Here is a 115,343-nt window from a genome sequence, read left to right on the forward strand (position 1 = left end):
ATGATTTAATTTGTTTCGGAAGAGGAAATCACCAGTGGATGCATCGTAGACCAGTCATTTCCATTTTCCTCATTTTCTAGGCTATTTATCGCAAAAGCTTTTGAATATCTTTGGCAATTTTTTCAGGTTTGGTGATTGGGGCATAGCGTTTGACCACTTCACCGTTTTGATTGATCAGAAACTTAGTGAAGTTCCATTTAATGCTGCTGCCTAACAGACCTTTGGCTGCAGAAGTGAGGTATTGATACAAGGGATGTGCGGTTGGACCATTGACATCGACCTTGGCAAACATCGGAAACGATACGCCATAGTTACGTTGGCAGAAGCTGCCAATTTCTTCATTGCTGGATGGATCTTGGTTGGCAAATTGATTACATGGAAAACCAAGAATCACCAGCCCTTGTTGTTGATAGTCCTGATATAACTTTTCCAAACCTTCAAATTGTGGCGTTAGACCACACTGACTCGCCGTATTCACCACCAATAACACTTTGCCTTGGTAATCGGCGAGGTTCTTTTGTTCGCCTTCTAACAGTTCAGCCTGAAAATCATAAATCTTGCTCATAGGTGTTCTCTCTTCGACCCAATGGTGGATGTACTCAAAATCGTTTGCTGAATCATTCAGCTTGCCTATTTAATATTTCACACAATTATCTTGTGTGCAAGTTAATTATACACAATATACTTTTTGCACAATCCCATTTATACTGAATGTTCAACAACCGAGTCGAGGACAAATCATCGTGGCTGACGTTTCATTTTTGGATAACCAAGTGTGTTTTGCCATGTATTCTGCGACCAATGCGATGATTCGCCAATATCGGCCTTTACTTCAGGAATATGATCTAACCTATCCGCAATTTATTGTATTGCTGGCTTTGTATGAGAAAGACAATGTGATGTTGTCTGAAATCGGGCAAAAGACTTTTTTTGATTCCGGAACGCTGACACCGATTATTAAAAAACTCGAAGAAAAGCAGTTTTTAAAACGTGTTGCGGTCAAAGAAGATGAGCGGATGAAAAAAGTGATTTTGCTGGAAAAAGCACTGACTGCAAAAGATGAAATCACCCTGATTCCGTTTAAGCTCGCCTGCTCATTGGGTATGGACCCAAATGATCTGCTGGCGATTCATAACTTATGCCATCGTTTTTTAAAGGGTTTGGAACAATCTAAACTCGAAAGTCTGGAAAATTAAATGCAGCAAGCCATTGTCGGTTTTCATCTCGATGAAGAAGCTCATTGGATAGCTGATCTTGCTTGTGGGCATGGGCAACATGTGCGCCATGATCCGCCGTGGCAAAATCGCCCTTGGGTGTTAAGCGAACAAGGGCGAAGTGAAAAATTAGGGATGATGTTGGAATGTAAGAAGTGTGAGGATGTATAATTTACATAATACCCATTATGTTAAATGCCCCCCCAAAAGGCTTCATTAACAAGATACCTGTCTTTGGAGGCATTACTTTATTAAATTGATTTTTAAGCTAAATTATTAAGATTATCGTTAATAATATCTATTCCCATTTCACGGGATATTTCATTAATTTCTTTAATAGTGAAATTTGGCGAAATTCCTTTATCTGCAAGATTTTCAATAATTATTTCCTTAGGAATACCCTCTCTTACCATCTCAAAAATTCTTCTTTTAGCTTGGTTTGAAGAAAGAATATTTCTCAAATTAGTACTCTGATTTTTTACGGATGATTCAATATTTCTAATTCTTTTATCAAAAGTTCTAGTTGTTTCTAATAGCTCTAACAAAATATTTTCTTCAGTTCTAATGACTGGTTGTAGAGTCTCATTTGAATACCTCTTAAGAATAGCACCAAATTCGGTTTCAAACTTAGGCCAATAAGTTTCAAAAACAGTCTCCAGAATATCATCTCGTAATTTATTTTCTTTTAAAGATTCATTTAATGTATCTATTAAAGCTCTCATATTATCTTTGTTCGGAAGAGTATGGTTGAACTGAGATAAAGGAGGTTCAATATCTGTAGGTTGAAGATCTACTAAAAATGTGCATACTCTAGAGGATGTTAAGCCTCTGGCTAACGATCCAGCTTCGAATAGAATCCAAGGCTTATTTAAATTTTCTTTTGTTAAGCAAATAATTCCTATAGTAGTATGTTGAAGTTGATCAGCAACTTCAGTAAACCAAAGAGCGCCCCGACCAATATGCTTAGTTGAAATCCAAGGATCTACTGCTTGTAAAACGCATCTAATCCATGAATCTAATAATTCTGCCGTTTCTTTGCTCTTGTCTCCAGACCAACTCAAAAAAACTTTCATTTTATCTCACTAGTATTTTAAATTTTAATTATTATATTGATTTTTATACTGATATACTAATTAAAATTTTATTTCTTAGTTTAAGAAAAGTTATGGCATCAAGAGTTTTTTTTAGTTTCAGTAGTTCGGATATAAGTCACTACTATTTAATGAAAGCATGGAAAAAAAATCCTCATACAGATTTTAATTTTATTGATTATCAGCTACCTACTGCAATTCGTTCCGAGAATATTCCATATATTAAGAGAGTTTGTAAGGAGCGAATTGATTCAGTAAGCACATTTGTACTTTTAATAGGTAAGGATACAAAGTTCAAAACTACTTTTGTGAAGTATGAAATTGAATGTGCTGTTAAAAAAGGTTGTAGATTATTTGCTTTAAATCTTAATAATTCTAGAAATTCTGATAATTTATGTCCTGATTTTATTAAAGATTTAGGATTTGTTTTCTTGCCATATTCGCAAAAAGTATTAATGTACTGTTTGGAAAACATTCCTAAACAAGAAGTTGGAAAAAATTATGTATTATCAGATTCTGCATACAAAAAGTTGGGTTTATGAAAGATACAGATTTTCCTAATTGGTTTCAGGTTTCAGATAAGCTTTCAACAAAATATCAGAATCAGTTTTATCGTCTTTATTTTGCACATATTTTGTTCTTAATAGTACTTACAGGAATATCTCTTTATCCAAACGTTACAAAGTGGACTATTTCATTCCAGATTTTCATTGTTGTATGTGTCTTAATCTCATCATTAGGTCTCTTTTTGAATAAGCCAGACAGGAAATGGTATTCTGCGAGATCGTTAGCTGAGTCTATTCGAACTATTACATGGCGTTTTGTAACAAGAGCAGAACCATTTCATGAGGATACTGATATTGCAAAGGTGAAGTTTATTAATTCAATTAAAAAAATAACAAACCAAAATCAAGAGCTGAAGCTTTTAATTTCTGCTGATATCAATGAGGATTTAATTTCATATCGAATGCAAGAATTAAGGAATGGTACTTTACAGAAAAGAAAATCCGCATACCTATCATATAGAATTCAATCACAATTAGACTGGTATAAAAAAAACTCAAGAAAGAATAATTTTAAATCTAATTCATTGTTTTCAATAGTTATTATCCTCAATATAATTGCTGTTGTTCTAGCTGCATCGAGGCTAGGATATGTAGACGAAAAAGTATGGCCAACAGATATAATAGTAACAGCTGCGATAGGTCTAGTCGGTTGGATACAGGTGAAAAAATATTCTGAATTATCAACATCCTATTCATTAACAGCATCAGAAATAACACAAATTAAAATTGATTACTTTTTGTACCCAATAAACAATGAAAAAGCTTTTTCTGATTTTATTGGCGATACAGAAAATGCATTTTCACGTGAACATACTCAATGGTATGCAAGGAAAGATCATTTTTCTTAATGTTTACAAGGCCCTGTTTAGGGGCCTTGTAACAGCATTGAGCAGTAACAACATAATTTAAAAATTTATGGGGCTACTAACTCAGCAAGTTTGGCGGCAATATTTACTATTGGTTCTTCTATAGTACTTAAACCACTTCGAGATCCAAGCAAGGGGCTAACATTACGTAATTCTTCAAAAGTAGTATCATGAACTATTGGAACAAGTAAATCTCGAGCTAAGAGGGCGGAAAGTTCTTTATCAGCAATACCTTCTCCTTTAACACGTTTAAGAAAAGATGGTGTAACCAATACAATGCCAACTCTTGATTTTGCTAAACCTTTGTCTATTTCACGAAGCAATGATGAACCAAGAAGAACATCCTTTTCGCTAAACCAAACAGATACACCATTTGATTCAAGTAAATCATGTAATTCTTTAGCAGCCCCTTTTCTGTCATCCCAAGCATGACAAAGGAAAACATCTCTTAAGTCAGGTATCTCGATACGTTTTGCAACATTATCACGTACAGGAGAAAGAGTTCTAATTTCTTCAGGAGTATAAAATATAGTTGAACCTGCTGGAGACCATCGAGCTTTTACTTTTCCTGATGATTTTCCACTACTGTTAGTACTAGAACTGTTTGAGGGGGTACTATAAGAGGAATATGAACTGTAAGAAGAATATGAGTTATAGCCTCTACTACTGTAACCACCACATGCAGGGCAATTTGCTCTTGCACTTGCTGAACGATGACCATGAACTGGTGCTGTACATCTTGCCATATTTTAAATCTTTCTATAGGTTAATTACTTTATTCTTTTAAAGCATGAAATTTAAACAATTGCAATTAAATAATAAATATTTTTCTTTTATTTATTAACACTCTAACAAGTATGGATATTATATCTTTAATAATATCTACACTACCAATTTAAAAATTTTAACCGTCATAACAGTGAAAAATTTCGTTTTCTATTTTAAACAGTTATAATTCATATACGCCATTGACCTCAAGCCAACTTGAGCTTTTATAGTCATCTTTTAATCTAAAAATACGGATAGATGGATGGATAACTCAAATAAAACGTTTCTCATATACGGCGTCAGTAAAGGTCTAGGCAAAGCCATTGTTCAAGCTGTACCAAAGCCAACAGATACCATCTATGGCGTATCTCGCAGCCAACCACAACAAACTCCAAACTTAAACTGGATTCGTGCTGATCTATCCAAACCAGAGCAGGCTGTAAGCGATGTAAAAACAGCAATTGGACAGAAAAAAATTGATGTACTGATTTACAATGTGGGCATTTGGGAGCAACAAGCTTTTAGCGACAACTATAATTTTGAAGAGGTTTCTGCTGCTGAAATCAACCAAATCATCAATACCAATATCAGCACCTGTATCCTGTCGATTCAATCTCTCATTGAAAATCTCAAACTCTCCGACAACGCCAAAATTATTCTGATCGGCTCCACTTGGGGTGTTGATAATCATAATGGTAAAGAACTTGTTTTCTCCGCTACCAAATTTGCGTTAAGGGGCATTGCGCAATCACTACGAGAAATCTTACGTGAGCACTTGATTGGAGTCAGTGTGCTGAATTTGGGCTATCTAGCCAGTGAATATGAGATTGATAAAGCCACTCAAGACATTTTAGAACAAACCGAATATTCTCTCATCCCTTTAGCCGATGTGATTCAGGCAATTCATTTTATTATTTCAACCAGCAAAGCTAGCTGTATTAAAGAAATCCTGATGCCTGCAATGTTAGATCAGAATGTTTAATAAAATACCGACCAACTCTTCTTTTGGAACAACTTGATATAAAAAAGAGAATAACATGGTAAAAACCTTGAAATACACTCAGATAAAATAGAATAAAAACGGAGTGTTAAGACTATGACGTGTCGTAATTGTGGACACTTGAATATTGATTCATCACAGTTTTGCTCAAACTGTGGAACAAAAATAAATCAGCAAAATAGTAAAACTTACCTTTGGAATCCATCTGCTATTACCAACTGGAGTATTCTGTGTACTCCCATATTTGGCTCTATTCTATATTTAAAAAACTCAGAGGCTTTAGGTAATAAAGACAATATCGCAAAATCAAACAAATGGTTAGCCATTAGCCTCATCGTCTTATGCCTGTCACTATTTGTTATTTATAGTGATTTTAACAATGATCTAGAGTCCAGTATCAGTGGTGCAAATGGATTAGGTTTAGTCTATTTATTTATATGGTATTTTTTCTTTGCAAAGGAACAAATCAATCAAACCAAGAATTTAGGTTATCAGAAAAAATCTTGGATCATCCCCCTCATTCTCGGGATTAGTTTTAGGCTCATCATCTTTTTATCCGCCAGTTATTTCACAAGCCTGCATCAACTGAACTAAGATCAAGAGTTAATCTGATCTGCACCCTATAACAAAAAAGGAAGCCTTCGCTTCCTTTTTCTTTACACCTAAAACTTAGATGCCATATTTTTCACGATACGCCTGCATATTAGCTAAAGCGTCTTTTTCGCCTTTCGCATCCAAATAATCCATCAAATCTTTCATGGTAATGAGAGCATGAACTGGAATTTCGAGTTCTTTTTGCACTTCCTGAATCGCAGAAAGCTGACCTTGTCCACGTTCCTGACGATCTAGCGCCACCAACACACCTGCAATTTCAGCACCCGCATTTTTTAAGATGGTCACCACTTCACGAATCGCCGTCCCCGCAGTGATCACATCATCAATAATCCAGACTTTTTGACCCGCAACCGATGCACCCACCAACACACCGCCTTCACCATGATCTTTGGCTTCTTTACGGTTAAAGCCCCAAGGTACGCTCTTACCATGCACTTGAGACAATGCCACCGCTGTTGCTGCGACAAAAGGAATTCCTTTATACGCTGGGCCAAAAATCACACCGACATTGTCGCATTGTACTAGTTTGTCGGCATAGCCTTGCGCTAACAAAGACAGTGCTTCACCATCGTTTAACAAACCTGCGTTAAAGAAATAAGGACTGACACGGCCTGATTTTAAGGTAAACTCACCAAATTTAAGCACTCCACGTGATAATGCGAGTTCGATAAAAGCTTGCGGATGAAATGACACAGGCGTTGTCATATAAAGTGCTCCAAATTCTTCAATTGAGGTTAAACAGACGTATGATACCAAAGGATAGCTATCCAAGTGATGTAAAAATTCTTCGAGTCGTTTCAATTAACGTAAATGGCTTGCGCTCATCAGTCACCAAAGGCCTGCTCGAATGGTTAGAACAGTCGGGTGCCGATGTGGTGTGTATGCAGGAAAGCCGCATCACCCATGAGCAATGGACCGATAAATTTAAACCTGAAGGCTGGTATACCCACCTGTTCCCTGCTGAACGTGCGGGCTATGCAGGCACAGCGATTTATAGCCGTCTGCCATTCGTATCGGTAAAAGATGGTTTAGGCTTTGAACTCGCCGATTCCCAAGGCCGTTTTATCACCGCTGAATTTGATTTAGGCTTGTCACAAACTGTTCATATTGCCTCGTTATACTTGCCATCAGGATCAAGCGGTGACGAAGCGCAAGCACGCAAAGACGTGTTTTTACAAGAATACGCCAAAATACTCAAACAGTGGCGAGATGAAAATAAATCAATCATTGTCTGTGGGGATTACAATATCGTGCATAAACGCATCGATATTAAAAACTGGTCAGGCAACCAGAAATCTTCTGGGGTTCTGCCACATGAACGTGCTTGGCTCGATCATATGTATGATGAGTTAGGTTATGTGGATAGCTTCCGCGAAGTCCGCCCTGAAGCAGAATTGTATTCATGGTGGTCAAATCGCGGTCAAGCACGTGCGAAAAATGTTGGGTGGCGTATCGACTACCATTCATGCTCTCCAGACTGGAAAGCACGTACAACAAATGCATGGGTCTATAAAGAACAATGGTTTAGTGACCATGCACCCGTGATTATCGACTACAAAATACACGAATAAGTGAACACCTGTTCACTTTTACCGCTTCTTTAGCTTACATAACTTGTCGCTTTTGTATATTTTTATTTCGCATCTAGAACGGCATTATAGCTTCACGGCACAGGGAAGCGGTCAGGATGACCAAAAAGGGATAGGACGCCGTAGGAAGATAAAATAAACTTAGATTAAGTTTATTTGCATGGATGAGACATTGGACGTTGAAATGAGACCCGCATAATCAGGAAGATTATATGCGGGTTTTCTCTTTTCTAAATCTTAGATTTTCTTGCTTTAATTTGTCTTTAGCAGTTCTGCTCAATTCACATGATCATTTTCGTCATTTAATTATTGCTGCATACACCCTACCGATCAACTTAATAAAAAATTTCAACTGGTACACCCCCCTTCTTTTGCGTTAGGCTTTGGCTCATCTCTTTTATTCTTTTATGGTTTTCGCTATGTTTAAAATTTACGGCATTAAAAATTGTAATTCGATGAAAAAAGCCTTTGATGCCTTACAAGCCAACGGCATCAATTACGAATTTCATGATTATAAAAAACAAGGCATTGATGCAGATACTTTAGCGATCTGGTTAAAAGAGATTGGTGCAGACAAAGTACTGAATAAAAAAGGCACCACATGGCGCAAACTCACTGCCGATGAGCAAACACACGCCACCAGCAATGAACAGAACCTGATTGACACCCTGATCGCGCAGCCTAGCCTGATTAAGCGCCCTGTACTGCAAACCCCACAAGGTTTTGTGATTGGCTTTGATGAAGCCACCTATCAAGCTTTATCCGCTTAAACGCTAAAGATGAGCAGAAATAAAAAACCGAGTCTTAGGACCCGGTTTTTTATTATTTAAATCTGGCTTAGTTGGTACGAATCCAAGTTTGGTTACGGCCTAAAGCAGCTACACCGATATAACCACGTAATTTCAGCTTTTTACCACCTTCGATAATTTCAGCTTTCAATTTATAGGTTTTACCATTTTTAGGATCGATAATTGAACCACCATCGTAGTTCACACCACCGACATTTTTCAGGCCATTTACAATAGTCACGCCTTTCAGTGGTTTGTTATGGTAAGTTCCTTCACATTTAGAACAAGCATTTTCCTGGCCTGCTACTAAATATTTTTGAATCGACGCCGTTAACGTTCCATCCTTTTGCTCCGTGAATTTCACGATCGCCTTTGGCTGTTTTGTTTCATCATCAATTGTCTGCCAAACAGTGCCATTCAGCGCATCCGCTGCATTGGCAAAAGTTGTCAAACCGAGCAATCCAAATGCTAAAGCAATTTTCTTCATTTTTGTAATATCCTTAAGGGGTCTTTCAAACTGAAAGTATTGAGAACTTCAATCAATATTGCAATTCTTGATTATGACTATTTGGTATAACCTGAGTAAGAGTGTCATAGTGCACATTTTTTCAGATTTTATCGTCGTGCTTAGACATAGCTTATTTTCAAGAACTTTCTTATTGCTATACTGATCTAACAATATGGAAAAATTATGAAATTTGCTACTGTTTGGAAATATTATTTTACTGAATCCTTACTTAAAGCGACGATTCGGACACCGAGCCAATTTAACTTGGCCCCAAATGCATTACGTCCGTTGCTCGATCAACTGTGCCGTCTCTTTCCCCAAGATCCAACAGTACAAGTCCGCCCCATCCGTTTGGCTGGTGTTCGTGGTGAAGAAATTAAAGCCCAAGCTGCTGCCACACAACTGATTTTCCACATTCATGGTGGTGCTTTTTTCCTTGGTAGTTTAAATACTCATCGTGCCTTGATGACAGATATTGCAGCACGTACTCAAATGCAAGTGATTCATGTTGATTATCCACTCGCACCTGAGCATCCATATCCCGAAGCCATCGATGCGATTTTTGATGTCTATCAAGCACTATTGGTACAAGGCATTAAACCGAAAGATATTATTATCTCAGGTGATTCTTGTGGTGCAAACCTTGCCTTGGCACTGTGTTTGCGTCTCAAACAACAATCTGAACTGATGCCAAGTGGCTTGATTCTGATGTCGCCTTATCTTGATCTCACCTTAACCAGTGAATCGCTACGCTTTAACCAGAAACATGACGCCTTGTTGTCTATTGAGGCCTTACAGGCAGGTATTAATCATTATCTTAGCGATAATATTCAAACCGATGATCCACGTGTTTCACCGTTGTTTGATGATTTAAAAGGGCTTCCACCTACCTTGGTACAAGTCGGCTCTAAAGAAATTCTATTGGATGATTCAAAACGCTTTAGAGAAAAAGCTGAAAAAGCTGATGTCAAAGTTCAGTTCAAGCTGTATACCGGCATGTGGCATAATTTCCAGATGTTTAATGCTTGGTTCCCTGAGGCAAAGCAAGCTTTGGCAGATATCGCAGCGTTTGCGCATGCTCTCGATCGTGACTAAGCAAAACAAAATTGTGTAAAAAATGGTCAGCTATGTCTGACCATTGTCATTCTTAATTCCCTTTGGTCATCATAAAATAAAAGTCATTGGATATTCTGATAAGAGCTGATTTATCAAAGAATTTTTCCCGTCCTAATTTGCATTAAAAAGCCCAGAGCTAGACTTTTTTCTCATTCTAAAGATGTTATTGTTATTTCAATAATCGTTCTTCGGTATTTTGACGACAGATCTACAGTTACTCGGAATCTCATTGCATAAAAGGATGCATGCCAATGGTGAAGATTCGTTTTAATCGGTCAACTGACACAAAAGGATGGGGCTTTAAGCTTTCTTGGGAACATCATATTGTCGTCAATTGGACCATACTCAAAAAAAGTATTTTATTACTGATACTTGCTGCATTTATGAGCCTGTTTTGGATCAGTTGGGATATTTTTGTCCTGATACATCCACAGTATTCTGAATGGGTCAATCTTGGGATTGTGCGTTCGCACTTAATTACTAGCCTGATTACGCTAACCGTGATGCTGCTGCTGATTATTCCTTGCCATGTGTTTAAGGATCGAACTTGGGCGCAGAATGTTTTACCTATCCTCAGCGTGCAGATTTTTACTGCAATGCTATGCCATAAAGGCTATTTAGCCGGCAGTTTTAGCCCAGCGACTATGGTGGGTTATGTCAGTGTGGTGGGTGTAGGCCTAGTGCTGTTTGACCGCAGGATGGTCTATTGCGCTTTGATTCCAGCAACACTTGCCTTATTGCTATGCAACTACCTGAGCATGATTGGGATGCTGACTTATGCGCCTTTGTTTAATATGCAGCGCCTAAATGAAGTACCGATGCATCCATTCTGGGTCGGCAGTATGGTATTTTTCTTATTGCCGATTTTATTGGCGTGTTTATTCTTATTTGAAATTTTACTGACACAATGGCGAACGCGGGAAATGACCATTCAGATCCTCAGTCGTCTCGACCCTCTAACCAATGTACTCAATCGACGTAGTATCAGTAGCTATTTAAATAAGTTGCATCAACACCCCCACCCGCTCTATTCCATTATTTTGCTTGATCTCGATCATTTTAAAACGATTAATGATCAATATGGGCATAGCATGGGCGATCAAGTATTGATCCAAGTCGCACGATGCTTGGCAAGTAATCTACGTGATCAAGATATCATTGGTCGTTTTGGTGGCGAGGAGTTTATTTTATTACTGCCTAATACGCCGACGATGCAAGCACAGAACGTAGCTGAACGCTGTCGCCACGCAGTATCACAACTGCGCTTTATTACAGAATATAAGCAGGAATTTAGCGTGAGTGCCAGCTTTGGGATTAGTAGTTCACTCAGTGCCGATGAACCACATTTGATCATCAGTCAAGCCGATCAAGCCTTGTATGCAGTCAAAGCTGCGGGGCGTAATCAAGTGAAAATATTTACTGATCTTGCAACAAGCTAGAACAATGAAGGCACAATATGCCTTCATTGCAATGTTGATTAGCCTTTCAAAAATTCTTCTCGATGTTGACGATAAGGTTCATCAAAAGGCACAAACATCTGCTCCTGTTTAGCTTCGTCAATCCATTGCTGCACCGATGCCAAAGACAAGGTTTTTTGCACATAGGCTTGGCTGGATGCGGAGAGTGGCAGTTGATAGCATTCAAAACGCATCACCACTGGTGCATAGAATGCGTCTGCAATACTAAACTCGCCACATAAAAAACTGTCTTCGCTCGGACGTTCAGACCAGATCTGATCAATTCGAGCCACATCAGCACGTAACTGCGCATGTTCAGCCCAGAGTTGTTTGCCGATATGTGCCAGATCCGCTTCTACATTCATGGGGCAGAGATTGCGTAGGCTTTGAAAGCTGCTATGCATTTCTGCACTAATACAACGTGCTCGAGCACGCCATGTCTTCTCTTGTGGCCACAAATCAAGTTCAGGATGCTGTTCCGCAATATATTCACAAATCGCCAAGCTATCCCAGACCACCAGTTCGCCATTCACAAGCGCAGGGACTTTACCCGTTGGGTTGAGCTTTAGAATCTCTGTTTTAAATTGGCTATCTGCTTCAAAGCTATCAAACCGGATCACATGCTCCTGAAAGGAAATCCCCGCTTGTGTAAGTAAAACCCATGGACGCATCGACCAAGTGGAGTAGTTTTTATTGCCAATAAAGAGTTGATACATTGTTATTGTTTCCCTTTAAATAATGCCAATTGCTGCAATAGCTCAGTTTTTTGGAATGCACCCGTTAAGCGTAGCGAGCGAATTTCTTGTTGTTGCTGATCTAAGAATAAATAAGTCGGTGGTCCTAAAATATCCCACTGTGCTAACAATGCTTGGTGTGACGCATCATAATGGCTTAAATCCATTTTAATTAAATAATAACCCGATAACGCCTGCTGGACTTCGGCATCTTTTAGAATGCGATGCTCAATCGGCTGACAAGCCACACACCAATCCGCATAGACATCAATCACAATGCCACGGTCTTTGGGTGCATTGGCTAAAATCTGCTGAAATTCATCTGCTGTTTTTGCCACATGCCATTCGGCCAACTTATCAGCCTGAACTGAACTGAGACTTTGAAAATGCTGATATTGATTAAAAGCCAATGCTGGAATCGCTAAAATCAATAATATCGCATACAACCATTGCAACTTACTTTTCTGTGCAAACAAGCGATATGCCGCATAAATAATAAAAGCCAAACCAAGAATTAAGCTGAGAATTTGAATCGCTAACTCTGGCAGCAAAGGACGGATAAAGTAAATGCTCAATGCCAGCATTAAAAAGGCAAAGATCACCTTGATTTGATTCATCCAGTCACCAGCTTTGGGTAAAGCTTTTGCCCCCAAAACGCTGGCCAATAGCAATGGAATGCCCATGCCAAAACCGAGCGTAAACAGCAACAATCCACCTTGCCATTGACTTTGTGTCTGCGAGATAAACAGTAATACCCCAGCCAAAGGTGCGGTCATACATGGCCCGACCAACAGTGCAGAGATCATGCCCATGACACTGGCACCAACCAAAGTACCGCCTTTTTGATTGGACTGCAGCTGATCCAGTCGATTGACCCAGTTCTGTGGCAGTTTCAACTCGAACAGGCCAAATAAATTGAGGGCAAACACCACGAACAATAAGCTAAATGCGATCAATGTCACGGGTTGTTGTAACCAGCGTTGGAAATTCAGCCCTGCTGCAGAAGCAATCAAACCTAATACCGCATAGACCAAAGCCATACTCACGACAAAAGTCAGTGCAATCGACCAAGCCTTGACGCCTTTATTGTCACGCACAATCAATGAGGTCAGAATCGGTAACATTGGTAAGGAACATGGCGTGAACGCCAATAAAATTCCTAAACCCAAGAATAATAAGATGCTATAGGCCAGCGAATGCTGTTCGAGTGCGCTTGACCACTTTTGGTCTTGTGCCATCACATTTGAATTTTTTGCCGTTGGCTCAGCTTGTGCCTCATCATTTGTTGCCGTTTGGGTATTTAAGGAATTGGATGCACGCGCCACATCTAAAAAGCTTTTTTGTGAGTTTGCACTGACATTCTGAGCACTGACTAGACCATCGGCATCAGTCTGAAATTCAATATTTTGCGGAGGATAACAAATACGGTCCTTGGCACAGCCCTGCCAAGTCACACGATAATGTTGCGAGGCTTGAGTTGGAATACTAAATTCGGCTTGTTGATAATAAACTTGGCTGTGACCATAGTTCTCATCATACTGCTCCACCGCTTTCGGTAAAGTCAATGCGACGGGCTGATTGCCCTGCTGCACTTCAAATTTGTGTTGATATAAATAGTAATTCGGCTGAATCGACCAATGCAAGCGCGCTTGATTCTGTGCTGTCGACTCAACCGTAAATGCAAACGCCTGTTCGGGGCTGAGTAATGGCGCCGATGAATTTTCTTGAGCGTAAGTCAAAGACCCACATAACAACAATAAAGTCCCAAGAAAGTAACGCATCAGCGGGAAAGATTTCCCAGTCTGAACACACATTTGCATGATTATCTCACTATCACTCTCCTGAACCTCCCTCCCACTTATACAGAAGTAAATTTAAGAGAATTCAGGAGTATTCATTATTGTTAGAATAAAACCGATACGCCGAAGCCACCGTTATAACTTTTTTGATCGCCATTAAGATCAACGCCAATGCTGGCATCCAATTGCGTGCGATTATTCAAGGCATAGATCAGACCTGTACCAAGACCATATTCATAATCCTTGCTCTCGGCTTTACGGTAAACAAACTCTGAATAACCCGATAATTTACCTGCAATTTTATAGTCAATCGTTGGAATTGCAGTCACGGCCCAATTACTGTTCTGCGCTTCATAACGCATCGTGATCGAAGTTCCAATCAAGTCACTAAATTCGTAAGCAACTGCTGAAGTGAGACTATAGATATCATCATGGTTGGTGAATTCATCATTCCCCGTTGCAATAATGGCTTCAGCCAACAAGGCCATAGATAAACGATCATCTTTTAGATCAATGGCTTTTTTCAAACCAATGCTGACATCGCCCAGACCATTGGTCTCTTTTTTCGTGCCCGCACGTTTGTATTGCTGCCACACTGGACCTTGCCAACCCAATTGCAATTCGAGGCCATCAGCTAAACCTGTACGCAATAACATGTCACCATTCAACGTCAAGGTCTTGTCTTTGACACCATCAACCTTGCCTTCTTGATAGCTGACACTCGGTAAACTTTGTTCCCATGCCAACTGCCCTACAGGGGTAATACCTGTCCCTATCCCCGCACCAGGGCGGTCAAAAGAAAAGTCAGCCGCAAAAACGGTACTTGTGAGCATAGATACAGCAATTAAGCTCGATATTTGCAATGTTTTCATTCTATTCCTCGTTCTATTTTTAATAGCTTGGCTTATGCGCTGAGCTCTTTTGACATTTTTGCACCATGTTCACGTAGCAATTCCAGTGTTGCTCGCTCTTCTGGCAATGATTCTGACCAATCAATTTCATCGAATTCACAATCAAAGAACAGCTGACTAATAGAAGATAAAACCGTTAGGCCTTCTTCATCACGGGTATTTGGATCTACTTTTTCATCGAGTAAGCGTTGGACCACAGGCACACAAGCCGAACTTGCCGCATCCCAAAGCGGACCATAAAACTCTTCGGTATCCCACAAATGTAAATTTGCCTTGGCTTGAATCAAGGCTTCTAAAATATCTAAATAAACTTTAAGTTGTTGTTGCTTTTCTTCGTCAGTGAAAGGCTTACCTGCTTCATAAGCTTCACAGATTCTTTCCCACCAAGCAAATAGACCATCACAAATCATGGACACAGGTGGTCCTTGTTCAGGATCAATAAAATTCGGGTCGAGTCCTTCAGCAAGTAAAGATTGCACTTGGTCCAAATCGAGTTGTTGTATGGCTTGCACCAAGGCCTGCTGTTGCTTATTTAACATGACCAATTCTCACAATATTTTTTAATCTGTCTATTATGCCGAATATCCTGACAGGATTTTATAAAACCATCTAAAAAATCATGTATAAATTTGATACACGCATAAAAAAAGCCCCGAACAGGGCTTTTTTTATGCGTCGATTTTTATGCTTCATCATCCACTTTTACATCGTCATCTACATCGACATATTCAGGTAAACCACCACGATGCTGCTCTTTTTTCTCATACAGGTGCTCTAAGCTACGTTTTAGCTTATCAATCGCACCATGAATCGAGTTATCAATATTTGCTGCTTTATGAGTCACTGCGACAGGTTTCATTCCTGCTGGGCGAGCTTCAATCATACAGCGTTTGTCATGATCGCCCGTTTTATCCCCATTTTCATCGCTAATATGAACCGAAAAATGTGTAATACGCTCGCTATAACGTTGGAATTCTTGTGTAAGTTCTGCACGAACATAACTGTTTAAGCGTTCACTACCTTGAATGTTTTTATCTGTACGGATTTCAATATTCATAAATATCTTCCTCTCTTTTCTGTGAGACGGTGCTACAAAACTTTCTTATCTGGCACACTTTGAGCATGCAGTCATTCAGCGCAGTTGTATATTCTGATTGTGTAAATGCGTGTTGTCTCCTCGCTTTGCATCTGTTGTTTTTCAGTATGTAAGAAGATCTTCTATAATTCCAATATCTGTCTTTCCTCCAAAATATGCAAGCTGATTTTTGACATTTTGATGAAATCTTCAACAAAAAGCTGCTTAACTTTAAGGTCTTTTAGGCGCGTCCCTGCATATACAATTCTTTTGTTCATTTGGTCAAATTTGGCTTTATTTTTGCTTAATACCTTGTATCCTTGACACGCCTTTTGGGGGGAGATTTTTTAAATGCAATTGAAGCAACTTGCAGCAACAGGTTTATTGGTATCTACAGCCGCTTTCACTCAAGCAAAGCCGATTTGGCAAGATTTTAGCTTGACTGGTTTGTACGGTGAAAACTACGAAGTTGTTGATGAAAAGCAAACAACGATCACGGTTGAATATGCGGCAAAAGTAAAATATGCCGATGTATTCTTCTTTATGGATCGCATGCGTGGCAGCGATGACCACAAAAGCACCTATTTCGAGCTTTCTCCACGTTTAAGCTTGGGTGAAATTTCAGGTCAAAAACTTGCGTTTGGTCCAATCAAAGATGTGCTGATCTCAACCACTTGGGAAAGCAACAATGATGACTTCGCTAGTTTTGACAACTTCTTGTATGGTGTTGGTTTTGATCTTGCGATTCCATATTTCCAATATGCGAATGTAAACTTCTACCGTGCCAACAACGAAAATACCGCTGATGACTACCAAATGACCATTGCTTATGCTTTGCCATTTAAAGTATCAAACGAAGATTTCTTGGTGGACGGTTTCCTTGACTGGTCAACAGGCGAAAAAGATCACGCCAGTGAACTGAACTGGACCACACAATACAAGTGGAACTTGGGCAAACACATTTCACCAGACACTCGCCTTTACTTAGGTGTTGAGCATTCAGTTTGGAATAACAAATTTGGTATGAAAAACCGTGACGAAAACAACGTCAGCGCTTTGATTAAATACCATTTCTAATCTGATTAGAATGTTAAAAAAACAGCAAGGATTCCCTTGCTGTTTTTGTTGGTATCACTGAATATAAACCTGAAACGATTTGCCGCTTTCCCAATGCCTTGTCTTGTGATTTGTCTGATTCGATGACCTTTGCCCATGTCTGAAAATATTGCACTTGCCCCTTCTAACTTAGCCACACATTTCCACATTCGTTTTGCCACAGTTGATGACCTCGAGCAAATCCTCACGATCTATAATACAGAGATCCTGAATGGGACGGCGAACTGGAACGATCAGGCGGTTTCCTTGGTGGATTATCAGCAGCGTTTTCACGGCATGCAGCAACAACAATTTCCCATGATCGTGGTCGAAGACCTAAATAGTCATCAAGTCGCAGCTTATGCCTATTACACTGCCTTTCGAACCATCAGCGGTTATCGTCAAAGCATTGAACATTCTGTTTTTGTTGACCCAAGCTACGCTCGCCAAGGTCTGGGCAAAGCGCTGATGCAACAGCTCATTCATCTGGCCAAACAGCAAAACATGCATATCATGGTGGCTGCGATTGATAGTGAAAATAAGGGCTCGATTGTGTTACATGAACAGCTTGGCTTTATTCAAACTGGTTATATGCCACAAGTGGGCCAAAAGTTTGGCACATGGCGCGATTTAGTCTGGATGCAACTGCAACTCACAGAATCTCAATAAAAAGCTCACTTTTAGCGTACTGTCAGGCAACTCGATTATGGCTTAAAATGAAAACAAGAGTTCATTTCAAAAATAGCCAACAATGATTAAAACATCTCAACTCGGTCTGTGCCTCATCATGGCAATCAGTTCAAGCGCGAGCTTTGCAGAACTTTCTTTTGAACAGGAATTACAGCAAGGTTGTGCCAAAGTGAAACAATATGCGCAAACAGGTAAAAAGTTTTACGATCAAAAACAATATCTCAAAGCTGCCAAGCAATTTGAAGACCAAGCCGCATGGGCACATTTCTGTCAGGCCAATGCAGATGAAAGCGGGATTCAGGTCAGTGACAGAGACATCGAAATTGCCAACAATAATGTCGGCTTGAGTTATGCCAAATTAGGCAAACCGCAATGGGCAAAAGTTTGGTTTCTCAGAGATAAGGATTCTAAAACCAGTCAATACAACTTAAAACAGCTCCCGAAGCCCAAAGTATCTTCGGATCTACAAGGGACTTATGTCCGTGCCAATGGTTTTGGACAATGGGATTATCTCAAGGTCAGCAAAAAACAGAATCAATATCAGATCGCCTTCGATGGCTACTACTTCGGGCTGCGCGGCTTGATCTATGGTCCGAATATGGGGCAATTCGAAACGACCATGCCACTCAAGTCAAAGCAAGCCAGCTATCGCTATGAAGACTGTCAGATCAAACTCCAATTTGCCAATGATGCAAAGCTTGGACAAAAAATTGAAGTTGAACAAAACAGTGGTGAGTCCTCATGTGGCTTTGGGCACAATGTCTATGCTGGCGGCACGTTTTATAAAGTGGAAAACAAATGAATGATCTTTACACCCAAACTCAACAAAAAATTTAAGAAAAAGTATGAGACTCGGAAACATCATTCACAACCTGAGCAAGCTAAAGCGACTAAAGCTTTAGCAAAGCGCAAGAAAAGTTGCAATAAAGATTGAGCAGCTTTAATCACTCATTGCATAGGTGATAAATGCCTTTGCCCTTACGAAGCTTCAAACGCTTCTCAGGGCGAAACCAAAGTAGGGCGAACCGCAGGTTTATCCTAAGATTAGATATAAAACAATAAGATTCCACAATGATCACTGTTTAATCAGGCCGTAGGTCGAAAATCTCTTTCGAGTGTTTTAAATCGCCACCAGTTCCCGAATCCCCTTCTCAGGCATCTCCTCCCCTCGCCCTTGCGCAATCACCTGCCCACGCGCCATCACGGTATACGCATCTGCCAACTCTTCGGCAAAGTCATAAAACTGCTCTACCAGAATAATCGCCATCTCGCCCTGATCGGCCAGTTTACGAATCACCCGACCAATATCTTTAATAATCGACGGCTGAATCCCTTCGGTCGGTTCATCCAGAATTAATACGCTTGGCTCTGAAGCCAACGCTCGAGCGAGCGCAAGCTGTTGTTGCTGCCCACCGGATAAATCACCACCACGGCGATGTTTCATTTCATCCAGCACAGGGAAAATTTCGTAAAGATGACTCGGTACTTTCCGTGTTTTCGCACCCGAAAATTTTGCCATACCAATTAAAATATTTTCTTCTACCGTTAAAGTCGAAAAGATATCGCGACCTTGCGGCACATAGGCCAAACCCGCACGCACCCGTTGCTCAGGTGACATTTTGGCAATATCCTTACCATCCAGCAAAATTTGCCCTGATTTAATCGGCAGAATCCCCATCAAGCATTTCAGCAAGGTGGTTTTGCCCACGCCATTGCGCCCCAAGACTACACTGCATTCACCCACAGGCGCGTTAAAAGACACATCACGCAGAATATGACTGCCACCATAGAATTGATTGATTTGTTTCACTTCTAGCATGTGTCTCTCCTAGCGTCCTAAATACTTTTCAATCACATCTTCATTGGCCTGAACCTCTGCCAATGTGCCCTCGGCCAAGATTGCCCCTTGCGCCAGTACCGTGACTTTTTCACTGATGGTGTCAATAAAGCTCATGTCATGCTCGACCACCACAAGAGTATGATTTTTCTTCAGCTCCAGACACAGTTCAGCGGTGCGCTCAGTTTCAGCATCGGTCATACCTGCAACTGGCTCATCCAGTAAAATTAACTGCGGTCGTTGCATCAGCAACATGCCAATTTCCAGCCACTGTTTTTGTCCATGTGAAAGTAACCCTGCTGGCTTTTGCACAAATTCCTGTAAGCGGATCTGTTCCAGACTTTCATCCAAGGCCAATTGCGCTTCTGGATCTAAACGGGAAAATAAACTTTTTTTCACCCGCTTATCTCGTGGTGCAGCTAGTAGCAGGTTTTCCATGACGGTAAAATTTTCAAATACGGTTGGTTTTTGGAATTTTCGACCGATGCCCGCTTCAGCAATTTGCTCGGTACTCATTTTGGCAAGATCATAGTTTTGCCCAAAAAATGCCGTGCCTGTGGTCGGACGGGTTTTACCGGTAATCACATCCATCAAGGTGGTTTTGCCCGCCCCATTTGGCCCGATAATGCAGCGTAATTCGCCCTCAGCAATATACAGCGACAGGTCATTTAAAGCCCGAAATGAGTCAAACCAGACACTGACTTTTTCCAGATACAAGGCAATGCCGTGGCTAAAATCCGCACCTTGTGGCTTGGCACGACCATAGCCCTCACCCAGTTGACCGCCATGTTGAGCTGAGTCTATTAATACATCACTCATTTAGTCACGCTCCTTTTTAAAACGATCAAATAAACCAATGACACCTTTAGGTAAGAACAAGGTCACCACAATGAACAGCGCCCCCAAGATCAATAACCACGCTTCTGGCGCAGCCACCGTGAAGTAGGTTTTTACTGCATTGATTAAACCTGCCCCTAAAATCGGGCCAATCAAGGTTCCACGTCCACCCGCAGCCACCCACACCGCCATTTCGATTGAGTTGACGGGGTTCATTTCACTTGGATTGATGATGCCCGCCTGTGGTACATATAACGCCCCAGCGATACCGGCGATCACCGCCGACAATACCCATGCCGACAGCTTGTACCACAACGTGCGATAACCGAGATATTGCAAGCGATTTTCACTGTCACGAATTGCGCCCAAGACCCGTCCATAAGGACGATTCATCAGTTGGCGTAGACCAAGGAAGCACAACATCAACATCAACGCAGTCACAAAGCATAGCGTGGCGCGCATCGGTGCAGAGGTAATGTCAAAACCGAGAATAGTCTTAAAGCCCGTAAAACCATTATTGCCCCCAAAGCCTGTTTCATTGCGAAAGAATAGCAGCGCTGCGGCAAAGGTCATAGCTTGGGTAATAATCGAGAAATACACGCCTTTGATTTTGGAGCGAAAGGCAAAAAAGCCAAAGATAAATGCGATCAAGCCAGGGACAAGAATGACTAGAGCCAAAGCCCAAGCAATATGGTCGGTCCCAACCCAATACCAAGGCAATTCAGTCCAACTGAGAAAACGCATAAAATCAGGTAGACCGTCGCCTGCGGATTGACGCATCAAGTACATGCCAAAGGCATAACCGCCCAAAGCAAAATACAAACCATGTCCTAAGCTCAAAATGCCAGCATAACCCCAGACCAAATCCAATGCCAAAGCCACCAAGGCCAAACACATGATTTTGCCAATCAAGGTAATCCAATAAGCGGACAGATAAAAGGCCGAATCAGGAGACAACAGGTGTAGCCAAGGCAACAACAATAGCACGCCGAAACAGACTGCAATCGCCACGGCGCTATAGGGCTTGTCGGCAAATAAAGAAGTGATTTTCATTGGCTTACTCCACAAAACGGCCTTTGATGGCAAACAAACCTTGTGGACGCTTTTGGATAAACAAAATCACAAGAACCAAGAGAATAATTTTTGCGAGCACTGCGCCTAAGCCAATCTCTAAAACTGTACCGCTAATCCCCAGTCCGAGTGCTGCCAATACAGCACCCCACACTTGACCGACACCACCAACAACAACCACAAGGAAGGCATCAATAATGTAGTTTTGACCGAGATCTGGGCCAACATTCCCCACCTGCGCCAAAGCACAGCCTGCCAAACCTGCCAAGCCTGAACCCAGACCAAAGGCCATCATGTCAATCCGTGCAGATCGAATACCGACAGCACGCGCCATTTGACGGTTTTGCGTCACGGCTCGAACGAATAAACCAAAACGGGTTTTATTGAGTAAAAACAGCAACAGTAATAGCACCGCAACAGTAAAGCCAATAATGGCGATACGGATATACGGCAGCATCAGGCTCGGTGTGAGCGCAATTCCGCCACTCAACCAACTGACATTTGAAACCTCGACATTCTGCGCACCAAACACCATTCGCACCAATTGCATCAAGATCAGGCTCACCCCAAAGGTGGCGAGCAAAGTCTCCAACTGACGGCCATAGAGTGGGCGAATCACGGTGCGTTCAATCAACATGCCCATCAAGGCACTGACCAGAAAAGCCGCAGGAATTGCCGCCAATAGATACCAGTCCACCAGCCCCGCGAAATGGGTTTTAAAAAAGCTTTGAATTACATAGGTGGTATAGGCACCGATCATGATCAGCTCACCATGTGCCATGTTAATTACCCCAAGCAGACCATAGGTAATCGCCAAACCAAGCGCTGCAAGCAATAAAATACTGGCGGTACTGAGGCCAGAAAAGATATGGCCTGACCACTCACTGATTTGTAGTCGGGTTTTAATTTTATTGTGTGCATCCAACAACGCTGCCTTCAATGCAGGATTGCTTTGCGGTTGTTCTAAAGTTTGAGTGATTAAGGCAAACACATCAGGACGATTGGAATCCGCCAAGACTTTTACGGCTTCAAGCTTGGTAAACGCATCAGCACTGTTAAAATCCAAACGGGCTTTGAGCTGTGCTAAACGTGCTTTGACCTGATCATTTTTTTCATTCAGATAAAGCTGCTTCACCATCGTTACATCGAGTTCAGCCAAATTATTTTCTAAAATATCCACCGCAGCTAAACGTTGTGAAGCATCTGTAGAATTCAGTTTGGCCTTGGCTTGACCAAAATTCAGCGCCTTGCGTAGCGTATTCACCAAAGTCACTTGGGATAAATCCGCAGGCCATTGTTCCAGCGCCTGCTGCTCAGGATAACTGAACAGCTTGTCATCATTTTTTAACAGATAAGTATTGCCTGCGCTATCGGTATACAGCTCATTTTGATCAATATAGGCGACCAGTTGATCCAGTTGTTCAATACTGGCAGGCCATTGATTGAGCATGGCACGACGCGTCGCAAAATCGGACTTCACAAAGGTCTGAATGGCATCTTGAGAAGCTGTAGACGTCACGGTTGTTGCGGATGTGACTTCTGCCCATGCTGGACTAAAAATCATCTGTGCCATGATGCAGAGCAGTGCCAAAACATAGTGTTTCGCCATAGAACTCCCCTTATGATTAACGGTTTTAAATAGATCAAAAAACAGAATAAAAAAGCCTGCTGCTAATACAGCACAGCAGGCGAAAAAACTTTATTTCGGGATATACGGACTCCAAGGCTCCGCCTTGATGGTTTGCGGTGTTTTATAGACCACATCGAATTGACCATCGCCACGAATCTGTCCAATCATTACGGGTTTATGTAGATGGTGATTGGTTTCATCCATTTTTAAGGTATAGCCCGATGGTGCGGCAAAGGTCTGACCTGCCATCGCATCACGGACTTTATCCACCTCAGTCGTGCCTGCTTTTTCAACGGCTTGCTTCCACATATTGATTCCGACATAGGTCGCTTCCATCGGATCGTTGGTCACCACTTTGTCTGCATTTGGAAGTTTGTATTCCACCGCATATTGTTTGAATTTATTCACAAACTCAGTATTTTTCGGATTTTTCACCGACATGAAATAATTCCATGATGCTAAATGACCCACCAATGGCTTGGTATCGATCCCACGTAATTCTTCCTCACCCACCGAGAAGGCCATCACAGGAATATCCGATGCTTTAATGCCTTGATTGCCTAGTTCACGATAGAACGGCACATTGGAGTCGCCATTAATAGTCGAAATTACCGCAGTCTTTTTGCCCGCAGAGAACTTCTTAATATTGGAAACAATAGTTTGATAATTGCTGTGACCAAATGGGGTGTACTCTTCCATGATGTCGGCATCAGCCACGCCCTTGGACTTCAAGAAGGCACGTAAGATTTTATTGGTGGTTCGTGGATAGACATAATCGGTGCCGAGTAATACAAAACGTTCTGCTTTACCGCCTTCATCCCCCATCAAGTATTCAACCGCAGGAATCGCTTGTTGATTTGGCGCTGCACCGGTGTAGAAGATGTTTTTAGATTGTTCTTGGCCTTCATATTGCACTGGATAGAACAATAAGCCATTCAGTTCTTCGACCACAGGTAGAACTGATTTACGCGAAACGGATGTCCAACAACCAAAAATGACTGCGACCTTATCTTGAGTAATCAACTGACGGGCTTTTTCTGCAAACAATGGCCAATCCGACGCAGGGTCAACAATCACAGGTTCTAATTTTTTACCCAGTACCCCACCATTGGCATTGATCTCGTTAATGGTCATCAAGGCGGTGTCTTTCAGCGAAGTCTCTGAAATCGCCATGGTGCCTGAAAGTGAATGTAGAATCCCGACCTTAATGGTATCGCCGCTTGCTGCGGGCGCAGTTTTGGCTTCTGTTTTAGTTTGTTCTGTTTTTTCTGCTGGTTTTGAACAGCCAACCAGACCGATCCCCATCATGGTTGTCATCAGGATTGACATCGACATCAATTTGTTTTGCATCTTTCTCTCCACCCATCAATATTGTGATTTTTACTGGGTGGAGTTATTCAATTTTTATGCCAACACGATAACTATTTGTTTTTAATTAACTTAAATAAAAATGAAGCCTTAATTCTTTCATCTTGTATACAACATTGCATACAAAAAATACGCAGCGACCTAAAATGATGCAAATTTGTTCAGCTCGGACATTAAAAGTTCAATAAAAGAAAAAGCCAAGCTGATGCTTGGCTTTAATCCAACAATGAAACGAAGCGCTTAAACAGTAATATCCGCTAAATTACCCTTTTGTTCTAACCAATGCTTACGGTCGGCTGAACGCTTTTTCGCCAGCAATTTATCCAATAAACCTGCGGTTAAATGTGCATCATCCAAGTCCAACTGCACTAAACGACGGGTGTTCGGATCCATAGTCGTTTCACGCAACTGGCTGGCATTCATCTCACCCAACCCTTTGAATCGGGTGATCTGCGGATTTTTATTGCCCTTGACCTTCTTCAGGATGCTTTCAAGCTCGTCATCATCCAAGGCATAGTACACTTCTTTGCCAATATCAATACGATAGAGCGGTGGCATCGCCACAAAGAGATGTCCTTCTTCAACCAAGGTTGGGAAATGTTTCACGAACAGTGCACATAATAAGGTCGCGATGTGCAGACCATCCGAGTCTGCATCGGCAAGGATACAGATCTTGCCATAGCGCAATTCAGACAGATCATCACTGCCCGGATCAACACCAATCGCGATGGCAATATCATGCACTTCTTGAGAGGCTAAGACTTCGTCCGAAGAGACTTCCCAAGTATTCAAGATTTTTCCACGGATCGGCATAATCGCTTGGAAATTCTTGTCGCGTGCCTGTTTGGCACTGCCGCCTGCAGAATCCCCTTCGACAATAAATAGCTCACTGTCTTCACGGGTTAAACCAACACAATCGGCCAATTTGCCTGGTAAGGCTGGGCCCGCTACAATCTTTTTACGTTCAACTTTTTTCGCAGCTTTGAGACGACGCCCTGCTTTGGCAATCGCCATTTCAGCCAGTTGTGTCGCAATCTCCGCATGTTGATTCAGCCATAAAGCAAACGCATCTTTGGCAATATTCAGCACAATATTAGAGGCTTCGCGACTGGATAAACGTTCTTTGGTTTGGCCTGAAAATTGTGGCTCTTGGAATTTCAGCGATAGAATAAAATTTACCCCATCCCAAACATCTTCCGCAGACAGCTTCATATTACGCGGCAACAAATTGCGTAATTCACAAAACTCACGCAAAGCCTCCGTCACACCTGAGCGTAGACCATTGACATGGGTCCCACCTTGCGCGGTTGGAATCAAGTTGACATAGCTTTCCTGAATCTGCTCGCCACCTTCCACATTCCAGCAAATCGCAAATTCACAGGCTGCGCGATCGGCTTGACCACTGCTGACAAAAGCGGGATCCGGCAAGATGTCCCGATCTTGCAGTTCATCCATCAAATAGTCGACCAGACCATTTTCAAACTGCCATTCGATCTTTTCTTTATTGATTTTATCGTCATAAATAATTTTTAAGCCCGCAGCTAAAACCGCCTTGGCTTTTAAATTATGCTTCAATGCCTTCAAGGCAAATTTGGGACTATCAAAATATTTAGTTTCTGGCCAGAACCGTACTGTTGTCCCTGTCGCACGCTTTGCTACTTTACCTTCTAAAACCGACAAAGGCGCAACAGGCTCACCTTGTTCAAAGGCCATTTGATACAAATTACCTTGACGCTGTACCGCAACTTCAACACGGGTCGATAAGGCATTGACCACCGAAATCCCGACGCCATGTAAACCACCCGAAAACTGATAGTTATCGGTGCTGAATTTACCGCCTGCATGCAGCTTGGTCAAAATAATCTCAATACCACTTTGCCCATATTCAGGATGGATATCGACTGGCATACCACGACCATTATCTTCAACCGACAATGAGCCATCTTCATAGACCGTGACACAAATCTGGTTGGCATGACCCGCAAGTGCTTCATCGACTGCATTATCAATCACCTCTTGCGCCAAATGGTTTGGACGTGAGGTATCGGTATACATGCCTGGTCGACGACGAACAGGATCTAAACCAGAAAGAACTTCAAGGGATTGGGCCGTGTATTGTGTCACTTGGTCTGACTTCCTTATTGGATCGCTGCCGATAAAAATTCGAGAATTAAAGGTAATTTTTCTTCAAAATCATCCATTGCATGATTACCATTAGCGTCGGTTAAAATCAATGATGATGGATGAACTGCACTATAATAACGTTGAGCTTGCTGATAATCCAAGACTTCGTCACCTTGTTGCAATAGCACCAGAATTTTATCAGCATGCGCCAGTTTCGTGTCAGCAATCGATTGTAATTGCTGCAATTGATCGGCATCAAGCGTCCATGATGCAGTGACTTTGAGCGGGATTTGCTCAATCCCGAACAAATCTTCGAATAACTGCCATGGTTGCATAGCTGGATTAATCAGTACAGCAGGATAGCCATATTTTGCGACAAGGTATGTCGCATAAAAGCCGCCCAGACTGCTTCCAACTAAAACCACTTTATCGTTTGGTAAATTTTCGATAAGCTGTGACAGCTGTTGCAGCACTCGATTGGGTGATTGATTTAAATCAGGTAAATGCACCTGTATCGTCTCGTACTGTGCACAATATTGTTGCAGTTGTTGCCCTTTTATCGACATCGGACTACTGCGAAAACCATGTAGATAGATAATTTGCATACGCACCAAAATAGGCAATGGCTTGACATAAAGTGAAATAAATCACATTATTTTGATTAATAGTTAAACAAATAACAATATAAATTACATTTAAGCTCGATATTGTCTGACACAAAAAACGATACTGTACTCCGTTCATCAGTATTCTAAAAAAATTACGTATGAAAGACATAAGATGTAAGAGTTTGTTGTAGTTTATCTAAATAATATTCAGAAAAATCACTTCAAACCTTCGGTATATATCAAGGATGGGGAAATTAATATGCCAAGTTTAACGCCTCTGCATGAAACCTATTGTAAGTGGGATCGTACCCCCCCAAGTCAGGCAGATGTTTTGGAGGGTTTGGCACAGCTGGTCAGTACCAGTCTCAGTGGCGTACACGAACTGATTCAAGTGGTACAAACCGAAGTATTAAGGACAACGCTCGGTTTAAGTGCACAAAAAGCCAAACAATTACAAAAGCACCCACAACTGCAAAAATTTTATCAGTTCTCTTATGTGGCACTGCAAAAATATGGCAGTCATTTTCTAGCGCCTAATTTACGTCGCATTATTGAAAAATTTCCAGTCTTGCATGACAAGCCCTTAACCCCAACCCTGCATTTTGTGGTGGGTGCGCTGAACGGAATTTTTGGTGATTTCTTTTTAAAGCAACACAATCCAATGGCTTTGCCGATGGTGCTTTATGATCACTATGGTTCTTTACAGCAAGGCGAACTGACTGGGCGTGTAGTGATTCTTGCCCATGGTTTGTGTATGAACCATTTGACCTGGTCAAATCATCGCTATGGCGGGATTGGTGAACGCTTACTTGCGCAACGTGATAACAACACCATGTTGTATTTGAATTACAACACTGGACGCCGAATTTCCGCCAATGGCCGTAGTTTTGCCAATACCCTAGAGGATTTGGTGCAGCGTAATCCACGTATCACCAGTATCGACCTGATTGGTCACAGTATGGGCGGCTTGGTTTCGCGTAGTGCCCTGTTTTATGGCAAACAGAATCTGTATCAATGGGTGCACATGGTCGAGAATCTAGTCTGCATCGGTTCGCCTCATCATGGTGCAGTGCTTGAACGCTTTGGTTTCGTCTTGCAGGATAAACTCGGTGGCTTCCCCTTTATCAACTTGCTAGGTCAGTTAGTGAATGTGCGTAGTAACGGCATACTCGATCTGCGTTATGGCAGTGTTCGTGATGATGACTGGGAACACAATGACGCCCGCATTGGTTTTGCTGATGACAATCGCAAACCCGCTCCGCTGCCGTCCCATATCAATACCTTCTTGATTGCAGGAACTTTAGAATTTGAGAAGTTACGCAATAAAGCGCTGTCTGTAATTGGGGATTATCTGGTCAGTGTGAAAAGTGCTTTAGGTGAACACCAAAATCCACGTTTTCAGTTGAAGTTGCCTGATACACATAAAGCGGTTTTCTATGGGCTGAATCATTTTGAAATTCAGTATCATTCGAGTGTAGCCGAGCAGATTACCCGTTGGTTATACCCAGATGCCAGAGAAAAAGTTGAGGCAGGTGTACAAACCCATATGATCAATGTCCCGCAGAACTATACTTTTGATGATTTAGAAGGCATTGTTGAGACCTAAACCATAAAAGCTCAGTTAGGTTCTAGCTGAGCTTTTTTAATAAACAGGGATAACGGGTCATTCTAGGGTTTGAATCGATCATAGACTCTATATTTAAAAATATTCTGGATTGATGTTTCTTGAAACAAATATCCATTAAGTGCGGACACAATATTGTGATCATTTCCTGACTTCGCACAGGATAAATTCACATCCACTGAATCCTCGACTTTAAAGCCTTCTTTTTTAAGCTTAGTGCGATCTATCGCTCTCGAATAGGCGAATGAGTTATTAGGATTAAAGATCATAATCAGATCAGTTTTATTATGTTTCATTTCCGCCCAATAAATATAATAATCCGTATTTTTGTATAGAACATGATTACATATTCCTGTAGACGTCCAATTATTATCTTTTAAGTTAAAGCCGATTTCTTTTGCAACTTTTTTATTTTCCTTATTAAAACCATCCTCCCAGATATCAGGACATTCTGTATCTTCTAAGACCGTCACTTTTACAGCAGTTTCACTCCAATACTTCGTACATTGGTTGGTGCTCTCTGCATATAAGCCCATACTATTCAGCAGAATAACTAAGACTATCGTTAGCTTTATTCCCTTCATCTCTATCTCAAACGAATCCTAAATTAATGAAAAATAAATTGTGATTATCTCACTTCATAAGTTCACCTTGGTCATTTAATTTCAGTTTTAGCTCTTTTCCATTTTCTTTATATAAAACTTCATACTTCTGATTAATAAAAATATTTTGAGATGCATCTAAGGTAATGCTTTTAACCAAGCCAAACTTATTTACCGTTGTCAGATTTATTTCTGGATTTCCAGCTTCACTTGAAGAAGGAGATGCAATTAATAAAATGCCTGTACTTGTTTCTGGGAAAACGACTGAATCACCATAACGTGGGTTGATAAAGTTATAAACTTTAATCAGACGGCTGCTATCAATCAAATTGATTGAGCCGCAGTTCATTCTTTGTGCCGATAAAATACAGTTAAGATGGGCATTTGAGTTATAAGGAAGCGAAGTGATCAGGAAGCCATCATCATTCTTTTTTAACTTTACAGGATTTGACGAGCCTTTTTTTATTTGGCTTTGATCGGAAATTTCATGTTTCTTTTCTGAGATAGTGCTACAGGAAGAAGTTATGATGCTTAAGCCTAGAATATAGGTATATTTTCTATAGGATGAATTCATAATAAGTTCCTTTAAAATTAACCACAACGACCATAATATTCACTGAATTTAATCTTTTTCTTGGTTAAGCAATTTACCTGCCTCGGTATGTAATCATCAGGTGTTTCAGCTTTAGGATAAAGTAAATAATCATCTTGAATTAAAACAGGTTCCTTATTCTTTTCTGTTTTAAAGGTTGAATACCTATATCCGACTTCAGAACGATCTGCACAATTACGATATTCCAAGGTAAAGTTATTTTTGCTAACAGCAATATTATCAAATGAGCTATAAATGCATCCATTATAAGAATTATTAAAAATTTGACTGTTTTCATACATTAGTGATTTATCTATGCCACTCAAAATACGTATAGATGTCAGCTGGTCTTTTTTTCCTAAAATTTCAATTAAATCAACAATACCATCACGATTAACATCCATTCTGTAAGATTGTAAAACCATTGCTTTCGCATTCAAAGAATCGTTTTCTGCAGAATGTGTCGACGCTGTCGCAAAAATTAAACTAACAGTAATTAACAATCCTTTGAGCAAAAGATTAAATTTCATTTTTCCTCCAGAATAGAACAGTTTTATCATAATAGATTAAAGAAAAGTTGGCTTAGGCATCAAAAAACTTAAAATTAGATTCAGAGAGATTCTGTAAAATTAAAATAGTAATTGAGTTATGCTATCTAGAGTTTTTTCCATCATTTCACTTAACTCTATCTCACTTTTTTAAAAAACTTCTATCTTTTAAATTAAATATATAACATTCATTCTCAACATTTATATTATTATCTTGATAGGAAAATGTTGTACCTGACAAACAAACTTGATTGCTAACTTGACTAAACTTAACGATAGAGGGCTCTGATGCAATCTCTTCGAATCTATCATCAACAAAATAACCTACAGACTGCTCTAATGGATATACATTCTTCGTTGCAGGATCCAATACAACAAAATATTTGACTTTCCTAGGTACCCCCGTTCCTGCATCTCTTTCTTTTTCAATTACTAAAGCAATTTTATTTTGAGAAAAATTTACTTTTTTGCTTAATGCATTATTATAAATTTTTAAAAAGCTATCTGAGCAAAAATCAATATATCCTTGCTCAAACTTACACTTAGCAACATTGTCTCGTGTAATTGTATCAACATCAAAATATTGATTCTTTTCTTTAGAAAAACAAGAATTTGAAATAACTAAACCAATAGTAAATATCATTGCTGCTTTCAAAAAACTCATTTCAAATTTCCTATTAATAATTTTAAAATTTATTAAAAAATATAAACAAAACACCCCAAAACTATTAGGTTATACCAATACAAAATAAAATTACTCTTGTTTTAAATTTATCTTTAATAATTTTCCATTTTTATCCTTATAACTTATAACTCCTGAGCTATCAATTGAGTAATAATCACCCATTTTCTCTATATTTAGTATAGGTTTTATTTTTATTAAATAAAATTCAGAGCTGGACTCTTCCTCTGTATCTATATATTTTTCAGCAATAGAATAGAAGCTGTCTTTAAATTCTGGTAGAAATCTAAATGCATTTGCATTTAATGAATTTACTTTTGAGTCATTTAAAAAAACCACTAAATTAGGTGATATTTTTTGTAATTCAGATAAAGTATAAGGTCTATTATTAGATTTTTCAAGTTGTTCACATTTTTTCACTAGATTTTTCTCTGTGCATTTAGAAAAAAAGTCTGAAGAAATTGGTAAACTGAGTTTCTTTATTTCATTATTTGAACTAGTATTGTTATCTTTTTTCACCTCCTTCTCCAACTCCACCCTAGATTTAAAATCAAAACTTCCATTATTATATACATAGCAAGTTTTCACTGCAGTATAAGAGTTTCGATACTGATTAAAATTTCCGCTTAGGCAAAATATACTATTATTTAATGAAAATTCTATAGGTTTAATATTTAACATCACACTTAATGATGCTGGAAATGTATAAACTTTTTTACTTTCCAAATCTATGACTGCTAAATATAAATCATTTCTTTCTTTAAAATTTATTAAAAATTTATTTTTATCAAAATTTGATACTTTGTTTTTTAGAACACTATTATAATCTTTCAATAGTTTCTTGGTACAAAAATTAACTTCATCAAAATCAATCGAACAGCCTTTGACATCGATTTTATGAATTTCTTTTACTGCAGGTGATTTCGCTTGGGTCGAATCTTGCGAATAATCACCCCATGAAGAATTTTCTTTTGCAGAACAAACGTTAAACGAAATAGTAAAAGCAACCATCACTCTTAAAAAAAACAATTTATTCATAACATTAATTTCAAAAAATGATATTTAAAAAAGAAGTCATCATGAACATCCCTCTTGATATTTCAATTTATCAAGTGTCCCATATGTAACCTCGACAACCTTATTCTCAACAATATAAAAATTTAACACCATTATTATTATCAAATTGATGTTGCAAGTAGTATGTATTGTCATCATATGCACTTTTTACTAAGCTCAAGTCTTTAATCTTAGATTTTAAATCTGCAACAGGAAGTCCCATAAATTCAGATTTTTGATATGAGGCAGTTGAAATCTTATTATCAAAGACTAAATAATCAATATTTTCATCTTTAGTTTTTGCATATAAACAATTATCAATAATTTCCGTATCATCTACTTGCTTTACAAGACCTTCTTTTTCCAACTTAGTGTAATCTTGGCCTATATTCATATTTTTAAATTCAGACAATAAATTATTTAATGAATAATTATTATCTACAATCTTAGTTTCCTCTTTGGCATCACACGCAGCTAAAATCAAGCATAGCAGGAAAATTATTTTCTTATTCACTATTTACCTCAAGAAGCTACCAATAACCTTTAAAATAAAACTCAATTAATGGCTTTCTTTAAAAATAAACCAGATTTTTTCAAAATTAAAGATCCTCTATATAACTTCAACACCTATGAAAGCATAATTAATCTTCACAATCCGACATAGAGAAATCTTTTTCCTGCAAATGAATTCCTTGTATTTCACTGTTTACTACATCAAAAACTAAAATATTATTTTTTTGATACTCATCAAAAACCTGATAGTTAAAATCTTGCTGAGAATCCCCAGCACCCTCACTTTTAATTTTTATAGTTTTATATCCTGCTTTATAATTATTATTTATATCTTCAACATTCATTCCATTACTGATACCCTTTGATGTATACACACTTTTATTTTCATACTTCATTAAAATTTCAACTAATTTTTTAGAGTAAAAAGTATATGAAATAGCTGAGTCAGGATTAAAAATAGTGGTACAACTCCCCATCTCACTCATTAAATTATCTTTTGAAGAAAAATTAATTTCAGAATATTTATCACCAATAGAATAAACCTTTCCATTATAATATAAAGAGTTAAAATCTATAACATTTTTCTTACTTTCAATTTCATTAGCATGATTACATGCACTAAGAAACACTAAAATAACAGTATAAAAAAATTTCAAATTAATCATCCTTATTAAAGTTCAATGATAAGCCTTGCAAGTGTAAGTGATTGTTATGTCTTGGATTTGTCCATTCACTACATCGAGGAAGTATATAACCTTTACTAAGTTTATATTTTCCGACTAAATGATTAGGATAATATTCACTCAACATATTCTTTGTCTTTCCCCAACCAAAGGAAATCAAAATATTAACAAATTTTAAAGATGCCTCATGATCATATTCTGACATTTCAAAATTGACACCTACTCCATTATTTCTATCTGTTCTAACATAACCAATATCACCAACTTCTCCATTAAGATGAGAGCTACTCCCCCCTGGAGAACCATTTCTGTCACTGAATCCACTAAAACGAACTTTTTCTCCAAACTTACATACAGCTCCAATATACGCGGCAAATGCTTCTGTTGATAACCAATATCTATGCTGCTGTTGAGAATCATTATGAATCGAAATATTCAAACTACCTATTTTTCTCTCCCATCTATTTATAGGTTTTGAAGCCGTATCACCAAAAATTTCTCTTATACTAACTAGATAACTTTTCCCTGTCCCTTTTTTGCCTTTTTTTGACCATCTATCAGCTGTATAAATTTTACTCTTTCCTATCAAAATAGGTTGATTATTTATTACATAATAATATGCAGCAAAACCCGATGCAGTCTTATTAGTACGATCAATGAGTCCATTAGGATAAATTACATAATTTGTTGTATCACTTGTAGCAGTAGCTTGGTCACTTACCGTTGTTAATGGCTTTCCTCCACTTTCAGTATACGTATTATTTTGCTTCGTTTGATTCTGCTTATCTGGCTCAGTTTTTGCTTTTTCTGCTTCTTCTTTTGCTTTCTTTTCCTGAACATCTTTCTGCTGTTGTTGTCTTTTTAGATCTTCAGCCTGTTTACGTTTTGCATCTGCAACTTCATATAATTTCGATGCCTGAACGGCACTACCATTTACGGTAAAGGGTTTCGTTGAGCTTGATTTTTCAACACGACTTAAAACTAAACTTTTTCCTTTTATACCAAAACCAAAAACAAAACCCGTTAACATTCGTACATTCATTACACCGCGATTATTTGTTCTTTTCGGTATTTCCCGACCTCGGTAAAAGAGACTAAACAATGTGTTTGGAACAGGTTTTCCGTCTTGAGTTACTGAAATATTAAAAGGATGTACAGGAAGCTTCACTTTGACTGTTGTATTTTTTAATGCCGTAGTTACTTGAAAATGATGAATTACCTGTTTCTGCCCATCACCTTCTACTGAAACCTCAACATCTTGTCCTTCCTCCGCAATAATGCCTTGCTTGACCCCAAGACTATCAGCTGTATGTTTTTTAATATTACCTTTATAAGTAAGAAAAAAATTCATATTAGAGATTGCCTTACCAGAATCCCCTTCGACTATTTCAATATTAAAGTTTACATCTTTAGATGCAGGAGTTACCTCTGCCTCTTGAGAAGTCGAAGATTGTCCCTGTTCATTTCTTACTTCTTGAGGCGTTTTATTAACCTGAGGTCTCGGTTGAGGTGCACTATCTGTCGCTAAAGTTGCTGAATGGCTTGTAACTTTAAAATCACTTAAAGTTGCTTTTTGTTTTTCATTTGCTTTTTGAATAATACTATTCGACTCTTTTCCATCAGCAACAATTTTTATTTCTGTATTTGGGTGTCTAACAATAACAGGAAGATTACCATTCTCATCACTCTTAACCTTTACTTTGGTTTCACCAGAGAAACTCTTTCCCATATAATTAGAAACAACCACAACCTCTTTATTTGCCAATATATTTTTATCTACATCTTTTAAGCTAATATAAATTTTTCTATTACAACACTGTTCTAAATCAAACCCACCAAAATCCTCAATATATTTCTTAATATGAGTTCCATTGCCATCTACTTGTTTTATACCCTTAAATTTTGAAATCCCCAAAAAGGCACCTAAACCACCAATTCCTACAAGATGCATCCCTGCAATTGCACCTGACTCTGTAATTTCTACATTCTGAATAGTTCTGCCGAAATGCTCATTAAAATTATTATTTCTAAGTTGATTACATAAATATTTAATCCACTCCTTAATAATTTCATATTGGGTTTCAGGGCTTTTTAGAAAATCCTGTTTTGAGTTAATATTCCTTTTACCCGACCACTTACCTACCCAGTTATTAGAATTAAATTGATTTTTCCAGCTTGTACGTAAAGATGAGTTTTTATCTGCATTCTTGATATCAGCATAAGAAATACCTTGATCCCCTAAATAATAACCTAAATCATATAAAGCCTCTTCTCCCCATTGAAACAATCCCATAAAACCACTTTTGTTTACAATACTAGCTGATTCCATGTTCAATGGATGGTTTAGAGGTAATTGTAAAACTGCTGAAGATTCCTTAAAGCTAACAGCCTCAATAAAACCTGCTAAATTAGTCTCAAAACTTTTACTTGACTTCTTAAAGTTAATTGTTTTTTTCATAATCAATTCTCTTTATACCAATCACCCACTTTATAAAAACTCATATTTACTGATGTATTATTCTTTAAATAACTATTTAAAACAGTTTTCGCCTCTTCATAATCTCCATTCTTTGCACAACTTAGTTCTACGCGAGAACTCTCATCTTCTTTATGAGGAGTAGCTACTTTTCTAAAGTAAGAAAATGCATTTTTATCATTATATGCAATCCATATTTCATCTTTATCCTCTTTATAATAAGCTCGATAAATATAATAATTGTTTTTATTATATGTAACTTTGGCACAATTTCCTGTGGACATCCATTGATTATTCTTTGGCTTTAAATTTAGTTGACTTAATAATTTCAATCGATTTTGACTAGTATTACTCTTTCCGTAATCCCATATATGTTCACATTCTACTTCACCCATTTTTTTAATAGATACAACAGGCTTTTCATCCCAATATTTCATACATTCTTTAGCGCTTTCTGCATGTAAATTTATACTATTTAGCAAAATACATGCACCAATCATTATCTTTACAGTTTTCATTATTAAATTAATCCTTAAGTCCAAAATTTTCAAAATCTGCTTTTAAATCTGTATCTTCAATATGTTCATCACTATCGTGCTCATGGTTATGATCATCATCGCCACCGCAACAAGCCTCATCTGAACCATGACCTTGCCCTTCCGTGATCACTTCTTCAACCAGTTGTAGCTTATCTGAACTGTCATCATTCTTACCGAGTAAAAGAATTTCGACGCTATCTGGGTTATCACTAAAGATCCGCCCCGTCCTTGCGAACTGATCAAGAAAACCGATGTATTCTGTTTTCTTAGCGTGATTAATAACTTTATATTTAAATCCATCTTTCAATAAATCCGCATTAACCAACTCGCTAAAATCAAATCGGCGGCTAAAGATTCCACTTTCTGGCATTTTAGGCAGTTCAGCATTTACGGTTGCGCCACTCACAAACAAATGCTGACCAGCCTTGCTCTCAAACTTACCACCTGTGGTTGAAAACACCCCGTTGGCATTGATCTTCAGCTGAGAACCACCCGCTGTCAGCACAATTTCTTTAGGACTGGTGATTTCAATCCTATCTTCAGTAGAAATCAGTTTAATCACCTTCTTGGCAATCGCTTCAATCGCATCATCCTGCGCCTGCAACTCCAATTTCCCTTTTGCTGCATAAGCTCTAAAGCCCTTTTGCGCGGCAAACAAACTGATCTTGTCCTGTGCATGCCCAATAATATTCTTCTGTGCACTCAGGTTAATTGAACCACTGGCACTCTCGGCAATATCCTGAGAGGCCTGCAAAATAATATTTTCAGGCGTGGTTAATGCAATTCCATTCGGTGATGCCAACAACATCAAGGCCTGTCTGAAAATCTTGCCTTGCTCTTGCTGTTTAGCATTCGAACTGCTTTCCAAACCTTGGGTATAACCCTCCATAAAGCCCTGTAACGAGCCCAATGCTTTGGACGGGGTGATGTCTAACTTGCTGCCTTTACTAAAGGTGCCACAGGTACTCATCAGCTCAAAATCTTTAATATCGACATTGGCCAAAACCTTTCCGACTTCTTTAATACTCTCAAACGGGTTTTGCTGAATCCGATCTTTAATACTGGCAAGCTTACCTTTGACAATATCAGCGCCATGCTGTTCTACGTTTTCAATGAACTCTTTCAGATTTTCAACCGCATCTTTGGCATCACTAAAGAACGCATTAAATTCTTCGACCGCGCCTTTGGCATTACCGCCGAGGGCACCAATATCCTCAATAAAACCACCACAATCCTTTAAAGCATGAATCGGATCCTTACTCATCCCTTCTTTAAATAAATTTAAAGTGCTATCCAGTGCTTGACCTGTGGTTTTAAGCTCCAATGACTGAATAAACTTCGGTAAACGGTTAATCACATTCAGCGCATCGGTCTGTTGCTTTGCAGCTACTTCACTGAGCATTTTCATGCTGTCATAACCCTGTGACAGCAAAGATTGTGCTTGAGCGGCTTCCAGATGATCAGCAATGGCCTGTTCTTGGGCATAGGTACTAATCAGCATGCCCTTACCTGCCCGCACAGCGCCCCAAGCATCGGTTCTGAGCTCGAAGCCCTCACCACGACCGTTACTGCTTTCCTGCACTTTAGGGTGGCTTAAATTACCTAAATTCAATTGCGTTGCAGCATGGCTACTTTGTAACTGAGTACTAATTTGCCCCGTTGTATCATCAAAGCGTAACTGGTTAAAACCACTGCCATTGACTTCCTGACTGCGGATACCACTGAGTTTTTTAGTATCAGGAAGCTGCCCTTTGACATCAAACTTGGTCGGAGAACGTTGCGCCTCATGAATTCGCCCTGTCACAAAAGGACGGTCGATATTGCCATCAAAGAAGTCAATGACCACCACCTCACCAATCCTTGGCAAGAAGCGTGCACCATAGCCTTCCCCCGCCCAAGGCGTGAGGACATCCACCCATGCAGAGTCGGTGTCATTGTCATTGCTGCCCGCACCACCATCATGTCCATGGTCATCGCTACGGGTAAACAGAAAGCGCACCTTGATCCGTCCCCATTCATCCACATAAATGGTTTCTCCTTCTGGCCCAACCACTTTGGCGCGTTGCGGATAAGCAATCGGACGATGCAACTCTGGATCATATGCAGGGGTGATCTTGATCTGACGGCGAATCAAGGTCAGTTCATTACCTTGACGCTCAGCATCATCGACCTGTTGATTCCAACGGCTTTGGCTGAGCAGCTGACTCACTTGTTGCTGTAAATCTTTCGGTAAATTATTTTGATTATAGAAATTCTTGGCAATAATCAGGAACTCTTGATCGGCCCCTTCATGCTGATCAATTTCAGGATGTTCCCTGAAATTAAACCAATAACCGACTTGGCTATCGCGCACAGTACTATAAGCCTTAAAGTATTTGGCTTGACTGGCATACATATCATTGAATTGCTGATTCAGTTTTTCTAACTGACTGTTCCCAGAAGCTGTCGCTTGGTCTTCACCCTTTAAGTCCTGCATCCAAGCTGGGCTGATATGCCATGCCTGCTCAAGACTTAAACTGGCAGAGTCGAAACTGTCCGAATGGTTATGGTTGGTGACGACTGAACCTGCGCCTTCTTCTTGTGCCAAGGCGTCGGGCTGCCAGCGTTGCAAATGCACGGCTGTGGGTTGCAGGCTTCGCACCGCCACAAAGCCAGTAATGCTATCCTGAAATTCTGTGGCACTGCTGCGGTGATAACGAATACTCCGTCGAACCAGAGCTTGATACTGGCTATTGTCATCTATTAATCTTAGCTTCTGCGCTTTGACAGGCGTACTCGAATGCGGCACAAAAAGCTCAGCTTCATCAATCAACCAGCTAATGCCTTCACTACGCCATAAGCGCGTTAGAAAGTCATAATCAGATTCATTCGAGCCCATCACAAAGGGTCGTATATCATAATTCTGGCTTAAGCCATTCAGATCCAGATTCAGACTTGCTGCAAAAAGTGGGCTTCTTTGCTGCCATTCCTTGAATAAAACTTCGGTAATTTCCACAACCGTTTTATTCATAAACACACGGCTGTTACGGCGTTTATGCCATAAATGAGTCGCATCGTTTACAGTCAGCTTATACAGGGTTAATGCGCCATCACTTTGCCCATAACTGGCCTCAGTCACAATCCCCGTGGTGCGAAACAGTTGCCCTGAATCGGTGATCTGATCAACTGCAACCTGAACCCCAATAAACTGTTTGAGGGGAATTTGGGCATTGGTCGACAGGCAGATGAGTTCAGCTTCCAAACCCACATTGAGTTGATGCTGGCCTTGTATGCGTTGTAAAAAAACTTGATTATTCAGTAGATGATTAGAAAATTGTACGTGGATGGCACGTTTCTGTGCATTTAGCCCTATTTTTTCTAATACATTAAATATATTAAAAAGCATTTTTTATAATCAGATCGTACGGGGAATCGGCTGAACTTTATAAAAAACAGACCTGACTGTCTACAAAAAAACGACCATTTCTAGTAAAAAGTTACACTTTTTTTGACTAAGTGACAAAATAAACCCGAAACATGCATTCATATTTCGGGTTTTAGAATCATATAGAACAACGTTTTGCTTATTTTTGTGTAACGCTATAGTTTCTAAATAACTGCCATAAGCAGATCAATAAAATCAAACTGAAATAAGCCAGGGACCAAACGGGTAGAGATTGGCCGAGGAAAGTCCAATCTATTGCGGCGCATTCACCTGAACCCGAAAGCACTTCTTGCAGTACGGTTTTCATTGGCAAGGCATCCACCAGATAGTTTAAGCCAGGTCCACAGCTTGGCACCTGATCAGGCGGTAAACTTTGCAGCCAAACATGACGTGCCGCAACACCAACTGACCAACCAATCGATAAGGTCGCCAAGAAGGCATAAAAACGTTTAAATCCATTCGAAACTGGATTATGGATAAATGCCACAAGCGCAATTATACCCATCCCAATTAAGCCAAGGCGTTGGAAAATACAGAGTGGACAAGGATCCAAACCTTGCACATGTTCTAAATACAACGCAAATGAGATACCAATGATGCTGGTCAGTACCAAAACAGCGCTGACTAGGCGGTAATTCCAACGCATGGGAAATCCTCTAAAATATTAGCGATATTGTGCAAGATATTGTTCAAAACTCATGTCGTTATCTTGTTCAAGTTGCGCCTGTTTTTGCAACGATGTTTGCGCCAATTGTTCAAAATAGTGTTTGCGTTCTTCACTGAGTGGATGTTGGTCATAATGATCAACATGTTGCTGTGCCATGACACTACCAAAATTCCATGTACCACCATGCTGCAAGGTGTCTGCAATCACGTGCGCTGAAGGTGTATTTTCGACATGGTCTAGGCGTTGCTGCATCACTTGGATCGCATCTTGATACAGCTGGGTGTCATCCATTTGGTCTAGGATCTTGGCACAGGCTCGAATCGCATTTAAATGGCTTTGCGCCCAGTCTTTTAACGAGATCGAACGATCTGCCTCTTCGATCTTGGCATCTGTCGCACGACCACGATTGACCACTTCCATTTGGTTACGATCAATCTGTTCTTGTTCTTCAGCAAATAAATCTGGACTGTCTTTGAGTAAGCAGTACAAGGCTAAACTTTCAAGGAAGCCTGCCGAAATTTCATCAATCCCAATCGCGCTATACGGATTCACATCCACTGCACGTAATTCGACATAGCCGACACCACGATTTTTTAAGGCTTGTGAAGGCGTTTCACCCGCTTGTGGTACCTGTTTAGGACGCACCAGACTGTAGTATTCATTTTCAATCTGTAACACATGATCATTGATCTGAATCGGCTCACCCTGCTCATCGTTGAGGCCCAGTGCCGTAAACTCTGGATAGGGGGTATGCACGGCTTTTTGTAAGCCATCCAGATAATCATGCAGGTCGTTATAATGAATGCCGAGCTCTTTTTGCGCTGAGTTTTGATAACCCAAACGCCCCATCCGTAAAGCGGTTGCTTCAGGTAAATAGAGCGTACCCTTCACTAAGGGTTGTAAATGGTGCTGACGACCGGTCAGGAAGCAACGACACACCGATGGACTTGCGCCCAACATATACATCACCAAAGGAATCAGACGAATAAAATTACGGATCAAACCAAAATAACGATGACTACGATAATCTTGCAGGCTGAGCTGTTTTAATTGTGGGTTGCTTTCATGCTGCTGTAAAACAGCAAACAGTTGTTCTGGAAAGGATAAATTATAGTGTACCCCTGAAATGGTCTGCATACGGCGACCATAACGCACCCCTAAACCGCGGCGATATAGGGTTTTAAAGCGACCAATATTGGAACTGCCATATTGCGCCAGTTTAATATTTTCTTCGTTATCATCCAGCATACACGGCATCGACAAAGGCCAAAGTTTCTCACCCTCTTCGAGCTGCTGATGTACCACACTATGGATATCGCTTAACTCAGTTAAGGCCGCGGCAATGGTACTTTGTGGCGTGGTGATGAACTCCATCAACGCTTCTGAATAATCGGTGGTGATATACGGATGTGTCAGTGCCGAACCTAAGGCAATGGGGTGATTTTGTTGTGATAAAAATCCATTGCTTTGCATGCGTAGGCTTTCACGCTCAATCCCGCGTAACATCCCCTTTAATAGCGAGGCATCTACCCAAGTTGGTATCACAGAGGAAGTAAGGCTGGGTTGATTCATATTCTATGCTCGCTTATTCAAGATCCGCCAACCAAATGCATGGTAATGACGTCGTCGATGCTACAGACATGTTCAACATGCCAATCCCTTCGACTCAGCCAATTATAACGACAATTACAATCTAGTCATCTGATTTAGTTTGGCAATTTTTATCACAATCTTGTTACATAAGACACGCAAAAATTGTGATTTTATTGAAAAATAAATCTTCCAATGGATACCCGACCATGCAAGCGCAAGACATTCTTAATTTTTGGTTTGACCCTGAGCATCGTTCACTTTGGTTTGCCAAAAGTGATGATTTTGATGCAAAAATTCGTGCGTCCTTTGCAGAGATTCATCAGCAGGCCGCTCAGGCGGAGCTGTGGTCATGGCGCCAAACACCTGAAGGTCGTTTGGCTGAAATTATTGTCTTGGATCAGTTCTCACGAAATTTATATCGAGATCAGGCACAGGCCTTTGCCTACGACAGCTTGGCACTGACCCTGTCACAAGAAGCGATTAGCTTGCAGCTGGATGCACAACTCAGTCCTGAGCAACGTTCCTTTCTCTATATGCCGTTTATGCATAGCGAATCCAAACTCATGCATGAATTTGCACTGAAGCTGTTTCAACGCTTAGGCAATGAAATTAATTTAAACTTTGAGAAAAAGCATAAAGTGATCATTGATCGTTTTGGTCGTTATCCACATCGCAATGCAATTTTAGGCCGTCACTCAAGCGCTGAAGAACTGGAATTTTTAACTCAACCCAATAGTAGTTTTTAAGTCGATCTCCCTCGACACTGTACACAGGAATGGCATATGAAAGCTTTATTAATATGCACCCCGCTCCTTGTCGCACTGACATTTGCAGGATGTGCAACGGTTCCCTCCAAACCCAGAACCTTTGACCAACTCGGTCAATTCACCGCTTATCCGTTAAATAACAAAACTTACCGCGTTGGTTTCCAAGCGGATAATAATTTGAGTTATGGTACGGCAGAGGAAATTACCTTGCTCAAAGCAGCGCAAACCACGGTCAAAAATGGTTTCCGCTATTTTAGTGTGGTGGACGATCCAAGTAATGCCCGTCATAAAACACCTCGTCAGGCCGTGATTTATCCGACACCATCTTATTATCCATATGGTTACTATCGTCGCCATCCTGCCTTTTGGCCGGATCCATTCTACGATACCCCACAAGTGGTCAATATTGATCCGATTCAAGTGTCGTATACTATCGAGTGCTTTAAGACGCAGCAGCAATCACCAGATGCCTTTGATGCACAGCTGATTTTGCAATCCTTAGGGCCTAAATATGGCTTGAGCCCAACAGGAGACGTGTTGCAGCCCCCTGCACCATCTCAAAACAAGAAATGAAATTAAAAGGATGACTCAATGAGTTCAGTCGAAGAAATCCACGTCCCAAGCTTACAACGAAGTAAATACTTCGCCACCATGGCACTGATTATTGCAGTGATGTCATGGGTCGCTTTAATGGTCGCGGCACATTTTCTACCTGAATATAAATGGCTCATCCATATTTTCATGCTTGGTGCAGAAGCCGGTGTGGTCGGTGGCTTAGCCGATTGGTATGCAGTGACGGTGTTATTCCGTAATCCTTTTGGCAGAATGCCCCTACCGAAACTATTGCGTGATCATACCGAAATTATTCCACGCAATAAGGCCCGTATTGCCGAGTCAATGGGTCGCTTTGTACAAGAAAATTTCCTCTCTCCACAGATCGTAGAACGTAGCCTACAAAATGCCGATATCAGTTTGGCTGTGGGTCAATGGCTGGCCAATCCAAAGAACAACCAGCACGTGGTGCAAATGATTCAGCACACCGTGCCGAGAATCTTCGAGTTTGTCAGCCAAGATCAAATTGCACACTTTGTTCAAAATAACAGTGTGCAATGGGTCAGAAGTACCAAGGTCAATAAATTGGCCAGTGAAATGCTGCGTGCCGTACTGGAAAATGATTTCCATCAAGATGTGTTGCAGCGCGGTCTCGATCTGGCGCATGAATGGATGGTGTCTCACCCTGAAGAAGCACGTGATTTATCCCGTAAATTATTCCAAGAATTAGGCGTTTGGAAGCTGGCCAAAGGCGCAAGCTGGATCGGCATTGATGTACAGCAACGCACCATTGATTCTCTGATTGAAAAAGTTGAATCGATGCTGGCCAATCCTGATCATCCTTGGCGTCAGGATATTGAAGCCACCACGCATAACCTGATGCTGGAACTGGCAGAACCTGATAGTGAAGCCAGCCAGCGTCTAAATCGTGGCAAAGATGCCTTACTTGATAGTCCACAGGTATTGAACTTTATCAGTGGTGCTGTGGCGATTTTATGTGATGCGATTAAAACCGATTTAATGCAGGAAGATTCAGGCATTGCCACCAATTTACAGGCGGCGATACAGCAACTCGGTGAAAGTCTGATCCAGAATGAAAAAGTGCGTCAGGTACTGAATGAAAAGATGATCGGCTTAGCCACCAATTTCAGTGAGCAATATAGCGACAAGATCATTCGTTATATTAGTGAGCGTATTCATGAATGGGATTCTCGTGAAATGATCGCCAAAATTGAAAGTGAAGTTGGCGGTGATTTGCATATGATCCGTGTCAACGGTGTGATTGTCGGTGCCTTTATTGGTTTAGCACTCGGTGTGATACGTGCCATTGTTGAAAATGTTTTGTAATATAGCGTCAATATTGACTACAAAAACCTGTCATCAATAAGATACGCGAAAAAAGTCATTCGCAACCTGCGTGATTTCAATTAAGTGCTGTTTCTGCGATGTAATAAAACCAATGCAAGAAGTGAACAGGTTTTGCGAATGACAATGCTTTTGGTTACTTTGGGCGAATCCAAAGTAACTCCAGCTGAAGGCTTATCCTGAAATTAGATGAGCTCTCGGTAAGATACCGTCAAAATACATAATCCATTAAAATTCTATTAGGTCATTTCAATCATGTTGCAACTTCAGTCAAAACTCCCAAGCCAAGGCGTTACCATCTTTAGTGTCATGACTGAACTCGCACAACGACTCAATGCCTTGAACCTGTCCCAAGGCTTCCCCGATTTCCCTGCGCCACCAGCATTGCTCGAAGCCCTCAGCCAAGCCACGCTTTCAAGCTATAACCAATATCCTGCGGGTGACGGGGTACTGGCCTTAAGACAACAACTGGCGACACAATTCTTAGCACGTGATCAGTTGCAACTCGATCCTGTCACTGAAATCACCATTACCCCTGGCGCAACTATTGCAATTTTCTGCGCCATTCAAGCCTGTATCCATGCCGGTGACGAGGTGATTATTTTCGATCCAAGCTATGACAGCTATGCGCCTGCGGTTCAGTTGGCAGGTGGAAAATCAATACATATCCATTTAGATGCCCCAAGCTTTCAGGTGAATTGGCAAAAGGTCAAAGACAGTATCAATGCCAACACTCGTATGATCATTGTCAACACCCCACACAATCCAACAGGGGCAATTTGGTCAGAACAGGATTGGCGACAGTTAATTGATTTGATTCAAGATAAAAATATCGTGGTGCTCTCCGATGAAGTCTATGAACATCTAATTTTTGATGGGCAAAAACACCATAGCGCACTGCAATTCCCTGAATTACGTGAACGCAGTTTTGTGATTGGTTCTTTCGGTAAAACCTATCATGTCACAGGCTGGAAAACCGGCTATTGTGTTGCTGCGCCACAACTTATGCGTCTGTTCCGCCAGATTTATCAATTTGCCAATTTCTGTGGCACCACACCGTGCCAGATTGCGCTGGCCAACTACATGCAGCAGCATCCTGAGCATATTCAAGAATTGCCAAGTTTTTATCAGGGAAAACGTGATTTATTCAATGCCCAGATTCAAGATTCACGTTTCGACTTCATTCCATCTCAAGGCACCTATTTCCAAAATCTGGATTACAGCAATATTCGTCCTGATCTTAATGATATCGAGATGTGCCAATTCCTTGCGGAGCAACATAAAATTGTGGCAATTCCAATTTCGGTATTCTATCAACAAGCACCCGCATCATTACGTATGATTCGTTTCTGCTTCGCCAAGACCGATCAAACGCTGCAACGTGCCGGTGAAATCCTCGTACAGTGTTGATCAACAAAAAGAAACTGAACTCTCATCTTCAACACAATTGATCATGTTATGTTGAAAAAAATACCATCGTTTCAGGATGAAGCGTGAAGGAAACTGAATGACACCACGCCAACCTCTGGTGATGCAACCGAATCTCTGGAAAACCTTTTTTGTGTTTCTGGTGCCGCTGATTGCCACCAATATTTTACAAAACCTGTCGGGCACCATTAATACCATCTTTGTCGGTCAAATGATGGGCGTGAATGCGATTGCTGCAGTCTCGGTATTCTTCCCTATCCTGTTCTTTTTACTGGCCTTTGTGATCGGGATTTCTGCAGGCTCCACGGTGCTAATTGGACAGGCATGGGGTGCACAAAATCTGGAAAAAGTCCGTTCTGTGATTGGCTCCACGGTCTATATGACCTTGATCGGTGGCAGCATTATTGCGGTCTTGGGTCTGATCTTCGCCAAACATATTTTAGAATTGCTGGGTACCGATCCTAAAGTGATGCACCTGTCCTTGCCTTATGTGCAATGGATGTTGGTGGGTAGCCCCTTACTGTTCGTCTATATTATTTACACCTCGATTTTACGGGGTGTTGGCGATAGCGTAACCCCTTTGATTGCCCTAAGCCTGACCAGCTTGATTGGTTTGGGGGTGACGCCCGTTTTACTGAAAGGTTATTTTGGTTTTCCTGCTTTGGGTATTGTTGCTCCTGCAATTGCAACCATTATCGGTTACGCCGCTGTGCTGATTTTCTTAGCAATTTATCTAAACTATAAAAATCATCCACTGAAAATTGATGGTCTATTGCTGCAACATATTCGCCATGATGCTGAGCTGAGTAAATTAATTTTAAAACTCGGAATTCCGACTGGGATTCAGATGGTCACCACCTCCTTAGCGGGTTTGGTGATTATTGGCTTGATTAACCATTATGGTGCACATGCCACCGCTGCCTACGGCGCAGTCAATCAGGTACTGAACTACATTCAATTTCCAGCCTTGTCGATTTCGATTGCTGCTTCGATTTTTGCTGCACAAGCGATTGGCGCAGGTAAGCCTGATTTATTGGCCAAAGTCACCCGTACCGCTTTGGGCATGAATTTCTTATTCACGGGTAGTTTGATTGCTCTGGCTTATTTATTCTCAAAATATCTGATGGCGCTGTTTATTACCGATCACAGTGTGATTGAGCTGGGTCAACAACTGTTATTTATTGTGCTGTGGTCGATTCTATTCTTTGGTGCCAGTGCCATTTTTGCATCGATTATGCGTGCCAGTGGTGCGGTCAATATCCCAATGATGATTAATATTTTGACCATTATTCTGATCGAAGTGCCGTGCGCGTATTGGTTTAGCTCATTGTGGGGCTTAACTGGAATTTGGATTGCATATGCGCTGTCCTTTGTTTGTCTATGTCTGTTCCAAGCCTTTTATTATCAATTCTTTTGGAAAAAGACCAAGATTAAAGTGCTGATCTAAAACCACCTTGTAACACAAATAAAAAAGCCATTCACAGAGAATGGCTTTTTTCATGCTGACAACTTACATCATCTTGGTTGCAAGCGCTGCAATACGTTGATAACCCGTCGGGAATAAACGTTGGAAAGAATCCACAATACGCGCATCAGTACCAATTAATAAACGGCGTTTATCTTTCAATACCGCATTTAAAATTTGACGTGCAGCTTCTTCTGGTGGAGTGCGCAGGAACTTATCGAATTGCTTGATTGATTTGTTTGGGTCCATGCCCAAGCTCTTCAAGCTGTCATTCATTTTTGCTGCTTTGGCGATATTGGTACGAATCCCGCCCGGATGTACGCAGAGTGAGCTGACACCGCCCTTCTCAATATCCAATTCCTGACGTAATGATTCAGTAAAACCGCGTACCGCAAATTTAGTTGCGTTATACGCCGATTGTGTTGGTTGCGAAGTTAAACCAAAAATACTGGAGATATTGATGATATGACCATCTTTGCTTTGTTTGATAAATGGCAGGAATTCTTTGGTGCCATAGACCACACCCCAGAAATTAATCCCAACGATCCATTCCAAATCTTCATAGCTTGCGCCTTCCACTGTCGAGCCGAGTGCTACACCTGCGTTATTGAAGATCAAATTGACTGATCCATGATCCTGTACAGTCTCTTGCGCCCATTGTTTCACTGCATCGCGATTTGAAACATCAAGCACTTTGGTGGTTACAGTCACAGGATACTGTTTGACCAGTTCTACAGTTTGTGCCAAGCCTTTTTCATTGATATCACTCAATGACAAATGACAGCCTTGTTTCGCCAACAAAACGGCCAACTGCTGTCCAATCCCAGAACCTGCACCGGTGATCGCTGCGACTTTATTTTTAAAATTTTTCATTGCCTATCCTTTGTACTGCGAATGATACGCACATATTCGCTCAGACCATGTGCTGTTTAACCTGTAACCAATATAATTTTGACAATACGTGTTGTCAATATAGTACACTCTAGCTTTAAGACAAATGGCAATAACCAACACCCGACATGTCATAATAGGCCTATTTACATTTATGACCGAAGATGTTTAAAAGAGACAAGGCATATTTTCAAAATATGGTTATGCTAGTCGGCACAACACGTTTGAAATGCAAATATTAGACACACGATTTAAAGACTTTTTAGGGAACGGTTTTCTCAATGGCAACTCAAGATCAAACCACTCGCAAGAAAAACAATACGGAAGTGAAAGAGCGACAATTCAAAGGCCTCTCTTTAACTGAGCGCAAAGAAGCACGTCGTGAAAAATTGATTGAAGCAGGCATTGCAACTTACGGCACACAAGGCTTTTTCTCGGTTACCGTCAAAGATGTCTGTAATGAAGCCAAGCTGACTGAACGCTATTTTTATGAATCATTTAAGAAAAGCGAAGAACTGTTTCAAACCGTGTTCTTAAAAATGATTGAAAAAATGCAAACCTGCTTAACCCAAGCCGTTTTAATGGCTGCGCCTGAACCCAAGAATATGGTGACTGCAGGTTTGTCGGCTTTATTAAGTGCGATTAAAGATGATCCACGTATGGCACGGATTATTTATATTGATGCCATGCTGGTGCAAGATCTGCATAATCAAGCCACCATTCAAGAGACATTGACTCAGTTCGATCGTATCATTCAAGGCTTTGTGATGATCACCATGCCGAATGCCCCACATAGCACTGAAGAAGTCTCGCTCATGGCGACAGGCTTAAATGGTTATGTCACGCATATTATTATTCGCTGGGTCTCGGAAGGCTTCAAACAGCCTCTAGAAGATGTTTTATCCGCCTGCTGTGCTGTCTTTTTGTCTTTTATCGAAACAACCTCGCAAAAAAATTAAAATCGTTTTACAGTTTTGTGACACGCAAAGCTGTTAAACTACACGTCAGTTAAGCAAATGAATTCATTTGCTTTATTGCTAAGCGGATTGTCATAAATTCGTCACCATGCTGCCCTACGATTGTCACAATTTATTGCTAAATTCGACTTTATTAATTCTTTTGCAATGATATTGTCATAATTAATCTTTGTAATAAGCCTGTCATAACAACAAAACGGTTAAACCGTTACAGATTTTAAGGGTATTGCGCTGTGAAAGATGACTATATTTTAATTGTCGATGATGAGCTACCGATCCGCGAAATGATCCATACCTCTTTAGATATGGCAGGCTTCCAATGTTTACAAGCAGAGGATGCCAAACAAGCGCATCAGATTATCGTTGATCAGCGTCCTGCGCTTATTTTGCTGGATTGGATGCTACCGGGTGGTGTGAGTGGTGTAGATTTATGCCGCCGCCTCAAACGCGATGAAAACTTGGCAGAAATTCCTGTAATCATGCTGACTGCACGTGGTGAAGAAGACCATAAAGTACAAGGTCTTGATGCGGGTGCAGACGATTACATGACTAAGCCATTTTCAACCCGTGAATTGGTGTCTCGTATCAAAGCAGTATTACGTCGTGCCAATGCATTGAGCGGTGAGAAAGTGATTGATGCCAATGGCTTATTACTTGATCCTGTCAGCCAGCGCGTCAGTTTCGGCAACAGTATTTTAGAGATGGGTCCAACCGAATATCGTTTATTGGCCTTCTTTATGACGCACCCAGAACGCGCCTATACGCGTGCTCAACTCCTAGATCAAGTCTGGGGTGGTAATGTCTATATCGAAGATCGTACTATTGATGTGCATATTCGCCGTTTACGCAAAGTGTTAGAGCCTTTTGGTGTCGATCGTTTTGTACAAACCGTTCGTGGCACAGGTTATCGCTTCTCGACACGAGCAGATTTAGCAGTAGGTTAAAAATCCTTTATGTATGAACCTTACCCCGTCCCTGAACTGGCACGTGAACACCAACGTTTTCGCTACAGCAGTTTGTGGACCTTTGCAAAGCAAGATTTAAGACTGTTACTTTTTTTCTTATTGATTGCAAGCTTAGTCGGATTCGGGGTGGGTTACTTCTGGAGCTGCATTTTTGTCGCCTTCGTGCTTTTTTTCATGCTACAGCTCCGCTCGCTTTATCTGGTCAATGAATGGATTTCCAATCGCCCTTATGATGTCCCCCCAAATCTGAATGGGATCTGGGGTGCATTGCTGTTCAATGTCTACCGTGCACAGCGTCAAGAACGCATTGTTCAAGCTGAAATGGTGGGATTGATTGATCGCGCACAATCCTCTTTGGTGGCATTGGCCGAGGCTGTGGTCCTGATTGATGATCAACATCAAATCGAGTGGTGGAATCCTGCCGCTGAAAAACTGTTAGGGATTAGTCCCTTGGATCGTGGCCGCAATTTATTGTCGATTTTGCGCCAACCCAGTTTTATTGAATATTTTAACCACAGTGATCAATCTCCTGATGGGATTCGTCTGCAAGCGCAGATGGATGAAGATCGTTATGTGCAAGTCAAACTAACCCGCTTCGGTGGCGAAAGTCGTCTATTGGTTGCTTATGACACCACGCGAGTACATAACCTCGAGCAAATGCGTAAAGACTTTGTTGATAATATTTCACATGAATTACGTACACCGCTGACCGTACTCAGTGGTTATATCGAAACTTTTATTGATCAAGATGATATTACCCCACGCTGGAAACGTGCTTTCACACAAATGCAGTCACAAACCAAGCGTATGAATGCTTTGGTTAATGACCTCTTATTATTATCAAATTTAGAAAATAATAAAAAAGTCGCGAAAAATCAGATTATTGATATGGCCAATCTGATGAATCAAATCTTTGATGATGCGCGTGCCTACAATCTCGATTATGGCCATACCCTCAATCTGGATATTGATAGCCATTGCGACCTGATTGGTTCTGACATCGAAATTGCTAGTGCATTCAGCAATTTAATTACCAATGCGATTAAATACACGCCTGCAGGCGGCATCATCACCATTGGTTGGCACGAAGATGGTGATCATGCCTATTTTACCGTACAGGATAATGGAATCGGGATTAACCCAAAACATTTGCCGCGCTTAACTGAACGGTTTTACCGTGTCGATAGCGCACGTAGCCGTCAGACAGGCGGAACCGGACTTGGTTTGGCAATTGTGAAACACGTATTGATGCAACACGGCGCACACTTGGAAATTACCTCTAAAGAAAATGAAGGTTCGACCTTTACCGCAGTGTTCCCAAAAGAACGCTTATACCGCATGATTTAAACCTAAGGGAACTGCCAAGTTCCCTAAAATATGATGTGATCATTCCACTAAAATAATATAATAAACTGTTGTTTCATTTCACTATTTCTATTTTTTGATGCCATTCTCATGCTAAATACCTCTTTTCTTCGCGCTTGCGTTTTCTTACTTGGGTTCAATACGCCTTTGGCGATTCACGCTGCACCGACTGACCCACTGATTGGGACGTGGAAAGTCGTCGATGAGCGTACGGGCTCGTACCTGTCTGATATCGTGATCCGCAAACATTCTGCAACCGAACAATACAGTGCGGTGATTGTCAAAATGTATCCTTCTGCCAAGGAGGTTGCACTCACTGTATGTACAGCATGTACTGGTGCTTTAAAAAACCAGCAGATTATCGGCATGGAAGTGCTAACTGGTCTAAAAATGTTGAGTCAAAATGAGGAATTTGGACAAGGCGTTTGGCTCAATCCTTATGATGGCCACAAATACAACCTGAATGCACGTTTAAGTAAAACAGGCAAAATGCTAAGTATCAATGCGAAAAACCCAAGCAATAATAGTTTCCGTAATATGACCTGGATTCGACTTTAATGATTTAAATTTAGCCACACTAATAATTTATATTTCACATAAAAAAGAGTGCATTTTTATGCACTCTTTTTTATGAATTTAACCATAAAACTGTCAATTAAGAGCTGGTTTTGGCATTCAGCGCGGCTGGCTCAAGCAAATGGCTGGGTAAACCAAAAATATGATCAAAAAAGTAATTATAAACAAAGGTATAACATGGGATCAGCACCATCAAACTAAAATCGAGCAAGAACGCTTTGACTAAACTAATCTGCATCCACCACGCAATCAATGGAATCAAAATCATCACCAAGACAATTTGAAAGCCAATCGCATGTGCCACACGTCTGAGTACCGTACGTTTTTTTGATGTTTGCTTCTTTTCCCACATCTCAAATACATAGTTATAAAAGAAATTGACCGTCACTGCGATCACAGCAATCAAGATCGACAAAGGTCCTGTATGGCTGATCGTCGTGCCCGAAAGCACTGCCAGCACCATTGCACAGATAAAAAAGCTCAAAACTTCATAGAAAAATACGTAAGTGACTCTTCTCTTGGTTCCTTGCATGACCACACCTTAAAATCAATAATGAGTGGATTTTACGCTTTAATTTTGATAAAAAAAGTTAATCGTTATCAGTACAACTGACAAGGAAATTACCATGAAACTCAGTCGCGAGCAGCTTGAACTGATTCTTGAAATTATTGATCGTGGTAATTTTTCCGCTGCGGCACGTGCCTTAAATCGTGTTCCTTCAGCGGTCAGCATGGCGATTGCCAATCTCGAAGCAGAGCTGAATTTAAAATTATTTGAACGCAGTAAAAATCACCTTGCCCCCACCGAAGTCGCGCTTTCAATCGAACCGCATGCCCGACTAATTCTGACCAAATTAGGTCAGCTCGACCTACATCTGACTGAACTTTCAACGGGATTAGAAACCAGTCTCTGCATTGGCATTGCAGCAGATGTGAATCAAAAATTTTTATTGGCAGGGATTGAACAGCTAATTCAACGCTATCCCTTGTTAAATATTGAAATGGTCAGTGCACCACAACAAGAGCTCAAAACACGGCTACACAATAATGAGATCGATCTCTATATCGCTTATAGCTCATCACAACTCGACAACAATGAACGTTTCCGCTTACTGGGCATGGAACAATTTGTTGCGGCAGTTTCCCCCAAAGATGCGCAACAACTCAAAGCGCAGAATAAAAATGAGCTCACCATGCTGTCTGAACTCAGACAGATTATTGTTGCCAGCAAGCATTATCCATTACCTGACAGTCGGGTTTTGGTCTCCGATTCTTATTGGTACAGCGATAATTTATCCATGGCCATTGATATGGTGGAACAAGGTCTCGGTTGGGGTAATTTTCCGCTTTCCGTGGTGCAAGCACATTTTGCCAAACAACGTCTGGTTCGCCTAGCCTTTCTCGATACCACCAATGGACTGGATATGCCGATTCATGCGATTTGGCCAGCTTATAAACCACTGAGCAAATCCATGCAGCTCTTGATTGAACTGTGGGAAAGCCAAATCCATCGCGCATAAAAAAAGCCCGACATCCAAGTCGGGCTTTTTCGTATTCCTTTCACTAGATACAACTCCTGTCATATCTCACATCCTGATGCGCAAACTTATCATTCTTGTTTTATGTTTTGGAACTTCCTGTTCCTGATGAGTTCATATTAGGCAATTCAACTGAGGCTGAAAATGGGACATTGCCCCTAATCGCTGTAAGAAAAAGCGTACACTGCCGAGCTTTCTCACCCTTTAAAAAGTCAGTAAATATATGGAACGGAACACGGAGAACGTATCAATCTCCTAATAAATCAATCGACTGCCCTTTCGTCATCACACCCATATACTGATCATAGCTTTGTGCCAGTAGACAAATCACTACAGCAGCAATTAAAGTCAAAATCTTATTTCTCATTGTCATCGTCAGCGACCTGAATCAAGGATCTATAAAAAAGGTATAAGATTTCTTCCATCTAATCTAATATAGAAAAAACAAGCACTGATCTAATTTTGAGATATGTGGACCTTCAAACAATTTAATTATCTAATCACGATTGTTGAAACTGGGGGCTTTATTGCTGCCTCGGAGAAGCTGTTTATTGCTCAATCGGCCCTAAGCAGACAAATCAAAAATTTAGAAGAAGAAATCGGTTTTGAAATTTTTGATCGATCCGAGAAAAAAATTAGACTCACACCTGCAGGTGAAGCACTGTATAAAAGTCTAAAAACCAATATTGATCATTTAAAAAGTTCCATTGTCAGCGCCCAAAGTATCAGTCGGGGTGAAGGTCGAATCATTAAAATTGCCCATTCCAGTAGTATCGTATTAGATCAAAACAAGCTGGAAATCTTTGAACAGCTCTGTGATACCTATCATATTGATATCGAAATGAATACTTTATCCTCTGAGTTACAACTCGAATATTTATTGAATGGGACGATTGATCTGGGTTTTATCCGCCCCCCGATTTATCATAATTTGAATGATGTCAATTCGATCAGTTTATATACCGCTCCTTTATACGTCGCTGCACATATTTCAGATCCATTTTTAAGTGAAAAAGAAAGTATCTCGATCCGTGAATTGGCACCCTTGGATTTTGTTTCTGTGCCACATAAAGCCCGTGGTGGCTTGAGCTATTTGGCCGCCAATTTATGTTTGGTCAATGGCTTTAATCCGAAAAGAACTCGAATTTACTCAAGAAAAAGATCGCAATTGGAACTGGTCGCCAATGGTTTTGGTATTTGTATTGTGCCAGAAGAATTTAAAGTGATTCTCCCCAGCAACGTTAGACTGATTCCGATTCAGGACGAGAATACCCTCAGTGAAGTGAAACTCATCTGGAAAAAGGATGAAGACTCGATCATTGACCGTTGTGCAGCCTCGATTCATGCCTATTACAGTGCCAAGCAAATGGACTAAACAACTAACGGTGTTTCAGCTCAAATGAAAAAAGCCCGACATCCGAGTCGGGCTTTTTCGTATTCCTTTCACTAGATACAACTCCTGTCATATCTCACATCCTGATGCGCAAACTTATCATTTTTGTTTTATGTTTTGGAACGTCCTGTTCCTGATGAGTTCATATTAGGCAATTCAACTTAGGCTGAAAATCGGACATTGCCCTGAATTAGTGTAAGCAAAAACGTACATGGTTTTTTAGTTCATCAATTAAATGAAAATTTCACCTTCTAGATATAAGCGACATTCGCCTGAAATTTCAATTCGGTCATTTTCAAGTAACTTGCAATACAGTACGCCCCCTCGTTTTGAAGCTTGATAAGCAACAATATTTTCTTTGTTGATGAATGGCTGCCAAAGCGGTATCAGTGACGTATGTAATGAACCCGTGACAGGATCTTCATCAATTCCCATTGAGGGCGTAAAGTAACGGGAGACAAGGTCAAACTGAGCAAAGCCTTCATCTATAGCATCATTTAATGTGGTAATCGCGACACGTCGCCCACCAAGTTTTTTTATCAGATCAAAATTCGGCTGTTCATTTAAAACGGTTTGGGTATTTGGATAGATCACGATATAGGCCTGTGGATTGATATACACTTCAGTGATTTCTTGAGACAGGCTGTCTTTTAAGGCTTGGGGAATCACCTCTAATCGATGAGGAATCTGTACAGGAAAATTCATTTTGATTCGGCCCTTTTCACTGCGAGTAATAAAAAACTCGCCCAAGTTCGCCACATGAAAAACTAACGATTCAATTTCAGGTTGATTTTTAAAAATAATAAAACTGGTCGCTAGCGTGCCATAACCACAAAACTGCACTTCTTTGACGGGTGAAAACCACTTAATTTCATAATTTTGATCATCAATTTTTCTGGCAAAACTGGTCTCTGACAAATTGTTTTCTAATGCAATGTTTTGCATTACATGCTGATCTAACCACTGTTCTAATAACACAACCGCAGCAGGGTTTCCTTTAAATACTTGATCACTAAATGCATCGACTTGGTAAATTTTCATGATTTCTAGCAGCAATAATTTTTAGATAAGATACTCAACTCATGCATCCAATAATGTTTGTTTTTGATGAATAAAATGCGTTACTGTTTCACTTTAAACCCTCAAAAAATCAAAATCTAATTTTGATAAAACCAGACTAATCTTATTTAAACCAAACGGTATCATCTCATTTTAAGCTTTAATTAAAAAAGATATCAGTAATGTCTCTTTCTATACTTATCAGTATGTTTGTTTTCTCATTCACCATGTCCATTTCACCTGGACCAATTAACATTACCATTCTTTCATCCAGCTTAATGTATGGATTTAGAAAAACACTGCCCTTTATCTCAGGTGCAAGCATTGGCTTTAGTTTACTGCTTATATTTTTAGGTTTTGGGATATCTAAAACCATCATGCATTACCCTACATTTTTTATGATCATTGAGGTTTTAGGTAGCTTATTTATTTTCTATCTCGGTCAAAAAATTATCTTTTCAAAAGCAGAAGTTGAAATATTAAACAATATCGCTACTGCTAAATTTATGGATGGATTTCTCTTACAATGGCTCAATCCCAAAGCATGGATTGCCTGCCTCTCTGGTATCTCATTATTTTCCTCCCCTGTGAGTTATCATCCCTTGATTTTGTTTATTCTGATCTATTTCTTTACTTGCTATATCTGTTTAATCCTTTGGGGCATTTCGGGGCATCATCTCGCCAAAATATTAACCAACTCACACCAGCTCAAAATCCTGAATATTTTAATGGGTGGGTCTTTAATCATTCTATCAATCTACATGCTCATCAAACTCTTTTGGCATTAAATGATTGATAAATTCGCTCAAGCAAGGCATAGGCAATCCCATTCATTGGAATATTAGCAGGCCAAACTGCATAAACACGCAATGGCTCTAGTATCCAAGCGGGTAAAACTTTCACGACTTTTCCCTGTTCAAGATCGGCTTGGATTAAATCATCAGGAGGTGCTGCCAGCCCTGCATTTAATTTTACCAGTTCATATGAGGCTTCAACATTATTCACATAAATATAAGGCTGATATGAAATTTCTATTTCTTCTCCTGTATGTTGATGCCGCAATATTCTCTTATTTTTTCTCATACTTAAACCAATCCATTTCATCTGAATCAGATCTTTAGGATGGGTAATAACGTGCTGCTGATTTAAAAACTCAGGGGTTGCAACGATACTTCGGGCTAAAGGAAATAGATAGCGAGCTTTAAATGAACTATCTGGAAGCTCGCCAATTCGAACAGCAATATCCACATTCTCAGCGATCAAATCTGTCCGGCTATCATCACAAGTAATATGTACAGTTAAGTCCTGATACACCTCACAAAATGTTGTGATACATTGCATTAACTCACTATGGATAAAAACCGCAGGAATAGAAATATGCAATTGTGTCTTTCTCAGAATAGAACGTTGCTTAAAATCTGAAATACCTGATTCATAGGTTGCCAACATAACTTGGGCGGTATCTAAAAGTTTTTGCCCATCGTGAGTTAAGGTCATTTTCCGCGTATTTCGATAAAATAAGGCACACTCTAAATTCTTTTCCAATTTGGCCAAATGCAGACTAACCGTTGCGGTAGATAAGCCTAATGCTTTGGCCCCTTTTGAAATTGAACCAAACTCAGCAATTTTCGCAAAAATAATTAAATATCTGACATCTTCAATCATACGTTTCAATCTACAACAGATAAATGCATAAACAGGAGCAAAATTAATCAGATATCGTCATGTTTCTTTTATAACACATATAAAAATTGAAACTGGATAATGCTGCTGAAAAAATACAATACAGTATAAAAACCTTCATATTGATCAGTGGTCGATCCAGAAAGTAATTACTGAATATGGTTGCAAAAGTTAAAATTCCTAAAAATTCAAAAAATGAAAATTGTGGTATTAAAAATTTCATCATTATTTGCCTTTATTTTAAATTATCTGAGATTATTTCAAGTACTACAAAATATATAAGACTTAAACTATAAATAAAAAGCCCCAATTTTGGAGCTTTTTAAAATCATATCTAAACTAAACCGAATGACCTAAACGCTCACCCATCACCACTGTCGAATTGGCTTTAAACTGTTCTTCCCAAACCATTTTATCTTTTTCAAATAAAACCACAGCAGTTGAACCTAGGTAGAAGCGACCTAGCTCTGCACCTTTATCCAATTTCATTTGATGATGTTGCAATTCAACTTTGCCAGATGGTTTTACTTTGCCTGTGGCAACTGTTTCAATCCCAGCTACAATCATGGCGCCAACCAAAACCACCGCCATACGACCCAGCTCGGTATCAAATAAACACACCATACGTTCATTACGTGCAAACAAGCCCGGTACGTTTTCAGCCGTGGTTTGGTTAACTGAGAACAACTCACCCGGAATATACAAGGTTTCCGTCAATGTGCCCGCCAAAGGCATATGGACGCGATGATAATCTTTTGGCGATAAATACACGGTCGCAAACTGACCCTCTTGGAAGGGTTTAGCCAGTTGTGGATCGCCAATCAATTTCTCAACAGAAAAGCTTTGACCTTTGGCTTGAAAAATATCACCCGCTTCAATTTTACCGAGCTGTGAAATCGCACCATCCGCAGGACAAACAATGCTATCCGCTTGTTCATCAATGCCACGGACACCTTCTTTTAACGCACGGGTAAAAAATTCATTAAATGACTTATATTGCAGTGCATTGCTTTGCGCCGCAATGCTCATATCAATACCGTATTTTGCTTTGAATGCCTGAATCACAGCAGTTTTTACCAAGACATTTTCACTTGCGGCAACCTTACCAACCACACGACTCAGTTGATGTTGTGGCACAAGATTCTGTGCTTTGATAAAGAGTTGTTTTTTTAAATCTGCTGAAAAACTCAAGACGGTGACTCCCCTGAAATAATAGGACTATCGAGGCGATTGCCCCATTCACTCCACGCACCATCGTAGGCTCTCACTTGCCAGTTGAGCAATCTTGCCAAAATATACGCCAAGCCAGAACGGTGATGAGACTGACAGTACACCACCACTGGTTGTTGTAAATTAAAGCCTAATTGTTCTAAACGTTGTTGTGTGCGTTCAAGCGGGTGTAATTTTAGATGATTTTCACGGTTTAGGGCAGTACTCCATTCAAAATGCAGTGCATTTGGGATGTGACCGCCGCGTCGCGCCGCGAGGCGTAAGCCCGTATATTCCTCGTTGCTACGACAGTCCCAGAGCTGAATATTGTCTTGTTCGACTTGTTGTAACAATTCATGATATTCAATCCGATGCTGCTGTACCGTATCTAAATCAATCTGGAACAGATCAGCAACGGGTTGAACTGGATCGACTTCAGCGGTGGTCGGTAAACCTGCGCCCAACCAGCCGTGAATGCCGCCATTAATCAAACTGGTGCGGTTAAAACCCAAGCAATGTAAATTCCAGATTAAACGTCCAGCCCACGCCCCGCCTTCATCGTCATAAACCACAACATGATGCTGAGGTGAAATATTTAACTTCTCAATTAAAGCCTGTAAGCCTGCTAAATCAGGCAATACCCCATTGGCTTGTTCTTGTTGTGCAACCAAGTATTTAGGCTGTAAATGAATTGCATGAGGAATATGCAATTGTTCATATACCGAAGCTCGGCTTAAATCGACAATACGAATCAACTCGCCGCCCAAATACGGCACCAGTTGTTCAGGCTCAATCAGTAAACCCAGTTTAAAATCTACGTCAGTCATGGTTATGCTGTTTTATCATCCGCATTAGGGGTGATATTAACATAGCCGACTTTTTATCTTTGTCTGATTTTTTGCATTCATTTAGCAGAAAAGTAGATATAGAAAAAAGCCCAGTGATTATGGATTAAAAGTATAAAATTTGCTGACAATTGCGAAAGTTAAACCATATAAACCTGTCGAGAAAATTTACTGGTGCGGAGGCGGCATGGACACCGCCCGTTGAACTGCGGCATCAAGGATGTGCCGTCAGTTCAACAAAAGATTTTTGTTACTTTTGATCTTTCAAAAGTAAAGAGTGCCTATATATCTCATAACGTTGAGCGATTCCACGGCCGTACCAGATTTGAGTGTGAAAGAATAGTTAGGCTTCTTCAATCTCAAACACCTGACGCAAATACGCCAAGAAGGTATCATTATCCGTCATAGTCTTACCCGGACTATCCGAAATCTTCGCCACCGACTGACGATTACACTCCACCAATTTCAACACAATATTCAACGGCTTCTGCCCCATATCATTGGTCAAATTAGTACCAATCCCGAAGCTTACCTGAAAACGGTCTTTAAAATACTGATGCAATAACCATGCTTTTTCCAAATTCAACCCATCACTAAAGGTCAACATCTTGGTCTTGGTATCAATCTTGAGTTTGCGATAATGTACATAAGCCTTATCGCCCCATTCATATGGGTCACCACTGTCGTGGCGCAGGCCATCAAATAACTTGGCAAAATACAAATCGAAATCACGCAGGAAAGCATCCATTCCCACCACATCGGTCAAGGCAATACCCAAATCACCGCGATATTCTTGTACCCATGCTTCCAAAGCTGCTTTCTGGAAATTACGTAATCGCACATCAAGCGCTTGAAACGCCTGCAAGAACTCATGTGCCATAGTACCAATCGGACTAATCCCTAATTGCTTGGCCAACAATACATTACTGGTACCACGAAAGACTTTAGGTGCAACAGCCTGAAATGCCTGTACCACATGCTTCTGCCATTCAAAACTATAACGGCGGCGTGTGCCAAAATCAGACACTAAGAACGGTGGCTCTTTATCTTGTTGTTCTTGGGCATAATGCTGTAACTGTAGCAATTTCTGTTGCAGACGGCGCTCACCCTCAAGCAATACCTCATCACTACGAATACGACGGAAATACAATTCATTGACGATGGCCAAGACAAAAATCTCAAACATCATGGCCTGAACCATAGGACCTTCAATGCGAATATCTAAACGCCCAGCCTCATCAATACTGGCTTGAATAAAACGACGCTTGAGTTGGAACAGTTCCAGATAATCAACAAAATCACTTTTAATAAAACGCAATGAACGCAGGTACTGTAATTCGTCTTCTGCGAAACGCAGTTCACACAGCAAATCCAGTTGCTGATTCAAGTCATCCAAAATATCAACTAAGGGATAAACCGTATCTTCTAAATTGCGGCAACGAAATAAATAAACACTATGCGTTTGCGGAAACTGATGCAACACCACCTGTAACATGGTGAATTTATATAAGTCGGTATCCAGTAAAGATTGAATAATTGGTGTAGACATGACTGAATTAAGATCTATTCTATTTCAAGCATTAAAGCATACTTTTATCCAGAAATGAGACTGTCTACGACGATGGATATTTTTCTCAAAATCATCTGATTCGGTGTCTTTTTAAATTCAATAGCTTAGGGAAATAGCAAAGCTTAATTGGAGAGCTCAGCCTGAATCTGTTGTAAGCGTTGCTGTTGTCCAAATTGAATTGCAAACTGCTCAGCGGTCAATTGACCCGTTTTTGCGGCATTAACATCACAATCGACCTGACGCAATTGTTTGGCAATGCTCCATTCTGCTTTAACAATCGCCCCCATTAAGGCGGTATGTCCACGCTTGTCTCGAAGACAACGATTGGCACCTTGTTTGATCAACACATTAACCGCTTCTTTTTGCCCATAATAACTCGCCAGCATCAATGCGCTATAACCAGAGTGATCCTGCACATCGATCGGAAAACCATGCTTTAAAAACTCTTGTAAAACCTCAGTATTGCCAACTTTTGCTGCTGAAAAGAACAGCTCAATCACTTCATCTGAGCCCTTCACTGCGGTCGGAACTGTATTCGCATAACTTGAGACGGATAAACTACCGCAGAATAGGCCGATTGCACATAATGTAGCTCGTAAATGAATCATCACAATATCCTAAAATTGAATCAGGAGTGCCTGTAACACTCGCCCTAGGTGCAGGAAAGGCTATTGAGGTTACAGGACTTTCTGGGGGTAACATTCAGGCACCTGTTACCACATGCTAAAACGACTTATTCGTCTTTCAATTGCGCTGCTTTCGCTTGAGCATTTTTAAGATTCACACCTACAGCCTTGGCAAGACGTGCCCCATAATCAGCATCGGCCTTATAGAAGTAAGACAGCATAATGGTCTTGGTCTCTATATCTTTGACTTGTCCAAGGTCTGCCGCAAGATTACGAATCAAGTCATTTTTTTCTAGCGCTGAATAACTACGATATAAATCACCAGCCTGTTTAAATGACTGCTGCTTCTGAATCGCGTGCTGCATCACTGTACCCTGCAAAGGTGTTTGTACAGCTCTGGCAATCTCAGTAGATGGTTTTGGTTCAATCGTACTTGGCTCATAATTCACATGAGACTCCGTTTGCCCCATGTTCATAGAGCCTTCTTGATTGTTGTTATTCACCGCAACCCGAGGACGATTCACTGGAATCTGTTGATGATTGGCACCTAAACGATATAACTGGGTATCCGAATAAGAGAAGATACGACCTTGTAATAAACGGTCTTCTGACGGTTCAATACCTGGAATCAAGTTGCCTGGTGCAAAAGCCGATTGTTCCGTTTCCTGAAAGAAATTCTTCGGCATACGATTCAAGGTCAAGGTTCCGACTTTGACTTCAGGCACCGCATCACTTGGCCAAATTTTAGTTGCATCTAATGGATTGAAATCAAATTTATCTAAGTCTTTTGGATCAAGTACCTGAATGTACAAATCCCATTTTGGATAATTACCTTCATTCACATTTTTATACATATCATTGGTTAAATGATTCCAGTCACGACCTTGAACTTCACGTACCTGATCAAGATTCAAGCCTTTCACGCCTTGTTTAGAACGCCAGTTGAACTTAACGTACTTATATTCGCCTTTGTCGTTATAGAGTTTAAAAGCATGCACGCCAAAGCCATCTAGCGTGCGGTAGCTTTCTGGTGTGCCTAAATTTGAATAAACATAGGTCAACATATTGATTGACCAAGGCTGGCTTTTTAAGAAGTCAAAAATACGGTTCGGATCTTGGACATTGCTGACTGGATCAGGCTTCATGGCATGGACAAAATCAGGGAACTTGATCGCATCACGAATAAAGAATACCGGCAGATTATTGCCGACCAAATCCCAATTGCCTTGCTGCGTATAGAATTTCACGGCAAAACCATGCGGATCACGTGCGGTTTCAGGCGAACCCTTCGGATGGATGACGGTTGAGAAGCGGACAAAAACAGGTGTGGTTGTACCAGTCTTAAACATCGATGCGACAGTTAAATCAGACAAATCTTTTGTTGCGACAAAATCACCATAGACGCCTGTACCACGTGCATGCACCACACGCTCGGGAATACGTTCACGGCCAAACGTTGTAATTTTTGAATCAGCTGGACATCTTGCAACAAGGTTGCGCCATTGGCACCCGCGGTCATGGAGTTTTGATTGTCACCTACAGGTGCACCATTGTCTTTGGTTAAAGGGGCTGCATACGCAGTGCTCAGCGTTGCTGCCATTATTGTGAATAAAAATGTTCGCTTAAACATACTGTTAAATCCAAAATCTAAATACCTTTCCTGCACGGGGACTATACAAAGATTTAGGCAATAGATAAAAAAGATAATTTTAATAAAATAAATCGAAAAATAAGATCAAAGACAATCTAGTGCCTTGATGAGGTCATGCTGAGCAAGCAAATCTGTTAGACTGCTGCCCTGATTCAATACCGATCTTCATTTTTATGCGCGCATTAATTCAACGTGCCCTTGAAGCCAAAGTTGTGGTTGACGGGCAAACCACAGGCGAGATTCAACACGGCTTGTTGGTGTTTTTGGGTCTAGGTAAAGACGATACTTTAGAAAAAGGCCAAAAGCTGATTGATAAGATTTTGAAGTATCGTATTTTTGATGATGAACAAGGTAAAATGGGCTGGAATGTCAGCCAAGCCAATGGTGGACTGCTACTCGTCTCTCAATTTACGCTGATGGCGCAAACACAAAAAGGCTTAAGACCAGATTTTGGCCCTGCCATGCCACCTGCAGCAGCCAAAGACCTGTATGAGCAATTGGTCAAGTACGCACAACAACAATTTAACCATGTCCAAACTGGGATTTTTGCCGCAGATATGAAAGTGCACCTGATCAATGACGGTCCAGTGACTTTTAACCTAGAAGTCGAATAAATCGTGGCAATAAAAAACTCCCCAGTGGGGAGTTTTTTATGTCAGCGCATTTATTTGCCTGTTTTTTCTTTAATAAAGGCACGTGCTTGACGAATTTTTTCTTTGACTGGTTTTGGCACTTTTGGTGGAATCAATTTCGCTGCTTGGTTAAACCACACCAATAAGCTAAAGTCACCTTCCATTTTGATGCTACCATCTTGCATACCCGTCATAAATGCGGTTGGGTCACCTTTCAACAAAGTTTTAACACCTTGCTCGCTTGATGCAAATTGTAAAATAAAGTCTGCTTTTTCTGGGCTACCTGCAACCGTATCAATCTTGCCACGATTCACAAGAATCTGACGAGCAAAGCCTAAATCTGTACCAATCTGAATACGGAATTCACGGTCATGTACCAATTCAATAAACTTTGGGCTGGTACGTGCCAATTGCTTCATACGCAACGCCAAACCTGCCACTAATAAATCCAGCGGATCAGTGCTTACATCAACGATAGGTAACTTAACCACAGGTAAAGAAGAAAGCTTCATGACAATTATGCCTACAGTATTATGATGAAAATTAAGACAACCGTATCCTAGCACAGTTGTAGAGCGGTCTGTAAAAGCTTTGTTGCAAAAAATTAGTACAAAAAAGGCATGCTGAGCATGCCTTTGATGTTGTTCGAATTATTATAATTTATCTGCTAGAACATTGTTGCTGGTCATCCTTATAAACAGGTGTATGTTCAATATACTGGCGATTTGCCAGCTGTTTTTGTGCTTGTTTGTCTTCACGTAAAAGGATAAATGTAACCGTTATCATCGCAAGGCTCAACGCGGTCAAATAACTATAGGCGACGGACATCTCGAATATGGTTTGCGCACCAAAGCGCACCACTTCTAACAGTCCCCAGCACAGCATACCCGCCAACATAAAACCTAACCAACGACGATAAGGAGAAAAGAAAACAGCAATAACTGCGACAGCGATTAAGCCAAATCCAACCCACATGGTGAAATTCGCTGCTTCCATAGAAACCTCCGTCTTAAAAGGGGTGGTCTGTATTTATATTCAGACCTCTATATTGTTCTGTAATCTCTAACAGTACTTCGTGTTGCATTAACGTCTTTATGCATTATGGAGCGTTTTTTTTAGAAAAAAAGAGCCTGAAATTAACCTTACGACACAAGCTGTCGCAATATGCTTTTGTCATTACATTTTTAAAACATATAAAAGTCTTGAATGTCCATATAGCATCGATTACAGCGTGTCATTACAAAAAACTATGCCACTTTTTTGCTGCAAAAAAACTTTTTTCGGAATTTTTTTATCGTTGTTTTTCTATACATTTAGACATAATTATGACGAATAAATGACGTACAAAAAATGAATAAGGCCGCAGTAAAAGCGACCTTATTGAAATGCGATAAATGTTACTCTAAGCGCGGTTTAAATCCTTATCATGCATACCCAATAAGTACAGCACGCCATCTAAACCCACACTTGAAATGGCTTGATTGGCATTTTGGCGGACCAAAGGTTTAGCACGGAATGCAACGCCTAGACCTGCAATTGAAAGCATCGGTAAGTCATTGGCACCATCACCAACGGCCATCGCCTGCTCTAGCGAAATTCCCATTTTTTCGGCCAGTTGACGCAGTAACTCTGCTTTACGGGCACCATCAACAATCGCACCTTTCACTTCACCAGTGACAAAGCCATCTTCTACATCAAGAATATTGGCATGTACTTCATCAATCCCAAGTTTTGCTTGTAAGTACTCAGCAAAGTACTGGAAACCACCTGATAAAATTGCAGTCTTATAACCCAAGGCTTTCAAGGTAGAGATCAAACGCTCTGCCCCTTCAGTCACGGTCAAACGTTCTGCAATTTTCGGCAATACAGAAGCATCCAAACCTTTTAATAAAGCAACACGGGCACGGAAACTTTGTTGGAAATCAAGTTCACCTAACATGGCACGCTCAGTAATTTCAGCCACTTGTGCACCGACGCCTGCTTCTAATGCCAGTTCATCAATCACTTCTTGCTCGATCAAGGTGGAGTCCATATCAAAGCAAACTAAACGACGATTACGACGATAGGCATTGTCTTCTTGCACAGCGACATCAATATTTAACTCGCCAGATAGGCTTAAACATGCTGCACGCATCGCTTGTGCATCCAACATCTGTCCACTGAGGCCAAACTGCACACAGGCACGACGTGGAAATTGGCTTTCTGCATCCAGATCTAAACGCCCAGATAAACGGGTGACCGTTTCAATATTAAAGCCTTGACTTGACACAATTTTAGTCACGGCTTGCAGATGTGCAGCGGTAAGTTCAGGTGCAAGCGCAGTTACGATATAGCGAGTTCGGCCGCCTTCACTCACCCATTGATCATATTCTGCGTTGGAGATTGGTTTAAATCGCACAGTTAAGCCAATATCATGTGCTAAAATCAAAATCTCTTTCATTGCTAATGCAGTTGCAGTCTCATTATCCGATGCAACAACGATCCCAAGGGTCAGTTGATTATGGATAACTGCCTGCCCCACATCGAGTATTTGCAAAGAATGTACGGATAGTACCTGCATTAATCGAGTAAACTGATTCGGTTGATCTGGTCCTAGAAAGGATATAAGAATGATTTCTCGCATGAATTGACTCGTGGTTGAGCGACAACTATTGTAAGAATCATAACATAACCCATGAATCTATTTGCCTTGGAAATTTAACTTGAATGCGCCTCGCCAAGGGCTATTTGCTAGCCTACTGATCGTAAGTTTTGCATTGCATACCTTTTTATTGGTGATTGCAACGACACATCAACTCAATGAAAATCGCGCTAGCCAAGGACAACTGATGACCAGTCAGTTAGTGGCAGATAGTCTTGCCGAGTTGGAACCAGCCAATACCGTTTCACTGGCATTGGTGGCGAATCGTTATGCAACCAATCCGAGTGTTGCCTCTATTCGTATTTTAGATGCCAATAAACAAGTGCTTGCAACCAGTGGCATGGCCAAAACCCGCCAAGGTGAAGTGTTCGTTCGTGATGCACTCCAAAATGAAAAGAAAGTCGGTACGGTTGAAATTACCCTTATCCAGCCGAGTATCGGTGAGATTTTACGGACTCAATGGTTAGCGATTTTAGTTTCACTCTTCATTCATGGGCTGATTTGGTTGGCCTATCGTGCCATCGCACGTCCAACACGCAGCGAATACTTGGCACGTATCAATCAAGAAAATCATCTCAAACATGAGATTCAACGTTTAACCCAAGCCCTTGCACTTGAAAAACAAAATGCCGTGACTTTGGTTGCTCAGGCACAACAGCAGGCAAAAGCGCAAGCCAAACCGCGTGTTGAAAAAAATCCAGTTGAATCCGTATCACTGGACGATCAAGCTCTGGCGCTCAATATTCAGTTTTATGATCCTAAACAATTATTGAGTAGCGTGAACCAATCTGTTTCCGTGCCTTATTTCAAACTATGCCAATTATTTTTAGATAAAAGTATTGCGCTCTGTGCCAAGCATTACCAGATTGATGCCGCTCAAATTCAGGTGGTTCAAGAATTCAATGCAGATGGCGCAAGCTTAGCAACAACAGCTGAAAACAGTCATGCCCTTGAATGTCTGATGATGGTCGGTGCTGTTTTCCAGTTATTGGCCGATGTACTGTATAAACGTTATCGTGAAGATAAACGTTTTGCCTTACAAACCCGTGGTGCAGTTGCAAGTGCAGTCGACGCCATGCAGTTAGATGCTGTTGAAGCCGCGAAACGATTGGCACAACATTTACATGCCAAAGAAGCAGCTTTGCATTTAAATCATGAGCAGCTCAAAAGTATTCAAAACAGTTATGAATTAGTGGCAATGCCAAATCCAAGTAATATCATGACCCGTCATGCTTTTATGATTAATGGCATGAATGAAGAATGTGCAACGTTGGCGCAAACGCTACGTACCGAAATTTTAATGGGTAAAAAAGCCAGAGCATCAACAGAGCTGGAATAAATAGCACTTAGGCTACGCTAATCGAGTCATTCAAAACACAAGGCTTTGTCTAAATACAAAGCCTTGTGTTTTTTTGTTTAGCCCATAGATATAAAGCTTACAATCACATCACACTGTCTTTTAAAGTGGCAAAACTGGGCAGGATAATGTGTTGCAAGATAATTTGTTTGGCCTGACTTTTTATTGATAAAGAAGCACAGGCGAAATTTTTTAAAATGCGGTAAACTATGCCAGATTTATCGAATACTAGTGCCTAACAAAGGCAAGATAAAAGGTGAAAGCGAATGCCGCTGAGTCATGTTGAAGAGCTTGTTGCAGATATTCGTGCAGGCAAAATGGTCATCCTGATGGATGATGAAGATCGTGAAAATGAAGGTGACCTCGTCATCGCTGCAACACATGTTCGCCCTGAAGATATTAACTTCATGATTACACATGCACGTGGCTTGGTCTGCCTGACACTCAGTCGCGACCGCTGTAAACAACTCAACCTTCCATTGATGGTTGATCAGAACGGCGCGCAGCACGCAACCAACTTCACGCTTTCGATTGAAGCGGCAGAAGGCATCAGTACAGGTATTTCAGCAGCTGAACGCGCACATACTATTCGTACTGCGGTTGCAGCACATGCCAAACCAAGTGATATCGTACAACCGGGTCATATTTTCCCGTTAATGGCACAACCAGGTGGTGTTTTGCACCGTGCAGGTCATACCGAAGCAGGTTGTGACCTCACCCGCTTAGCAGGTCTAGAACCAGCCTCTGTGATCTGTGAAATTATCAATGATGACGGTACAATGGCACGTCGTCCTGATTTAGAAGTCTTTGCAGAAAAACACGGCTTAAAAATTGGAACCATCGCGGACCTGATCCATTACCGCATGACCAATGAACAAACCGTTGAACGTTTGTCTCAAGAAACCATTGAGACTGAATACGGTGCATTTGAACTATATAAGTACCGTGAAATCGGCAATCCTGATATTCATGTTGCCTTAGTTAAAGGTGAACCAAAACAAGGCGTCACCACTGTTCGTGTGCATGGTTTCAGCCCAATTCGTGATTTATTGAAATTGAATAAAGCCGACGGTTCTCCTGCTTGGAACTTAGACCTTGCCATGCAAACGATCGCTGCAAGTGATCGCGGTGTACTGGTATGGATTGGTCAGGGTCAATTAGAAGATCTTGGTCCTGCATTACAGAATTTAAATCAGCCAAAACCACTGAAATCCAATGCTGCACTGTCTCATCAATATCAAACCATTGGTGTGGGTGCACAGATTTTACGTGATTTAGGCGTTGAGAAAATGAAGTTGTTGAGTTCCCCACTTCGTTTCAATGCCTTATCCGGATTCAATTTAGAGGTAGTGGAATACATCACTGCCGATCAAATCACAGCAAAATAATCGAGGTTGCTATGGCAATTCGCCGAATTGAAGGTTTATTACATCTCGCAAGCGAAGGTCGTTATGCGATCTTAGTCGGTCGTTTCAACAGCTTCGTTGTTGAACATTTACTTGAAGGCGCAATCGACACTTTAAAACGCCATGGCGTTGCAGAAGAAGCGATTACCGTTATTCATGCACCTGGTGCATGGGAACTACCGATTGTTGCGAAAAAATTAGCAGCTTCAAATAAATTTGATGCCATCATTGCTTTAGGCGCAGTGATTCGTGGCAGCACACCTCACTTTGACTTTGTTGCTGGTGAATGTGCAAAAGGTTTAGGTGTGGTTGCACTTGAAAGCACAATGCCTGTGATCAATGGTGTCTTAACCACAGACAGCATTGAACAAGCAATTGAACGTTCTGGTACGAAAGCAGGAAATAAAGGTAGCGAAGCTGCATTGACTGCAATCGAAATGGTTAACTTATTAAAGGCAATTTAAAGCATGTCGCAAACACTTCAGGCCGCTTATGCAGCGAAACGCAAAGCACGTCGTTTTGCTGTACAAGGGATTTATGAATGGCAAATGAGTCATAACCCAGTTCATGAAATTGAAGCACGCACGCGTGTTGAAAATGCCATGCACAAAGTTGACCTTAACTATTACCATGAATTGCTCACTCAAGTGGTTGCTCAACATGAAGCTTTAGATGAGTTACTCATCCCTGTACTTGACCGTGAGTTAAATGCCCTGGATGGCGTAGAACTTGCAACCTTACGACTAGGTGCTTATGAACTCCGAGATCATCTTGAAGTTCCATACCGCGTTGTACTTGACGAAGCGATTGAGCTAGCTAAACACTTTGGTGGTGCAGACAGTCATAAATACATCAATGGTGTATTAGACCGTCTTTCATCAAAGCTGCGTGAAGCTGAAAAACAGCAAGCAAAATAATAGGCTTGTGTTAAATGGCTGAGTTTTCAATTATTGAGCATTACTTTAAACGCACATCCAATACGGATGTCAGTTTAGGCATCGGTGATGACTCAGCCATTATTACCCCACCATCTTCACAACAACTGGTGATCTGTGCAGATACACTGGTTGCTGGTCGTCATTTCCCTTTAGACACCGCTGCCCATGCCATCGGCTGGAAAAGCGTCGCCGTCAATTTATCTGACTTGGCAGCAATGGGGGCAAAACCTCATAGTATTTTACTCGCATTGAGTCTGCCGACTGTTGATCATGACTGGCTGGCTGGATTTAGTCAGGGCTTGTTTGATTGCTGCGATCAATTTGATGTCAGCCTGATTGGGGGTGATACCACCCAAAGCACTCAACTCACGATTAGCGTGACTGCGCTAGGCTGGATCGAACATGGTCAGGCCATTACCCGTGCAGGTGCACAAGTCGGTGACTATATCTGTGTCAGCGGCCAAATCGGTGATGCTGCATTTGGATTACAACATCTTGGTCATGCCTTGCAACAACGTTTGGATTATCCAACCCCACGTTGTCATTTGGGTCAACAGCTCAAAGGGTTGGCATCGAGTATGATTGATATCTCGGATGGATTGGCGCAAGACTTAGGCCATATTTTAAAAGCATCCAATGTCGGTGCAAAATTACGGCTTGAGCAACTTCCGTTAGATTCATCACTCAAACAACTGGATCTGCAACAAGCGTGGCATTATGCGCTTGCAGGTGGTGATGATTACGAATTATGCTTTACAATATCGCCGCAAAACTTTAAACAACTGTCGCGACAACAATTAGATGTTCCGCTTACAATAATCGGCAAAATTACCCAACAAACTGGATTGTTATTTGAGTATATGGGCAAAGCACACCCATTACATGTTCATGGATACCAACACTTTGCATAAGCCTCCCATTCACTTTAGCCAAATGACTTGGTTTGACCGCTTCATCGTATTCTGCGGTGTCGGTTTTGGTTCTGGTTTAGCACCCAAAGCCCCTGGAACCTTTGGTTCTGCCTTTGCGCTGTTATTTGTCCCACTGTGGTTGTACCTTGGCTTGTCAGCAAGCCTGATTGCGATCGTATTCATGTCCTTCATTGGCATCTATATCTGTGGACATACTGCAAAAGTCATCAATGTGCATGACGATGGTCGCATTGTCTGGGATGAATTTGCAGGACAATCCATTACCCTCCTACCTTTGCTGTATTTACAGCAAATGAATTGGCTATGGGTCATTGTCGGGTTCATCTTATTCCGTATATTTGATGTCTGGAAACCATTCCCAATTAGCTGGGCTGACCAAAAAGTGTCTGGCGGCTTAGGGATTATGCTGGATGACATCATTGCTGGCCTTTGGGCGGCACTCTGTATTCTTATTTTTCATTTTTATCTTTTGACTTAAGCCACTATTAGAGTTAGTTATGTCAACAACTGTTATTATTCTTGCAGCAGGGAAAGGAACGCGAATGCGTTCACAATTACCAAAAGTATTACAACCACTTGCAGGTCGTCCTCTGCTTGGACATGTGATTCAAACTGCAAAAAAACTCAATGCCCAAAACATTATTACCATATATGGACATGGCGGTGAGCTGGTTAAACAAAGCTTTGCAGCAGAACAGATTGAATGGGTTGAGCAGGCAGAACAACTTGGAACAGGTCATGCCGTGCAAATGACTTTGCCTGTTCTACCGCAAGAAGGTGTTTCACTGATTTTATCAGGCGATGTACCTTGTATTCAGGCAGATACGCTACAAAAATTATTGGATGCATCAACTCAAACAGGCATTGGCTTAGTGACACTCACAGTCGATGATGCAACCGGTTATGGTCGTATTGTTCGCAAAGATGGTAAAATTCAAGCCATTGTTGAACATAAAGATGCCAATGAAGCACAACGCCAAATTAAAGAATTTAATACTGGCATTTATTGTGTCAGTAACGCAAAACTGCATGAGTGGTTGCCTCAACTTTCCAATGAAAATGCGCAAGGCGAATATTACCTCACCGATATTGTCGCGATGGCAATTGCAGATGGCTTAGAAGTTGCCTCAGTTGAACCAGAGCTTGCATTTGAGGTTGAAGGTGTGAATAACCGCTTACAACTTGCGACCTTGGAGCGTCAGTTCCAGCAGCAGCAAGCCAAAGAATTGATGCTACAAGGTGTTCACTTAATTGACCCAAATCGTTTTGATTTACGTGGTACCTTAAGCTGTGGGCAAGACGTACAAATTGATGTCAATGTCATCATCGAAGGTGTCTGCGAGCTCGGTGATAACGTACAACTTGGCGCAGGCTGTATTCTAAAGAATACCCGTATTGCTGCGGGTACAAAAGTTCAACCCTATAGCATTTTTGAAAATGCAGTGGTTGGTGAAAGTGCTCAAATTGGGCCTTTCGCGCGTTTACGCCCAGGTGCCAATCTCGCGAATGACGTACATATCGGCAACTTCGTAGAAGTAAAGAATACCAATATGGGCCTAGGCTCAAAAGCCAATCACTTCACTTATTTAGGTGATGCAGATATTGGCGCGGGCTGTAATATTGGTGCAGGTACCATTACCTGTAATTATGATGGTGCCAACAAACATCGTACTATTATCGAAGATAATGTATTTATTGGTACCAATAACTCATTGGTTGCACCAATCAAAATTGGTCAAGGCGCAACAACAGGTGCAGGATCAACCCTCACTCGAGATGTGGCTGAGCATAGTTTGGCTGTCGAACGATCAAAACAGTTTGAAAAAGCAAATTATCAACGTCCCCAAAAGCTGAAAAAATAAGAGGATAAAATTATGTGTGGTATTGTTGGTGGCGTTGCTGAACGTTGTGTAACCGATATTCTGATTGAAGGACTAAAACGCCTTGAATACCGTGGCTACGACTCTGCTGGTTTAGCATTACTCAATAATCAAAAAATCTTACGTGAACGTCGTGTTGGTAAAGTTGCCAACTTGGCTGAAGCCGTGTCAGAACAGCACTTAACTGGAAATGTCGGGATTGCACACACACGTTGGGCAACTCACGGTAAACCGACAGAAAATAATGCACATCCGCACGTTTCGGGTGATGTTGCAGTGGTTCATAACGGCATCATTGAAAACTACCAAGAGCTGAAAGATGAATTGCAAGCCTTAGGCTATGTGTTTACCTCACAAACCGATACTGAAGTTGTTGCGCACCTGGTTAACGATGCATTAAAGCAAACAGATAGCCTATTGGAAGCAGTACAAAAGATCACACCTCGCCTTAAAGGTGCTTATGCACTTGGGATTGTGCACACGGCACATCCAGACGAGCTAATTACGGTTCGTGAAGGTTCGCCTCTGGTGATTGGTGTCGGTATTGGTGAAAACTTTATCAGTTCAGACCAATTGGCGTTATTGCCAGTCACCAATCGCTTCGTTTATCTAGAAGAAGGTGATATTGCGCGCTTAACCCGTACCAGCATTGAAGTTTTTGCAAATGGTCAGCCTGTAGAACGCCCAATGAAAGAATTAGATGCAACAGTAAGTAATGTATCTAAAGGCGAATACAAGCACTTTATGCTTAAAGAAATTTATGAGCAGCCTGAAGCAATTCAGCAAACCATTTCTCAAGCATTGAATGGCAATAACTTACGCGAAGATTTCCTTAATCACGCCAATGCTGATTTTGCTAAAATTCAGCAAATTCAAATCATTGCTTGTGGTACTAGCTACCATGCAGGCATGATTGCCAAATATTGGTTTGAACAACTGATTGGTGTGCCTTGCCAAGTTGAGATTGCAAGTGAATTCCGCTACCGCAATCCAGTGATTGTAGCAAATACCCTATATGTCTGTATTTCACAATCAGGTGAAACAGCTGATACCTTAGCCGCATTACGTGAAACCCAAAAGCGTGCCAAAGCTAATAACATTGACATCAGCACCATGACGATTTGTAACGTTGCGACCTCCTCTATGGTACGCGAAACAGATCATCACTTGCTGACGCTTGCAGGTCCTGAAATTGGGGTGGCGTCAACCAAAGCCTTTACCACTCAACTTGCGGCATTGATGCTATTGATCTTAAAAATTGGTCAAGTCAAACAACGCCTTTCCGCTGCCCAATTTGCTGAAATCACTGAAGCCTTGTGGCATTGCCCTAAAGTCATTTTAGATACTTTACAAGGCAATACTGAAATCCTGCGTTTATCAGCATTATTCGTTGAGAAAAATCACTGCTTATTCTTAGGTCGTGGGACTCATTTCCCGATCGCACTCGAAGGTGCATTGAAACTGAAAGAAATTTCATATATCCATGCTGAAGGTTATGCCGCAGGTGAATTGAAGCATGGTCCATTGGCATTGGTGGATAATGAAATGCCTGTGGTTATCTTGGCACCACAGGATGACATGCTCGATAAACTCAAATCGAACATGGAAGAAGTTCAAGCCCGTGGTGGCGAATTATTCGTCTTTGCAGATGAAAACAGTGGTATTCATGGCAAAGACCGTCAACACGTGGTTCATGTTCCAGCGGTAAATGAATGGCTAGCACCGATCGTTTACAGCGTGCCTGTGCAATTGTTGTCTTACCACGTTGCAGTGTTACGTGGTACTGATGTCGATCAACCACGTAACCTCGCCAAGAGTGTGACAGTCGAATAATTTGATACGGCTATCAGCGTCGTTTGTACCACGCTGATATCTAAAAAAGCGCCATAAAGAGATTCTTTATGGCGCTTTTTTACTGCTGGATTTGTCATGACATCAGTCATTTAATGGGTTGGATCACATCTAGCGTCTTATGATCGATATAGCTTGAGTTCTGCGACAGTCAAACCCATCTCAGAGCGTACACTTGCATCAAGCCACATAACGCGTGCTTTTATGATTCAATAACACAATCGAATTGAGAATAATCACACCCAAAATTGAAATCAGAATTAACTTCCAATCGACAAAGAACAATGACGCTAACAAGATTGCGAGATCAATACCTAACTGTACTTTGCCTGCTGGGATCTGAAAGCGCTCCTGTAAATACAACGCCAGTAGGTTGATACCACCCAAGCTCGAACGATGTCTAAACAGGATCAAAAAACTCACGCCCATCAAGACATTAGCAAAAACTGTAGCGTAAATGGGATTCACATCAGAGAGATGAAAAAATTGTGGAATGATTTCAGTAAATCCGGCCAACAATGCAACAGCGATAAAGGTTTTCACCACCAGCGCGATGCCCATCTTTTTATAGGCAAAATAATAAAATGGAATATTGATCAGGAAAAATAATACGCCGAACTTCAGATCGGTAATGTAGTGAATCAGCAAAGATAAACCTGCTGTCCCTCCCGTCATAATGCCTGCCTGCTGCAATAAGGTCATTGCAAAAGACAGAATGAATGTTCCGATCAACATCGCCAATGCATCTTCAATTTTAGAGTGCTGCTCAATCACAGGCATGACTGGACTTACCAGAGATACATTTTGCTCGGTATTCATAACGGTACAACTCAAATAGAAGAACAGCTAAAGGGAGAGAGATCTTTCAAAGAAAGACATAGCATATTTGATCATTTTTATTAAAATTTCGCAATTTATTCTTATATTTTTGCCATAAATGCAATTTATATTCAAAATAATCCATTTCGAATAGTCTATGCGCTTCGATCAGCCTTGTTATGAATTCGTCTCAGATCAAGTGACGATGAAATCCTTTTTTTATTTAATCGCAATCCCGTTTTCTTTTAATTTTTCCAACACAATTGAAGTGTTCAGATTACTAACACCAAAGTTCTTGGAAGACAAAATTCCAATGAGTTTGACCATCTCATCCAGATTTTTAACTGCGACTTTAAGGGCAAAGTCATAACTGCCTGTTAATTTATGAATATCCTTCACGGCGGGCTCATGCATGAGGAACTCTACAAAACGATCATGGGTTGCATCACTATAGTTCTGTAATTTCACTTCAATAATACCCATGATCGGCGCAGGATCTGCACTCAACGCGATTTGAGCATAATAGCCTGTAATAATTTTTTTCTGTTCAAGCTGAACACGACGGCGTGAACATTGCGAGGTCGATAAACCGACCAATTCAGCCAATTCCTGATTGGCCAAGCGTCCATTCATTTGTAAATGATGGATAATTTTTTGATCAAAATCATCAAGTTCGACGGTCATAAAACGCTCAGCTTAGGTTTAAGGCATAATTTAACTGATGCTGATGCACCAGCCTGAGAAGTGTAACGCCTTTAGATCAAACAGCTCAAGCTTATGCCAAAATTGCAGCAGACTGAATCCGCTGAATGCCATGTTCTGACATACTTTGCCATGCATTATGTAATGAACCATTCAGATCAATCGCTTTACAGGCATCCTCAATCACATAGGTTTTAAAACCCATCTGTGCGGCATCCAAGGCTGTCCATGTCACACAAAAATCAGTGGCAATTCCCACAATATAAACCGTATTAATTTGATGTTCTTGAAGATAGCCCTTTAATCCCGTCGGTGTTTTACGATCGGCTTCCATAAAGGCAGAATAGCTATCAATATTAACGTGAAAGCCTTTGCGGATAATCAATTGTGCCGTTGGAATATCTAAATCAGGGTGAAATTCGGCATCCTGCGTCCCCTGTACACAATGCTTTGGCCATAATACCTGCGTGCCATAAGGTAACTCTATTGTTTCAAAAGGCACTTTTTGCGCATGATTGTCCGCAAAAGAAATATGTTGATCTGGATGCCAGTCTTGCGTCAGCACCACCGTTTCAAACTGATGCGCCAATTGATTAATCACAGGGATAATCTGATCGGCACCTGTGACTGCCAAGTTTCCACCTGGGGTAAATCCATTTTGCACATCGACAACAATTAATGCGCTGTGTTTTGAATCGCTTTGCATCTCATTATTCAACCTAGATAGCTCCTTGTACAATACGCTGCCTCTCTGTTTCTGACTAGCCAACCAGACCTAAACTTTTTCATAAGATGAAAATCATTCAAGTAAAAGATGAATTAAAGTTTTCGGCTGTTTGACTAAAGCATATTGTTCTTATGCCGCCGATCAGTCATAATTTGCATAATTGTCATTCAATCGAATTCATTATTGAACGACGAATCAAAATACTGCAACCATCCAATATTTCGTTTCAACTAATTCAATCTCGGATGGGAAAATAGGATAGTTTTTTAAAATGACTCAGCTAGCACAGAATATTCAAGGCTCAATTGTCGCACTCGTCACCCCTATGTTTGAAGATGGTCGCGTAGATTGGAAGAGTCTTGAGAAGCTCGTTGAGTGGCACATCCAACAAGGTACACATAGTATTGTTGCTGTTGGCACAACGGGCGAAGCATCTACATTAAGCATGGAAGAGCACACACAAGTCATCAAAGAAGTGATTCGTGTAGCCAATAAACGCATTCCAATTATCGCGGGTACAGGTGCAAACTCAACACGCGAAGCCATCGAATTAACCAAAGCAGCCAAAGAACTCGGTGCAGATGCGGCATTGCTCGTGACACCATATTATAATAAACCCACACAAGAAGGCTTATATCAACACTACAAAGCAATTGCTGAAGCAGTTGATATTCCACAAATTCTTTATAATGTCCCAGGTCGTACTGGCGTCGATATGCAAAACGAAACCGTGATTCGTCTTGCCGATGTTAAAAACATTGTTGGGATTAAAGATGCAACAGGTGATGTGCCCCGTGGTCAAGCCCTCATCGAAGGTCTAAATGATAAAATCGCAGTGTATTCAGGCGATGATGAAACTGCTTGGGAACTAATTTTGCTGGGTGCAAAAGGTAATATTTCGGTTACTGCTAACGTTGCACCAAAACAAATGAGCGAAGTTTGTGAAGCAGCTTTAGCTGGCGATCAAGCCAAAGCACAAAGTTTGAATCAACAAATTGCAAATCTACACAATATTTTGTTTTGCGAATCAAACCCAATTCCTGTGAAATGGGCGTTGCATGAGATGGGATACATTAGTACAGGTCTACGCCTGCCTTTAACCGCTCTCGCAGAACAATATCGTGAACCGCTCCGCACAGATTTAAAAACTGCGGGCATTATTTAATACGAGCAATTTATGATGCAATTACGTCTTGGTGTTGTCCTTGTCATTTCAGCTTTAAGTTTGGCTGGTTGTGGTCGTTTTGCCCTCAATAATCATTCTTTAGATTATAAAAAAGCGCAAGCGCTTGAACCACTCAAATTCCCTGAGAATGCAACGGTAAGACCATTCACGCCATTGTATCCAGCACCGACGGTTGATCCACTTGCGATTCAACATGCGCCAACATTTGAGAGCAAGACTGGCAACCGTTATGCATTGCCTCGTCCAGAGTCAATGAAAACTGTAAGCAATAGCACTGAGGCGGCAGCAACGACTTTAGGCCGTCCACAATTGGTGATGGATGGGAATAAAAACCCATTACTGAAAGTGGAAGGTCCAACAGCCACTGCTTGGCAATATGCCTTTGCAACTGTGAGCAGCCTCAACTACAAAGTCATCTCTCAAGCAGATCATGGCTATGAAGCAACAATTAAGGTCGGTGAGCAAAACTACCTGTTGAAGCTTTCTGCGGTTGGCTCAAGCAATACTATTGCCCTCTTCAAACTCGACACGACTTTTGCAGAACCAGCGGTTGCAACTGAAGTGTTAGCCCAGATTTACCAAAATTGGCCAGCCTAGTCGTTTACTAGGCATTTTTTTCAAAAGGTTCCCCCATGTTAAAACAAACCTTGCTCTATACTGGTAAAGCTAAATCTGTATACGAGACAGATAACGCTGATCACCTGATTTTAGTCTTTCGTGATGATGCTTCGGCATTCAATGGCGAAAAAATCGAGCAACTCGATCGTAAGGGCAAGGTCAACAACCGTTTTAACGCCTTCATCATGGACAAATTAGCTGCTGCGGGTATCGAAACGCATTTTGAAAAATTGCTTTCTCCAACTGAAGTGCTGGTTAAAAAACTTCAGATGATTCCAGTTGAATGCGTGATTCGTAACTATGCAGCGGGTTCATTGTGCCGTCGTTTAGGTGTTGAAGAAGGTAAGGAATTAACTCCGCCAACATTTGAATTGTTCTTTAAAGATGATGCGCTTGGCGATCCTATGGTGAACGAATCTCAAGCAATTGCTTTAGGTTGGGCGACTGCTGAACAACTTGAAAAAATGAAAGAACTCACTTACCAAGTGAATGATGTGCTCAAAGCATTATTCGATGCAGGTAATATGATTCTGGTTGATTTCAAACTTGAATTCGGTGTGTTCCATGACCGTATCGTATTGGGTGATGAATTCTCTCCAGACGGTTGCCGTTTATGGGATAAAGACACCAAGAAAAAATTGGATAAAGACCGTTTCCGCCAAGGTTTAGGTGGTGTGGTTGAAGCTTATGAAGAAGTTGCTTCTCGTTTAGGTATTAACTTAGATGACATCTAAGTCTGACTAAACTTTTTGTTTCTAAAAAACCAGCCCAATCGGGCTGGTTTTTTTATTTTCCATTCAAAAAAACGAACATCATTTTAAATATCAATACCATATAAATCATTCACTTAAAATCCATCAATTGAGCTTTGCAAATTTTTTTCTAACCTTATGTTTTTATATTGTTTTTGAAAATATTTTGATCCTCCTACCATGTTCACAAATGTTTACAAAACTTGAGTTAGAAGATCAAAATGAATACTCCCCTTGTAAAAACTTTTCCTTTAAGTCTGAGTACTAGCCTGATTTTGCTTGCCCTGTATAGCAATGTACATGCCGCTGAGAACACGCCCATAGAGCCCGAACAAGTCAAAACGCTCGCGACCATTGTGGTCACAGGAACGCGGACCAACAATCGTTCACAAACAGAGTCCTTACAGCCAATTGATGTGATTAGTGCCAAAGAACTGACTGAACGCACGGGCTCCAATGAACTCGGGACAGCGCTGTCTCGAATTATTCCTTCAATTAACTTTCCACGCCCCACTGTAGTGGATGGAACCGAGCTGGTCCGTCCTGCCCAATTAAAAGGCCTTGCACCAGATCAGGTGCTGGTTTTAGTCAATGGCAAACGTCGTCACACAGGGGCTTTTATTAATCTCGGCGGTACCATTGGTCGAGGTTCTGCACCGACTGATTTAAATGCAATTCCGATCTCAGCGATTAGTCGTGTCGAAGTACTCCGCGAAGGTGCATCGGCTCGCTATGGCTCTGATGCGATTGCAGGGGTGATTAATATTATTTTGAAATCCAATCCAAAACATGGCGAAGCTGGGATTAAATATGGCATTTATAACAAGGGCGATGGCGAGCAAAAGCAATCTTTTGTTTCTGGTGGCACCCAACTGAATCATTATGGTTATGCGATTTTTTCAGGGGAGTGGCAGGATAGTCAAGCCACCAACCGTGCAGGTGCTGACCTACGTGATCCGAAATCAAACACCTATGGACAGCGTACTTTCCGTTTTGGCGACCCAGATTCCGATGAGGTCAAAGCAGCAGTGAATCTGGGTTATGACCTCAGTGATCATGCCGAGCTGTATTCTTTTGCGACCTATAGCCATCGTAATGCAGAAACTGCTGGATTCTATCGTTTAAGCAATGCCTCCAATAATATTCCTGCCCTGTTTCCCAATGGCTATCTACCCATCATACAAGGTCAACTCGATGATTTTGCTGCGGTAGCAGGGATCAAAGGCGATTGGTCTACGTGGCATTATGACGCATCGGTGAACTATGGTTTGAATCGTTACGATGTTGATACCAAAACCATTAATGTCGATCTCTATAAAGACACTGCCACCACGCCTTTCGGCTTCCAAAATGGCACACTGAAAAACGCACAAACGGTGGTGAATTTTGATGTTTCTCGAGCGTTTAATCTTGCAGCACTCGCCAGCCCACTGAATGTTGCCTTTGGTACGCAATATTTGAATCAGAAATATCAAATCCAAGCGGGTGATCCAGCCTCCTATTATAAAAGTGGCTCTTCTGGATTAGCGGGCTTTCGCTCTGCCGATGCCGGTGAATGGTCTCGCGACAGTTATGCGGCTTATCTGGACTTAGAGGCCAATTTAACTGAAAAACTGTCTGCCTCTACAGCCTATCGCCATGAATATTACAATGATTTTGGTCATACCGATAATGCGTCATTGTCTTTGCGTTATGCGATTCATCCAGCGATTGCGCTACGAGGTAGCGCCTCTACGGGTTTCCGAGCACCAAGTTTGGCTCAACAATATTTCACCCAAACCTCTTCGCAGCTGATCAATGGTCAATTTGCTGAAGCAGGCACCTTCCCCACCACGTCATACGTTGCTCAACTACTTGGTGCCGAACAACTTAAACCAGAGAAATCTAAAAACTATAGTGTGGGTTTGGTCTTAACACCTACAGATCAACTGTATGTGACTTTGGATGCTTATCAAATCGACATTGATAATCGGATTAGTCTGTCCTCCAATATCAATGCCAGCAGCGACAGCGTGCGCCAATACCTGAATTCAAAAGGAATCACCGACACCAACTTCAACACGATTCGTTATTTCAACAATGCCAGCGATACCCGCACACGCGGTGTTGACTTAGTTGCAACCTATAAATGGGCTGCATTGCCTTATGGTGAACTGAATACCTCACTGGCCTACAACTACAATAAAAATAAAGTAACCCACGTGGATGGAAATCCAGCCATCTTAGATGCGCTGGGCATTAACCTCACGCGTCTGGATCGTCGAGAGCAATACGGTTTATTGGCTGGTAGTACCCCTGAACATAAATTCAGTTTAGCGAATGACTATAAGCTTGGAAACTTCACTGTGAATACCAATGTCACACGTTATGGCAGCTTTAAAACCTTTAGTAATTCTGGCGAAGCCAAAGATCAAAAATTCTCAGCCAAATGGTTACTCGATTTAGCACTGTCTTATCAATATCAAAACTGGAACTTCACCGTCGGTGGCGACAATATTACCGATGTATATCCTGATAAAGATGTCTACGATATCAACCAACCCACAGGCGGCAGCTTGCCTTATAGCCAGTTCTCGCCTTTTGGCTTTAATGGCGCGTTCTATTACGGCAAGATCAATTATCGTTGGTAGTAATCAAAAACCGAGCCTTCTGGCTCGGTTCTTACTTTAATTCTGCGCGTTCTGATAAATCAGTTTACCTTCTTTATAAGTGGCCAATACCTTAATGTTTTTAATCTCACGACTTGGGACAGTCAACGGGTTCTGATTCAGAATGACTAAGTCAGCCAATTTACCTTGGCTTAAAGTACCCTTGGTCTGATCCTCAAAGTACTGATACGCCGCCCAATCTGTCATCGACTTTAATGCCAGATATGGGCTAATGCGCTCATCTGCACCCAAAACATAATTGCTCCGCGTTACTCGGTTCACGGTGGCATCGAGCATCATCATACTACTCGGTGGTACCACAGGTGCATCATGATGTTCGGTAAAGATCAGATGCTTTTTTAAAGCTGTTGCAGTTGGCGAAATATGGGCAGCTCGGGTTTCGCCTAAGGTTTGCTGACGATGCCAATCACCCCAATAAAAGGTATGCAACGAGAAGAACGAAGGAATAATATCTAAGGCTTTGAGTTGATCCAGCTGATCATCACGGATGGTTTGCGAATGGATCAATACACTACGACGATCTGCCAGTCCTTGTTTTACTGTGGCATCTTTTACCGCCCCGATAAATTGATCAATCGCAGCATCACCATTGGCATGCGCAAGCACCTGCCAACCTTGCTTAAAAGCTAAATTGATATAGTCCTTGACTTGCTGATCATTACTCATGGCAGGATAGCCCTTGTAAGTCTTATCTTTACCTTCAGGCGGTACCAGATAAGGCTGGGTCAGCCAAGCAGTCTTGCCTTGAGGTGAGCCATCTAAACTGATTTTCACTCCACCAATACGAAAATGATGATCATACTGTCGCTGGCTACCTTGCTTGAGCATATAGTCTTGGCTGGTGGTGATATCAGGATAAGACACCACATCAATTGGCAGTCGATTCTGCTTGGCTAAAGCGTGCCACATTTCAGTGGTGCCCTGATCAGCCCGCCCTTCTTGTACCGTGGTAAAACCATTTTTAACATAGGCATCAATACCTTTTTCTGCAATTTGGAACATCACAGCAGGGGGTACATCTTTAAAAATTGAGCCAATTGCAGTAAATAAAGCGGATTCCTCTAACACACCATTCGGCACATTAGAACCCGCTTCACGGCGAATCACCCCACCCGCTGGATTCGGCGTATTTTGATTGATCTTCAGTAATTCAAGAGCTTTATGATTGACTGATGCTAAATGCCCCGATTGATGCAAAATCATCACCGGTTGGTCTAGAGATACCCGATCTAGATCTGTTGCAGTCGGATGACGCTGCTCATTCAGTTGCGCATCATCATAGCCATTACCCAAAATCCAGCCGCCCATAGTTTTAATCACGGATGGATTTTGAACTTTCCAACTATTCAGCACATTCACCAAAGAGTTGATATCTGAGACCTGACCATCAGGCGTGGGGTAGAGATTAGCCACCATTTGATGGAAACCAACCATATTCACATGACTATGCGCATCAATAAAGCTGGGCAATAAGGTTTTATTGTTTAGATCAATAGATTGGACTCTTTTATCCGCCAAGCTTTCAGCTTGCTGCTTTGAGCCCACAAAACGGATTTTTCCATCCTTCACCAACAAGGCTTCTGCATATTCAGGACTACTGCCTGACATGGTCAGAATTGGGCCACCATAAAACAGTTGTTCTGTTGCAGTGACAGGCACTGCCGTAGTTGCACAGCCCACAACAGCCAGTGAAATAGAAGTGAATAAGGTGCAGTGTTTGAGATAAGTAGGGTTCATGAATTAAAATCCATATTTTTATTATGTCTTTTTTGATTAAAGCTGATTCCGCTGGTAATAGGAAGCATTCACTGATTATTTTTGTAATGTTTGGTCAAGTTCCGAGTAGCCCTACACAGGCTATGCACACGACTTAGTGCGAGGTTTAAAACATTTTTGCCAATTTATTCGAGATTTTAATCGCGGCATCATCGACATAACGGCTATAGGGTTGTGCCAAAATAATGCTCAGCAACACGATCAGTAAACTTGCCACTAATCCCGCATTGAGATAGGACAAGCCGCCTTGTACATATAAAAGATTAAACAATGGAATGCCCAAAGCGTACAGTACAGCAAGATGAATTAAATAAATTGAAAATGAGATTTTGCCTAAAAACACCAAAACAGATCGATCAAAAAACTGTGCTAGCCATTTGCCTTTAAGTACTGCATAAACAATGCAAAAACCGCCAATAAAGTTGAGGTAGTCATATGTTTGTTCACCTAAAAACTGGGTAAACAACTGATAGCTGGTACTACTGTTGTGTGCACCACACAAATATAAGCCCAATATAAACAGCACAACCGAAACGACAGTACTCAGCTCTACAGCATACAGAAACAGTCCCATGCCCAAAATAAAACTGAGAAGACCCAACAACACGGTTTGCGAGATCATATATGCGGTCACAATGCTGATGATGAGAAATAGACCGCATAGAATTGGCAGCTTGCCATAAAAATAACAGGCCAGATAAATCACCAGTGACCCAAGCAACTCAATTTGCATGGTCCACAGCACCCAGTTATAGCTAGAATCGCCAAATAAGAATGCACCCATACTGCCTTCATACAAAGCGGTACCCAGTTGCGGATGTGGATTGGCCAGTGCGGCACCCCATTCGGAAACATGCGACACATCCACAGGCACAAAACACACCAGATAAGCGATAATACAAGAGACAAAGGCAGGAATCGCCAAACGCGGATAACGCTTAATCAAAGAAGTTTTCAGTTGAGCCGCGGTATTGTGCTTTTTAAAACTGGATAATGTCAGTACAAAGCCACTTAAAACAAAGAACACAAAAACCGCACCTGTACCTGAATAAAAGAAGGCCAAAGGCGAGTGATGTAACTGCGCAAAAAAATCATACTGCGGTACCGCACTGACATCAAAATGATGCAATTGCGGAAAAAAGGTCAGTGAGATATGTGACAACACAACGGCGAGACATGCCAAGCCTCGGATACTTTCCGCAGCATTAATTTTGTTTGTGGTCATGATGGGGCTTGATCATCCTTGATAAGCGGGATGATGCGACCTTTTATCTGTAGTGTCTAGAGGTCACTTACAAAAATACAGTGACTGTCCAGCGCATCAGCAAGACCAAACAAAACCAGACAATGTTTTAGTATTTTTTCTGCGTTGCCACCCAGCATAGAATTGAACCTAAACACACCATAAATGCACCATACCAAAAAGAAAGGCCTAATGGCGTACTGAGTAGAATTGCCGAAAAAAAGGCAGATAGAACTGGAATAAAATAGGATGCACCGGCCAATAGCGTCACATTGCCATGCAAAATTCCCACATTCCAAGCGGCATAACCAAAGCCCATTGCTGCTGCCGCAAAAAACAATGAAATTGAAGAAGACCAATCAAAATCAAATGTACCACCGCCCATCAATACATATTTAATCCAAAGCACCACCGAGACCAGAATAAAGAATAGGGTGATGCCATTGGTTCCCTGTGCAATTCTCGCTGTGAGCGTACAGTAGGCAGCCCAGAGTAATGTTCCAATAAAGGCAAGCCCATAACTGAATGGATTGTGCTGTATGTTTTGCAGCATACCAGCCAAATCAAAACCCTGCTCGCCACCGAGCACCCAACAGATCCCCAATATTGAAAGGATAAAGCCAGGAATAATCAAGAAATTGGCTTTTTGCTGATTAAAAACAATGGCAGCCACCATGGTAAAGGTCGGCCATAAATAATTAACCATTCCCACTTCAATCGCCTGTCGATTATTACTGCTATAGCCAATCGAAAGCGATAAACAAATTTCATAGGTAACAAATAGAAGACTGCCCCAGATCAAATAGGTTTTGGGAAAGCTTTTGAGGCTGGTCCAACCAACCGAGAAAAACAGAAAAATTGAGGCCAGTGTATAAATCAGTGCTGCACCGCCCACTGCGCCAAAATGACTACTCACATCCTTAATCAAGGCAACGATCAAACTCCAGAGCAAGATCGCGACCAATCCAATCAGTGTTGCTTTTTTTGCGTTCATTTTTATACAAATAGAATATTAAGGCCAAAGCAGAATCTATCGATGTGATTCGGATTCTTGCTTTGGACAATTTTAAAATGATCGGTGAATTCACCGAGTTTTTGATTACTGCTGCTGTTGTTCCTGTTGCCAACGGCGCTGCTGCAAACGTTCGCCTTCGACTTCACGCTTATTTAAGGCTCGCTCGTACAGCTTGGTACCGCGTAATTCTGGTGGCAAATAGTCCTGTAATACGAAGTGTTCAGGATAGTTGTGCGGATACAGATAATCCACGCCATAACCTTGCTGCTTCATCAATTTGGTTGGCGCATTGCGTAAGTGCAAAGGCACAGGCAAATTTGCGGTTTTTTCTGCCAGCTCTAAGGCTTTGTTAATCGCAAGATAGGTACTATTACTTTTCGGGCTAGTGGCCAGATATACGGCACATTGTCCTAGAATAATGCGCGCTTCAGGCATCCCCACTGCTTGGACTGAACGGAAACACTCTCCTGCCAGCAACAAGGCATTTGGATTGGAATTGCCAATATCTTCCGATGCGGCAATCAGCATACGACGCGCAATAAAGACCGGATCTTCGCCACCTTTCAGCATACGTGCCATCCAGTACAGCGTCGCATCTGGATCACTACCACGAATCGATTTGATAAAAGCCGAAACCAGATCATAATGCTGCTCACCTGATTTGTCATAGCGTGCAATATTTTGCTGCGCGACTTTAACGACGATGGCATTAGTTACGATATTTTCAACATCAGGTTCAAAAGTACTGGCAATCAAATCAATCAGATTGAGGGCTTTACGTGCATCACCTGCCGCAAACTGAATCAGCGCATCATATTCTTCAATCTGGATAAAACGTTCTTTTAAAAACTTATCCGTTTGAATCGCTTTATTCAGTAGGGTTTGAATCGCCTCAGCACTCAAATTATTTAGGGTATACACCTGACAACGCGACAACAAGGCACTATTCACTTCAAAAGAAGGATTCTCTGTGGTTGCCCCAATCAAGGTGATTTTGCCTTTCTCAACCGCATTGAGTAAGGCGTCTTGCTGCGATTTATTGAAACGATGGATCTCGTCAATAAATACCACAGGGGTCAACAAGTCACCACTTTCCGCAATCACCTCACGGAGCTCTTTCACGCCTGTATTGAGTGCAGATAGGCTGATAAAAGGACGATCCACAGCCTGAGCCAATAACAATGCAATCGTGGTTTTCCCGACCCCTGGAGGCCCCCAAAAGATGATTGATGGCAAATGTCCCTGATCAATCATCTGACGTAAAGGGGCATTTTCACCCAGCAAATGATCTTGTCCAATAATTTCGGACAAGTCACGTGGACGTAAACGTTCAGGTAAAGGAATATGCGTATCTGACATCATCACTGGCTTTATGATCTTTTACCCTAGTCTATTGTGTCTGGCTCAAATCTACAATTTGAATCTGCAATCACTGCGACATTCTATTGCGTGCTGTTGTTTTGAACCAACTGTTGCATCACGTGATAGCTGGCTTTGATCCGCTCTTCATTAGGAAAATTGGTATTGGCCAACATCACAATTCCAATTTTTTGCTGCGGAATAAAGGCCACATAGGCACCAAAACCATTGGTTGCTCCTGTCTTATTAAAGAAGGTCGCAGGCGTGGCAAGCTTTGGTTGTTTAATCGGTGTGATTGCATGACTTTCTAAAGCCATTTTACTCGAGTTACCCTGCAACAGCATCTCTAGCGATACGGGATAGGCATACTGCTCCCACCCCAGACCTTGGGTCATTACACCGACTTTAAAATAACCCACATGGGTATTTTCAATCGCTTTGCGAAGCGGTTGTTTGAACTGCTGAGGATTGATTTGTGCATCGAGGAATTTCAACATATCCGCACTGCTACTTTTCACCCCATACGCTTCTGCATCAAACATACCTGGTGAAACACGCATGGCTTGATCGGCTTTGTACCCCCATGCATATTGCGACATGTGCTGCTCAGGTACTCGAATAAAACTTTGTGTCATTCCCAATTGCGGCAGCAAGGTTTTTTCAATCAGTTCGCTATACGGTTTTTTCATTGCCAAGGCGGTGACATAACCCATCAAACCGATACTTGGATTGGAATATTGACGGGCAGCACCGACTTTGGTTTTTGCCTGCCAAGTCTGAAAATATTTCAGCATATCCTGTTGCTGCACCACGTCATCAGGGAATTGCAGGGGAAAACCCCCTGCGTTATAGGTCCCCAGATTCAATATCGTGGCACGATTGACCGCAGTATTTTTAAGTTCCGGAAAATATTTGGCAGGATGATCAGAGAATGATAGCTGTCCTTGCGCCTGTGCATAGCCCGCTAAAGTTGCATTAAAGGTCTTACTCACAGAGCCAAGTTCAAACAAAGTATTGTTGCTTACCGCTTGCTGGTTTTGCTTAGAGGCCAGTCCATAATTCACGAAATAATGTTTGCCATTCAGGGTCAAAGCAACGGCCATACCGGGGATTTTATATTGCGCCAATAAAGGCTTAAATTGCTGGTCAACGATCGTTTGAACTTGTTGCTCGGTCAAATTTCCAGCCCAAAGCGCTGAACTGCAGGACAACAGTCCTGTAAATAAAAATAGTTTTTTTAAATTCATAGAAAAGGCTTTCGGCTGATTCATTATGTATATCACTTGGAGTTAGAATTTAATTGGCATGAAGTTTCAGTAGCTTGGCTTTCGATCCATCTTCGATCACCCAGATTGAACCATCTTGGGCTTGATGTAGCCCACGAATTCGTTGTTTCATCTCAAGTCGTTGAGCTTCTTGCACAGGTCGAGATTGAATATCCACCACCACAATGGCTTTAGAGGATAAACCACCAATCAAAGCCTTGTGTTGCCATAAAGGAAACTGCGCCCCCGAATAAATGATCATGCTAGACGGTGAGATCACAGGGGTCCAATCGATTTCAGGGGCTTTAAACTCTGGACGGGTATCATGATCAGGAATCGGTAATCCAGAATAATGGTCGCCATTCGAAACCGTTGGATAGCCATAGTTTTCCCCTTTCACAATACGGTTTAATTCATCACCGCCTTTAGGGCCCATTTCAACCACCCACAACTGTCCTTGCTGATCAAAAGCCATGCCCAATGGATTACGATGACCCAATGACCAAATTTCGGTCGTTACAGCGTTTTTTTGATGAAACGGGTTGCCCTCAGCAGGTGTACCATCGGCATTCAAACGTAAAATTTTACCCAAATTACTGTTTAAATCTTGGGCAGGATCAAACTTCTGGCGCTCACCCGAACTGACCCAAAGTTTGCCATCGGGACCAAACTGCATACGATGACCATAATGGCCTTGCCCTGACACTTTCGGCACTTGCTGCCAGATGGTTTTTAAATCCGTGAGCTTGGGTTGCTTAGAATCAGATAAATCCAGTGTTGCAAGTGCAATCTCCGCACCATAGCCACCCTGATCTTTGCTGGCATAACTCAAATATAATTGGTGATTCTGCTGAAAATCAGGATGCAAAATGACATCACCTAAACCACCTTGCCCGCCATAATTGACGGTTGGAACGCCACTCACATTGATACTGGATTTAGTTTTAGGATCAAATAATTTTAATTGCCCTCTACGCTCAGTAATCAGCAACCGTTGATCTGGCAGACTCGCAATCGCCCATGGCTCATCAAATTCAGTGACTGACTCGATCCGATACTTTTGTGCAATATGCTGGCTTGAAGCATGTTGTGCCGTATTTTGCTCAGGCGTTTTGGAGTTACTTTCGTTGGAACCACATGCGACCAAAAATAAAATGCCGCTATATAGCAAAGGTGTCATCAACAGTTTATTCATAGCTTATCTCCCTCTTTTATCCTTCATCTTAGGGAACATCACCAATAAAAATACTGCAAAAGTGTTGTTTTTATGATCATTACGTCTTATCAATTGGCTGTACAGCCCTTAACGTATCCAACGCACAATATAATCTTCAATTTGTTCTTCATCGATCTCGCTTTCTGAAATACAACGCCCTGCCGCTGATTTTTTCGCTTTAATCACACTTTGGCGTGAACCCGTATTCAGATAATGCCATGAAGGTAAGTTTTTGCCCTCACTTAGACGACGATATGCACAACTTGGTGGCAACCAAGAAATCGTGCTAAGCCGCTCAGGAGTCAGCTGGATACAATCAGGCACTTGCTGCTGGCGGTTAGGATAATCGGAACAACGTGCGGTTTTACAGTCCAGTAATTTACATGCCACTTTAGTATACGCAACCTCTGCTGTTTCTTCATCTTCTAACTTGACCAAACAACATAGACCACAACCATCACACAATGCCTCCCACTCCGCATTGCTTAGCTGATCAAGCGGATAGTGTTTCCAAAAGTTGGGGCGTAGTTCGACGGACATACAGAGGTTTCAATATTAAAAAAAATAAGCTTCTTATTATAGCATTCATCTTTGCTTTGCTGACTTCAATCTCTTTTAATTGATTTAACACTTCTTTAAGTATTAAACATTTAAACCACATAAACACCACATTTCGTGCAAAAAACACACGCTATAGTGGACACATAACGAAAAATTAGGAGGACACGACATGTTCCGTTGGGCCATTATTTTTGCAGTCATCGCACTCATTGCCAGTTTATTAGGTTTTGGTGGTGTAGCAGGCTTATCTAAGGACTTTGCTGTTATTTTACTTGTCGTTGCTGCGATTTTAGCGATCGTCGGTTTCTTATCCAGAGGCAAGGTTTAGTCCTATATTCAGAGAGCAAAGCTTAAAAAAAGAAGAGTCCTCGTATTCTTCTTTTTTTATGTTTGATCATCGCTAAAACAAGCGTATTTATTATGTTTTTACGATGCCATCCATTTTCCTTTTTATGCTTTAATCAATGCATTCTAAAAATACGGATCAGGATTATAGAATGAGCTTGCCTATCAACACTCGTGAAATTGAATATACCGCACCAGATGGTCAACGTTTAATTGGTTATTTTGCAACACCAGCGATTGATTTGCCCGTTGCAGGTGTGATTGTTGCGCCTGAATGGTGGGGTCGTAATGCATACACAGAACAACGCGCACGCGAGCTTGCAGAACATGGTTTTGCTGCTCTCGCTATTGATATGTATGGCGACAAAAAAGTGACCACGGCTGTACCACAAGCTTCAGAATGGATGAATCAAACCTTTGAACATGCAGATACCATCGTCAATCGTGCTCAAGCAGGCTTAGATACTCTCGCGGCTCAAGTCGAAGTCAATGCTGATAAACTTGCAGCAGTAGGTTTCTGCTATGGCGGTAAAGTGGTGCTAGATTTGGCTCGTTCAGGTGCAGATTTAAAAGCAGTTGCAACCTTTCATGCCATCTTGAGCCCGAAAGTCCCTGCTGAGAAGGGCATAGTTAAGGCCGAGATTTTAGTCCTGCATGGTGAACTGGATAGCATGGTCACCTTGGACAATGTCGCAAGCTTCCGACAAGAAATGCACGATGCAGCCGTTGATCACGACGTGATTATTTTTGAAGATGCCAAGCATGGCTTTAGTAACCCACTTGCTGATGAACGTGCCAAGGCCAATAACGTGGACCTAGGCTACAACGCTGAAGCTGAGCGTCAAAGTCTTGAAGCGATGTATGAGCTATTAGATAAGCATTTAAAGTGATTTGAAAATATTGCTAAAAGTCTAGAGGCAAAGAATGAAACAAAATAACTTTTTTTGTTTAATCACTCGATAATCTTTGCTGTTTGTAAAACCAGAATCTAAACGCTCGTAAAAGTTTACTGGAGCAAAGGCGACATGGATGTCGCCCATTGAACTGCATTATAAGGACGTAATGTCAGTTCAATAAAGGATTTTTGCTTGCTTTTCATCCTTGAAAAGTAAGGCGAGCCGCAGGCTGATGAAAAAGTTAGATAAGAGCTTAGCACAGCTCCGCAGTGCGAGCATTGCCCCATTTTATACTCAAAATTGCAATCATTACATGTAGGGCGATGCCTTATTTTGACGGGTCATGAGTTGCGACTAACGCAAGGCAAACTCCCTCTATTGGGCTAATCGTACTGCCTGAGCAATTGTCAAAGCAGCTCATTGGGCGGCATCCATGCCTTTGCTCAGGCAAATATAGAAGAGACTTGAATCAAACCTTGATCTAAACCCACGCCCCAATCTCGTTGATGTTCCAATAGAATTTTAACGCCTAAAAAAACCTATTTCCGCTATACTATGCCTCTGCTTTTTACTGTTCTGATCCATGTCTGATTTCTCATTTTCTGATGCACTGCTTACATGGTTCGACCAACACGGCCGCCATGACTTACCTTGGCAAGTTGCCGATGATCCCTACAAAGTATGGGTCTCAGAAATCATGCTACAACAGACGCAAGTCAAAACTGTACTGCAATATTTCGATCGTTTTATTGAACGTTTCCCGACCGTAGCAACCTTAGGCCAAGCCAGTTGGGATGATGTCGCCCCGTATTGGGCAGGACTCGGTTACTATGCTCGCGCACGCAATCTGCATAAAGCGGCAGGTATCGTTAGCCAAAAAGGTGTATTTCCAGAAACACTAGAACAATGGATTGAGCTGCCTGGCATTGGCCGCTCCACTGCTGGCGCATTGATGTCACTCGGATTACGCCAATATGGGGTGATTATGGATGGCAACGTGAAACGTGTACTCGCTCGTTTTTTAGCGATCGAAGATGATCTGTCCAAACCACAACATGAACGGGCACTCTGGCAAATTGCTGAGGACCTCTGTCCCCATGCACGAAACCATGATTACACCCAAGCCATTATGGACTTAGGCGCAACCGTATGTACTCCAAAAAAACCACTGTGTTTATACTGTCCTATGCAACAACATTGTCAGGCTTATCAACAAGGTTTAGAACAAGAATTACCATTTAAAAAAGCCAAGAAACCCGTTCCAGTCAAAACTGCCAGTGTGTTACTGATCCAGTCAGGTGACGAGTGGCTTTGGCAGCAACGAGGAGCACATGGTTTGTGGGGTGGTCTGTACTGCCTTCCCATCATTGAACAAGCAACCGAATTACAACAGATTGAGCAACACTTCAAACTGCAAGCTCAAGTATCATCTTTGCAGATTAGCCATAGCTTTACCCACTTTACTTGGTTACTGCACGAACAGCTGTTCCACGTGGAACATGACCAAAAAGAGCAACTCAGTATCGAATTGAATGGCATATGGCTAAGTCCAGAAACTGCGATTGCCAAAGGCATTCCCACAGCCATGAAAAAACTGATTACAGCCAAACAAAAGGCTTAATGCCCAAAATGCTGTAGATCAAACGCAAGGAGTTTGTGTGCGTCATTCGATAGCTTATACGGTACTTGGCGTGTTGATGATTTTACTTTCAGCATGTACCACCGCCCCAAAAAAACCAACGCCATTGCCTAATGTGCAGGTGAATAAACTCAAAAACATGCGTTTAGATAACCGCCTCCCTGTTCCTGTGAAAGGCGTGAGTCGGAATGAGTTAAGGGATACTTGGGGGGCTGCACGTAGTCAAGGTCGTAGCCACGAGGGTATCGATATCATGGCAGAGCGTGGTACGAAAGTGTATAGTGCGACCGAAGGTTTAGTTGCTGATTTACGTAATAATAATTTAGGTGGAAAAGTCATTTGGATCATGGGCCCAGCCGGCTCTTGGCACTATTATGCGCATCTAGATGGTCATAAACGCGGTCTCAATGTTGGGGATTACATCCGCAAAGGTGATCTGATTGGTTATGTGGGAAATACAGGTAATGCACGCTACACTGCCCCACATTTACACTACGGAATTTATTTAAATGGCAAAGGGCGTGGAGCAGTCAATCCATACCCATATTTACGTTAGGAACACACAATGTCAGAAGCCTTGATTGAACGTCTGGTCGAATTTGCAGAGTCTGGAAATCAACAAAAAATCATCATCAATGGAACCAGCTACCAAGGTTGGATCATGGAAATTACTGAAGATGCCTTGTTGATTAGTACCGGTTTTGCCGATAAATCAGGTAAAGACTTTTGGCTTAAATTTACTGATTTAAATAGCGCAGAACTGTATTATTGGGATACTCGCCCAAATGAATGGGTGGCATTCCAACTTTAAATTATGCTGTTCAAATAACAACAAGGAGCATCAAATATGTCAACTCAACGCTGTGGCTGGTGCTCCGATGACCCCCTCTATATTGCCTACCATGATCAAGAATGGGGCAAGGCTCAACATGACGAAGCCCATTTGTTTGAGATGCTCTGTCTAGAAGGACAACAAGCCGGACTTTCATGGATTACGGTACTGAAAAAGCGTGATCACTACCGCTCACATTTCTTTCAACATTCCATTTCCGAAGTCGCAGCACTGACGGATGATCAACTCGAACTCAAACTCAGTGATGCAGGCTTAATCCGTCACCTCGGTAAGTTAAAAGCAATCCGTGATAATGCGATTGCTTGGCTCAAACTCAAAGATGAGGTCAACGATGTCCCCGCTTGGTTATGGAGTTTTGTCGATCATCAAACCGAAAATAATGATGTGGCGAATTACCGCGAAGCACCTGCACAAACTGAGCTTAGCCAGAAACTATCAAAAACCTTAAAAAAACGTGGCTTTAAATTCGTGGGCCCAACCACCTGTTACGCTTTTATGCAAGCGGTTGGTATGGTCAATGACCACGAAAATCATTGCCAATTTAAATAACAAATTATCATCGATTTTCCTTGAATGGGAGTTCCAATGAGCAATAATCAAATTCGCGCTTATGCTGCAATGCAAGTAGGTGAGCAAGTGGTGCCGTACCAATTTGATGCGGGAGAATTAAAAGCCCATCAAGTTGAAGTCAAGGTTGAATATTGTGGCCTGTGCCACTCTGACCTGTCTGTAATTAATAATGAGTGGCAATCATCGGTTTATCCTGCGGTGGCTGGGCATGAGATCATTGGGACTATCATTGCACTGGGATCAGAAGCCAAAGGACTCAAAGTCGGTCAACGCGTTGGCATTGGCTGGACTGCGGAAACCTGCCAAGCCTGTGATCCCTGTATTGGCGGCAATCAAGTCTTATGTACAGGTGAAAGAAGCGCCACCATCATCGGACATGCCGGTGGCTTTGCTGATAAAGTTCGTGCTGGTTGGCAATGGGTCATTCCCCTTCCAGACGATTTAGATCCCGAAAGTGCTGGCCCACTGCTGTGTGGTGGCATTACGGTCTTTGATCCTTTACTCAAACATAAAATTCAAGCCACCCATCATGTCGGCGTGATTGGGATCGGTGGTCTCGGTCATATTGCGATTAAATTGCTGAAAGCATGGGGCTGTGAAATTACCGCTTTCAGCTCGAACCCAGATAAAACAGAAGAACTCAAGGCCATGGGCGCTGATCATGTGGTCAATAGCCGAGATGCCCAAGCCATCAAGGCGCAACGTGGCAAGTTTGATTTATTACTCAGCACCGTCAATGTGACCTTGAACTGGCAAGCCTATCTGAATACCCTTGCACCACAAGGTCGTCTACATTTCCTTGGCGTGACTTTAGAACCGATCCCTGTCTCTGTCGGTGCAATCATGGGAGGTGCCAAATCTGTCACTTCTTCACCTACGGGTTCACCTCTGGCACTGCGTCAGCTTTTACAATTCGCTGCACGTAAAAACATTGCACCACAGATTGAGCTATTTCCAATGTCACAGCTGAATGAGGCGATTGAACGACTGCATTCAGGCCAAGCACGTTATCGCATCGTACTCAAAGCCGATTTTGATTAATTTAGGCCTTTGCACACCTCATCCGCCAACGGTTGAATCGCTTGGCGGATCTCATCGTAATCTTTTATTCAACTCCGCCCCAGAGAGATTATCTGCACAATGGAAATGACCTGTTTCTGCAATCGAGCTGGCCGCTTGAATAAAACCGTTCCATGCCGTCCGTGCCAAAGCACTTCCAACACTGATTCGTCGAACACCTAAAGATGCCAGCGCTGGCACACTCAGCTCACTGTCCCAAGCGATCAGCACATTCACAGGTTTGGGTGCCACTGCTTGAACCACTGCAACAATCTGATCTGATGTTTTGATACCAGGTGCATAAAGACAATCAGCACCCGCAGCAGAATAGGCTTTCAGTCGAGTTATGGTATCCTCTAAATCTGGAACACCAATAAAGAAGTTTTCAGCACGTCCGATCAACATCACGTCTTCGCCACTTTCATCAATTGCTTTACGTGCCGCAGCGATCCTCTTAGCAGCCTCTTTAATCTCTCGTAATGGCTTGTCCGCATTTCCAGTAGAATCTTCTATGGATATCCCTGCAACCCCTGTTGCAATCGCCATGGTTACGCTTTCAAACACGCCCTCAATGGTCTCTGCAAAACCACTTTCTAAATCGGCATTCACAGGGAGATCAGTTGATTGAACCATAGCGCGAAGATGCGCGAGTACCTCTGCACGTGACAACTGCCCATCTGTCTTGCCGCAAGACCATGCATAACCTGCACTAGTTGTTGCCAAAGCTTGATAACCGAGTTGTTGCAACATTTTGGCAGTACCAGCATCCCACGGATTGGGCAACACAAAACAGCCTGACTGATGCAGATCGCGAAATATTTTTCTTTTTTCAGCAATCGTAGGTTGCATTTTTTCTCCCCTCTTTTTTAATTCTGATTGTCGATCAGTGCTTAACACTCTGATGAGCCCATACTAACCCGCGTCCACTGCGCCAATTGCTGAATCGCTTGGCGGATTTCTGCTGTTAACGCATGGCCGGCATTTAATCGGATAAAATGTTGATAACGGCGGTCTTCACCAAACACTTCACCAGGCACAATGTTGATCCCCTGCGCTTGCGCCAAATAATACAGTTCCAAACCTGTGATACTGTCAGGAAGCTGCATCCATAAAGCATAGCCACCTTGTGACTGACTCAGCGCAATCGGAATGCCATGAAAACACTCTAAAATATACGCTCGATACTGCTCCACTTGCTGCATCAACTTGGGTCTGAGTCGATCTAAATGCTCCCGATAACCACGGCTATAAATAAAGTCTGCTAAACCCAACTGTAACGGCGTATTCACTCCCACGTTATTGGCCAACAACTGCGGACGTAAATGTTGTAATTGCCGCCCTAAACAAAACCATCCCACTCGATAAGCAGTGGATAATGATTTAGAAACCGAACCACACCAGATCACATAACCTTCCTGATCCCAATAACGAATTGGCAAAGGGCGTTCTTTTTGGAAACTGCATTCACCATAAATATCATCTTCCAAAATAAAGCATTGATATTTTTGTGCCAGTAGAGCAATCTGCTGTTTCTGTTCATTGCTCAGACAATAACCCAAAGGATTTTGAAAATTAGCAGTGAGTAAACACAGTTTGGCACTGCCCTGTTGCATGAAAAACTCTAAACGTTCCAGATCAACACCACGATGATCGGCAGGAATTTCGATAATATTACGCTTCAGGCTCGCCAGCATTTGCAACTGACCATTAAAGGTCGGGGTTGGGATCAAAATACTATCGCCTTCTTGGCTGATCTGTTGAATCAACAGAGATAAAGCAGGCATACAGCCATTACTAATAAAAATATCCTCAGTCGCAACATAGATTCCATCTTCACGCCAATGGTCTGACAACGCTTGGCGCAAATGCTGATGACCCTGCTTATTACAATATAAAAAATCTTCGGGCTGACAATGCTTGAGCGCGCGTTGTAGAGAGCGACGCAGCCCATCCACAGGAATCAAATGGGGTGACAATTGAATCGCCCCCAATGGCGTTAAATGATGTTGAATTGAGGCGGTCTGAATCTGGTTTTGCAGATCTAAATTTGAAACTTGCCTCGCCTTAGATTCAAAATGGGGACTGTCAGGCACAGCACTTTGATATTGTCTTGAATTGACAAAATAGCCCGATTTGGCTTTTACATAAATCAACCCTTTGGCTTCCAGTAGCTCGTAACACTGTTGTGCTGTACTCAGGCTGATACTTTGCTGGCGTGCAAATTCCCTTAAAGAACTTAACTTCTGTTGTGGCTGTAACTCATGCTGGTAGATTTTATGCGCCAGCTGTTCTGCTAAACGTTGATATTGGAAGCTCATCTCTGTACTGCTTTTTTATAAATTTCTGTATCTGTATTGGTTTATACAACACCGTTAAGCTATAAAAATCAACAGCCAAAGGATAAGACCATGAAAAATAATATCTTATTTATATTAAGCGTCATTTTATTGACAGGCTGCGATCTGACTGACCAAGCCACCTATCAGCAACAACAAGTGTGCAAATCACTCTCACAGGGCTATCTGCAAATTCAAAACCAGCCGACCTATGAGTTATGGAAAATGGAAAAAAGTGAAGCCCCCGAGCAGACCCGCATCATCAAAATGACCTATAAGAAGCCCAATGAAAATGGTTTGATACTCTCAAGCAACTTTCTGCCAACAGTCGAACTTGAATGCAAGCTACAGCAGCAACATATTGTGGTGTCAGTGATACAGAAAACAGGCCCATCAATTCCGGTGCTGAATGTACAGCTTCAAAATGAAGCTATAGGCAAACCGAGAAGCCCTGACTTAGTTGCTCAGTCAAAAACTCAATAAATAAACGGACCCGTTTCGGCAAGTGCTCTTGTTGATAATAAACAGCATGGATGCTTTGATAAGAATGTTCGATTTGATCTTCAAACAGCGCCTCAAGACGCCCTTCTCGAATGTCCTGCCAGATTTCAAATTCAGACAGTCGAGCAATCCCCTGCCCACGTAAACAGAGCTGTCGAACGGTTTCACCACTTGACGCCCTCACTTTAGGTTGTGCTTGGAAATACTCACCCTCAATTCTAATCGGCCAAGTATTGATATAGGTTGGACGGGTAAAACCAATCACATCATGTTCAAGCAATGCTTGAGGCTGTAAAGGCGTGCCCTTGCGTTTTAGATATTCTGGACTGGCAACAATATAGATACGACTTTTACACACCAATTTAGCGTGTAAGCTGGAATCATGTAATTCACCAAAACGAAACGCCACATCGGTTTTATGTTCCAGTAGATCAATCACCAAATCATTGCTATTCAACTCGATTTCAATATTGGGATAACACTGCCGAAACTTATGTACCAATGGTGTAATAACATGCAAGATAAATGGTGTCGCGGAATCTATCCGTATTACCCCCGACGTATCCTGATCTGATTTTTGTAGAGCCTCTTCGGCTGCATTGAGATCACTCAGGATTTTACGGGCCTGTTGCAGGAATTGCTGCCCTTCTTGTGTCAGTTTTAATTTTCGCGTGGTCCGTTCCAACAAAGTGACTTCGAGCTTGGATTCTAAACGGCTGAGTGAACGACTGAGCCCAGATGCAGTCTGCCCCAATCGTTCAGCAGCGGCAATAAATGAACCTGTATCGACGATGGTCATAAAAGCAAGCAGTTCTTCTACCGTAGACTTCATTGCCACCCTCTCAATTATTGATATTTAGTCAACTGTATTTTGCAAATTCCTCTATTTTTTAGCAACAATAATCATCGCAAAATAACAGCCATCCACAAAACAGCTCTTTAGAGCATGAAAAAAGATTAGGTGAAAAATATGCGTATCCCTCAATTTGGTTTAGGTACTTTCCGTCTTAAAGATCAAGCAGTGATTGACTCAGTTAAAACCGCTCTGGAAGTAGGTTATCGTGCCATTGATACCGCACAGGTTTATGAAAACGAAGCAGCAGTAGGTCAAGCCATTGCTGAAAGTGGTGTAGCACGCCAAGATCTGTTCCTCACCACAAAAATCTGGGTCGACAATTTTGCTGAAGACAAATTCATTCCCAGCTTAAAGGACAGTTTGCAAAAACTACGTACCGATGCTGTCGATCTCACCTTGATCCACTGGCCAGCTCCAGCACTGGGTGTCTCCATTCCAACTGTGATGCAATTGTTATTAGAGGCAAAGCAACAGGGTTTGACTAAACAAATCGGGATTTCAAACTTTAATATCGCCTTGACCCAACAAGCGATTGATAGCATTGGTGTAGAACACATTGCCACCAACCAGATTGAACTCAGTCCTTATTTGCAGAACCGCACCTTGGTCAATTTTTTAGGTGAACAAAATATTGATGTGACTTCATACATGACTTTGGCTTATGGCAAAGTACTGCAGGATCCAACCTTAGTTGAGATCGCTGCACAGCATCAAGCAACGACTGCACAAATCGCTTTGGCTTGGGCACTACAAAATGGCTTTGCTGTGATTCCTTCATCAACCAAACGTGAAAATCTCATCAGCAACTTAAAAGCGCAAGACTTAAGGTTAAGTGCAGAGGAAATGCAGTTGATCGCTCAACTTGAACGTAATGGTCGAGAAGTGAGTCCTGAACCCTTTGCGCCTGAATGGGACAAATAACATGAGCAGCCGCATCAACCTTCCCTTGCTGGCCTTGGCCATTGGTGCATTTGCAATTGGGACAACAGAGTTCTCTCCAATGGGTTTGTTGCCCAATATTGCCAACGATCTTGGGGTGTCGATCCCAAGTGCGGGCATGCTTATTACAGGTTATGCATTGGGCGTGATGCTGGGTGCACCGATCATGACCTTATGGTTTGGTGGCTTTGCCCGTCGTAATGCCCTGATTCTACTGATGGCAATCTTCACCATTGGTAATCTGATCGCAGCCTTTGCACCCAATTACATGAGCTTAATGGGTGCCCGATTAATTACCAGCTTAAACCACGGTGCCTTCTTCGGGATTGGTTCTGTAGTGGCAGCCAGTGTTGTTCCTGCAAATAAACAGGCCAGTGCGGTGGCCACCATGTTTATGGGTCTCACCATCGCCAATATTGGTGGCGTACCACTGGCAACATGGGTAGGACAAAACATTGGCTGGCGCATGTCTTTCCTTGTGATTTCTGCACTCGGTGTCATCACCATGCTGGCGCTCTGGAAAGCACTGCCTGTCGGATCTGCCGGTCAAAAACCGAATGTGAAAATGGAACTCAAAGTGCTCACTCGCCTGCCTGTGGTGTTGGCACTCTTAACCACCGTATTTGGTGCTTCCGCGATGTTCACCCTATACACCTACATCGCGCCAAGCTTGGTTGAATTTAGCCATGCTTCACCGACCTTTATCACCATGATGCTGGTCTTGATCGGAATTGGTTTTTCAATCGGGAACCATTTCGGTGGAAAGTTTGCAGACTTATCGATTGATAAAACCTTAATTGGTTTCTTAGTGCTACTAATCGCGTTGATGGTCATCTTCCCAATCCTTGCTCAAAATCAATTGGGTGCAGCAATCGGTTTGGTGATCTGGGGTGCGGCAGCCTTTGCCATTGTTCCGCCATTGCAAATGCGCGTGATGTCGGTGGCACATGAAGCCTCGGGCCTTGCTTCTTCAGTGAATATTGGTGCGTTTAACTTAGGCAATGCCATTGGAGCTGCAGCAGGCGGTGCAGTGTTAAGTCTCGGCTTAAACTATGCGGCTGTTTCCATGATTGGTGCTGTGCTGGCAGGTATTGGTTTAATCTTGGTGTTCATTCAAATGAAATTAGCAAGCAAACCAGAGTCGCCATTACAACAATTTCCTCAAGCTTAAACTCAAATAAAAAAGCCTGATTTAAATCAGGCTTTTTTATTATTTCAATAAATCTGGTAACTTCGGTTGTGCATATAAAGGATTATTCACTTCTTTTTTCATTTTCATCAGCATTTGATAAGGTTGCTGCTGCACAAACATGTTCACAAAGCTCAATGGAATTGCCCCTGCTGGATCGGCATAGCCACTGGTCGTCACTTTTACTTTGTTATTTGCCAGCCGCTGGAACGTCCAGTCACCTGCGTATTTGCTTAAGCGCACCACATCAGGCTGCTCAGGGTAATTATTCTGAATGGCATTGTTTTTAATACTGATGCTGCCATCCGCATTTTTAGTCATTTTGCCTTTAATCACCACATCACGGTCTTTTAAAGGAAATGGGAAGTCCAAAACCATATACAGGGTGAATTCACCTTTCTTATCATCACGTGATAGCATTTGTGCCTTGCCCACATACGGCACCCATTGCGGTGTACGTTCTACATCCAGTACTACTGCTACAGCACGTTCTAAAGGCACATCAAATGTGGTTTCAGCTTTATATTGAATAATCGGATTGTTTTCTGTTTGGTACGTCCAAACCTTAATATTGTTCCGATGCAAACTGAGTTTGGCTGTATCTGTTGCTGCAGTCACCGCAAAGCTGCTGAGACTGAGCAATGTGGCAAGAACGATATGTTTTTTATTCATGTCATGCTCAATTGTTGTAATAAGGGCGAGAGCTTGTTTCACTCCTCTCGGAAAGAAAGCTCAACAAGCTCTTTTATAGTACAAAAAAGGAACGTTTTAAACGTCAATCTCGTTAAAGCCTAAAACATCTTTCATATCATATTTACGCGCTTCACGGCCAACCACCCACGCCGCGGCACGGACTGCACCTGATGCGAAGTTCATACGGTTGGTGGCTTTGTGTGTCACTTCCACACGCTCACCTTCACCAATAAACATCACCGTATGTTCACCGACGATATCGCCACCACGAATGGTTTCAAAACCAATGGTCTGACGATCACGAGGACCGGTATAACCTTCACGTCCATAAACCGCCACTTCTTTCAAGTTACGACCCAACGTATCGGCAATCGCCTCACCCATCATAAAGGCAGTACCTGATGGTGCATCCACTTTATGGCGGTGATGCGCTTCTATGATTTCGATATCCACTGTATCGCCAAATACTTTCGCTGCGAGTTCCAGCAATTTAATCGAAACGTTCACTCCAACTGAATAATTGGCAGCGTACACCACAGGTGTCTGTGTTGCTGTTTCATCAAGGAATGCCTTTTGCTCATCCGACATTCCTGTGGTTCCAATCACCATGGCCACGCCCGCTTCACGGCATAACTTTAAGTGCTGTTCAGTTGCAACCGGCGCAGTGAAATCAATCACCACATCACAGTCTTTCAGCACTTCACTCAAACTTCCCACGATCTTGACGCCGATGCTGCCAATACCAGCAAGCTCACCTGCATCTGCACCGACTAAACTGCTTTCTGGACGCTCAACAGCTGCTGCCAGTTGGTAGCCTGCTTGTTGTACCGCTTGAATCAGAATACGCCCCATGCGTCCGCCTGCACCCAAGATTCCAATGCGTGGAGAAGTTGACATAATTTTTCCCAGTCTTTTATTTAAACAATCGAGCTACTATAGCAAAACTCTGTGTTTGTAAAAAAGTTAAAATAAGGCATTTAAGAAAATTGAAATTTAAGGCACACGATGTCAGTCAAACCTTATGATGCATTTGAAATAGATAAACTGGTTAAATATTATCGAAATATTCCCAATTTCCCCAAGACGTCTCAGGAACTCTATCTAGATGATGCGGCAATGATGGCAGGTCTATATATAGACCCGATCTCCAACTTAGAAGATCGGTTTCGTGATATTTTCGTTTTTTCAGAATATAAAAAACCAGTCGATATCAAACAAGCCCAAACGATTGGCGGAGTTGATCAATTTGACATACAGGAAATAGCTTATTTTATCAGCGATATTTTAGTCCATGAAAAATACCATACTGGGCTCTTCGGCTCTATGATTATCAATGGTGTGATTGAAAATATGATCTGTCGTTTAGAAACGCTCTTACAAGATGAAAAATTACTACATTCCCCACAAAAATCTTGGTGGAAATTTTGGCGTTAATCTGTTGCCATTTCCCATAAAAAAACCTGCCGCAGCAGGTTTTTTTATTGATGTCTAATTAGTCAAATAGACGATCAAAGAACGATTTTTTCTTTGGAGAGGCAGCATGTCCATCACCATCAAAAGACGCTTGTAATTCTTTCAATAATTCACGCTGGCGACTGTTTAAATTCACAGGCGTTTCAACCACAATACGGCAGAGTAAATCACCGACCATACTGCTACGTACAGGACGAACGCCCTTAGCACGTAAGCGGAACAATTTACCTGTTTGTGTACCTTCTGGAATTTTTAAGCTGACACGACCATCAAGCGTCGGGATTTCAATTTCTTTACCTAAAGCTGCATCTGCAATGCTAACAGGTACGTCCATATAAAGATCTGCACCATCACGTTGGAAAATTTCGTGTTCACGAACTACGACTTCAACGTATAAATCACCCGCCTGACCATCACGAATCGCTTCGCCTTTACCGGTTAAGCGTACGCGATCACCATTGTCCACACCCGCTGGAATAGTAACTTCAAGGGTTTGCTGACGATCTGCAACACCTGAACCATGACAGCTATTACATGGATTCTTGATGATTTTACCTTGGCCACGGCAGGTGCTACAGGTTTGCTGAACGGAGAAGAATCCTTGTTGCATACGCACTTGACCTGCACCATGACAGGTACGACAAGTTTCTACATCGTTTGGATTTTTTGATCCTTTTCCATCACAGGTTTCACATGGCGCTGGGGCAGTAAAGGTAATGGTTTTTTTCACGCCTTTTACAGCTTCTTCAAGTGTGAGTTCCATGACATAACGAAGGTCTGAACCACGGCGTTGACGTTGTTGACGACCACCGCCACCAAACGCACCACCAAAGATATCGCCAAACTGACTGAAAATATCTTCTGCGCTAAAACCACCGAAGCCACCACCCGCACCACCATAGCCGCCTTCAAAAGCACTGTGTCCTGCGCGGTCATACATGCTGCGCTTTTCATCATCAGAAAGCACTTCATAGGCTTCTGCAGCTTCTTTGAACTTTTCTTCAGCTTCAGCGTTGTCCGGGTTACGGTCTGGATGATACTTCATCGCCAACTTACGATAGGCTTTTTTGATCTCATCATCACTTGCGGTTTTCGAAACGCCTAAAACCTCATAATAATCACGTTTAGCCATGGTTGGCGATGCTCCTCACGGAATTTATTTAAATCTAAAAAAACAAATAGGCTCTGCCGACTTTCAAAATAAAAAGTCAACAGAGCCTTAATAGGGACTGTACGATAAATTTACAAGGTCTATTGCAATAAAAAAGCGATAATTTTAGAAAACGGCTTTATTCTTGAAGTACTTGGCAATACCTTTCAGCCAAGCATTCAATAAAAATAACCATGCAATTGAACTAAATACTACACCTGCGACCGTCATTGCCGTTACCCAGAGTGCACTATCCCAAGCGAAAAAGAACAGTGGAATAAACCATAACGCTGCAAACAAAGCCATCAGTAAAAACAACATCACATTACGCATAATCCAGAGTGCATGCGCATGTATCCATACTTCGGCATTATCCACAATCGCAACTTTTCGTGCTAATAGGTACGCAAATACAGCAAACACTATTGTAAATAATGCAAGAAACATGAACACATAAGAAATCGCCACATAGCGGCGATGCTGCTCAATACCGTCTTGCCCCATGCTCTCTATCACCTCATTCACAGCATTATGCAAAATTTGTCATGCTATGAAATTCAATTATTTTTTGGTCTTAAAATATAGGTGCTACTATATTGAAATTTTCAATCTTTCGCACCTTTATTCACAAAATAATTACGATAGTTGTGTTGTTTTTCTAACCTTAAACCATGCTGCATACAGTGCAGGCAGGAAAAATAAGGTTAATAAGGTGGCAACAATCAAGCCACCCATAATCGCAACCGCCATCGGACCAAAGAAAATACTGCGTGATAAAGGGATCATCGCCAACACCGCAGCCAATGCCGTCAATACAATTGGACGGAAACGACGCATAGTTGCACCAATCACCGCATCCCATGGCGCATGCCCAGCCTGAATATCTTGCTCAATCTGATCAATCAGAATCAGCGAATTACGCATAATCATCCCAGACAATGCAATCGTCCCGAGCATTGCGACGAAACCGAAGGGTTTGTTGAATAACAGTAGGAATGCAACCACACCAATCAAACCCAGTGGTGCTGTCAGTAACACAATGGTTGCCCGCGACATACTACGCAGCTGGATCATTAATAAGGTCATCACCACTGCCAAGAACAATGGCATACCGGCATTCACCGAATTCTGCCCCTTAGCCGATTCTTCAACCGTCCCCCCCACTTCCAGTAGATAGCCACTTGGCAGATCTGCACGTAAGCTCTGCATCTGATCAGCCAACTGTTGCACCACAGTTGCAGGTTGTAAGTGGGTGCGAATATCTGCACGAACGGTAATGGTTGGCAGGCGATTACGATGCCAAATCAAACCTTCTTCAAAACGAGATTCAATGTTGGCAATTTGCGCCAACGGGACTGTTGTGCCTTTGCTGGTCGGCACGGCTAAGCTTGCCAAAGATGCCACTTCAACCCGTTCAGATTTATCCCCACGTAAGCGGATTTCGATCAATTCACGTTTTTCACGATATTGATTCATCACCGCACCCGTCACCGACGCATTGAGGAAATTGGCGAGATCAACACTGGAAACACCCATTTGACGTGCGCGATCCTGATCAATTTCAATCGCAATGATTTTGCTTGGCTCGCCCCAATCCAAATGCACGTTAGTGGTATTTGGATCTTCACTTAAGACTTTGGCAACTTTTTGCGCCCATTGACGTACTGTGCCAAGGTCTTCACCCGAGATACGATACTGCAATGGATAACCCACAGGTGGACCATTTTCCAATAATGATACCCTTGTCCGCACTTGCGGCAATAATTGCTTAATCTGCTTGTCTAAAGAGCGACGGATTTCATCACGATCATCAAGGGAGGAAGCCAATACCACAAATTGGGCAAAACTAGCTTGCGGTAATTGCTGATCTAACGGTAAGTAGAAACGCGGTGAACCTGTTCCCACGTAGGCCACATAGTTATCAATACCCTTTTGCTTGGACAGGAACTGCTCCACTTTATGTACCGCCTGTTCAGTTGCGGTCAGTGATGCCCCCTCTTCCAGTTTTAAATCCACCAAAATCTCAGCACGGTTCGATGGCGGGAAGAATTGTTGCGGCACCAACTTAAACATCGCGACCGAGAGCACAAAGATCCCGACAGTCACTGCAATCACGGTTTTACGGTAGCTAATACAAATTTCCACCACCCGACCAAAGGACTGATAGAACTTGGATTGATATGGATCGTGATGCTGCCCATGTGCTTCTACCACAGGTGCAGGTTGCTTACGCAGTCGCGCCCATAAACGTAGATACCATGCCGCCTGCTGATTCTGTTTGCTGAAATCTGGTAATAGCTTTTCACCTAAATAAGGCACAAATAAAACCGCCGCAATCCATGACACCATCAGGGCAATGGTCACCACTTGGAAAATAGAACGGGTGTATTCACCTGTACCCGATTGGGCGGTGGCAATCGGCAAGAAGCCTGCTGCGGTAATCAAAGTTCCCGTCAGCATTGGAAAAGCGGTGGTTTGCCACGCAAAACCTGCCGCTTTCAATCTGCTATAGCCCTGCTCCATTTTAATCGCCATCATTTCAACAGCGATAATCGCATCATCAACCAACAACCCGAGGGCCAGAATTAATGCCCCCAAGGAAATCTTATGTAGCCCCACATCAAATAGATTCATGCCTGCAAAGGTCATGGCCAATACCAGTGGAATAGACAATGCCACCACCAAACCAGTACGGAAACCCAGTGAGAAGAAGCTCACCAATAAAACAATAATGACTGCTTCTGCGAGAACCTTTAAAAACTCGTGAATACTGCGTTGTACTGCGACAGGCTGATCAGACACTTTTTGCAGTTTCATGCCCAAAGGTAAGGTTTTTTGTAGGCGATTGAATTCGGTTTCAAGGTTTTTACCCAACGCAATAATGTCACCGCCTTTACGCATCGAAACGGAGATACCAATACCGTTTTCGCCCATAAAACGCATACGTGGTTGAGCAGGTTCACTAAAGCCCCGATAGACCTCAGCAACATCTCCGAGTTGAATGGTTTTGTCCCCGACCAACAACGGCATTTTTTTCAGGTCATCAACACTATGTAAGTGTCCACTCACTCGGATTTGAATACGATCTGTACCTGTTTCAAAGAAACCAGCACCTGCCATGTCATTTTGCTTTTGAATGGCTTCCTGAATCGCAGTGACAGGCACACCCAACTGCACCGCTTTGGTATTAGACAGTTCAATCCAGATTTTCTGATCTTGTAGACCCACCAGATTGACCTTATTGACATCTTTGACCCGTTGCAATTGCAGTTGCAAACGGTCGGCATATTCTTTCATTACCGCATAGTCAAAGTCTTTGCCTGTCAGTACATAAATATTACCGAAGGTGTCACCAAACTCATCATTGAAAAAAGGCCCTTGTACACCACTCGGTAACTGCGAACGGATGTCATTGACCTTCTTGCGCACGTTATACCAAACATCGGGAATGGCACTAGACGGTAAACTGTCTTTGGCCACAAAGGTCACCAACGACTCACCTGGTCGTGAATAGGCCATGATGCGGTCGTACTGCCCCGTGGTCATCAATTCTTTTTCAATTCGATCCGTGACCAAGGTCGACACTTCTTTGGCAGTTGCACCCGGCCAATAGGTCTGTACCACCATCACCTTAAAAGTAAACGGCGGATCTTCACTTTGCGAAAGTTTGGAATAAGACATGATGCCGACGATGCCGAGCAACAGCATAAAATAAAGGATAATCCCCTTATTCTTGAGTGCCCATTCTGAAAGGTTAAATTTCATGTTTAACCTCCTGCTTTTACGGTGACTTCACGATTATCACGATCAACTGGATGAATTTTTTGCTGGTCACGCAGTAAATGAACGCCACCGACCACGACCCAATCCGTTGCTTTTAAGCCAGACACCACGGGCACACTATCTCGCCCATAAGTACCTAAAGTCACAGGCACTTTGCGTATGCTTTGATTGGCATTGACCACCCAAACATAAGCTTGTTGATCATTGGCAGTGACACTGGAGAGCGGTACGCTCAACACGTTATTTTCATTTGCGACAAAGAACACTCGTGCGCTTTGCCCTAACTGAATACTGGATTGCCCTTCAAGCAAAGAGACTTTTACCGTGAAAGTACGCGACTGATCTGCTGCGGGTGAAACCTCGCGGACTTTAGCTGCAAAACGAGCATCTGGTTGCGACCATAAAGTCACCCATACTGGTTGCCCGACCTTGATGGTACTGACCGCCTGTTCAGGCACACCGAAGACCACCTCACGCTCACCATCAATCGCTAACTGATAAACGGCTTGCCCTGCTGCAATCACCTGTCCAATCTCAATTTGACGTTGAGTAATCACACCATTTTTATTGGAAACTAACTGGTTATAGCCGGTTTGATTAGATGACACCTCATAGTTTGAACGTGCTTGTTGCAGGCTTGCTTGTGCAGCTTCATATTGATTCTTCACTGCATCAAATTGTGAACGACTCACCGCATTAACCGGTAAAAGTTGCTGATAACGCTGATATTCTTCAGCAGCAATCTTTGCCGCTGCCTGCGCGCTGTCTAATTGGGCCTTGGCTGCATTCATCTGCAGCTGCGCATCTTTTACATCTAATTTTGCCAGCACTTGTCCCACTTTGACCCGATCACCAACATCGACATAACGTTCGGTAATTTGTCCTCCGACACGGAAGGCCAAAGCGGTTTGCTGTCTTGCTTGCACATCCCCTGCATAGCTTTTTTGATCGACATGATTACTGCTCGGTTGCGTCACCATGACATAGGGAATTTCCTCAGTCTTTGGCAGCTCTTTTTGACATGCGCTAAGGAGTACACTACTGACAATGAGTAACCCCAATATGATACGATTGATCTGATTCATCTCTTTGCGCTCTTATTCAAATTGATTTTTAAGGCGTGATATGAGCATTATCATAGATTGTTTATTTTTTAATTAATATACCCGCGAGTACACTAATTAAAAATTAAAGCTAGAATTTTGATTTTTAAATTAATTAAAAGAGAACGATAACGTGCACATCAACAGTGGTCGCCCTAAAGATTTAGAAAAAAGAGCCAAGATTTTACAGGCTGCAAAATCTATATTTTTAAAAATGGGCTATCACGCCACCAATATGAATCAGATTGCCAAAGAAGCGGGTGTGACCAAACTCACGGTCTATAACCACTTCCAAGATAAGGGCAATCTGTTTATCTGTGCCATTGAAGAAAGCTGTGAAGAATCGATTCGAACCAAACAGATTGAACTGACTGCAGACGCTGATTTTAAACAGGCACTAGTCCTCATGTGCCAGCGTGCATTAAGTATTATTTACTTGCCTGAAGCACTGAAGCTGGATTGCCTGCTGTTTGAATTAGCAGCAGAACAAAGCCCCTTAACCAAGCAATTTTTTGATGCATCACATACCCGCATGTGCAATGTCTGGTGTGATTTCTTTGAACAGGCCAGTGCCTTTAAATTTATTCGCGCAGATGAACCACTTAAGCAAACTGAGCTGATCATCTCGCTGATGTTGGGTATCCGTCATCAGCAAGTGTTGCTGGGTTTAGCCCCTGTACCAACTACAACTGAAATCAATCAGATGATTGAACATGCTATCGAAATTTTTATGCTTAAATATCAATCAATAAATTAGAGAAAATTCACATTTTTTTACGTTCTGCTCTTGGAATGTCTCTCAATCGCGCTATAGTCGAATGAGAACAACAGGAGAATTAGAATGATTCAGCAAATCACTGCTCCATTACGTGAAGATGTCCGCTTACTGGGCAATTTACTTGGAGAGACCTTAAAGCAACATGCTGGGCAAGATTTGTTTAATCAGATTGAGCAAATTCGCGCATTAGCCAAAGGCGCACGTGACGGCCAGATCGAAGCCGAAAAACAGCTAGAACAACTTTTCCTCGGTTTAAAAGATGAAGAGATTCTGCCACTGACCCGCGCATTCTCACATTTTCTCAATTTCGCCAATATTGCTGAACAATATCATGTGGTGCGTAGCCGTCGTCAGGCCGAGTTTGATGAACAAGCCCCAAGCCCAAACCCGCTGCCACATTTATTCGAAAAATTCAAAACCCAACAAATCAATGCACAGCAATTATTCCAACAGATCTGTGATTTAAAAATTGAACTGGTGCTGACTGCACATCCAACCGAGGTCAGCCGTCGCACCCTAATTCAAAAATATGATGATATTACCGACTGTCTTTCACAGTTAGATCAACAAAAACTGACACCAAGAGAACGTCAACAGACCATCGCTACACTGAAGCAATTGGTCAGCTCAGCATGGCAAACCGATGAGATTCGTCAGCATCGCCCAACGCCTGTCGATGAAGCCAAATGGGGCTTTGCCACCATCGAGCAGTCGCTCTGGAATGCAGTACCGAAATTCGTACGTGAACTGAATGAACTCACACAGCAGCATTGTGAGCATGCCTTACCTTTGAGCATTGCACCGATCCGTTTTGCCTCTTGGATGGGCGGTGACCGTGATGGCAACCCGAATGTCACCCATCAAGTGACGCAAGAAGTGCTGTGGCTATCACGATGGCAAGCTGCTGACTTATATCTGCGTGATATTGAAAATCTGCGTTGGGAACTGTCGATTCAAAGCTGTTCTGAGGAACTGACTCAAGCTTTAGGTTATGAACACCCTGAACCCTATCGTGAATATTTGCGTGACACTCGTGAACGTTTAAAAGCCACTCGCTATTGGTTGGGGCAACGCTTACAAGGTGCTGAAGCCGATGACAGCAATATCATCAAAAATAAAGATGAACTATTAGCGCCACTGCTACTCTGCTATCGCTCGTTGATTGACAGTAACTTAGCCGAAATCGCCAATGGACAATTGCTGGATTTCATCTATCGGGTCAACTGTTTCGGCATTGAACTGCTCAAACTGGATATTCGTCAAGAATCAGGCCGCCATCGCCAAGCCATTTCAGCCATTACCGAATATCTGGGCCTAGGCAATTTTGAATCGTGGACCGAACAAGCGCGTCAAAATTTCCTGATCCAAGAGCTACAAAGCAAACGTCCATTATTACCGAAGTTCTTCAATGAACCTGAAGGTAGCCTGATTCAGCATCCTGATGTACTGGAAGTATTTGCCACCATGCGTACCTTGGCGGAACAGCCGACCGAGAGCTTGGGTGCCTATATTATTTCGATGGCAGAGTATCCAAGTGATGTCCTTGCGGTGCTGTTGCTACAAAAAGAAGCTGGGATTCAACATCCGCTACGCGTCGTGCCTTTATTTGAAACCTTAAAGGATCTGGATGGCGCAGCCAAAACCATGAATACCTTGTTCAATATGCATTGGTATAAGCAACATATTCAAGGCAAGCATGAGGTGATGATTGGCTATTCAGACTCAGCCAAAGATGCAGGCTTTATGTCTGCCAACTGGGCGCAATATCGCGCTCAAGAGGAATTGACTGCAATTGCCAAACAGCATGGTGTGCAATTGACCTTGTTCCATGGTCGTGGCGGTTCAATCAGCCGCGGTGGTGCACCAACCCAGCAAGCCCTGTTTTCACAGCCACCGGGTTCAATTTCTGGTGCGATTCGAGTCACTGAACAAGGTGAGATGATTCGTTTCAAGTTCGGCCTAGAAGGTATTGCGCTGCAAAATCTGGAAATTTATACCGCAGCGACCTTAGAAGCAACTTTGCTGCCGCCGCCTGAACCGAAAAAACAATGGCGTGACTTAATGAATCAAATGACTGATTTATCGGTCAAAGTCTATCGTCAAACCGTGCGCGACAATCCAAACTTTGTCAGCTACTTACGCACGGTTACGCCAGAACTGGAATTGCAAATGTTGCCATTGGGTTCACGCCCAGCCAAACGCAAAGTCAGTGGTGGTATTGAATCACTGCGCGCCATTCCTTGGGTATTTGCATGGACACAGATCCGTTTGATGCTACCTGCTTGGTTGGGTACAGGTACCGCAATTAATCAGGTGCATGAACAGCATAAAAACACCTTAAATGACATGCTGGAACAATGGCCTTATTTTCAGACCTTAATTGATATGCTGGAAATGGTATTGTCTAAATCGGATGCCGATATCGCCCTGTATTATGAGTCGCATCTGACCCAAGATCAGGACTTAAAGGTGCTTGGCGTGGAATTACGCCAACGTCTGCAGAATGCTGTGGATACTCTGCTCCGTTTGAAAGGTGAATCCAAATTGCTCAGCAATAATGAGGTCTTGGATCAATCCATGCAGGTACGTAAACCCTATTTATTGCCACTGCATTTATTACAAGCGGAGTTGATGAAACGTCGTCGTCTATATCTGTCGGAACATCAAACCGAACATAGTCCTGTTGATCATGCCTTGATGGTCAGTATTGCAGGGATTGCTGCGGGTCTGCGTAACACAGGTTAAGTCGAAAGCCAGCCTCGCCATCCATAGAAATCACAACGATTGATGGCAAGACTGGCAAAATATGCCACCTATATTTAAAAAAGAGAAAAAATTCAAAAAATATTTTGAAAATAAGAGCGTTAACTTTTCAAAGCATCAGCACAAAAATAAATAATAAAACCGCTAGCTTATTTTGAAACAAATTTTACCAAAAGGTAAAAATATAAACTCACAGTGCTTGTTCTGGCAATATTCTCAATGGCTTATAGGTGAAAGCTCGTTTTAAGACAGGGTATCATACGCGCTGATATCACATAATGAGTCTAATTTATGTCAAGTTGGTTTCCAAAATGGCAGCCGTATCAGGGGAAGATCGATCATCGTCCTGTTGCGACAAATGAATATTTACCGCCCTTACAAAGTGCGGTGCTCGGGGTTCAACACGCATTTGCAATGTTTGGTGCAACGGTTCTGGCACCATTATTAATGGGCTTTAGCCCAAACCTTGCCATTTTAATGTCAGGGATTTGTACCATCATTTTCTTCCTGATCACAGGTGGACGCGTACCAAGCTATTTAGGTTCAAGTTTTGCCTTTATCGGTGTAGTGGCTGCGGCAACAGGACATATC

At 41.8% G+C, this 115,343-nt stretch carries 113 protein-coding genes and 1 pseudogene (1 of these 114 cut by a window edge); 53 read left to right on the plus strand and 61 right to left on the minus strand.

The window, feature by feature from the left end; all coding sequences use genetic code 11:
- Positions 1–85: 85 nt before the first annotated feature.
- Positions 86–565 (minus strand): glutathione peroxidase, encoded by a 480-nt coding sequence (locus A7P55_RS01665; protein ID WP_171550859.1) that lies wholly within the window; start codon positions 563–565, stop codon positions 86–88.
- A gap of 178 nt (positions 566–743) precedes the next feature.
- Here A7P55_RS01665 and A7P55_RS01670 point away from each other — a divergent pair, with 178 nt between their 5' ends.
- Positions 744–1,196 (plus strand): MarR family transcriptional regulator, encoded by a 453-nt coding sequence (locus tag A7P55_RS01670; RefSeq protein WP_171550860.1) that lies wholly within the window; start codon positions 744–746, stop codon positions 1,194–1,196.
- Positions 1,197–1,385: a DUF3565 domain-containing protein gene (locus tag A7P55_RS01675; RefSeq protein ID WP_171550861.1), complete on the plus strand. Its 189-nt coding sequence runs from the start codon at positions 1,197–1,199 to the stop codon at positions 1,383–1,385.
- A gap of 92 nt (positions 1,386–1,477) precedes the next feature.
- On the opposite strand, the gene A7P55_RS01680 is transcribed toward A7P55_RS01675, so the two are convergent.
- Positions 1,478–2,287, minus strand: a complete 810-nt coding sequence (locus A7P55_RS01680; RefSeq protein WP_171550862.1) for a toll/interleukin-1 receptor domain-containing protein — start codon at positions 2,285–2,287, stop codon at positions 1,478–1,480.
- A gap of 92 nt (positions 2,288–2,379) precedes the next feature.
- Here A7P55_RS01680 and A7P55_RS01685 point away from each other — a divergent pair, with 92 nt between their 5' ends.
- Positions 2,380–2,847: a TIR domain-containing protein gene (locus A7P55_RS01685; RefSeq protein WP_171550863.1), complete on the plus strand. Its 468-nt coding sequence runs from the start codon at positions 2,380–2,382 to the stop codon at positions 2,845–2,847.
- On the plus strand, positions 2,844–3,719 hold the full coding sequence (locus A7P55_RS01690) for a DUF4231 domain-containing protein (protein WP_171550864.1): 876 nt from the start codon (positions 2,844–2,846) through the stop codon (positions 3,717–3,719). The genes A7P55_RS01685 and A7P55_RS01690 overlap by 4 nt, the downstream gene beginning before the upstream one ends.
- Before the next feature lie 65 nt (positions 3,720–3,784).
- Here the strand turns inward: A7P55_RS01690 and A7P55_RS01695 are convergent, their stop codons facing one another.
- Positions 3,785–4,483, minus strand: coding sequence for a toll/interleukin-1 receptor domain-containing protein (locus tag A7P55_RS01695; RefSeq protein ID WP_171550865.1), 699 nt, complete (start codon positions 4,481–4,483; stop codon positions 3,785–3,787).
- A gap of 284 nt (positions 4,484–4,767) precedes the next feature.
- Between A7P55_RS01695 and A7P55_RS01700 the strand changes: the two genes are divergently transcribed.
- The gene (locus tag A7P55_RS01700) at positions 4,768–5,487 is read left to right on the plus strand and encodes an SDR family oxidoreductase (protein WP_171550866.1); all 720 of its coding nucleotides are present in this window, start codon (positions 4,768–4,770) and stop codon (positions 5,485–5,487) included.
- 114 nt (positions 5,488–5,601) lie between these two features.
- Positions 5,602–6,099 carry a zinc ribbon domain-containing protein gene (locus tag A7P55_RS01705; protein WP_289847003.1) on the plus strand — a complete coding sequence of 166 codons (498 nt, stop codon included), beginning with the start codon at positions 5,602–5,604 and terminating at the stop codon, positions 6,097–6,099.
- A gap of 75 nt (positions 6,100–6,174) precedes the next feature.
- Here the strand turns inward: A7P55_RS01705 and pyrE are convergent, their stop codons facing one another.
- A complete protein-coding gene (gene pyrE / locus A7P55_RS01710; RefSeq protein WP_004657130.1) occupies positions 6,175–6,825 on the minus strand; it encodes an orotate phosphoribosyltransferase in 651 nt (216 codons plus the stop codon).
- Positions 6,826–6,866: 41 nt separating this feature from the next.
- Between pyrE and A7P55_RS01715 the strand changes: the two genes are divergently transcribed.
- Both A7P55_RS01715 and A7P55_RS01720 read left to right on the plus strand, forming a co-directional pair.
- A complete protein-coding gene (locus tag A7P55_RS01715; protein ID WP_171550868.1) occupies positions 6,867–7,691 on the plus strand; it encodes an exodeoxyribonuclease III in 825 nt (274 codons plus the stop codon).
- A gap of 437 nt (positions 7,692–8,128) precedes the next feature.
- Positions 8,129–8,479, plus strand: coding sequence for an arsenate reductase (locus A7P55_RS01720; RefSeq protein ID WP_171550869.1), 351 nt, complete (start codon positions 8,129–8,131; stop codon positions 8,477–8,479).
- Between the two features lie 67 nt (positions 8,480–8,546).
- On the opposite strand, the gene A7P55_RS01725 is transcribed toward A7P55_RS01720, so the two are convergent.
- On the minus strand, positions 8,547–8,984 hold the full coding sequence (locus A7P55_RS01725) for a DUF2147 domain-containing protein (protein WP_004803572.1): 438 nt from the start codon (positions 8,982–8,984) through the stop codon (positions 8,547–8,549).
- 204 nt (positions 8,985–9,188) lie between these two features.
- Between A7P55_RS01725 and A7P55_RS01730 the strand changes: the two genes are divergently transcribed.
- Both A7P55_RS01730 and A7P55_RS01735 read left to right on the plus strand, forming a co-directional pair.
- On the plus strand, positions 9,189–10,100 hold the full coding sequence (locus tag A7P55_RS01730; protein WP_171550870.1) for an alpha/beta hydrolase: 912 nt from the start codon (positions 9,189–9,191) through the stop codon (positions 10,098–10,100).
- Between the two features lie 272 nt (positions 10,101–10,372).
- Positions 10,373–11,560, plus strand: coding sequence for a GGDEF domain-containing protein (locus A7P55_RS01735; RefSeq protein ID WP_033132707.1), 1,188 nt, complete (start codon positions 10,373–10,375; stop codon positions 11,558–11,560).
- A gap of 38 nt (positions 11,561–11,598) precedes the next feature.
- Here A7P55_RS01735 and A7P55_RS01740 read toward each other — a convergent pair whose 3' ends face one another.
- The 5 genes from A7P55_RS01740 to A7P55_RS01760 form a co-directional block, all read right to left on the minus strand.
- Positions 11,599–12,294, minus strand: a complete 696-nt coding sequence (locus A7P55_RS01740) for a glutathione S-transferase family protein (protein ID WP_171550871.1) — start codon at positions 12,292–12,294, stop codon at positions 11,599–11,601.
- Between the two features lie 2 nt (positions 12,295–12,296).
- Positions 12,297–14,132 (minus strand): protein-disulfide reductase DsbD, encoded by a 1,836-nt coding sequence (gene dsbD, locus A7P55_RS01745; RefSeq protein WP_171550872.1) that lies wholly within the window; start codon positions 14,130–14,132, stop codon positions 12,297–12,299.
- Between the two features lie 83 nt (positions 14,133–14,215).
- The gene (locus A7P55_RS01750; protein ID WP_171550873.1) at positions 14,216–14,983 is read right to left on the minus strand and encodes a transporter; all 768 of its coding nucleotides are present in this window, start codon (positions 14,981–14,983) and stop codon (positions 14,216–14,218) included.
- 32 nt (positions 14,984–15,015) lie between these two features.
- The gene (locus A7P55_RS01755; protein ID WP_171550874.1) at positions 15,016–15,561 is read right to left on the minus strand and encodes an ankyrin repeat domain-containing protein; all 546 of its coding nucleotides are present in this window, start codon (positions 15,559–15,561) and stop codon (positions 15,016–15,018) included.
- A gap of 143 nt (positions 15,562–15,704) precedes the next feature.
- Positions 15,705–16,079 (minus strand): HPF/RaiA family ribosome-associated protein, encoded by a 375-nt coding sequence (locus tag A7P55_RS01760; RefSeq protein WP_171550875.1) that lies wholly within the window; start codon positions 16,077–16,079, stop codon positions 15,705–15,707.
- Between the two features lie 369 nt (positions 16,080–16,448).
- Here A7P55_RS01760 and A7P55_RS01765 point away from each other — a divergent pair, with 369 nt between their 5' ends.
- The 3 genes from A7P55_RS01765 (at position 16,449) to A7P55_RS01775 (ending at position 18,684) form a co-directional block, all read left to right on the plus strand.
- Positions 16,449–17,174 carry an outer membrane protein OmpK gene (locus A7P55_RS01765; RefSeq protein ID WP_171550876.1) on the plus strand — a complete coding sequence of 242 codons (726 nt, stop codon included), beginning with the start codon at positions 16,449–16,451 and terminating at the stop codon, positions 17,172–17,174.
- Between the two features lie 135 nt (positions 17,175–17,309).
- Positions 17,310–17,861: a GNAT family N-acetyltransferase gene (locus A7P55_RS01770; protein WP_171550877.1), complete on the plus strand. Its 552-nt coding sequence runs from the start codon at positions 17,310–17,312 to the stop codon at positions 17,859–17,861.
- A gap of 82 nt (positions 17,862–17,943) precedes the next feature.
- The gene (locus tag A7P55_RS01775; protein ID WP_171550878.1) at positions 17,944–18,684 is read left to right on the plus strand and encodes a hypothetical protein; all 741 of its coding nucleotides are present in this window, start codon (positions 17,944–17,946) and stop codon (positions 18,682–18,684) included.
- Positions 18,685–19,002: 318 nt separating this feature from the next.
- Here the strand turns inward: A7P55_RS01775 and urtE are convergent, their stop codons facing one another.
- From urtE to A7P55_RS01810, 7 genes are all read right to left on the minus strand, one after another.
- A complete protein-coding gene (urtE, locus tag A7P55_RS01780) occupies positions 19,003–19,701 on the minus strand; it encodes an urea ABC transporter ATP-binding subunit UrtE (protein WP_171550879.1) in 699 nt (232 codons plus the stop codon).
- A 9-nt stretch (positions 19,702–19,710) separates the two neighbouring features.
- Positions 19,711–20,538: an urea ABC transporter ATP-binding protein UrtD gene (gene urtD, locus A7P55_RS01785; protein ID WP_016651309.1), complete on the minus strand. Its 828-nt coding sequence runs from the start codon at positions 20,536–20,538 to the stop codon at positions 19,711–19,713.
- Complete coding sequence (urtC, locus tag A7P55_RS01790) at positions 20,539–21,609, minus strand: urea ABC transporter permease subunit UrtC (protein ID WP_171550880.1); 1,071 nt, start codon at positions 21,607–21,609, stop codon at positions 20,539–20,541. It abuts the gene before it with no gap.
- 4 nt (positions 21,610–21,613) lie between these two features.
- Entirely contained in the window at positions 21,614–23,236 is a 1,623-nt protein-coding gene (gene urtB, locus A7P55_RS01795) for an urea ABC transporter permease subunit UrtB (protein WP_171550881.1), read from the minus strand.
- A 90-nt stretch (positions 23,237–23,326) separates the two neighbouring features.
- Positions 23,327–24,607, minus strand: coding sequence for an urea ABC transporter substrate-binding protein (urtA, locus tag A7P55_RS01800; protein ID WP_171550882.1), 1,281 nt, complete (start codon positions 24,605–24,607; stop codon positions 23,327–23,329).
- 258 nt (positions 24,608–24,865) lie between these two features.
- On the minus strand, positions 24,866–26,749 hold the full coding sequence (parE, locus tag A7P55_RS01805; protein WP_171550883.1) for a DNA topoisomerase IV subunit B: 1,884 nt from the start codon (positions 26,747–26,749) through the stop codon (positions 24,866–24,868).
- Positions 26,750–26,763: 14 nt separating this feature from the next.
- Positions 26,764–27,354 (minus strand): YqiA/YcfP family alpha/beta fold hydrolase, encoded by a 591-nt coding sequence (locus A7P55_RS01810; RefSeq protein ID WP_171550884.1) that lies wholly within the window; start codon positions 27,352–27,354, stop codon positions 26,764–26,766.
- 262 nt (positions 27,355–27,616) lie between these two features.
- Between A7P55_RS01810 and A7P55_RS01815 the strand changes: the two genes are divergently transcribed.
- Positions 27,617–28,963, plus strand: a complete 1,347-nt coding sequence (locus tag A7P55_RS01815; RefSeq protein ID WP_171550885.1) for a hypothetical protein — start codon at positions 27,617–27,619, stop codon at positions 28,961–28,963.
- Positions 28,964–29,025: 62 nt separating this feature from the next.
- On the opposite strand, the gene A7P55_RS01820 is transcribed toward A7P55_RS01815, so the two are convergent.
- The 12 genes from A7P55_RS01820 to gshA form a co-directional block, all read right to left on the minus strand.
- Positions 29,026–29,565: a hypothetical protein gene (locus A7P55_RS01820; protein WP_171550886.1), complete on the minus strand. Its 540-nt coding sequence runs from the start codon at positions 29,563–29,565 to the stop codon at positions 29,026–29,028.
- A 49-nt stretch (positions 29,566–29,614) separates the two neighbouring features.
- Complete coding sequence (locus A7P55_RS01825) at positions 29,615–30,157, minus strand: hypothetical protein (protein WP_171550887.1); 543 nt, start codon at positions 30,155–30,157, stop codon at positions 29,615–29,617.
- Positions 30,158–30,174: 17 nt separating this feature from the next.
- Complete coding sequence (locus tag A7P55_RS01830; RefSeq protein WP_171550888.1) at positions 30,175–30,705, minus strand: hypothetical protein; 531 nt, start codon at positions 30,703–30,705, stop codon at positions 30,175–30,177.
- A 160-nt stretch (positions 30,706–30,865) separates the two neighbouring features.
- Complete coding sequence (locus A7P55_RS01835) at positions 30,866–31,387, minus strand: hypothetical protein (RefSeq protein ID WP_171550889.1); 522 nt, start codon at positions 31,385–31,387, stop codon at positions 30,866–30,868.
- Positions 31,388–31,477: 90 nt separating this feature from the next.
- On the minus strand, positions 31,478–32,443 hold the full coding sequence (locus A7P55_RS01840; protein ID WP_171550890.1) for a hypothetical protein: 966 nt from the start codon (positions 32,441–32,443) through the stop codon (positions 31,478–31,480).
- Between the two features lie 106 nt (positions 32,444–32,549).
- A complete protein-coding gene (locus A7P55_RS01845) occupies positions 32,550–32,975 on the minus strand; it encodes a hypothetical protein (protein WP_252727803.1) in 426 nt (141 codons plus the stop codon).
- 127 nt (positions 32,976–33,102) lie between these two features.
- Positions 33,103–33,630 (minus strand): hypothetical protein, encoded by a 528-nt coding sequence (locus tag A7P55_RS01850; RefSeq protein ID WP_171550891.1) that lies wholly within the window; start codon positions 33,628–33,630, stop codon positions 33,103–33,105.
- Position 33,631: 1 nt separating this feature from the next.
- On the minus strand, positions 33,632–36,115 hold the full coding sequence (locus A7P55_RS01855) for a hypothetical protein (protein WP_171550892.1): 2,484 nt from the start codon (positions 36,113–36,115) through the stop codon (positions 33,632–33,634).
- A gap of 2 nt (positions 36,116–36,117) precedes the next feature.
- A complete protein-coding gene (locus A7P55_RS01860; protein ID WP_171550893.1) occupies positions 36,118–36,651 on the minus strand; it encodes a hypothetical protein in 534 nt (177 codons plus the stop codon).
- 7 nt (positions 36,652–36,658) lie between these two features.
- Entirely contained in the window at positions 36,659–40,057 is a 3,399-nt protein-coding gene (locus A7P55_RS01865; protein ID WP_171550894.1) for a type VI secretion system Vgr family protein, read from the minus strand.
- A 178-nt stretch (positions 40,058–40,235) separates the two neighbouring features.
- A complete protein-coding gene (locus A7P55_RS01870) occupies positions 40,236–40,742 on the minus strand; it encodes a disulfide bond formation protein B (protein ID WP_171550895.1) in 507 nt (168 codons plus the stop codon).
- An 18-nt stretch (positions 40,743–40,760) separates the two neighbouring features.
- Complete coding sequence (gene gshA, locus A7P55_RS01875) at positions 40,761–42,335, minus strand: glutamate--cysteine ligase (protein WP_171550896.1); 1,575 nt, start codon at positions 42,333–42,335, stop codon at positions 40,761–40,763.
- Between the two features lie 227 nt (positions 42,336–42,562).
- Between gshA and A7P55_RS01880 the strand changes: the two genes are divergently transcribed.
- The 5 genes from A7P55_RS01880 to A7P55_RS01900 all read left to right on the plus strand — a co-directional run bounded on the left by A7P55_RS01880 (position 42,563) and on the right by A7P55_RS01900 (position 47,915).
- A complete protein-coding gene (locus A7P55_RS01880; protein ID WP_171550897.1) occupies positions 42,563–43,102 on the plus strand; it encodes a DUF924 family protein in 540 nt (179 codons plus the stop codon).
- 36 nt (positions 43,103–43,138) lie between these two features.
- Positions 43,139–43,696, plus strand: coding sequence for a hypothetical protein (locus A7P55_RS01885; protein ID WP_171550898.1), 558 nt, complete (start codon positions 43,139–43,141; stop codon positions 43,694–43,696).
- An 18-nt stretch (positions 43,697–43,714) separates the two neighbouring features.
- Entirely contained in the window at positions 43,715–45,022 is a 1,308-nt protein-coding gene (locus tag A7P55_RS01890) for a DUF445 domain-containing protein (RefSeq protein ID WP_171550899.1), read from the plus strand.
- A gap of 273 nt (positions 45,023–45,295) precedes the next feature.
- Positions 45,296–46,450 carry a methionine aminotransferase gene (locus A7P55_RS01895; RefSeq protein ID WP_171550900.1) on the plus strand — a complete coding sequence of 385 codons (1,155 nt, stop codon included), beginning with the start codon at positions 45,296–45,298 and terminating at the stop codon, positions 46,448–46,450.
- Positions 46,451–46,547: 97 nt separating this feature from the next.
- Positions 46,548–47,915, plus strand: coding sequence for an MATE family efflux transporter (locus A7P55_RS01900; RefSeq protein WP_171550901.1), 1,368 nt, complete (start codon positions 46,548–46,550; stop codon positions 47,913–47,915).
- Positions 47,916–47,978: 63 nt separating this feature from the next.
- Here the strand turns inward: A7P55_RS01900 and A7P55_RS01905 are convergent, their stop codons facing one another.
- Complete coding sequence (locus A7P55_RS01905; protein WP_171550902.1) at positions 47,979–48,806, minus strand: SDR family oxidoreductase; 828 nt, start codon at positions 48,804–48,806, stop codon at positions 47,979–47,981.
- A 299-nt stretch (positions 48,807–49,105) separates the two neighbouring features.
- Here A7P55_RS01905 and A7P55_RS01910 point away from each other — a divergent pair, with 299 nt between their 5' ends.
- The 4 genes from A7P55_RS01910 (at position 49,106) to A7P55_RS01925 (ending at position 52,689) form a co-directional block, all read left to right on the plus strand.
- Positions 49,106–49,783, plus strand: coding sequence for a TetR/AcrR family transcriptional regulator (locus tag A7P55_RS01910; RefSeq protein ID WP_065343115.1), 678 nt, complete (start codon positions 49,106–49,108; stop codon positions 49,781–49,783).
- A gap of 251 nt (positions 49,784–50,034) precedes the next feature.
- Positions 50,035–50,745, plus strand: a complete 711-nt coding sequence (gene phoB / locus A7P55_RS01915; RefSeq protein WP_004803505.1) for a phosphate regulon transcriptional regulator PhoB — start codon at positions 50,035–50,037, stop codon at positions 50,743–50,745.
- 9 nt (positions 50,746–50,754) lie between these two features.
- The gene (gene phoR, locus A7P55_RS01920; RefSeq protein ID WP_171549854.1) at positions 50,755–52,113 is read left to right on the plus strand and encodes a phosphate regulon sensor histidine kinase PhoR; all 1,359 of its coding nucleotides are present in this window, start codon (positions 50,755–50,757) and stop codon (positions 52,111–52,113) included.
- A 108-nt stretch (positions 52,114–52,221) separates the two neighbouring features.
- Complete coding sequence (locus A7P55_RS01925; protein WP_171550903.1) at positions 52,222–52,689, plus strand: DUF2147 domain-containing protein; 468 nt, start codon at positions 52,222–52,224, stop codon at positions 52,687–52,689.
- Positions 52,690–52,786: 97 nt separating this feature from the next.
- On the opposite strand, the gene A7P55_RS01930 is transcribed toward A7P55_RS01925, so the two are convergent.
- Positions 52,787–53,239, minus strand: a complete 453-nt coding sequence (locus tag A7P55_RS01930) for a PACE efflux transporter (protein WP_171550904.1) — start codon at positions 53,237–53,239, stop codon at positions 52,787–52,789.
- A 94-nt stretch (positions 53,240–53,333) separates the two neighbouring features.
- Between A7P55_RS01930 and A7P55_RS01935 the strand changes: the two genes are divergently transcribed.
- Entirely contained in the window at positions 53,334–54,227 is an 894-nt protein-coding gene (locus A7P55_RS01935) for a LysR family transcriptional regulator (protein WP_171550905.1), read from the plus strand.
- A gap of 265 nt (positions 54,228–54,492) precedes the next feature.
- On the opposite strand, the gene A7P55_RS22785 is transcribed toward A7P55_RS01935, so the two are convergent.
- Positions 54,493–54,618: a hypothetical protein gene (locus A7P55_RS22785; RefSeq protein WP_016542257.1), complete on the minus strand. Its 126-nt coding sequence runs from the start codon at positions 54,616–54,618 to the stop codon at positions 54,493–54,495.
- A 96-nt stretch (positions 54,619–54,714) separates the two neighbouring features.
- On the opposite strand from A7P55_RS22785, the gene A7P55_RS01940 reads away from it, so the two are divergent.
- Positions 54,715–55,620: a LysR family transcriptional regulator gene (locus A7P55_RS01940; RefSeq protein ID WP_171550906.1), complete on the plus strand. Its 906-nt coding sequence runs from the start codon at positions 54,715–54,717 to the stop codon at positions 55,618–55,620.
- Between the two features lie 249 nt (positions 55,621–55,869).
- Here the strand turns inward: A7P55_RS01940 and A7P55_RS01945 are convergent, their stop codons facing one another.
- On the minus strand, positions 55,870–56,679 hold the full coding sequence (locus A7P55_RS01945) for a PhzF family phenazine biosynthesis protein (protein ID WP_065343110.1): 810 nt from the start codon (positions 56,677–56,679) through the stop codon (positions 55,870–55,872).
- Positions 56,680–56,879: 200 nt separating this feature from the next.
- On the opposite strand from A7P55_RS01945, the gene A7P55_RS01950 reads away from it, so the two are divergent.
- Positions 56,880–57,485, plus strand: a complete 606-nt coding sequence (locus A7P55_RS01950; RefSeq protein WP_171550907.1) for a LysE family translocator — start codon at positions 56,880–56,882, stop codon at positions 57,483–57,485.
- Here A7P55_RS01950 and A7P55_RS01955 read toward each other — a convergent pair.
- The 6 genes and pseudogenes from A7P55_RS01955 to A7P55_RS01980 form a co-directional block, all read right to left on the minus strand.
- Entirely contained in the window at positions 57,466–58,362 is an 897-nt protein-coding gene (locus A7P55_RS01955; protein ID WP_171550908.1) for a LysR family transcriptional regulator, read from the minus strand. The two genes, A7P55_RS01950 and A7P55_RS01955, sit on opposite strands and share 20 nt — an antisense overlap.
- 357 nt (positions 58,363–58,719) lie before the next feature.
- Complete coding sequence (asd, locus tag A7P55_RS01960; protein ID WP_171550909.1) at positions 58,720–59,571, minus strand: archaetidylserine decarboxylase; 852 nt, start codon at positions 59,569–59,571, stop codon at positions 58,720–58,722.
- Positions 59,568–60,416, minus strand: coding sequence for a rhodanese-like domain-containing protein (locus A7P55_RS01965; RefSeq protein WP_171550910.1), 849 nt, complete (start codon positions 60,414–60,416; stop codon positions 59,568–59,570). The genes asd and A7P55_RS01965 overlap by 4 nt, the downstream gene beginning before the upstream one ends.
- Before the next feature lie 361 nt (positions 60,417–60,777).
- On the minus strand, positions 60,778–61,983 hold the full coding sequence (gene pncB / locus A7P55_RS01970; RefSeq protein WP_171550911.1) for a nicotinate phosphoribosyltransferase: 1,206 nt from the start codon (positions 61,981–61,983) through the stop codon (positions 60,778–60,780).
- 143 nt (positions 61,984–62,126) lie between these two features.
- Positions 62,127–62,612 (minus strand): ankyrin repeat domain-containing protein, encoded by a 486-nt coding sequence (locus A7P55_RS01975; protein WP_171550912.1) that lies wholly within the window; start codon positions 62,610–62,612, stop codon positions 62,127–62,129.
- A 125-nt stretch (positions 62,613–62,737) separates the two neighbouring features.
- A pseudogene (locus A7P55_RS01980) lies at positions 62,738–64,260 on the minus strand (catalase).
- Between the two features lie 194 nt (positions 64,261–64,454).
- Between A7P55_RS01980 and dtd the strand changes: the two are divergent.
- Positions 64,455–64,895 (plus strand): D-aminoacyl-tRNA deacylase, encoded by a 441-nt coding sequence (gene dtd / locus A7P55_RS01985; protein WP_171550913.1) that lies wholly within the window; start codon positions 64,455–64,457, stop codon positions 64,893–64,895.
- A gap of 50 nt (positions 64,896–64,945) precedes the next feature.
- On the opposite strand, the gene A7P55_RS01990 is transcribed toward dtd, so the two are convergent.
- From A7P55_RS01990 to serB, 3 genes are all read right to left on the minus strand, one after another.
- Positions 64,946–65,425: a hypothetical protein gene (locus A7P55_RS01990; RefSeq protein ID WP_004657026.1), complete on the minus strand. Its 480-nt coding sequence runs from the start codon at positions 65,423–65,425 to the stop codon at positions 64,946–64,948.
- 148 nt (positions 65,426–65,573) lie between these two features.
- Positions 65,574–65,909, minus strand: coding sequence for a ciprofloxacin tolerance protein AciT (aciT, locus tag A7P55_RS01995; protein ID WP_004803470.1), 336 nt, complete (start codon positions 65,907–65,909; stop codon positions 65,574–65,576).
- Positions 65,910–66,315: 406 nt separating this feature from the next.
- Positions 66,316–67,536 carry a phosphoserine phosphatase SerB gene (serB, locus tag A7P55_RS02000; RefSeq protein ID WP_004803468.1) on the minus strand — a complete coding sequence of 407 codons (1,221 nt, stop codon included), beginning with the start codon at positions 67,534–67,536 and terminating at the stop codon, positions 66,316–66,318.
- Positions 67,537–67,597: 61 nt separating this feature from the next.
- Between serB and A7P55_RS02005 the strand changes: the two genes are divergently transcribed.
- The 8 genes from A7P55_RS02005 (at position 67,598) to glmS (ending at position 75,900) form a co-directional block, all read left to right on the plus strand.
- On the plus strand, positions 67,598–68,893 hold the full coding sequence (locus A7P55_RS02005; protein ID WP_171550914.1) for a hypothetical protein: 1,296 nt from the start codon (positions 67,598–67,600) through the stop codon (positions 68,891–68,893).
- 284 nt (positions 68,894–69,177) lie between these two features.
- Positions 69,178–70,299 carry a bifunctional 3,4-dihydroxy-2-butanone-4-phosphate synthase/GTP cyclohydrolase II gene (ribBA, locus tag A7P55_RS02010; protein WP_171550915.1) on the plus strand — a complete coding sequence of 374 codons (1,122 nt, stop codon included), beginning with the start codon at positions 69,178–69,180 and terminating at the stop codon, positions 70,297–70,299.
- A gap of 11 nt (positions 70,300–70,310) precedes the next feature.
- Positions 70,311–70,781 carry a 6,7-dimethyl-8-ribityllumazine synthase gene (gene ribE / locus A7P55_RS02015; protein WP_004803462.1) on the plus strand — a complete coding sequence of 157 codons (471 nt, stop codon included), beginning with the start codon at positions 70,311–70,313 and terminating at the stop codon, positions 70,779–70,781.
- 3 nt (positions 70,782–70,784) lie between these two features.
- Positions 70,785–71,234, plus strand: coding sequence for a transcription antitermination factor NusB (gene nusB / locus A7P55_RS02020; RefSeq protein ID WP_004657014.1), 450 nt, complete (start codon positions 70,785–70,787; stop codon positions 71,232–71,234).
- A gap of 14 nt (positions 71,235–71,248) precedes the next feature.
- Positions 71,249–72,166, plus strand: a complete 918-nt coding sequence (gene thiL, locus A7P55_RS02025; protein WP_171550916.1) for a thiamine-phosphate kinase — start codon at positions 71,249–71,251, stop codon at positions 72,164–72,166.
- The gene (locus A7P55_RS02030) at positions 72,144–72,665 is read left to right on the plus strand and encodes a phosphatidylglycerophosphatase A (RefSeq protein WP_171550917.1); all 522 of its coding nucleotides are present in this window, start codon (positions 72,144–72,146) and stop codon (positions 72,663–72,665) included. The genes thiL and A7P55_RS02030 overlap by 23 nt, the downstream gene beginning before the upstream one ends.
- A gap of 19 nt (positions 72,666–72,684) precedes the next feature.
- Complete coding sequence (gene glmU / locus A7P55_RS02035; protein WP_171550918.1) at positions 72,685–74,049, plus strand: bifunctional UDP-N-acetylglucosamine diphosphorylase/glucosamine-1-phosphate N-acetyltransferase GlmU; 1,365 nt, start codon at positions 72,685–72,687, stop codon at positions 74,047–74,049.
- A 12-nt stretch (positions 74,050–74,061) separates the two neighbouring features.
- Positions 74,062–75,900, plus strand: a complete 1,839-nt coding sequence (gene glmS, locus A7P55_RS02040; protein ID WP_171550919.1) for a glutamine--fructose-6-phosphate transaminase (isomerizing) — start codon at positions 74,062–74,064, stop codon at positions 75,898–75,900.
- A gap of 198 nt (positions 75,901–76,098) precedes the next feature.
- Here glmS and A7P55_RS02045 read toward each other — a convergent pair whose 3' ends face one another.
- The 3 genes from A7P55_RS02045 to pncA all read right to left on the minus strand — a co-directional run bounded on the left by A7P55_RS02045 (position 76,099) and on the right by pncA (position 78,145).
- Entirely contained in the window at positions 76,099–76,737 is a 639-nt protein-coding gene (locus A7P55_RS02045) for a YitT family protein (protein WP_016542239.1), read from the minus strand.
- 219 nt (positions 76,738–76,956) lie between these two features.
- Positions 76,957–77,421 carry an Lrp/AsnC family transcriptional regulator gene (locus A7P55_RS02050; protein ID WP_004803451.1) on the minus strand — a complete coding sequence of 155 codons (465 nt, stop codon included), beginning with the start codon at positions 77,419–77,421 and terminating at the stop codon, positions 76,957–76,959.
- 91 nt (positions 77,422–77,512) lie between these two features.
- The gene (gene pncA, locus A7P55_RS02055; RefSeq protein ID WP_171550920.1) at positions 77,513–78,145 is read right to left on the minus strand and encodes a bifunctional nicotinamidase/pyrazinamidase; all 633 of its coding nucleotides are present in this window, start codon (positions 78,143–78,145) and stop codon (positions 77,513–77,515) included.
- Positions 78,146–78,437: 292 nt separating this feature from the next.
- Between pncA and dapA the strand changes: the two genes are divergently transcribed.
- From dapA to A7P55_RS02075, 4 genes are all read left to right on the plus strand, one after another.
- Positions 78,438–79,331, plus strand: a complete 894-nt coding sequence (gene dapA, locus A7P55_RS02060) for a 4-hydroxy-tetrahydrodipicolinate synthase (protein WP_005317184.1) — start codon at positions 78,438–78,440, stop codon at positions 79,329–79,331.
- Positions 79,332–79,346: 15 nt separating this feature from the next.
- A complete protein-coding gene (locus A7P55_RS02065) occupies positions 79,347–79,949 on the plus strand; it encodes a lipoprotein-34 precursor (NlpB) (protein ID WP_171550972.1) in 603 nt (200 codons plus the stop codon).
- Positions 79,950–79,984: 35 nt separating this feature from the next.
- Positions 79,985–80,704, plus strand: coding sequence for a phosphoribosylaminoimidazolesuccinocarboxamide synthase (gene purC, locus A7P55_RS02070; protein WP_005201682.1), 720 nt, complete (start codon positions 79,985–79,987; stop codon positions 80,702–80,704).
- Positions 80,705–80,943: 239 nt separating this feature from the next.
- Positions 80,944–83,352: a TonB-dependent receptor gene (locus tag A7P55_RS02075; protein ID WP_171550921.1), complete on the plus strand. Its 2,409-nt coding sequence runs from the start codon at positions 80,944–80,946 to the stop codon at positions 83,350–83,352.
- A 36-nt stretch (positions 83,353–83,388) separates the two neighbouring features.
- On the opposite strand, the gene A7P55_RS02080 is transcribed toward A7P55_RS02075, so the two are convergent.
- The 7 genes from A7P55_RS02080 to A7P55_RS02110 form a co-directional block, all read right to left on the minus strand.
- Positions 83,389–85,128, minus strand: coding sequence for an amidohydrolase (locus tag A7P55_RS02080; RefSeq protein WP_171550922.1), 1,740 nt, complete (start codon positions 85,126–85,128; stop codon positions 83,389–83,391).
- A 145-nt stretch (positions 85,129–85,273) separates the two neighbouring features.
- Entirely contained in the window at positions 85,274–86,392 is a 1,119-nt protein-coding gene (locus A7P55_RS02085; protein ID WP_171550923.1) for an acyltransferase, read from the minus strand.
- Positions 86,393–86,519: 127 nt separating this feature from the next.
- On the minus strand, positions 86,520–87,404 hold the full coding sequence (gene yddG / locus A7P55_RS02090; RefSeq protein ID WP_171550924.1) for an aromatic amino acid DMT transporter YddG: 885 nt from the start codon (positions 87,402–87,404) through the stop codon (positions 86,520–86,522).
- A 105-nt stretch (positions 87,405–87,509) separates the two neighbouring features.
- Complete coding sequence (locus tag A7P55_RS02095; protein ID WP_032812586.1) at positions 87,510–88,784, minus strand: replication-associated recombination protein A; 1,275 nt, start codon at positions 88,782–88,784, stop codon at positions 87,510–87,512.
- Between the two features lie 83 nt (positions 88,785–88,867).
- On the minus strand, positions 88,868–90,055 hold the full coding sequence (gene ampC / locus A7P55_RS02100; protein WP_171550925.1) for a class C beta-lactamase: 1,188 nt from the start codon (positions 90,053–90,055) through the stop codon (positions 88,868–88,870).
- 25 nt (positions 90,056–90,080) lie between these two features.
- The gene (locus A7P55_RS02105) at positions 90,081–91,244 is read right to left on the minus strand and encodes a PQQ-dependent sugar dehydrogenase (RefSeq protein WP_171550926.1); all 1,164 of its coding nucleotides are present in this window, start codon (positions 91,242–91,244) and stop codon (positions 90,081–90,083) included.
- Positions 91,245–91,352: 108 nt separating this feature from the next.
- Complete coding sequence (locus A7P55_RS02110) at positions 91,353–91,805, minus strand: YcgN family cysteine cluster protein (RefSeq protein WP_171550927.1); 453 nt, start codon at positions 91,803–91,805, stop codon at positions 91,353–91,355.
- Positions 91,806–91,995: 190 nt separating this feature from the next.
- On the opposite strand from A7P55_RS02110, the gene A7P55_RS02115 reads away from it, so the two are divergent.
- From A7P55_RS02115 to A7P55_RS02145, 7 genes are all read left to right on the plus strand, one after another.
- Positions 91,996–92,154, plus strand: coding sequence for a DUF1328 domain-containing protein (locus tag A7P55_RS02115; RefSeq protein WP_016162498.1), 159 nt, complete (start codon positions 91,996–91,998; stop codon positions 92,152–92,154).
- 169 nt (positions 92,155–92,323) lie between these two features.
- Positions 92,324–93,061: a dienelactone hydrolase family protein gene (locus A7P55_RS02120; protein ID WP_171550928.1), complete on the plus strand. Its 738-nt coding sequence runs from the start codon at positions 92,324–92,326 to the stop codon at positions 93,059–93,061.
- Between the two features lie 589 nt (positions 93,062–93,650).
- Entirely contained in the window at positions 93,651–94,688 is a 1,038-nt protein-coding gene (gene mutY / locus A7P55_RS02125; RefSeq protein WP_171550929.1) for an A/G-specific adenine glycosylase, read from the plus strand.
- 37 nt (positions 94,689–94,725) lie between these two features.
- Positions 94,726–95,262 carry a peptidoglycan DD-metalloendopeptidase family protein gene (locus A7P55_RS02130; RefSeq protein ID WP_171550930.1) on the plus strand — a complete coding sequence of 179 codons (537 nt, stop codon included), beginning with the start codon at positions 94,726–94,728 and terminating at the stop codon, positions 95,260–95,262.
- A gap of 9 nt (positions 95,263–95,271) precedes the next feature.
- Complete coding sequence (locus A7P55_RS02135; protein WP_171550931.1) at positions 95,272–95,517, plus strand: hypothetical protein; 246 nt, start codon at positions 95,272–95,274, stop codon at positions 95,515–95,517.
- A 36-nt stretch (positions 95,518–95,553) separates the two neighbouring features.
- On the plus strand, positions 95,554–96,108 hold the full coding sequence (locus A7P55_RS02140) for a DNA-3-methyladenine glycosylase I (RefSeq protein ID WP_171550932.1): 555 nt from the start codon (positions 95,554–95,556) through the stop codon (positions 96,106–96,108).
- Positions 96,109–96,144: 36 nt separating this feature from the next.
- Complete coding sequence (locus tag A7P55_RS02145; protein WP_171550933.1) at positions 96,145–97,170, plus strand: NAD(P)-dependent alcohol dehydrogenase; 1,026 nt, start codon at positions 96,145–96,147, stop codon at positions 97,168–97,170.
- Between the two features lie 51 nt (positions 97,171–97,221).
- Here A7P55_RS02145 and A7P55_RS02150 read toward each other — a convergent pair whose 3' ends face one another.
- Both A7P55_RS02150 and A7P55_RS02155 read right to left on the minus strand, forming a co-directional pair.
- Complete coding sequence (locus tag A7P55_RS02150) at positions 97,222–98,037, minus strand: isocitrate lyase/phosphoenolpyruvate mutase family protein (RefSeq protein WP_171550934.1); 816 nt, start codon at positions 98,035–98,037, stop codon at positions 97,222–97,224.
- 41 nt (positions 98,038–98,078) lie between these two features.
- Positions 98,079–99,506, minus strand: coding sequence for a PLP-dependent aminotransferase family protein (locus A7P55_RS02155; protein ID WP_171550935.1), 1,428 nt, complete (start codon positions 99,504–99,506; stop codon positions 98,079–98,081).
- 90 nt (positions 99,507–99,596) lie between these two features.
- Here A7P55_RS02155 and A7P55_RS02160 point away from each other — a divergent pair, with 90 nt between their 5' ends.
- Complete coding sequence (locus A7P55_RS02160) at positions 99,597–100,007, plus strand: hypothetical protein (protein ID WP_016660074.1); 411 nt, start codon at positions 99,597–99,599, stop codon at positions 100,005–100,007.
- Here A7P55_RS02160 and A7P55_RS02165 read toward each other — a convergent pair.
- Positions 99,955–100,857, minus strand: a complete 903-nt coding sequence (locus tag A7P55_RS02165; RefSeq protein WP_171550936.1) for a LysR family transcriptional regulator — start codon at positions 100,855–100,857, stop codon at positions 99,955–99,957. The genes A7P55_RS02160 and A7P55_RS02165 overlap by 53 nt on opposite strands.
- A gap of 138 nt (positions 100,858–100,995) precedes the next feature.
- On the opposite strand from A7P55_RS02165, the gene dkgB reads away from it, so the two are divergent.
- Complete coding sequence (gene dkgB, locus A7P55_RS02170; RefSeq protein ID WP_171550937.1) at positions 100,996–101,802, plus strand: 2,5-didehydrogluconate reductase DkgB; 807 nt, start codon at positions 100,996–100,998, stop codon at positions 101,800–101,802.
- A 1-nt stretch (position 101,803) separates the two neighbouring features.
- Positions 101,804–102,991 carry an MFS transporter gene (locus A7P55_RS02175; RefSeq protein ID WP_171550938.1) on the plus strand — a complete coding sequence of 396 codons (1,188 nt, stop codon included), beginning with the start codon at positions 101,804–101,806 and terminating at the stop codon, positions 102,989–102,991.
- Positions 102,992–103,030: 39 nt separating this feature from the next.
- Here A7P55_RS02175 and A7P55_RS02180 read toward each other — a convergent pair whose 3' ends face one another.
- Both A7P55_RS02180 and dapB read right to left on the minus strand, forming a co-directional pair.
- Positions 103,031–103,681, minus strand: a complete 651-nt coding sequence (locus tag A7P55_RS02180) for an START domain-containing protein (protein ID WP_004803420.1) — start codon at positions 103,679–103,681, stop codon at positions 103,031–103,033.
- Positions 103,682–103,777: 96 nt separating this feature from the next.
- Positions 103,778–104,599 (minus strand): 4-hydroxy-tetrahydrodipicolinate reductase, encoded by an 822-nt coding sequence (gene dapB, locus A7P55_RS02185; RefSeq protein WP_171550939.1) that lies wholly within the window; start codon positions 104,597–104,599, stop codon positions 103,778–103,780.
- Between the two features lie 108 nt (positions 104,600–104,707).
- On the opposite strand from dapB, the gene A7P55_RS02190 reads away from it, so the two are divergent.
- Complete coding sequence (locus tag A7P55_RS02190) at positions 104,708–105,136, plus strand: hypothetical protein (RefSeq protein ID WP_171550940.1); 429 nt, start codon at positions 104,708–104,710, stop codon at positions 105,134–105,136.
- 58 nt (positions 105,137–105,194) lie between these two features.
- On the opposite strand, the gene dnaJ is transcribed toward A7P55_RS02190, so the two are convergent.
- The 4 genes from dnaJ to A7P55_RS02210 all read right to left on the minus strand — a co-directional run bounded on the left by dnaJ (position 105,195) and on the right by A7P55_RS02210 (position 111,193).
- Positions 105,195–106,307: a molecular chaperone DnaJ gene (dnaJ, locus tag A7P55_RS02195; RefSeq protein ID WP_171550941.1), complete on the minus strand. Its 1,113-nt coding sequence runs from the start codon at positions 106,305–106,307 to the stop codon at positions 105,195–105,197.
- 144 nt (positions 106,308–106,451) lie between these two features.
- Positions 106,452–106,829, minus strand: a complete 378-nt coding sequence (locus A7P55_RS02200) for a hypothetical protein (RefSeq protein ID WP_171550942.1) — start codon at positions 106,827–106,829, stop codon at positions 106,452–106,454.
- A 132-nt stretch (positions 106,830–106,961) separates the two neighbouring features.
- Positions 106,962–110,090, minus strand: coding sequence for an efflux RND transporter permease subunit (locus tag A7P55_RS02205; RefSeq protein WP_171550943.1), 3,129 nt, complete (start codon positions 110,088–110,090; stop codon positions 106,962–106,964).
- Between the two features lie 2 nt (positions 110,091–110,092).
- Positions 110,093–111,193, minus strand: a complete 1,101-nt coding sequence (locus tag A7P55_RS02210) for an efflux RND transporter periplasmic adaptor subunit (RefSeq protein WP_171550944.1) — start codon at positions 111,191–111,193, stop codon at positions 110,093–110,095.
- A 151-nt stretch (positions 111,194–111,344) separates the two neighbouring features.
- Here A7P55_RS02210 and A7P55_RS02215 point away from each other — a divergent pair, with 151 nt between their 5' ends.
- From A7P55_RS02215 to A7P55_RS02225, 3 genes are all read left to right on the plus strand, one after another.
- Entirely contained in the window at positions 111,345–111,968 is a 624-nt protein-coding gene (locus tag A7P55_RS02215) for a TetR family transcriptional regulator (protein ID WP_171550945.1), read from the plus strand.
- A gap of 84 nt (positions 111,969–112,052) precedes the next feature.
- Complete coding sequence (ppc, locus tag A7P55_RS02220; protein WP_171550946.1) at positions 112,053–114,734, plus strand: phosphoenolpyruvate carboxylase; 2,682 nt, start codon at positions 112,053–112,055, stop codon at positions 114,732–114,734.
- Between the two features lie 309 nt (positions 114,735–115,043).
- A protein-coding gene (locus tag A7P55_RS02225; RefSeq protein WP_004803411.1) for a solute carrier family 23 protein crosses the window boundary here: on the plus strand, positions 115,044–115,343 show its beginning. Its footprint extends 996 nt past the window's final position; only the first 300 of its 1,296 coding nucleotides appear in the window; it begins with the start codon at positions 115,044–115,046; the stop codon falls past the right edge of the window.

This window comes from Acinetobacter sp. Ac_5812, assembly GCF_013072695.1.
Taxonomy (GTDB): domain Bacteria; phylum Pseudomonadota; class Gammaproteobacteria; order Pseudomonadales; family Moraxellaceae; genus Acinetobacter.

What these genes read in the sequence shown, in the direction of transcription:
- A7P55_RS02180 (WP_004803420.1), bottom strand. Translation starts at nt 103,681, where the DNA reads ATGAATAAAAAACATATCGTTCTTGCCACATTGCTCAGTCTCAGCAGC.
- aciT (WP_004803470.1), bottom strand. Translation starts at nt 65,909, where the DNA reads ATGGAAGCAGCGAATTTCACCATGTGGGTTGGATTTGGCTTAATCGCT.
- A7P55_RS02165 (WP_171550936.1), bottom strand. Translation starts at nt 100,857, where the DNA reads ATGAAGTCTACGGTAGAAGAACTGCTTGCTTTTATGACCATCGTCGAT.
- A7P55_RS01680 (WP_171550862.1), bottom strand. Translation starts at nt 2,287, where the DNA reads ATGAAAGTTTTTTTGAGTTGGTCTGGAGACAAGAGCAAAGAAACGGCA.
- A7P55_RS01760 (WP_171550875.1), bottom strand. Translation starts at nt 16,079, where the DNA reads ATGAATATTGAAATCCGTACAGATAAAAACATTCAAGGTAGTGAACGC.
- A7P55_RS02085 (WP_171550923.1), bottom strand. Translation starts at nt 86,392, where the DNA reads ATGACCACAAACAAAATTAATGCTGCGGAAAGTATCCGAGGCTTGGCA.
- A7P55_RS01975 (WP_171550912.1), bottom strand. Translation starts at nt 62,612, where the DNA reads ATGATTCATTTACGAGCTACATTATGTGCAATCGGCCTATTCTGCGGT.
- A7P55_RS01815 (WP_171550885.1), top strand. Translation starts at nt 27,617, where the DNA reads ATGCCAAGTTTAACGCCTCTGCATGAAACCTATTGTAAGTGGGATCGT.
- A7P55_RS01665 (WP_171550859.1), bottom strand. Translation starts at nt 565, where the DNA reads ATGAGCAAGATTTATGATTTTCAGGCTGAACTGTTAGAAGGCGAACAA.
- A7P55_RS02075 (WP_171550921.1), top strand. Translation starts at nt 80,944, where the DNA reads ATGAATACTCCCCTTGTAAAAACTTTTCCTTTAAGTCTGAGTACTAGC.
- A7P55_RS01910 (WP_065343115.1), top strand. Translation starts at nt 49,106, where the DNA reads ATGGCAACTCAAGATCAAACCACTCGCAAGAAAAACAATACGGAAGTG.
- A7P55_RS01900 (WP_171550901.1), top strand. Translation starts at nt 46,548, where the DNA reads ATGACACCACGCCAACCTCTGGTGATGCAACCGAATCTCTGGAAAACC.
- A7P55_RS01700 (WP_171550866.1), top strand. Translation starts at nt 4,768, where the DNA reads ATGGATAACTCAAATAAAACGTTTCTCATATACGGCGTCAGTAAAGGT.
- A7P55_RS01890 (WP_171550899.1), top strand. Translation starts at nt 43,715, where the DNA reads ATGAGTTCAGTCGAAGAAATCCACGTCCCAAGCTTACAACGAAGTAAA.
- A7P55_RS01865 (WP_171550894.1), bottom strand. Translation starts at nt 40,057, where the DNA reads ATGCTTTTTAATATATTTAATGTATTAGAAAAAATAGGGCTAAATGCA.
- A7P55_RS02175 (WP_171550938.1), top strand. Translation starts at nt 101,804, where the DNA reads ATGAGCAGCCGCATCAACCTTCCCTTGCTGGCCTTGGCCATTGGTGCA.
- A7P55_RS01705 (WP_289847003.1), top strand. Translation starts at nt 5,602, where the DNA reads ATGACGTGTCGTAATTGTGGACACTTGAATATTGATTCATCACAGTTT.
- A7P55_RS02135 (WP_171550931.1), top strand. Translation starts at nt 95,272, where the DNA reads ATGTCAGAAGCCTTGATTGAACGTCTGGTCGAATTTGCAGAGTCTGGA.
- A7P55_RS02105 (WP_171550926.1), bottom strand. Translation starts at nt 91,244, where the DNA reads ATGAATAAACTGTTGATGACACCTTTGCTATATAGCGGCATTTTATTT.
- A7P55_RS01955 (WP_171550908.1), bottom strand. Translation starts at nt 58,362, where the DNA reads ATGATTGAAGATGTCAGATATTTAATTATTTTTGCGAAAATTGCTGAG.
- A7P55_RS02050 (WP_004803451.1), bottom strand. Translation starts at nt 77,421, where the DNA reads ATGACCGTCGAACTTGATGATTTTGATCAAAAAATTATCCATCATTTA.
- A7P55_RS01830 (WP_171550888.1), bottom strand. Translation starts at nt 30,705, where the DNA reads ATGAAATTTAATCTTTTGCTCAAAGGATTGTTAATTACTGTTAGTTTA.
- phoR (WP_171549854.1), top strand. Translation starts at nt 50,755, where the DNA reads ATGTATGAACCTTACCCCGTCCCTGAACTGGCACGTGAACACCAACGT.
- gshA (WP_171550896.1), bottom strand. Translation starts at nt 42,335, where the DNA reads ATGAATCAACCCAGCCTTACTTCCTCTGTGATACCAACTTGGGTAGAT.
- A7P55_RS01940 (WP_171550906.1), top strand. Translation starts at nt 54,715, where the DNA reads ATGTGGACCTTCAAACAATTTAATTATCTAATCACGATTGTTGAAACT.
- nusB (WP_004657014.1), top strand. Translation starts at nt 70,785, where the DNA reads ATGTCGCAAACACTTCAGGCCGCTTATGCAGCGAAACGCAAAGCACGT.
- ampC (WP_171550925.1), bottom strand. Translation starts at nt 90,055, where the DNA reads ATGAATCAGCCGAAAGCCTTTTCTATGAATTTAAAAAAACTATTTTTA.
- A7P55_RS01730 (WP_171550870.1), top strand. Translation starts at nt 9,189, where the DNA reads ATGAAATTTGCTACTGTTTGGAAATATTATTTTACTGAATCCTTACTT.
- A7P55_RS01755 (WP_171550874.1), bottom strand. Translation starts at nt 15,561, where the DNA reads ATGTTAAATAAGCAACAGCAGGCCTTGGTGCAAGCCATACAACAACTC.
- A7P55_RS01685 (WP_171550863.1), top strand. Translation starts at nt 2,380, where the DNA reads ATGGCATCAAGAGTTTTTTTTAGTTTCAGTAGTTCGGATATAAGTCAC.
- ppc (WP_171550946.1), top strand. Translation starts at nt 112,053, where the DNA reads ATGATTCAGCAAATCACTGCTCCATTACGTGAAGATGTCCGCTTACTG.
- A7P55_RS02115 (WP_016162498.1), top strand. Translation starts at nt 91,996, where the DNA reads ATGTTCCGTTGGGCCATTATTTTTGCAGTCATCGCACTCATTGCCAGT.
- A7P55_RS01725 (WP_004803572.1), bottom strand. Translation starts at nt 8,984, where the DNA reads ATGAAGAAAATTGCTTTAGCATTTGGATTGCTCGGTTTGACAACTTTT.
- A7P55_RS01990 (WP_004657026.1), bottom strand. Translation starts at nt 65,425, where the DNA reads ATGAAGCTTTCTTCTTTACCTGTGGTTAAGTTACCTATCGTTGATGTA.
- purC (WP_005201682.1), top strand. Translation starts at nt 79,985, where the DNA reads ATGTTAAAACAAACCTTGCTCTATACTGGTAAAGCTAAATCTGTATAC.
- A7P55_RS01950 (WP_171550907.1), top strand. Translation starts at nt 56,880, where the DNA reads ATGTCTCTTTCTATACTTATCAGTATGTTTGTTTTCTCATTCACCATG.
- A7P55_RS01840 (WP_171550890.1), bottom strand. Translation starts at nt 32,443, where the DNA reads ATGAATAAATTGTTTTTTTTAAGAGTGATGGTTGCTTTTACTATTTCG.
- dnaJ (WP_171550941.1), bottom strand. Translation starts at nt 106,307, where the DNA reads ATGGCTAAACGTGATTATTATGAGGTTTTAGGCGTTTCGAAAACCGCA.
- A7P55_RS02110 (WP_171550927.1), bottom strand. Translation starts at nt 91,805, where the DNA reads ATGTCCGTCGAACTACGCCCCAACTTTTGGAAACACTATCCGCTTGAT.
- urtE (WP_171550879.1), bottom strand. Translation starts at nt 19,701, where the DNA reads ATGCTAGAAGTGAAACAAATCAATCAATTCTATGGTGGCAGTCATATT.
- pncB (WP_171550911.1), bottom strand. Translation starts at nt 61,983, where the DNA reads ATGTCTACACCAATTATTCAATCTTTACTGGATACCGACTTATATAAA.
- A7P55_RS02045 (WP_016542239.1), bottom strand. Translation starts at nt 76,737, where the DNA reads ATGAATACCGAGCAAAATGTATCTCTGGTAAGTCCAGTCATGCCTGTG.
- A7P55_RS01715 (WP_171550868.1), top strand. Translation starts at nt 6,867, where the DNA reads ATGATACCAAAGGATAGCTATCCAAGTGATGTAAAAATTCTTCGAGTC.
- A7P55_RS01880 (WP_171550897.1), top strand. Translation starts at nt 42,563, where the DNA reads ATGCAAGCGCAAGACATTCTTAATTTTTGGTTTGACCCTGAGCATCGT.
- A7P55_RS22785 (WP_016542257.1), bottom strand. Translation starts at nt 54,618, where the DNA reads ATGACAATGAGAAATAAGATTTTGACTTTAATTGCTGCTGTAGTGATT.
- dapA (WP_005317184.1), top strand. Translation starts at nt 78,438, where the DNA reads ATGACTCAGCTAGCACAGAATATTCAAGGCTCAATTGTCGCACTCGTC.
- A7P55_RS01965 (WP_171550910.1), bottom strand. Translation starts at nt 60,416, where the DNA reads ATGACTGACGTAGATTTTAAACTGGGTTTACTGATTGAGCCTGAACAA.
- A7P55_RS02200 (WP_171550942.1), bottom strand. Translation starts at nt 106,829, where the DNA reads ATGGGGCAAGACGGTATTGAGCAGCATCGCCGCTATGTGGCGATTTCT.
- A7P55_RS01720 (WP_171550869.1), top strand. Translation starts at nt 8,129, where the DNA reads ATGTTTAAAATTTACGGCATTAAAAATTGTAATTCGATGAAAAAAGCC.
- ribBA (WP_171550915.1), top strand. Translation starts at nt 69,178, where the DNA reads ATGCCGCTGAGTCATGTTGAAGAGCTTGTTGCAGATATTCGTGCAGGC.
- serB (WP_004803468.1), bottom strand. Translation starts at nt 67,536, where the DNA reads ATGCGAGAAATCATTCTTATATCCTTTCTAGGACCAGATCAACCGAAT.
- A7P55_RS02205 (WP_171550943.1), bottom strand. Translation starts at nt 110,090, where the DNA reads ATGAAATTTAACCTTTCAGAATGGGCACTCAAGAATAAGGGGATTATC.
- A7P55_RS01735 (WP_033132707.1), top strand. Translation starts at nt 10,373, where the DNA reads ATGGTGAAGATTCGTTTTAATCGGTCAACTGACACAAAAGGATGGGGC.
- glmS (WP_171550919.1), top strand. Translation starts at nt 74,062, where the DNA reads ATGTGTGGTATTGTTGGTGGCGTTGCTGAACGTTGTGTAACCGATATT.
- dsbD (WP_171550872.1), bottom strand. Translation starts at nt 14,132, where the DNA reads ATGCAAATGTGTGTTCAGACTGGGAAATCTTTCCCGCTGATGCGTTAC.
- A7P55_RS01895 (WP_171550900.1), top strand. Translation starts at nt 45,296, where the DNA reads ATGTTGCAACTTCAGTCAAAACTCCCAAGCCAAGGCGTTACCATCTTT.
- A7P55_RS01820 (WP_171550886.1), bottom strand. Translation starts at nt 29,565, where the DNA reads ATGAAGGGAATAAAGCTAACGATAGTCTTAGTTATTCTGCTGAATAGT.
- A7P55_RS01675 (WP_171550861.1), top strand. Translation starts at nt 1,197, where the DNA reads ATGCAGCAAGCCATTGTCGGTTTTCATCTCGATGAAGAAGCTCATTGG.
- dtd (WP_171550913.1), top strand. Translation starts at nt 64,455, where the DNA reads ATGCGCGCATTAATTCAACGTGCCCTTGAAGCCAAAGTTGTGGTTGAC.
- A7P55_RS02210 (WP_171550944.1), bottom strand. Translation starts at nt 111,193, where the DNA reads ATGAATCAGATCAATCGTATCATATTGGGGTTACTCATTGTCAGTAGT.
- urtC (WP_171550880.1), bottom strand. Translation starts at nt 21,609, where the DNA reads ATGAAAATCACTTCTTTATTTGCCGACAAGCCCTATAGCGCCGTGGCG.
- A7P55_RS01690 (WP_171550864.1), top strand. Translation starts at nt 2,844, where the DNA reads ATGAAAGATACAGATTTTCCTAATTGGTTTCAGGTTTCAGATAAGCTT.
- A7P55_RS02140 (WP_171550932.1), top strand. Translation starts at nt 95,554, where the DNA reads ATGTCAACTCAACGCTGTGGCTGGTGCTCCGATGACCCCCTCTATATT.
- pncA (WP_171550920.1), bottom strand. Translation starts at nt 78,145, where the DNA reads ATGCAAAGCGATTCAAAACACAGCGCATTAATTGTTGTCGATGTGCAA.
- A7P55_RS01810 (WP_171550884.1), bottom strand. Translation starts at nt 27,354, where the DNA reads ATGCAAATTATCTATCTACATGGTTTTCGCAGTAGTCCGATGTCGATA.
- mutY (WP_171550929.1), top strand. Translation starts at nt 93,651, where the DNA reads ATGTCTGATTTCTCATTTTCTGATGCACTGCTTACATGGTTCGACCAA.
- A7P55_RS01905 (WP_171550902.1), bottom strand. Translation starts at nt 48,806, where the DNA reads ATGAAAAATTTTAAAAATAAAGTCGCAGCGATCACCGGTGCAGGTTCT.
- A7P55_RS01860 (WP_171550893.1), bottom strand. Translation starts at nt 36,651, where the DNA reads ATGAAAACTGTAAAGATAATGATTGGTGCATGTATTTTGCTAAATAGT.
- urtD (WP_016651309.1), bottom strand. Translation starts at nt 20,538, where the DNA reads ATGAGTGATGTATTAATAGACTCAGCTCAACATGGCGGTCAACTGGGT.
- A7P55_RS01945 (WP_065343110.1), bottom strand. Translation starts at nt 56,679, where the DNA reads ATGAAAATTTACCAAGTCGATGCATTTAGTGATCAAGTATTTAAAGGA.
- ribE (WP_004803462.1), top strand. Translation starts at nt 70,311, where the DNA reads ATGGCAATTCGCCGAATTGAAGGTTTATTACATCTCGCAAGCGAAGGT.
- yddG (WP_171550924.1), bottom strand. Translation starts at nt 87,404, where the DNA reads ATGAACGCAAAAAAAGCAACACTGATTGGATTGGTCGCGATCTTGCTC.
- thiL (WP_171550916.1), top strand. Translation starts at nt 71,249, where the DNA reads ATGGCTGAGTTTTCAATTATTGAGCATTACTTTAAACGCACATCCAAT.
- A7P55_RS01765 (WP_171550876.1), top strand. Translation starts at nt 16,449, where the DNA reads ATGCAATTGAAGCAACTTGCAGCAACAGGTTTATTGGTATCTACAGCC.
- A7P55_RS02095 (WP_032812586.1), bottom strand. Translation starts at nt 88,784, where the DNA reads ATGTCAGATACGCATATTCCTTTACCTGAACGTTTACGTCCACGTGAC.
- A7P55_RS01835 (WP_171550889.1), bottom strand. Translation starts at nt 31,387, where the DNA reads ATGAGTTTTTTGAAAGCAGCAATGATATTTACTATTGGTTTAGTTATT.
- A7P55_RS02065 (WP_171550972.1), top strand. Translation starts at nt 79,347, where the DNA reads ATGCAATTACGTCTTGGTGTTGTCCTTGTCATTTCAGCTTTAAGTTTG.
- A7P55_RS01930 (WP_171550904.1), bottom strand. Translation starts at nt 53,239, where the DNA reads ATGCAAGGAACCAAGAGAAGAGTCACTTACGTATTTTTCTATGAAGTT.
- dapB (WP_171550939.1), bottom strand. Translation starts at nt 104,599, where the DNA reads ATGTCAACTTCTCCACGCATTGGAATCTTGGGTGCAGGCGGACGCATG.
- A7P55_RS01775 (WP_171550878.1), top strand. Translation starts at nt 17,944, where the DNA reads ATGATTAAAACATCTCAACTCGGTCTGTGCCTCATCATGGCAATCAGT.
- A7P55_RS01770 (WP_171550877.1), top strand. Translation starts at nt 17,310, where the DNA reads ATGTCTGAAAATATTGCACTTGCCCCTTCTAACTTAGCCACACATTTC.
- urtA (WP_171550882.1), bottom strand. Translation starts at nt 24,607, where the DNA reads ATGCAAAACAAATTGATGTCGATGTCAATCCTGATGACAACCATGATG.
- dkgB (WP_171550937.1), top strand. Translation starts at nt 100,996, where the DNA reads ATGCGTATCCCTCAATTTGGTTTAGGTACTTTCCGTCTTAAAGATCAA.
- A7P55_RS02160 (WP_016660074.1), top strand. Translation starts at nt 99,597, where the DNA reads ATGAAAAATAATATCTTATTTATATTAAGCGTCATTTTATTGACAGGC.
- pyrE (WP_004657130.1), bottom strand. Translation starts at nt 6,825, where the DNA reads ATGACAACGCCTGTGTCATTTCATCCGCAAGCTTTTATCGAACTCGCA.
- A7P55_RS01750 (WP_171550873.1), bottom strand. Translation starts at nt 14,983, where the DNA reads ATGAAAACATTGCAAATATCGAGCTTAATTGCTGTATCTATGCTCACA.
- glmU (WP_171550918.1), top strand. Translation starts at nt 72,685, where the DNA reads ATGTCAACAACTGTTATTATTCTTGCAGCAGGGAAAGGAACGCGAATG.
- A7P55_RS02030 (WP_171550917.1), top strand. Translation starts at nt 72,144, where the DNA reads ATGGATACCAACACTTTGCATAAGCCTCCCATTCACTTTAGCCAAATG.
- urtB (WP_171550881.1), bottom strand. Translation starts at nt 23,236, where the DNA reads ATGGCGAAACACTATGTTTTGGCACTGCTCTGCATCATGGCACAGATG.
- A7P55_RS01740 (WP_171550871.1), bottom strand. Translation starts at nt 12,294, where the DNA reads ATGTATCAACTCTTTATTGGCAATAAAAACTACTCCACTTGGTCGATG.
- A7P55_RS02120 (WP_171550928.1), top strand. Translation starts at nt 92,324, where the DNA reads ATGAGCTTGCCTATCAACACTCGTGAAATTGAATATACCGCACCAGAT.
- A7P55_RS01870 (WP_171550895.1), bottom strand. Translation starts at nt 40,742, where the DNA reads ATGCGTTGGAATTACCGCCTAGTCAGCGCTGTTTTGGTACTGACCAGC.
- A7P55_RS02190 (WP_171550940.1), top strand. Translation starts at nt 104,708, where the DNA reads ATGTCAGTCAAACCTTATGATGCATTTGAAATAGATAAACTGGTTAAA.
- A7P55_RS01855 (WP_171550892.1), bottom strand. Translation starts at nt 36,115, where the DNA reads ATGAAAAAAACAATTAACTTTAAGAAGTCAAGTAAAAGTTTTGAGACT.
- A7P55_RS02145 (WP_171550933.1), top strand. Translation starts at nt 96,145, where the DNA reads ATGAGCAATAATCAAATTCGCGCTTATGCTGCAATGCAAGTAGGTGAG.
- A7P55_RS01885 (WP_171550898.1), top strand. Translation starts at nt 43,139, where the DNA reads ATGAAAGCTTTATTAATATGCACCCCGCTCCTTGTCGCACTGACATTT.
- A7P55_RS01925 (WP_171550903.1), top strand. Translation starts at nt 52,222, where the DNA reads ATGCTAAATACCTCTTTTCTTCGCGCTTGCGTTTTCTTACTTGGGTTC.
- A7P55_RS01825 (WP_171550887.1), bottom strand. Translation starts at nt 30,157, where the DNA reads ATGAATTCATCCTATAGAAAATATACCTATATTCTAGGCTTAAGCATC.
- A7P55_RS01695 (WP_171550865.1), bottom strand. Translation starts at nt 4,483, where the DNA reads ATGGCAAGATGTACAGCACCAGTTCATGGTCATCGTTCAGCAAGTGCA.
- A7P55_RS02155 (WP_171550935.1), bottom strand. Translation starts at nt 99,506, where the DNA reads ATGAGCTTCCAATATCAACGTTTAGCAGAACAGCTGGCGCATAAAATC.
- A7P55_RS01935 (WP_171550905.1), top strand. Translation starts at nt 53,334, where the DNA reads ATGAAACTCAGTCGCGAGCAGCTTGAACTGATTCTTGAAATTATTGAT.
- A7P55_RS02080 (WP_171550922.1), bottom strand. Translation starts at nt 85,128, where the DNA reads ATGAACCCTACTTATCTCAAACACTGCACCTTATTCACTTCTATTTCA.
- A7P55_RS02150 (WP_171550934.1), bottom strand. Translation starts at nt 98,037, where the DNA reads ATGCAACCTACGATTGCTGAAAAAAGAAAAATATTTCGCGATCTGCAT.